At 60.7% G+C, this 115343-nt stretch carries 96 protein-coding genes and 1 pseudogene (2 of these 97 running past the window's edge); 57 read left to right on the top strand and 40 right to left on the bottom strand.

Annotated features, from left to right (window positions below):
* Positions 1-251, bottom strand: the start of a protein-coding gene (locus HX613_RS18000) for a flavin reductase family protein (RefSeq protein ID WP_235346588.1). 259 nt of this gene lie to the left of the window's left edge; 251 of the gene's 510 nt are visible here — the first part of the coding sequence; its start codon is at positions 249-251; the stop codon falls past the left edge of the window.
* A gap of 301 nt (positions 252-552) precedes the next feature.
* Between HX613_RS18000 and HX613_RS17995 the strand changes: the two genes are divergently transcribed.
* Positions 553-969: a ChaB family protein gene (locus HX613_RS17995; protein WP_235346587.1), complete on the top strand. Its 417-nt coding sequence runs from the start codon at positions 553-555 to the stop codon at positions 967-969.
* 27 nt (positions 970-996) lie between these two features.
* Here HX613_RS17995 and HX613_RS17990 read toward each other — a convergent pair whose 3' ends face one another.
* The 4 genes from HX613_RS17990 to HX613_RS17975 form a co-directional block, all read right to left on the bottom strand.
* Complete coding sequence (locus tag HX613_RS17990; RefSeq protein WP_235346586.1) at positions 997-1590, bottom strand: helix-turn-helix domain-containing protein; 594 nt, start codon at positions 1588-1590, stop codon at positions 997-999.
* A gap of 61 nt (positions 1591-1651) precedes the next feature.
* On the bottom strand, positions 1652-2638 hold the full coding sequence (locus HX613_RS17985) for a malate dehydrogenase (protein WP_235346585.1): 987 nt from the start codon (positions 2636-2638) through the stop codon (positions 1652-1654).
* Between the two features lie 327 nt (positions 2639-2965).
* Positions 2966-4816 carry a flavin-containing monooxygenase gene (locus HX613_RS17980; RefSeq protein ID WP_235346584.1) on the bottom strand — a complete coding sequence of 617 codons (1851 nt, stop codon included), beginning with the start codon at positions 4814-4816 and terminating at the stop codon, positions 2966-2968.
* Positions 4817-4846: 30 nt separating this feature from the next.
* Positions 4847-6331, bottom strand: a complete 1485-nt coding sequence (locus tag HX613_RS17975) for a carboxylesterase/lipase family protein (protein ID WP_235346583.1) — start codon at positions 6329-6331, stop codon at positions 4847-4849.
* Positions 6332-6542: 211 nt separating this feature from the next.
* On the opposite strand from HX613_RS17975, the gene HX613_RS17970 reads away from it, so the two are divergent.
* Positions 6543-7136: a TetR/AcrR family transcriptional regulator gene (locus HX613_RS17970; protein WP_268827004.1), complete on the top strand. Its 594-nt coding sequence runs from the start codon at positions 6543-6545 to the stop codon at positions 7134-7136.
* A gap of 77 nt (positions 7137-7213) precedes the next feature.
* Here the strand turns inward: HX613_RS17970 and HX613_RS17965 are convergent, their stop codons facing one another.
* The gene (locus tag HX613_RS17965; protein ID WP_235346581.1) at positions 7214-8068 is read right to left on the bottom strand and encodes a glycerophosphodiester phosphodiesterase; all 855 of its coding nucleotides are present in this window, start codon (positions 8066-8068) and stop codon (positions 7214-7216) included.
* A 168-nt stretch (positions 8069-8236) separates the two neighbouring features.
* On the opposite strand from HX613_RS17965, the gene HX613_RS17960 reads away from it, so the two are divergent.
* Positions 8237-8878 carry a PepSY domain-containing protein gene (locus tag HX613_RS17960; RefSeq protein WP_235346580.1) on the top strand — a complete coding sequence of 214 codons (642 nt, stop codon included), beginning with the start codon at positions 8237-8239 and terminating at the stop codon, positions 8876-8878.
* Positions 8879-9318: 440 nt separating this feature from the next.
* Entirely contained in the window at positions 9319-11169 is a 1851-nt protein-coding gene (locus HX613_RS17955; RefSeq protein ID WP_235346579.1) for a glycosyltransferase, read from the top strand.
* Between the two features lie 15 nt (positions 11170-11184).
* Here the strand turns inward: HX613_RS17955 and HX613_RS17950 are convergent, their stop codons facing one another.
* Positions 11185-12303: a magnesium and cobalt transport protein CorA gene (locus tag HX613_RS17950; RefSeq protein WP_235346578.1), complete on the bottom strand. Its 1119-nt coding sequence runs from the start codon at positions 12301-12303 to the stop codon at positions 11185-11187.
* Positions 12304-12460: 157 nt separating this feature from the next.
* Between HX613_RS17950 and HX613_RS17945 the strand changes: the two genes are divergently transcribed.
* The 7 genes from HX613_RS17945 (at position 12461) to HX613_RS17915 (ending at position 23155) form a co-directional block, all read left to right on the top strand.
* Positions 12461-13723: a CDP-glycerol glycerophosphotransferase family protein gene (locus tag HX613_RS17945; RefSeq protein WP_235346577.1), complete on the top strand. Its 1263-nt coding sequence runs from the start codon at positions 12461-12463 to the stop codon at positions 13721-13723.
* Between the two features lie 160 nt (positions 13724-13883).
* Positions 13884-14273, top strand: coding sequence for a glycerol-3-phosphate cytidylyltransferase (gene tagD / locus HX613_RS17940; RefSeq protein ID WP_092106519.1), 390 nt, complete (start codon positions 13884-13886; stop codon positions 14271-14273).
* Positions 14274-14392: 119 nt separating this feature from the next.
* Positions 14393-15223 (top strand): CDP-alcohol phosphatidyltransferase family protein, encoded by an 831-nt coding sequence (locus HX613_RS17935; protein WP_235346576.1) that lies wholly within the window; start codon positions 14393-14395, stop codon positions 15221-15223.
* Positions 15220-16143: a glycosyltransferase family 2 protein gene (locus tag HX613_RS17930; RefSeq protein ID WP_235346575.1), complete on the top strand. Its 924-nt coding sequence runs from the start codon at positions 15220-15222 to the stop codon at positions 16141-16143. The genes HX613_RS17935 and HX613_RS17930 overlap by 4 nt, the downstream gene beginning before the upstream one ends.
* A gap of 171 nt (positions 16144-16314) precedes the next feature.
* Positions 16315-18435 (top strand): acyltransferase family protein, encoded by a 2121-nt coding sequence (locus HX613_RS17925; protein ID WP_235346574.1) that lies wholly within the window; start codon positions 16315-16317, stop codon positions 18433-18435.
* A gap of 110 nt (positions 18436-18545) precedes the next feature.
* A complete protein-coding gene (locus HX613_RS17920) occupies positions 18546-21206 on the top strand; it encodes a hypothetical protein (protein ID WP_235346573.1) in 2661 nt (886 codons plus the stop codon).
* 53 nt (positions 21207-21259) lie between these two features.
* Positions 21260-23155, top strand: a complete 1896-nt coding sequence (locus HX613_RS17915; protein WP_235346572.1) for a glycosyltransferase — start codon at positions 21260-21262, stop codon at positions 23153-23155.
* 15 nt (positions 23156-23170) lie between these two features.
* On the opposite strand, the gene HX613_RS17910 is transcribed toward HX613_RS17915, so the two are convergent.
* From HX613_RS17910 to HX613_RS17900, 3 genes are all read right to left on the bottom strand, one after another.
* Positions 23171-24451: a CDP-glycerol glycerophosphotransferase family protein gene (locus HX613_RS17910; RefSeq protein ID WP_235346571.1), complete on the bottom strand. Its 1281-nt coding sequence runs from the start codon at positions 24449-24451 to the stop codon at positions 23171-23173.
* A gap of 300 nt (positions 24452-24751) precedes the next feature.
* A complete protein-coding gene (locus HX613_RS17905) occupies positions 24752-25993 on the bottom strand; it encodes a polysaccharide pyruvyl transferase family protein (RefSeq protein WP_235346570.1) in 1242 nt (413 codons plus the stop codon).
* Between the two features lie 67 nt (positions 25994-26060).
* Complete coding sequence (locus HX613_RS17900; protein WP_235346569.1) at positions 26061-27926, bottom strand: glycosyltransferase family 2 protein; 1866 nt, start codon at positions 27924-27926, stop codon at positions 26061-26063.
* A 415-nt stretch (positions 27927-28341) separates the two neighbouring features.
* On the opposite strand from HX613_RS17900, the gene HX613_RS17895 reads away from it, so the two are divergent.
* From HX613_RS17895 to HX613_RS17885, 3 genes are all read left to right on the top strand, one after another.
* A complete protein-coding gene (locus HX613_RS17895) occupies positions 28342-29772 on the top strand; it encodes a D-ribitol-5-phosphate cytidylyltransferase (protein ID WP_235346568.1) in 1431 nt (476 codons plus the stop codon).
* 115 nt (positions 29773-29887) lie between these two features.
* A complete protein-coding gene (locus HX613_RS17890; protein WP_235346567.1) occupies positions 29888-33322 on the top strand; it encodes a CDP-glycerol glycerophosphotransferase family protein in 3435 nt (1144 codons plus the stop codon).
* 114 nt (positions 33323-33436) lie between these two features.
* The gene (locus tag HX613_RS17885; RefSeq protein WP_235346566.1) at positions 33437-34687 is read left to right on the top strand and encodes a CDP-glycerol glycerophosphotransferase family protein; all 1251 of its coding nucleotides are present in this window, start codon (positions 33437-33439) and stop codon (positions 34685-34687) included.
* Positions 34688-34768: 81 nt separating this feature from the next.
* Here HX613_RS17885 and HX613_RS17880 read toward each other — a convergent pair whose 3' ends face one another.
* Positions 34769-36526 carry a stealth family protein gene (locus tag HX613_RS17880; RefSeq protein WP_235346565.1) on the bottom strand — a complete coding sequence of 586 codons (1758 nt, stop codon included), beginning with the start codon at positions 36524-36526 and terminating at the stop codon, positions 34769-34771.
* Positions 36444-38177: a stealth family protein gene (locus tag HX613_RS17875; RefSeq protein ID WP_235346564.1), complete on the bottom strand. Its 1734-nt coding sequence runs from the start codon at positions 38175-38177 to the stop codon at positions 36444-36446. The genes HX613_RS17880 and HX613_RS17875 overlap by 83 nt, the downstream gene beginning before the upstream one ends.
* Before the next feature lie 241 nt (positions 38178-38418).
* Here HX613_RS17875 and HX613_RS17870 point away from each other — a divergent pair, with 241 nt between their 5' ends.
* From HX613_RS17870 to HX613_RS17850, 5 genes are read left to right on the top strand one after another with little or no spacing between them, the layout of a single operon-like run.
* Positions 38419-39480, top strand: a complete 1062-nt coding sequence (locus HX613_RS17870; RefSeq protein ID WP_235346563.1) for a TetR family transcriptional regulator C-terminal domain-containing protein — start codon at positions 38419-38421, stop codon at positions 39478-39480.
* A complete protein-coding gene (locus tag HX613_RS17865; RefSeq protein ID WP_235346562.1) occupies positions 39477-41024 on the top strand; it encodes an ABC transporter substrate-binding protein in 1548 nt (515 codons plus the stop codon). Before HX613_RS17870 ends, HX613_RS17865 begins: the two co-directional genes overlap by 4 nt.
* A 1-nt stretch (position 41025) precedes the next feature.
* Positions 41026-41979: an ABC transporter permease gene (locus HX613_RS17860; RefSeq protein WP_235346561.1), complete on the top strand. Its 954-nt coding sequence runs from the start codon at positions 41026-41028 to the stop codon at positions 41977-41979.
* Positions 41976-42893 (top strand): ABC transporter permease, encoded by a 918-nt coding sequence (locus HX613_RS17855; RefSeq protein ID WP_198396709.1) that lies wholly within the window; start codon positions 41976-41978, stop codon positions 42891-42893. Before HX613_RS17860 ends, HX613_RS17855 begins: the two co-directional genes overlap by 4 nt.
* Positions 42893-44656, top strand: coding sequence for an ABC transporter ATP-binding protein (locus HX613_RS17850; protein ID WP_442862617.1), 1764 nt, complete (start codon positions 42893-42895; stop codon positions 44654-44656). The genes HX613_RS17855 and HX613_RS17850 overlap by 1 nt, the downstream gene beginning before the upstream one ends.
* A gap of 249 nt (positions 44657-44905) precedes the next feature.
* Here the strand turns inward: HX613_RS17850 and HX613_RS17845 are convergent, their stop codons facing one another.
* Both HX613_RS17845 and HX613_RS17840 read right to left on the bottom strand, forming a co-directional pair.
* Positions 44906-46057, bottom strand: coding sequence for an ABC transporter substrate-binding protein (locus HX613_RS17845; RefSeq protein WP_235346559.1), 1152 nt, complete (start codon positions 46055-46057; stop codon positions 44906-44908).
* Positions 46008-47009 carry an ABC transporter substrate-binding protein gene (locus HX613_RS17840; RefSeq protein WP_235346558.1) on the bottom strand — a complete coding sequence of 334 codons (1002 nt, stop codon included), beginning with the start codon at positions 47007-47009 and terminating at the stop codon, positions 46008-46010. Before HX613_RS17840 ends, HX613_RS17845 begins: the two co-directional genes overlap by 50 nt.
* An 84-nt stretch (positions 47010-47093) precedes the next feature.
* Between HX613_RS17840 and HX613_RS17835 the strand changes: the two genes are divergently transcribed.
* Positions 47094-47987: a siderophore-interacting protein gene (locus tag HX613_RS17835; protein WP_235346557.1), complete on the top strand. Its 894-nt coding sequence runs from the start codon at positions 47094-47096 to the stop codon at positions 47985-47987.
* 91 nt (positions 47988-48078) lie between these two features.
* Here the strand turns inward: HX613_RS17835 and HX613_RS22810 are convergent, their stop codons facing one another.
* Positions 48079-48804 (bottom strand): helix-turn-helix transcriptional regulator, encoded by a 726-nt coding sequence (locus HX613_RS22810; protein ID WP_235346556.1) that lies wholly within the window; start codon positions 48802-48804, stop codon positions 48079-48081.
* Between the two features lie 153 nt (positions 48805-48957).
* Between HX613_RS22810 and HX613_RS17825 the strand changes: the two genes are divergently transcribed.
* Entirely contained in the window at positions 48958-49959 is a 1002-nt protein-coding gene (locus HX613_RS17825) for an ABC transporter substrate-binding protein (protein ID WP_235346555.1), read from the top strand.
* 9 nt (positions 49960-49968) lie between these two features.
* Here HX613_RS17825 and HX613_RS17820 read toward each other — a convergent pair whose 3' ends face one another.
* Positions 49969-50751 carry an IclR family transcriptional regulator gene (locus HX613_RS17820; protein WP_235346554.1) on the bottom strand — a complete coding sequence of 261 codons (783 nt, stop codon included), beginning with the start codon at positions 50749-50751 and terminating at the stop codon, positions 49969-49971.
* Between the two features lie 168 nt (positions 50752-50919).
* Between HX613_RS17820 and HX613_RS17815 the strand changes: the two genes are divergently transcribed.
* Together HX613_RS17815 and HX613_RS17810 are read left to right on the top strand one after the other, a co-directional pair.
* Positions 50920-52893 (top strand): FAD-dependent monooxygenase, encoded by a 1974-nt coding sequence (locus HX613_RS17815; RefSeq protein ID WP_235346553.1) that lies wholly within the window; start codon positions 50920-50922, stop codon positions 52891-52893.
* 55 nt (positions 52894-52948) lie between these two features.
* On the top strand, positions 52949-53380 hold the full coding sequence (locus tag HX613_RS17810) for a VOC family protein (RefSeq protein WP_235346552.1): 432 nt from the start codon (positions 52949-52951) through the stop codon (positions 53378-53380).
* 107 nt (positions 53381-53487) lie between these two features.
* Here the strand turns inward: HX613_RS17810 and HX613_RS17805 are convergent, their stop codons facing one another.
* Complete coding sequence (locus HX613_RS17805) at positions 53488-54276, bottom strand: IclR family transcriptional regulator (protein WP_235346551.1); 789 nt, start codon at positions 54274-54276, stop codon at positions 53488-53490.
* A gap of 85 nt (positions 54277-54361) precedes the next feature.
* Between HX613_RS17805 and HX613_RS17800 the strand changes: the two genes are divergently transcribed.
* From HX613_RS17800 to HX613_RS17735, 13 genes and pseudogenes are all read left to right on the top strand, one after another.
* Complete coding sequence (locus HX613_RS17800) at positions 54362-55189, top strand: SDR family NAD(P)-dependent oxidoreductase (RefSeq protein WP_235346550.1); 828 nt, start codon at positions 54362-54364, stop codon at positions 55187-55189.
* On the top strand, positions 55183-55989 hold the full coding sequence (locus HX613_RS17795) for an SDR family NAD(P)-dependent oxidoreductase (RefSeq protein WP_235346549.1): 807 nt from the start codon (positions 55183-55185) through the stop codon (positions 55987-55989). Before HX613_RS17800 ends, HX613_RS17795 begins: the two co-directional genes overlap by 7 nt.
* A gap of 47 nt (positions 55990-56036) precedes the next feature.
* Positions 56037-57392 (top strand): MFS transporter, encoded by a 1356-nt coding sequence (locus HX613_RS17790; RefSeq protein ID WP_235346548.1) that lies wholly within the window; start codon positions 56037-56039, stop codon positions 57390-57392.
* Positions 57389-58786, top strand: coding sequence for an FAD-dependent oxidoreductase (locus tag HX613_RS17785; RefSeq protein WP_235346547.1), 1398 nt, complete (start codon positions 57389-57391; stop codon positions 58784-58786). The genes HX613_RS17790 and HX613_RS17785 overlap by 4 nt, the downstream gene beginning before the upstream one ends.
* Complete coding sequence (locus HX613_RS17780; protein WP_235346546.1) at positions 58783-60216, top strand: FAD-dependent oxidoreductase; 1434 nt, start codon at positions 58783-58785, stop codon at positions 60214-60216. Before HX613_RS17785 ends, HX613_RS17780 begins: the two co-directional genes overlap by 4 nt.
* Positions 60213-61751, top strand: a complete 1539-nt coding sequence (locus tag HX613_RS17775; protein WP_235346545.1) for an FAD-dependent oxidoreductase — start codon at positions 60213-60215, stop codon at positions 61749-61751. The genes HX613_RS17780 and HX613_RS17775 overlap by 4 nt, the downstream gene beginning before the upstream one ends.
* 176 nt (positions 61752-61927) lie before the next feature.
* Positions 61928-62275, top strand: a complete 348-nt coding sequence (locus HX613_RS17770) for a hypothetical protein (RefSeq protein ID WP_235346544.1) — start codon at positions 61928-61930, stop codon at positions 62273-62275.
* A 740-nt stretch (positions 62276-63015) separates the two neighbouring features.
* Entirely contained in the window at positions 63016-63900 is an 885-nt protein-coding gene (locus HX613_RS17760; RefSeq protein WP_268827001.1) for a class I SAM-dependent methyltransferase, read from the top strand.
* A gap of 1179 nt (positions 63901-65079) precedes the next feature.
* The gene (locus HX613_RS17755; protein WP_235346543.1) at positions 65080-66267 is read left to right on the top strand and encodes an ABC transporter substrate-binding protein; all 1188 of its coding nucleotides are present in this window, start codon (positions 65080-65082) and stop codon (positions 66265-66267) included.
* Positions 66264-67130: an ABC transporter permease gene (locus tag HX613_RS17750; protein ID WP_235346542.1), complete on the top strand. Its 867-nt coding sequence runs from the start codon at positions 66264-66266 to the stop codon at positions 67128-67130. The genes HX613_RS17755 and HX613_RS17750 overlap by 4 nt, the downstream gene beginning before the upstream one ends.
* Positions 67106-67585, top strand: a pseudogene (locus HX613_RS23095) (ATP-binding cassette domain-containing protein); the annotation flags it as partial. The gene HX613_RS17750 and the pseudogene HX613_RS23095, both read left to right, overlap by 25 nt.
* A gap of 381 nt (positions 67586-67966) precedes the next feature.
* Positions 67967-69325, top strand: a complete 1359-nt coding sequence (locus HX613_RS17740; protein WP_235346540.1) for an LLM class flavin-dependent oxidoreductase — start codon at positions 67967-67969, stop codon at positions 69323-69325.
* A 2-nt stretch (positions 69326-69327) separates the two neighbouring features.
* Positions 69328-70392: an LLM class flavin-dependent oxidoreductase gene (locus tag HX613_RS17735; protein WP_235346539.1), complete on the top strand. Its 1065-nt coding sequence runs from the start codon at positions 69328-69330 to the stop codon at positions 70390-70392.
* Positions 70393-70810: 418 nt separating this feature from the next.
* On the opposite strand, the gene HX613_RS17730 is transcribed toward HX613_RS17735, so the two are convergent.
* Entirely contained in the window at positions 70811-72604 is a 1794-nt protein-coding gene (locus HX613_RS17730) for a DEAD/DEAH box helicase (protein WP_235346538.1), read from the bottom strand.
* 302 nt (positions 72605-72906) lie between these two features.
* Positions 72907-73911 carry an alpha/beta hydrolase fold domain-containing protein gene (locus HX613_RS17725; RefSeq protein ID WP_235346537.1) on the bottom strand — a complete coding sequence of 335 codons (1005 nt, stop codon included), beginning with the start codon at positions 73909-73911 and terminating at the stop codon, positions 72907-72909.
* 172 nt (positions 73912-74083) lie between these two features.
* Between HX613_RS17725 and HX613_RS17720 the strand changes: the two genes are divergently transcribed.
* Positions 74084-74773 (top strand): peptidyl-tRNA hydrolase, encoded by a 690-nt coding sequence (locus HX613_RS17720; protein WP_235346536.1) that lies wholly within the window; start codon positions 74084-74086, stop codon positions 74771-74773.
* A gap of 7 nt (positions 74774-74780) precedes the next feature.
* On the opposite strand, the gene HX613_RS17715 is transcribed toward HX613_RS17720, so the two are convergent.
* On the bottom strand, positions 74781-74966 hold the full coding sequence (locus HX613_RS17715) for a hypothetical protein (protein ID WP_145997511.1): 186 nt from the start codon (positions 74964-74966) through the stop codon (positions 74781-74783).
* A 139-nt stretch (positions 74967-75105) separates the two neighbouring features.
* Between HX613_RS17715 and HX613_RS17710 the strand changes: the two genes are divergently transcribed.
* Together HX613_RS17710 and HX613_RS17705 are read left to right on the top strand one after the other, a co-directional pair.
* The gene (locus tag HX613_RS17710; RefSeq protein WP_235346535.1) at positions 75106-75798 is read left to right on the top strand and encodes a hypothetical protein; all 693 of its coding nucleotides are present in this window, start codon (positions 75106-75108) and stop codon (positions 75796-75798) included.
* A 133-nt stretch (positions 75799-75931) separates the two neighbouring features.
* Positions 75932-77464, top strand: coding sequence for a deoxyguanosinetriphosphate triphosphohydrolase family protein (locus tag HX613_RS17705; RefSeq protein WP_235346534.1), 1533 nt, complete (start codon positions 75932-75934; stop codon positions 77462-77464).
* A gap of 158 nt (positions 77465-77622) precedes the next feature.
* On the opposite strand, the gene HX613_RS17700 is transcribed toward HX613_RS17705, so the two are convergent.
* Both HX613_RS17700 and HX613_RS17695 read right to left on the bottom strand, forming a co-directional pair.
* Positions 77623-79794, bottom strand: a complete 2172-nt coding sequence (locus HX613_RS17700) for a choice-of-anchor G family protein (protein ID WP_235346533.1) — start codon at positions 79792-79794, stop codon at positions 77623-77625.
* A 518-nt stretch (positions 79795-80312) separates the two neighbouring features.
* Positions 80313-83579, bottom strand: coding sequence for a choice-of-anchor G family protein (locus HX613_RS17695; RefSeq protein WP_235346532.1), 3267 nt, complete (start codon positions 83577-83579; stop codon positions 80313-80315).
* A 592-nt stretch (positions 83580-84171) separates the two neighbouring features.
* Between HX613_RS17695 and lhgO the strand changes: the two genes are divergently transcribed.
* The 12 genes from lhgO to HX613_RS17635 all read left to right on the top strand — a co-directional run bounded on the left by lhgO (position 84172) and on the right by HX613_RS17635 (position 93729).
* Positions 84172-85383 (top strand): L-2-hydroxyglutarate oxidase, encoded by a 1212-nt coding sequence (lhgO, locus tag HX613_RS17690; protein WP_235346531.1) that lies wholly within the window; start codon positions 84172-84174, stop codon positions 85381-85383.
* Positions 85384-85515: 132 nt separating this feature from the next.
* The gene (locus HX613_RS17685; RefSeq protein ID WP_235346530.1) at positions 85516-86559 is read left to right on the top strand and encodes a baeRF2 domain-containing protein; all 1044 of its coding nucleotides are present in this window, start codon (positions 85516-85518) and stop codon (positions 86557-86559) included.
* Between the two features lie 585 nt (positions 86560-87144).
* Positions 87145-87975, top strand: a complete 831-nt coding sequence (locus tag HX613_RS17680; protein ID WP_235346529.1) for a hypothetical protein — start codon at positions 87145-87147, stop codon at positions 87973-87975.
* Positions 87968-89104 (top strand): SRPBCC family protein, encoded by a 1137-nt coding sequence (locus HX613_RS17675; RefSeq protein ID WP_235346528.1) that lies wholly within the window; start codon positions 87968-87970, stop codon positions 89102-89104. The genes HX613_RS17680 and HX613_RS17675 overlap by 8 nt, the downstream gene beginning before the upstream one ends.
* A 31-nt stretch (positions 89105-89135) precedes the next feature.
* Positions 89136-89552 carry a gas vesicle protein GvpJ gene (gene gvpJ / locus HX613_RS17670; protein ID WP_235346527.1) on the top strand — a complete coding sequence of 139 codons (417 nt, stop codon included), beginning with the start codon at positions 89136-89138 and terminating at the stop codon, positions 89550-89552.
* The gene (locus HX613_RS17665) at positions 89549-90301 is read left to right on the top strand and encodes a GvpL/GvpF family gas vesicle protein (protein ID WP_235346526.1); all 753 of its coding nucleotides are present in this window, start codon (positions 89549-89551) and stop codon (positions 90299-90301) included. The genes gvpJ and HX613_RS17665 overlap by 4 nt, the downstream gene beginning before the upstream one ends.
* Positions 90302-90309: 8 nt before the next feature.
* The gene (locus HX613_RS17660) at positions 90310-90564 is read left to right on the top strand and encodes a gas vesicle protein GvpG (RefSeq protein WP_235346525.1); all 255 of its coding nucleotides are present in this window, start codon (positions 90310-90312) and stop codon (positions 90562-90564) included.
* On the top strand, positions 90561-91040 hold the full coding sequence (gvpO, locus tag HX613_RS17655; RefSeq protein ID WP_235346524.1) for a gas vesicle protein GvpO: 480 nt from the start codon (positions 90561-90563) through the stop codon (positions 91038-91040). Before HX613_RS17660 ends, gvpO begins: the two co-directional genes overlap by 4 nt.
* A 104-nt stretch (positions 91041-91144) precedes the next feature.
* Entirely contained in the window at positions 91145-91576 is a 432-nt protein-coding gene (locus HX613_RS22805; RefSeq protein ID WP_328284988.1) for a gas vesicle protein, read from the top strand.
* Between the two features lie 7 nt (positions 91577-91583).
* On the top strand, positions 91584-92552 hold the full coding sequence (locus tag HX613_RS17645) for a gas vesicle protein (protein WP_235346523.1): 969 nt from the start codon (positions 91584-91586) through the stop codon (positions 92550-92552).
* Positions 92543-92866, top strand: a complete 324-nt coding sequence (locus HX613_RS17640) for a gas vesicle protein K (protein ID WP_235346522.1) — start codon at positions 92543-92545, stop codon at positions 92864-92866. Before HX613_RS17645 ends, HX613_RS17640 begins: the two co-directional genes overlap by 10 nt.
* Complete coding sequence (locus tag HX613_RS17635; RefSeq protein ID WP_235346521.1) at positions 92863-93729, top strand: GvpL/GvpF family gas vesicle protein; 867 nt, start codon at positions 92863-92865, stop codon at positions 93727-93729. The genes HX613_RS17640 and HX613_RS17635 overlap by 4 nt, the downstream gene beginning before the upstream one ends.
* On the opposite strand, the gene HX613_RS17630 is transcribed toward HX613_RS17635, so the two are convergent.
* Entirely contained in the window at positions 93702-94814 is a 1113-nt protein-coding gene (locus HX613_RS17630) for a hypothetical protein (RefSeq protein ID WP_235346520.1), read from the bottom strand. The two genes, HX613_RS17635 and HX613_RS17630, sit on opposite strands and share 28 nt — an antisense overlap.
* A gap of 183 nt (positions 94815-94997) precedes the next feature.
* Between HX613_RS17630 and galE the strand changes: the two genes are divergently transcribed.
* Positions 94998-95996, top strand: a complete 999-nt coding sequence (galE, locus tag HX613_RS17625) for a UDP-glucose 4-epimerase GalE (RefSeq protein WP_235346519.1) — start codon at positions 94998-95000, stop codon at positions 95994-95996.
* Positions 95997-96056: 60 nt separating this feature from the next.
* Here galE and HX613_RS17620 read toward each other — a convergent pair whose 3' ends face one another.
* The 5 genes from HX613_RS17620 to HX613_RS17600 form a co-directional block, all read right to left on the bottom strand.
* On the bottom strand, positions 96057-96635 hold the full coding sequence (locus HX613_RS17620; RefSeq protein ID WP_328284987.1) for a DUF6320 domain-containing protein: 579 nt from the start codon (positions 96633-96635) through the stop codon (positions 96057-96059).
* An 83-nt stretch (positions 96636-96718) separates the two neighbouring features.
* Positions 96719-98122: an alcohol acetyltransferase gene (locus HX613_RS17615; protein ID WP_235346517.1), complete on the bottom strand. Its 1404-nt coding sequence runs from the start codon at positions 98120-98122 to the stop codon at positions 96719-96721.
* On the bottom strand, positions 98119-99081 hold the full coding sequence (locus tag HX613_RS17610; RefSeq protein ID WP_235346516.1) for an alpha/beta hydrolase: 963 nt from the start codon (positions 99079-99081) through the stop codon (positions 98119-98121). Before HX613_RS17610 ends, HX613_RS17615 begins: the two co-directional genes overlap by 4 nt.
* A 55-nt stretch (positions 99082-99136) precedes the next feature.
* Positions 99137-99889 carry a class I SAM-dependent methyltransferase gene (locus tag HX613_RS17605; RefSeq protein WP_235346515.1) on the bottom strand — a complete coding sequence of 251 codons (753 nt, stop codon included), beginning with the start codon at positions 99887-99889 and terminating at the stop codon, positions 99137-99139.
* A 14-nt stretch (positions 99890-99903) separates the two neighbouring features.
* Positions 99904-100770 (bottom strand): alpha/beta fold hydrolase, encoded by an 867-nt coding sequence (locus HX613_RS17600; RefSeq protein ID WP_235346514.1) that lies wholly within the window; start codon positions 100768-100770, stop codon positions 99904-99906.
* 54 nt (positions 100771-100824) lie between these two features.
* Between HX613_RS17600 and HX613_RS17595 the strand changes: the two genes are divergently transcribed.
* A complete protein-coding gene (locus tag HX613_RS17595; RefSeq protein WP_235346513.1) occupies positions 100825-101190 on the top strand; it encodes a MerR family transcriptional regulator in 366 nt (121 codons plus the stop codon).
* Positions 101191-101316: 126 nt separating this feature from the next.
* Positions 101317-103110, top strand: a complete 1794-nt coding sequence (locus HX613_RS17590; protein ID WP_235346512.1) for a formate--tetrahydrofolate ligase — start codon at positions 101317-101319, stop codon at positions 103108-103110.
* 52 nt (positions 103111-103162) lie between these two features.
* Here HX613_RS17590 and HX613_RS17585 read toward each other — a convergent pair whose 3' ends face one another.
* The 3 genes from HX613_RS17585 to HX613_RS17575 all read right to left on the bottom strand — a co-directional run bounded on the left by HX613_RS17585 (position 103163) and on the right by HX613_RS17575 (position 105917).
* Entirely contained in the window at positions 103163-103702 is a 540-nt protein-coding gene (locus tag HX613_RS17585) for a VOC family protein (RefSeq protein WP_235346511.1), read from the bottom strand.
* Between the two features lie 443 nt (positions 103703-104145).
* Positions 104146-105000 carry a CPBP family intramembrane glutamic endopeptidase gene (locus tag HX613_RS17580; protein WP_235346510.1) on the bottom strand — a complete coding sequence of 285 codons (855 nt, stop codon included), beginning with the start codon at positions 104998-105000 and terminating at the stop codon, positions 104146-104148.
* A 233-nt stretch (positions 105001-105233) separates the two neighbouring features.
* Positions 105234-105917, bottom strand: a complete 684-nt coding sequence (locus HX613_RS17575) for a hypothetical protein (RefSeq protein ID WP_235346509.1) — start codon at positions 105915-105917, stop codon at positions 105234-105236.
* 127 nt (positions 105918-106044) lie between these two features.
* Between HX613_RS17575 and HX613_RS17570 the strand changes: the two genes are divergently transcribed.
* A complete protein-coding gene (locus HX613_RS17570; protein ID WP_235346508.1) occupies positions 106045-106659 on the top strand; it encodes a TetR/AcrR family transcriptional regulator in 615 nt (204 codons plus the stop codon).
* On the opposite strand, the gene HX613_RS17565 is transcribed toward HX613_RS17570, so the two are convergent.
* From HX613_RS17565 to bla, 7 genes are all read right to left on the bottom strand, one after another.
* The gene (locus tag HX613_RS17565; RefSeq protein WP_235346507.1) at positions 106629-106850 is read right to left on the bottom strand and encodes a hypothetical protein; all 222 of its coding nucleotides are present in this window, start codon (positions 106848-106850) and stop codon (positions 106629-106631) included. The genes HX613_RS17570 and HX613_RS17565 overlap by 31 nt on opposite strands.
* Positions 106851-106852: 2 nt before the next feature.
* Positions 106853-107665 carry a helix-turn-helix domain-containing protein gene (locus HX613_RS17560; RefSeq protein WP_235346506.1) on the bottom strand — a complete coding sequence of 271 codons (813 nt, stop codon included), beginning with the start codon at positions 107663-107665 and terminating at the stop codon, positions 106853-106855.
* A gap of 16 nt (positions 107666-107681) precedes the next feature.
* Entirely contained in the window at positions 107682-108299 is a 618-nt protein-coding gene (locus HX613_RS17555; protein ID WP_235346505.1) for a hypothetical protein, read from the bottom strand.
* A 488-nt stretch (positions 108300-108787) separates the two neighbouring features.
* Positions 108788-109351, bottom strand: coding sequence for an antibiotic biosynthesis monooxygenase (locus HX613_RS17550; protein ID WP_235346504.1), 564 nt, complete (start codon positions 109349-109351; stop codon positions 108788-108790).
* 40 nt (positions 109352-109391) lie between these two features.
* Positions 109392-110165: an NAD(P)-binding domain-containing protein gene (locus tag HX613_RS17545; protein WP_235346503.1), complete on the bottom strand. Its 774-nt coding sequence runs from the start codon at positions 110163-110165 to the stop codon at positions 109392-109394.
* A gap of 101 nt (positions 110166-110266) precedes the next feature.
* Positions 110267-110734 (bottom strand): SRPBCC family protein, encoded by a 468-nt coding sequence (locus HX613_RS17540; RefSeq protein WP_235346502.1) that lies wholly within the window; start codon positions 110732-110734, stop codon positions 110267-110269.
* A gap of 88 nt (positions 110735-110822) precedes the next feature.
* Complete coding sequence (gene bla, locus HX613_RS17535) at positions 110823-111734, bottom strand: class A beta-lactamase (RefSeq protein ID WP_235346501.1); 912 nt, start codon at positions 111732-111734, stop codon at positions 110823-110825.
* A gap of 147 nt (positions 111735-111881) precedes the next feature.
* Here bla and HX613_RS17530 point away from each other — a divergent pair, with 147 nt between their 5' ends.
* Positions 111882-112889 (top strand): LysR family transcriptional regulator, encoded by a 1008-nt coding sequence (locus HX613_RS17530; protein WP_235346500.1) that lies wholly within the window; start codon positions 111882-111884, stop codon positions 112887-112889.
* Entirely contained in the window at positions 112886-113785 is a 900-nt protein-coding gene (locus tag HX613_RS17525) for a serine hydrolase (RefSeq protein WP_235346499.1), read from the top strand. Before HX613_RS17530 ends, HX613_RS17525 begins: the two co-directional genes overlap by 4 nt.
* Before the next feature lie 10 nt (positions 113786-113795).
* Here HX613_RS17525 and HX613_RS17520 read toward each other — a convergent pair whose 3' ends face one another.
* Both HX613_RS17520 and HX613_RS17515 read right to left on the bottom strand, forming a co-directional pair.
* A complete protein-coding gene (locus tag HX613_RS17520) occupies positions 113796-114584 on the bottom strand; it encodes a helix-turn-helix transcriptional regulator (RefSeq protein ID WP_235346498.1) in 789 nt (262 codons plus the stop codon).
* A gap of 134 nt (positions 114585-114718) precedes the next feature.
* Positions 114719-115343, bottom strand: partial view of a MetQ/NlpA family ABC transporter substrate-binding protein gene (locus HX613_RS17515; protein WP_235346497.1) — the 3' portion only. It continues 212 nt past the right edge of the window; only the last 625 of its 837 coding nucleotides appear in the window; the start codon falls outside the window, past its right edge; it ends in the stop codon at positions 114719-114721.

The raw sequence follows: 115343 nt of genomic DNA, 5'->3' as shown, positions 1-115343 counted from the left end.
GCACCGAAGCGCTGTGCCATGGCGAAATCGTCGGCTGTGAGGAAGTGAATCGCGAAATGTGCGGCCCGCAGGCTCACGTGATAGGTGTGATTGGCCTTCGACAGCCAGAAACCGTACTGCTGAGGAGACATGCTCGCCTGCGAGTGGAAACCCACCAGGCAGCCAGCCCATTCGTCCTCTGCCGCGGTGGTCACCACGATCAGACCGGCATCGGCGGAGACCATCAGGTTGTCGAACGTCTCCTGATCCATGACGCGTCCTCTCAGTAACACAGCGGTGCAGCATTGAGCCGAGCTCGGCTGCCGTTCCTGCGCCGGTGCGCAGGCGTCCGTGCGCGACACTGTCCTCGTGCATCAAACGTACGCCCCTGTCCGACAGCGGACAAGAGTCACTGGTTCGGGGGCGTTTCCGCCGGGCACGGAACACCAGCGATATGTCTGCGAAGCGATATCGACGCAGACAGTGTGCGGCACGGTTCCTGACATGCGAGGGTGATCTGCGTTACCGTCGGGATAACCGTGACGTTCGCGTACGTGAGGAGATGTGGTCACCATGCCGAAGATGAGCAGTTCAGGAGTCCCGAAGAAGTCAGAGCTTCCAGCAACCTTGCGACATTCGGATGCCAAAGCTCAGCGAACTTTCGCCAAGACCTACGATTCCGCAATGGAGGAGTACGGTGACGAAGAGCGCGCTCACCAGGTGGCCTACGATGCGCTCAAGCACACTCACGAAAAGGTCGGTGACAGATGGGAACCGAAATCCTCACCGGGACCATCAGATAGCCAAGCCAAGGGCGGGAAGAACACCGATCGCCCGACCGCTGGTGGGGTGGACGCGAATGCGACGAAGGACCACCTGTACCAACAGGCGAGCAAGCTGAAGATCCCAGGACGTTCCTCGATGACCAAGAAGGAACTCGTCGAAGCCCTCGAACGTGAAAGCAGCCAGCGAACGAAGAAGAGCGACTGAAGTCTCGCCCACCCCTGGAATCAGACCTTAGAACACCGGGGGAGTCATCGTGGCGATGAGGACCGCCTCGGCGTCACCGAGGACACGGAACCAGTGCGGCTGATCGCCCCAGTAGGTGATACTGTCACCGGCTGCCAGCGTGTATCCGTCATCGCCGATCTGGAAATAGCAGGTTCCCTCGAGGACGAACAGACACTCTTCGGCGCGGTGATGGTTGAAGGGCACCGACTCGTTGGAGTACCCCGATGGGACCCGCACCTTGAGCACCAGCAGCGCGCCGTTCATCGTCGGCGTCAGCAGCTCGTAGACGAGTCCGCGATCGGTGACCTGCAGCTGCCGACGCTTGTGGGCGCGGACCACGCGATTGTCGGCCGGTTCCTCACCCTCGGTGAAGAACCGACCGACCGGAACATCGAAGGCCTTCGCGATCTTGAGCAGCGTGAGATATGCAGGATTCCCGCGACCGCGTTCGATCTGGCTCAGCAATCCCTGGCTCACCCCGGCGACGCGGCTGAGGTCGGTCAGGGTCATCCCTGCCGATTCCCGCAACTGGTGGATGAGCGCACCCATGTACTCCACACTGGGATCAGCCGCATTCGGCGAGACATTCTCGGTGCTCATGGGTACCTTCGGTCACGGGGTCATCTGAGGCTGAGAATATCAGCACCCAGCCGACGCGATCTCAGATCAGACCGAGACCGGTCACCGTCTCACGCTCCTCGGCGAGCTCAGCCGTGGTGGCGTCGATCATCCTGCGGCTGAAGTCGTTGATCTCCAGTCCCTGCACGATCTCCCAGTTCCCGCACGAAGTTGTCACGGGATAGGAGGAGATCAGCCCCTCAGGCACCCCATAGGAGCCATCGGAGACCACAGCCATCGAGGCCCAGTCGCCTTCGGGCGTGCCGTGCAGCCAGTCGCGGGCGGCGTCGATCGTCGCCGCGGCAGCAGAGGCCGCAGAGGAGGATCCACGCGCCTCGATGATGGCGGCACCGCGCTCAGCAACCGTGGGGATGAGATCGTTCTCGATCCAGGCTTGGTCGCCGATGACCTCAGCGGCATTCACCCCGCCGATCTCTGCATGGTAGATGTCGGGATACTGGGTGGCTGAGTGGTTGCCCCAGATCGTCATCCTGGATATGTCGGCGACCGATACTGCGGCCTTGTTGGCCAGCTGTGCCAGAGCGCGGTTGTGGTCCAAGCGGGTCAGCGCGCTGTAACGTTCGGCGGGGATGTCGGGTGCATTGTGCATGGCGATCAGCGCATTGGTATTGGCCGGATTCCCGGTGACGCCGATGCGGACATCGTCGGCGGCGACTGAGTTGAGGGCCTTGCCCTGGGCGGTGAAGATCGCACCATTGGCCTCAAGGAGGTCGCTGCGCTCCATGCCCTGAGACCTGGGGCGAGCGCCGACGAGCAGGGCGAGGTTGACGCCGTCGAAGATGTGCTCGGCCGAATCGCCGATCTCAACCGAGTCGAGAGTGGGAAAGGCGCAGTCCTCGAGTTCCATGACCACGCCTTCGAGGGCGGTCAGTGCTGGTGTTATTTCCAGCAGGCGAAGCTGAACTGGAGTCTGCGGGCCGAAGAGAGCGCCGCTGGCAATGCGGAAGAGAAGACTGTAGCCGATCTGACCGGCAGCACCGGTGACGGCGACTTTGATGGGGGTATTCATCGATTGTGCTCCTTAGCTGTTACGGGAGTTTGCCGCAGGCGATGCAGGCTGTCCTCTCGTGTGCAACGGCGTGATTCATCGGTGAATACGCCGCCAGGTCACTTAGGTGAGGAGGAGGCCGAGCGGCATGACGAGGAGTCGACTTCCTTGTTGAGGCCCGTCAAGGTCGCTTGTGCGGCATCGCTGCGTTGGACGTCACTGCAACTCCTCAGGAGAGAAGTGAGTGACGAACCGATTCTATCGGTTCGTCACCGCGGGACATCATGAACGCGTCATATTGTGTCTCCGCGCACTCAGTTCGCGTTCGCTTGGAGGTACTGACTCTGGCTACGCCGAGGTGCTTGCTGACTTCCCGAAGTTCAGTCCGACGAAGTCACCGGCTGCTCGCCACTCGTCTATCAGCTTGAAGTAGCCTGTGGCCCCGCCTGGATAGCCGACGTTGTGGCGGTTCTTCAGGTCGGAGTCGGTGCCTTCATTGTTGTAGTAGCCGGGGGTGCATTCGGCTGAGCCGAAAGGCTGGCCCTGCTCTAAGTGCATTGCGACCCATTCTTCCTCGGCCGCTGCGGTAGTCTCGGCACGATTGGTTCCATTGCCCGTCGCCTCGACGACTACCGCGGCGATGTTCTTCGAAGTTTCGACGTAGTTCTGTGGAACATTCGCCCCGAGGAAGGCCGCCTGGAGCATCTGCTGAAGGAACAGGTTCGGAAACCCATGCATGTGTATCCCCTGGAACGTGCGCATACCTTCGTCCCAATGAGCGGACAGGGTCCGGCCGTCCCGTCCTTCGACAGGGAACCCCAGCCGTGAGGCGTAGTCAGTCAGGTATTCGAAACCAGTGGCATAGATGATGCAGTCGACCTCATACTCTTGACCGGCCACGACCACTCCGGTGGCGGTGATCCTTTCCACTCCCTTGCCATCGGTATCGACCAGATGCACATTGGGGCGGTTGAATGACTGGAGATACTCGTCGTGGAAGCCCGGTCGTTTGCACAGCTGGCTGTACCAAGCCTTGAGGCCGGATGCCGCCTTGGGGTCGGTGACGAGTTCGTCGACGCGTGACCGTATATCCTCCATCGTGGCAAAATCCACGTTCTCGAGCGCCTGCATCATTCTCTCCGGAGAGAATTCCTCGGGTGGGATCGCTCTGACTCCATCGCGAAGACGCCGTCCGAGCTGAGTCCACCCATCACCGACAAGATCCTCGATCTCTTCGGCCGGGTCACCCCTGTATGCCTCCCAGTTGGCGGCGAAATTGTCGAAAAGCCCTTGCTGCCATCCGGCCTCAGCCGACATGCCGGCAAACCATTCCGGATCAATGGGGCCATTGCCTCTGACATCCACCGAGGTTGGTGTGCGTTGGAAAACAAAAGTTTCGGCGCCGGATTTGGCCAGCTCCGGTATCGCCTGAATTGCGGTTGCTCCTGTACCGATTACTGCAATGCGTTTGTCGGCCAAACGATCGAGAATCCCACCGTCGGGACTTCCGCCGGTGTAGTCGTAATCCCACTGGGTCGTATGGAATGATTTGCCTGCGAACTCGTCGATTCCCTCGATCTTCGGCAGTTTCGCCACATGCAAGGGGCCGACGCCGATGGATACGAAGTCGGCCGTGAAATCGTCGCCACGATTCGTCCGGACGTGCCACACCGATTCTTCGTCATCCCATCGCAGGCCGGTGACAAGCGTGTGAAGCAACGCATTGTCATAGAGACCGTATTGCTGCCCGATTTGCTGGCAATGTCTGCGAATCTCCGGTCCATGTGCGAACTTCTCGGTGGGCACATGGCCGGTCTCTTCCAAAAGCGGCATGTAGACGAATGATGAAGTGTCGCACATGATTCCGGGGTATCGATTCCAATACCAGACACCGCCGAAGTCGCCGGCTTTGTCGATGATGCGAACATCTGCGATGCCCTTCTCCTTCAACCGAGCGCCCGTGACCAGCCCGGCAAAACCTCCTCCGATCACGGCGAAAGTCACATGGTCGGCCTTCGGTTCACGAGCGATGACCGGCATATGGGGGTCGATTGTCTCACCGAGAATGGTGTCGCTGACTCTCACATACTGATTCAGGCCGTCGCTGCGCTGGCGCTTGTCGCGTTCCTCCGCGTATCTCTGCCGGAGCGCATCGGCTTTAGACTGTGGGATTGATGGTGCTGGAGACGTCGTTGTCATAGCTGAACTCCTTGTTGATGCTGGTGAGGCTTAGCGGATGCCGTTCCAGAGTTTGCGAGACTCAGAACGAGGGTCGGTGATTGTCTGTGTCGAAGTGTTGAAACGCTGTACGGCGCGATCGTCCGGAGAATAGGGACGCCATCCGGGAGCGCCGTCCCTGATGAATGCGATCCACGCCTGGTGGACCTCGTCAGCCAGCTCTTGTGGAGCAGGGCCTGTGAGGAGATCAGAGCCGTCCTCATCAAGGGTGTTGAACACAAACGGGATCTCCACAGAATGGCAGGCCGCCAGGCATCCATCGAGAGCGCGTGACTGCCAAGCGAATTCGTACATGAAGGTCGGCCCGCCATGTGCTTGATGCTGCGCTTCGGCCAGACGGGCAGCGGGTATGCGGAACATCCAGTCGGTCGCCAATGCCGCCAAGGTACGTCCCGGCCTGCGATCGGCGTCCACGGTGTACAGTTCGAGCGCCGACTCGACGTCGGTGATTCCGTACCCGGCGATTGAAGCGCGAAGGGTGTCTTCGTCTATGGCGTCGATCGCGCCACTGGGCGACAGGAACAGCATGTTCTCGTCTAGGTTGGTGCCGATGAGCAGAGGTACCTTCTCGGCGCTGCCTTGGCTCACCGCATCCAAAGGCGGCTGAGGTATGACGTTGCCATCGATGCTCGGGCTCATCGGCATCATATTGGCTGCGGCCTCACGGAACTTGGCAAAGTCCGGGGCAGTCTGAAGGGATGTTTCCAACGTAGCCAGCTCCGCGAGCGAGCGATCTGAATCGACCTGCGCGAATGACTCCCGATCGGCTGAGATCTCTAACTGCTCGGCCAGATGAGCGCCAACGACCTTCGCAGTGTCTCGTGAAATCGTCTGGTGACAGGCCCCGCTCTGCAGAATGGCTCCATGGAACAACCCAGTAGCTGAGGGGCTGCTAAGGAGTGCCCCGATGCTCATTGCGCCGGCTGACTGTCCAGCCACGGTGACTCGGTTCGGGTCACCGCCGAAGACTGCGATATTGTCGCGCACCCAGCTCAGCGCCGCGATTTGGTCACGGAGCCCGATGTTGGCATCGTCGTCACCTAGATCCAAGAATCCTTCGATGCCGAGGCGATAATTGATCGTGACACAGACAACGCCGTTGCGAGCGAATGACGAGCCATCGTATTGCGGAAGGCTGCCTGCGCCATGAGCAAACGCGCCTCCGTGGATCCAGACCAACACCGGTGCTTGACCGGAGGAATCCGGAGACCAGATATTGACGTTGAGCTGTTCGGCGCCGTCGATCTTTGGTTCCACGAACAGGTCTGAATATGGGGGCGCATAAGAATTCTGAGTGGCAGTTGGACCGTACCTATCTGCTGTACGGATGCCGGTCCACGGTTGTGGTGCCTGTGGGGGCCGGAGCCGGTTGGCGGTGGTCAGCGGTGCAGCGTAGGGAACACCGAGAAAAGAAGTGATCCCGTCGTGGTCCGTGCCGCGAAGGTCTCCGAATGCCGTCGAGACTGTAGAGCTCATTTGATCTCCTTCGATCAGGGCCAATGCAACGTCGCATTGGTAGTAAGTAAATGTTTACATACTATTGACCAAAGTCAAGGGTTATTTTGCAGGCGCGAAGTCTGGGCGCACGCGCTGATGGGTTTGGAAAGGGCCGACATCGCGGTCGAGAAGCTAGTCTGGAAGTACAGGGGCACAGACGCTCCTGCTAATGATTCATTGAAAGGGCGCCATGGTTCGACTTGCTGCAGCAGAGCGGCGGCAACAATTGCTGGAGGCTGCTCGTGTGTCCTTCCTAGGCGCTGGGCCGAACGGAACGAAGATTCGTGACATCGCGGCGGCAGCACATGTCAATGAGGCACTCATCTACCGACATTTTGCGTCGAAACAGGAACTGTTCGAAGCTGCCATCGTCGAGCCTCTGATCAAACTTATGGACCAATTGCAGTCCGAAGCGCGATCGATGCCAGCCGGCACCGAAGACCAGCTGGTGAGTTTCACCAGAGACTTCTATCGATCACTGCTCAGGACATTTTCTGAGACGATTGACCTCTTCGGGACGGTGCTGTTCTCCGACAGGGGAGTTGGCCGAGACTTCTATGCGACGCATCTGGTGCCGTTTATCGACAGCGTCGTGGAGACGGTGCACAGCAACTTGAACTCCTGGGATCATGAGGATTTCAACCCGAGGATCATCACCACGATGGGTGTCGGAATGTGCTGGGGTCTGGCGATGGATTCCTATTTTCGAGAGGAAGAACTCGATATTCAGTTCACTGCCGAGGCCATCATGGACGTCGTCTTCAAAGGACTTCTCAAGCGCTGAACCTCGGTGTGTTGATCCGGACCCCTCGCGAAACTCCAGGTGCGTTCAGTGAAGTCTGCTCGTATGATCCGGCATGGTCAGTTCGTCCAGGCGTCGTCGGTGAAATAGCCGTCGATCCAGCCAGGCAGGCGGTGTCCGTCCTTCGACGTCGCGAGGGTATACGGTGCAACGTGGAAGCCTGCCTTGTCGAGTTTGCGCAGGTCTCGGGTCGGCAGATTCTTACTGGGCCCAACCCATTCGATGCCGGCATCGGAGATCTCACCGAACGATTCTGTCGGCAGCTTTGCTCCTGTGAGGTAGAGCGAGGTGTAGCCGCGCTGCGCGATTGTCTTCGCCGCTTCGAAGTCGAAGGACTGGACGATGAGTGAGTCCTTGAGTCCGCGTTCGTCGAAGACATCGAGAACCTGATCGACCTCCGCCGAGGTGGCCCCTGGCTTGATCTCGGGAACCATGACGACCTCCCCGCCGAGTTCGTCGAGTGCCTCATCGAGGGTGACCGTCTGCGCCGGCTCTCCACCCTGTGGGTGCTTGATGGTCGCAGCGTCCCATTCTTCGAGGCTGAGGTCGCGGATCGGTCCGCTGACACCGTTGAGGGTGCGATCGGCAGTGTCGTCGTGGATGAGGACCGGGGTGCCGTCTTCGAGGAACTGAATGTCCATCTCGGGCAGGAATCCATCCTTCGCCGAGGCAGTGAATCCTTCCATGGACTCCTCCGGATAGACGTCGGCGCCGCCGCGGTGGGAGACCGTGACGGGAAATTCGAGTTCGGAGACCTGATCGGGTGCAGCGAAATCGGTCTCGGACGGTGAGCCGAGGCCGTGCGCGGAGGCGGAGACGACGCCGGTGCCGAGAGTCGCCGTCAGGGTGAGCACCGCAGCGGCGAGGATCGGAGATGGGCGAGGACGGAAATTGTTCTGCTCAGTCGTAATCACGCTTGTCACGCTATGGGCGCCAGGCAAGCTCTCGGAGACCGAGAAATGAACAGCAGGATGAGAACAGAAGAATGATGGCTGCTGTTCCGGCGGACCTCCAACCGGTGGCGTATTCAGAGCGCTCCGATGGGGGTTTTCAGTCCAACAGACGAGTGTTAGCGTGACCGGATGAAGACGAATCGAATGTCCCATGTTGCAGTTGCAGGTGTGCTCGGAATTGGGCTGGCGCTCGCGGGTTGCTCGGGCGCTTCAGATGACGATGCTCAAGAGTCGCCGGCCCCTGCCGAGACTCAGGCAGCGGATGCGTCGGAACCCAGCGATGAAGGGTCGACAGACGATGCGAAGACCTCCGGTTCCGAGCTTTCCAAAGACGCAGATCTGAGCAAGAAATCTCCATCTACGTCGGCTAAGGACGCTGTCAAAACGGCACAGAATAAGGTCAAGGCCAAAGACGGGGTTCTGCACGCGGTTGAACTCGATTACGACAGTGACGACGGTAAATGGGAATACGATGTCAAGATCATGGACGGCAAGACCGACCATAAGGTAGTCATCGACGCAGACTCAGGCAAGGTCGTTCGCGACGAATCGGATGACAGCGATGACAAGGAAAAGGCCATCGACCTCAAATCTCCGATGACTTACGACGAAGCGTTCGACCTGGCCAAGGACAAGGGCGAGGGCCGTGTCTCCGGTTGGAAGCTTGAATATGACGACGGACAGCGCGAATACCAATTCGACTTCGATGACAAGGGAAACGAAACCGAAGTCACGGTCAATGTCGAATCGAAGAAGGTGACGGTCGACTGAGTCTCGTCCCTATCGGCTGAGTCCACTCCTCATACAGGGCACCCGCCCGGCGATCGCGGGCCAGCTCGGACAGCACTCTCTGTCCGTGCTGGCCCGCGTCTCGTCGTTGCGCTGGCATTTCACGTGGCACTGTGGAATGCGCGGTCGGCCGTGTCGTCGTGGATGAGGAAGGGTGTGCCGTCTTGCTGACGTTCAGAGAATCATGAATGCGATTTTTGACGAAGTCCGCGTACAAGCAGGCATATCTGCTGCCTTGTAGCGAACATCACATCCGTACTTCTCTTCCTGTGTTCGCCGCCAGGTTGATGAAACACCACTCTCTGCTCGCGAAGATGCGCAGATTCAGCAGATATTGAGTGCGAGTTCAGCGCCACAACGCCTATTGCAATGGACGGGTCACCTGAGTAGGTCTCGCGATCCTGACAATTATAGTTGTGTCTATGAAGTCCATCCCCAATTCCCCGTCACGTCACCAGCCTTATTCCCACCGCTTTCCCCACAAAGGTGTTCTTCCGGAAGGGTGTTACTACACGCTGACTTGGGGCATCTCGTATGACTTCGGGGGCATGACGACTGTCGCGCTCGAGCGCAGCTCGGCTTTTGCACGGCAGGACAATCGGCGGATCGACATCTTGACGCTCAGCACCGAACTGAAGCACCAAGACCGAGAGCGAGAGCTACGCGACGAGGGGCGGATTGACCGCCGGGTGCGCCTGCACAACATATGGAAAGACCTCACCTCATGGCCTGACCGAAAACTGCGCAGGATGGTCGGCACATCCGCGTTGGACCACACCGCAGTAGGCGACGTTCTCGATCGCACCGGCTCAGAATGGACAGAATTCCGTAGGGATTCAGGCGAGACTGACCTCCAAGTTGACCGTTATCACGATAGAGGAACACTCCTGCTCAGCGACCGCCTCGATATGAACAAGCGCGGGCAACGGGGAGGAAGAAGAATAAGCCTCTTCGATCGCAATCGGAACATCATCGCTCAATGGTCTACTGCTCGCGCGCTCTACCAGTCGTGGCTAGACGTGGTCATCGGGAGTAAGCCGTCGTACCTGATTTCTGACTCGCCGTTCGCCGGTGGACTCGTCTTCGACTACCGACGAGACAGCGTCATCCTCTGTCAGGTCGTCCATACTCATATCCTCAGTAAGCCGGGAGGCGGCAACTTCGGAGAACTGGATCCTGGACAGATCCGCTACGTCAGCAACCTCGACTCCTTCGACCTCGTCACCACACTCACTGATCAGCAGCGTGACGACATGGGCGAGGCTGAACTTTCGTCCGGCAAAATCAGGACGGTGCCGAACCTCACCGAGGACCTTGACGGCGATCCGACCGCGCCCCGTGTTCGTGAACATGGTGCCATGATTGCCCGGTTGGTTTCGGAGAAACGCGTTGAACACGCCATTCGTGCAATCGCCAAAGCATCTGCTCATGCTCCAGGCATCACTCTCGGTGTCTACGGCGAGGGTGACGAACGAACAGAGCTGACAGATCTCATCGAGTGCCTCGGCGTCGCGGATTCAGTCCGACTGCACGGGCATACGCCTGGAGCAAAGGAGAACTTCCACACGAGCGCTTTCAGCCTCCTCACGAGCCGCTACGAAGGTCAACCTCTGGCCATACTCGAGAGCATGTCGGCCGGATGCATCCCCATCGGGTATGCCGTCGACTACGGACCTGCAGACATCATTGATGACGGTATCAACGGCTTCCTCGTCCCAGTCGGAGATGTCGATGCGCTGTCAGAAGCAATTCTTCGCTTCCTCGCCATGCCCGAAGACAGTGTGCGGGAAATGCGTCGGGCAGCTGTCGCCAGGGCATCCGACTACTTTGAGGCACCAATTGTTCAGCGCTGGGGCAAAGTGCTCGCCGAACGATCGTTTGAGCCGATCGTGCATCTTGAGCACCTGCGCGCGGTCCTCAGCGAAGCAACAGTGGACGGACAGCATGTTGAGATCGCGGTCGGCGTGAAAGGGCTCGAAGGGCGCGCGCCAGACGACATCTATATTTCATGGAAGTCCCGCACGGGAAACTTCTACGGGCGTGTAGCGGCGGAATTTGATGGCAATGTCGTTCGTGCAGCGATCCCGATCAGCCGATTGTCATCCATCCCTGCTGGCTATATCGATTTCTCGGTAGATCTTGTCTCCGGCCGCAGTTTCAACAGGGCCCGCATCATGAGTAAGAATTCGAGCATCAGCGCTACCAGCGAAGTGCTCAAGCTGTACACAACCAAGCACGGTAACTTCAGCGGGCAAATCCTCCTGATTCAATAGGCTGCAACCTGTTCTTCACATCCACTTCTTCACCTTGAACACGGTATAGAGCACCACGCCAAGGCCCACCATCAGCCCGATGGCCATCGGATAGCCGAAGGCCCAATGCAGTTCTGGCATGTCGTCGAAGTTCATACCGTAGATCGCTCCGATCAGCGTGGGGGCGAAGAGGATAGCGGCCCATCCGGAGATCTTCTTCATGTCTTCGTTCTGGCGCTGGGCAACCAGGGTGGAGTTGACGTTGAGGATCTGCGACAGGGCTTCGCGCAGTTCGGCAGCCTCGGCGAGGACTCGAGTCAGATGGTCGGTGACGTCGTCGAGGTAGGCCTGCAGCGCGGTTGGTATCGAATATTTGGCGGCACCGTTGCCCAGTCGCTGGGTGAGGCGGTTGAGGTGCGTCGTTGTATGGAGGACATCGATGACCTCTTGGCTGAGCAGATAGATCCGTTCCGCTGCCGCGGTGTCTCCGCTGAAGACCTGTCGTTCGATTCCGTCTTTGTCGTCCTGCAGGCCGTCCAAGACAGGGAAATAGGTGTCGACTGCGGTGTCGAGCAGCCGGTAGACGAGCGCCTCGGGGCCCAAGGAGAGAAGCTCCCTGTCTGAGGCCCACTGGCGTTTCTCATCCCTGAAATAGGCGTCCATGTCTTCAACGCGTTGCGGGATGGGTGATCCGTCGATGAACCGATCATCCTGGCAGATGATGACGAGAACATCGTCCTTCATGAGCAGGTGGAATTCCTTGAACTCGACCTCCTCGGACGAGTCGATGTAGACCGCGGATTTGACGACGACGAAGAGAACATCGTCGTAGCGTTCGACCTTGGGGCGTTGGTTTGCATGGAATAGGTCTTCGACGAGGACCGGGTGCAGCTCCCACACCGAGGCGATTTCGGCGAGAAGCTCCGGCGTGGACTTGGGGACGACGACCTGCGTAAATGATGCCGGAGCAGGGCAGTGATCTGTCGGCTGCTGGGCAAGGGCTTCGGCGAAGGCCGACGAGGCCGACAGGTCGCCGGGCCCACTGTCGACGATCCGGCGACTGAGCAGTACCGGCTTCTCAGATTCGCGTAAGGCAACAGTGCTGCGCTTGCGCTTGGAGATCGGTTCGGACTTGTGCCTGCGTACTCGTGCCATGGTGAATCTTTCGGTCGACTAAGACTCAAACGTAGCCGAGTTCGAGGAAGTGAGCACAGCTCTTCACTCAGCTCGACTGATCATAATGCCAAGTCATGTTGCGTAAAAAAGGAGAGTCGGTTCAGGGTCTTCGAATCTGCACGTGCACAATAGTCCTATGACCAATCTTCCGGAAGACCTGTCGCATCAAGCGGTCAAAGGCGCCAATTTCGCCCAGTCGGCGGCCAAGCTTGGAGCGCGAAAGTTTCGCGACCGCATTCACGAGTCGAGGCTCCCGGCTGACTTCTATCCTCAGGACACGGACGAATTCATTGCCGCTGCGTACTTCGGCGTAGGGATGGACTCGGTGTATCAGCTTGAACAGTGGCTCTGGCCGTTCGAGCAGCTGGAAGCAGAGTTGAAGCGATCAGGCCACAGTGATCAGCCATTTGGAATCATCGTTCGCAGCCCAATGGTCGCGAAGCACTTGAGGAACGTCACCCATCTCCCGGTTCGGTTCTCGCGTCTCACGAATGGCCTTGACGCGTTCATGACGTCCTCATCATTGAGAACCGTCTTCTATGTCAACCAGTCAACGCCGAATTTTCAGGCATTGCGTTATCCGAACCCGGCCCACGTGCATCTCAGCCACGGTGAGAGCGAGAAGATCTCGATGATCTCCAACCAGCTCAAAGCCTACGATTATGTCTTCACCGCAGGGGAAGCGGCTAGGGAGAGAATTGAGTACTCCCTTGTGGGGATGGACTCGAAACGTCTGCTCGATGTCGGTCGGCCCCAACTGGACCGCCCGCGTGAGATTGCCCAGGCATGGCGTGAATTCGACGCCGACGCTCCTGCAGGCATGACCGTGTTCTATGCGCCAACTTGGGAGGGTGATTCGCCATCGATGGCCTATGGCACCCTTGCCGACAATGGGGCCAGGTTTGTCTCCGCCATGCTGGCTGCGGGGTATCGTGTGATCTTCCGCCCGCATCCGCGTACAGGAGTGCGCGACCGCAACTTCAAAAGAGCCTTGGACGAAGTCCGTTCGATCATCGAGGCGGATCCGAGGGGATTTATGGATCTCACGTCAGACGTTTCGTGGCAGTTCGATGCAGCCGATCGGGCACTGGTTGAGATGTCATCGGTGGCCTTTGACTGGCTGTCGACCAGTAAACCGCTGGTGATGATCAAGCCCTGTCATTCTGACTCCATGGTGCTGCCCGGCGGCCTGCTCGATTGCAATCCCACTATCGGCAAGGGTTCAGAAGACAGTCTCGTTGAGCTGTTGTCCGACCAGACAGATTCTGTCGAGACGGCTGCACGACTGTGCGAGCACTATCTGGGCTCAACCGTCCAAGGAGCGCAAGTCACCCGATTCATTTCGGCTGCCAAGCAAGTCATAGCCGAACGCGATACCAGCCTTTCTGGCAGCTCGTGATTGGCAGACCGAATGCACGAGGCCGACCCGTGGTTGACCTTCGGAGGGTGTTGAGTTCAGCCCTCAGGTAACAAAATGGTAAAGTTGCGATGAAATTCTTTGGGTACCTGTGTCCAGAAGTTCTGGCCTGTGCTCTCCTGGACGTTTGAATTGAGGACTGATGCGCCGAGTCATTACCTATGGCACCTTCGACCTGCTCCATTACGGTCACATCCGCTTGCTGCAGCGGTGCAAAGAACAAGGTGATTACTTGGTCGTGGCACTCTCCAGCGACGAGTTCAACGCCGGCAAGGATAAGAAGTCCTACTTCTCTTACGCGGAGCGCAAGCATATGCTCGAGGCGATTCGCTACGTTGATCTTGTCATCCCGGAAGACAATTGGGAGCAGAAGGTCACGGACGTCGAGAAATACCATATCGACACCTTTGTGATGGGCGATGACTGGGAAGGCAAGTTCGACTTCCTCAAGGATAAATGCGAGGTCGTGTACCTGCCCCGCACCCCTGAAATTTCAACTACTCGGATTAAGACGGAGCTCGGCAAGTCCTGACTGCCCGGTTGCCATCCTGTTTCATTTCACCCCCTGCGCGTTCTCAGGGGCACCCGATGTGGTGAAAGTAGAATGCCCCACAACACTAAACACTTGCCTTGAAGCAGAGAGGAGCGGGTGTGTCTACACGGGAACCGCAGAGCCACCCGACCTTGGCTGAGCTTCGGGTTAAAGCTCAACCCATCGAGGTTCGCAGTCGCAAGAATGCCGAGCACTGGAGCGCGCAGCTCTATCTCAGACACATTTCGATCTATTTCACGATGATTCTCGTACGTACGAGAATCAGTGCAAACGGAGTCACAGGTCTGATGATCCTCGCCGGCTGGTGCATTGCCGCCAGCTTGCTGATTCCTGGGATCTGGGGAGCAGTCCTTGCGGTGTTCTTCTCCCAGGTTCAGATGTACATCGACTGCTGCGATGGTGAAGTCGCCAGATGGCGTGGGACCAGCGGAGCAAAAGGCGTCTTCCTCGACAAAGTCGGGCATTACACGACGGAGGGCCTAGTCGCTGTAGCGCTGGGCATTCGAGCGGTGGGGGAGTGGAAGAACCTCGGAGACGATCCCGCCGGAGCCTACCCTTACCTGCTGGCCGGAACCGTCCTGGCTGGATTCGTTCTGCTGAATAAAGCACTCAATGACATGGTTCATGTCTCGAGAGCGTTCAACGGCCTGGACAAACTCGCGGACTCACAGGCGGCGACTGCGCTGAACCCGGGGTTTGTTGCGAAGCTCAAAAGAGCAGCTCGATTCGTACCGTTCCATCGCATCTATCATTCTGTGGAGATGTCGCTCCTCGCCTTGGTTGCGAGCATCGTCACCATTATTGCGGCGTCGGCTGGTGCTGCTCCTCTGTTCGGTGAGCGTTGGCTTGTCGTCATTCTGGCGCCCTTGTGTCTCCTATCTGTGATCGGACATTTCATGTCGATCATGGCTTCGAGGAGGTTGTCATGACCGATACCTCGCGCATTCTGTCACAGCGTTTCGAAGAGAGCCGAAAATACTCATTCGGTGTTGTCGTCCTGTCACAGGGGAAGCGATTGGACGACCTCAACCGCGGATTCGAATCTTTACTGGCGCAGAAAGGCGTCGAACTCGACGTCGTCTGCGTAGGCAATGGCTGGGACCCCGAGGGTATACCAGCCGAGGTCAAGACTCTCGCACTACCGGAGAACTTGGGGATCCCTGCCGGACGAAACGCTGGAGTTCCGCACGTTAAAGGTGAATTTCTGTTCTTCCTCGACGACGATGCATGGTTACCGGACGACACCACACTGATGCGCATGGCTCAACTGATGCGGACGAAACCCAGAATTGGTCTTATCCAACCTCGGGTAGAAGAACCTGGCGGGCCGGATGCTCCGAAGCGATGGATCCCGCGTCTCAAGAAGGGCGAAGCCGAGCACTCCTCCAACGTTTTCTCAGTCTGGGAAGGTGCCGTCTGCATGCAGCGGAAGGCATTCGATGAATGCGGCGGCTGGCCGGGACCATTCTGGTACGCCCACGAGGGTATCGAACTCGCCTGGAGAGTGTGGGACGCAGGTTACACAGTCTGGTATATGGGTGACCTGGCAGTGGCACACCCCGTGATCGATCCCAGACGGCATGACGAATACTTCTATATGAATGCTAGGAACCGCGTCTGGTTGGCCCGGCGCAACCTGCCGTGGCCCTTCAGCTGGGCCTACGTCGGTTCGTGGACACTGATGCAGTGTGTGAAATGGGCGAACAAGCCACATCAGCTGCGGGCATGGATGGAGGGGTGGCGCGCGGGTTGGAGGCTCGATCCGTGGGCAGAGGACGAGGACCGGCGGAAACTCTCGAAACGAGGCGTGTTGAGGATGTCTCGACACGGACGCCCTCCCGTCATCTGAGCCGAGCACGCGCGCGTATCTCTGTGATCTGCGCAGGGTTCTGCAGAAATTCTCATTTCATTCGATCAGAATCGATACGCAGCGCCGCGCAACGCTCCGCAGGCATGAGGAACGACAGCGACCGCAGCCGGGTCCGATCCAACCGGTTGAGAAATGTTTTGGAAGCGATAAATGCAGTTGACATCCACGCACGTTGAAAAACCACCGAGCACGGACTTTAAGCCGCGCAGGTCAGGATTCCGTGCCGATATTCAAGGGCTGCGTGCCTTGGCCGTCGGCATCGTCCTGCTCTACCATCTGTGGCCGAATCGTTTCGTAGGCGGATTCATCGGCGTCGACGTATTCTTCGTCATCTCCGGTTTTCTCATCACCAGCCACCTGATCAAGTCTCCGCCGAAGAACTGGCGGGATGTCACTGACTTCTGGGCTCGACGGATCCGGCGTCTGCTCCCGGCTTCTCTGCTCGTGCTCTTCGTCGTTGGAGTGGCTACTTATCTAGTGGCTCCACAATCGATCTGGGTCGATACCGGACGACAGATCTTCTCCGCCGCGCTCTACGTGGTCAACTGGGACTTCGCGAGTTCAAGCGTTGACTACCTTGCTGCGGACAACGCTCAATCTCCGATACAGCACTTTTGGTCGCTGTCGGTCGAAGAACAGTTCTACTTCGTCTGGCCCATGCTCATCGGTCTCGCATTTCTGGTCGGTAAGAAAGTGGGACGTCCAAAGCAAATCGTGGGCTTCACTGTCGTCGCCGTCTTCGCCGCTTCGCTGACCTTTTCAGTCTGGTACACGATCGTGCAGCCGGCCATGGCCTACTTCATCACTCCGACTCGTATGTGGGAGATGGCTACTGGTGGGCTCGTGGCAGTGTTCGTCATTTATATTCGGCCAAAACGGCTCCCCTTGAGCTCACTGATCGGGTGGGTCGGATTGGCAGGAATCGTCGCAGGTACATTCCTTATCCGTGCAGACATGCCGTTCCCCGGTTATATTGCGCTACTCCCGGTGGTCTCGACAGCGCTGGTCATTCTGGCTGATTCGCGGGGACGCTTCTCCGTGCTCCGGCTTCTGTCGTTGCGACCGGTGCAGTTCCTGGGTGATATCTCGTACTCTGTGTATCTCTGGCATTGGCCACTCATCGTCCTAATTCCCTACTTGTCAGAGAAGCTGGGAACTACAGAGAACCTTGGCCGCTTGGACAAGGCATTGATCATTCTCTTTTCGATCGTTGTAGCGTGGGCGTCCACGACCTGGGTCGAAAATCGCTTCCGAAAAACCTCGGTCCTGAGCACCCCGAAAAGGACCTTTGGGTTTGCGGTTGTGGCCATGGCGCTTGTCAGCGCGCTCGGCCTCAGCCAGATGTGGGTCTCGGACCGGATCGTCGAGCAGAATAAGGACAATCTCGAAATTGCGATGTCTGACCCGGACTCCTGTCTGGGCGCAGCAGCATTGCTTCCCAGCGCGAAGAACAACCCGAAATGTGATGATACGGATTCTCTGCTGATGGAACCGGTTGCCGCTAAGAACGACAAGTCAAAGGCTTATGCAGACGGGTGTTGGGCGAGCGAGCCATACACGGATCGCCCCGAATGCACGTATGGTGATGGCGAGAAGCAAGTCGCACTGGTCGGCAATTCGCACGCGGGACACTGGTTGCCGACTCTTGAAAGACTGGCTGAGAAAAACGACTGGACTATCACCACTTTCTTAGCCTCGAACTGCAGCATCTCGACTCTTCCGCAAGACCTGGGTACCCCAGAGGGAGTCAAGGGCTGCCAAGACTATTCTGATTGGGTAGTCGATCGCACAACAAGCGGCGGATTCGACGCAGTGGTCACCTCGGAACGTCAGTCGACACCTCTGGATGGAAAGTCATGGGAGGAAACTGAGAAGGAGGCCCCAGAAGGGCACAGAGATATCCTGCAGAGCTGGGTCGACGCAAAGCTAGACGTTGTTGTCGTCAGAGACACTCCTTATCCAGGAGGGGACGATATCCAAGTGCCTGACTGCGTTGCCAAGCATGAGGATGAGCTTGAAGAGTGCTCGGGAACTCCGGAATCATGGCACTGGATGGATCCTCTTGCCGCGTCAGCCAAGGAGATTGACTCGAAGCATATGTCAATCATCTATCCCGAAGATTGGTTCTGTCCGGACGGACGATGCGAACCGGTCATTGGCGGAGTTATCACCTATTTCGACACGGCGCACATCACCGCCACATATGCGAAGACTCTTGCTCCTCAGTTCAATGACAGGCTGCGCAAGTCCGGCTTGGATACCTTCGACTGAGTGATCAGCAGAACGATCTCTTGCCGATTCATCAGGCGAATTGGATAGTGTGAAACCGATTGATCGTGACAACCGACGGACCACCGAAACCTCTGCAAAGGACTAGGCGAGTGAGCAATCAACGAAAAGCGACCGACCGTTTCATCGGAAAAGGAAGACAGCTGATCAAACCCGTGGTCCACGGCATCGCTCGGCGTGCTCTTCCTGCTGTGGAAAGGGCTTCCGGAACCAGATACATTCGAGAGCGTGGCGAAGCGGGTGCCAAAGGAACCTCGAAGCCCGTTGGCGGTTCGAAGAAGATCGCGGCTGACACAGCTCGTTCTTATCGGAATCTGGCAACTGGTCTCAAAGGTCGTACCTCCGTTGATACCGACGGCTGGACAGTCGCGCCGACGAAGAAGGAAGTCGATGCCAAACTCCGTGAACTGGCACGCCTGAAGGCGGATTCAGTTCTGGCTGAAGCTCTGATCAGCGGGTCATCACTGGGCGGGTCAATGGTCGAAGCGGGCAGAGCGCTCATCGACGCTGGTCTCCACGGGGAGGCTGTTTCGATCGGGTTGAACCTGCGCCGCCGTCCCGAACACGATCAGATCGGCCGAGTCCTATTGGGAATGGCATACCATCGCTCATCGGACCCGGACGTTGCTTGGGCCGAATTCGAACGCGTTGAGGATCGTGAACTCATCACCGCCGCGGCTGTGGAGTACTACCCAACCGCCATTGACACACTTGGTGATGAAGCGCTTCCGCTCATCGAACGTTCAAACCAGACAGGCGACACTGAGCGATGGACCTCCAAGGCTGTGCTGCGCACAGCCGAATCCGCCTTCTGCATCGATGCCTTCGAACATGTCCGCACCCTTATCGAGAGTCGCCTCGCGTGGGGAGCCGACAACCTTGAGGCGTCCATCCATTACGAACTCATGAGGATGCGAGATTGGCTTCCGGGCGGAGTGCACCTGCAGCCTCTACCGACCACGCCTGGCAAGCGCAACTTCGGTGTGCTCAGCTACGACCAGCCCGGCATCCGCTCGCGCAACATCGGCGATTACATACAGACGGTGGCTTCACTCGGACACCTCCTGAGATATGAGAATCTGAGCTTCACGGGAGACAGCGGGCTGACGGAGCTCTTTTCGAAGCTGCGGAAATCAGTCAAAGCCGAAAGGAAATACGAGGGTCCCGAAGCTGATCTCAACCTGGTCGAGGTCTATCGTGACGGCAACGTCTACCAAGATATCCCAGAAGACACGTGGTACATCTCCTTCGGGTGGTATATGCACGACATCTTCGGAAAATCATTCAATATTCCATTCCATCCCAATCTCCGCCCGATCCTGCTGTCGGTGTTCATCCGGTATCCCGAAATGCTCACCCCAGATGCCATCGCCTATCTGAAGAAATATGGGCCGGTGGGCTGCCGGGACTGGCAGTCGGTGGCAGTGCTGCGGGCCGTCGGAGTTCCGGCCTTCTTCTCAGGCTGTCTGACCACGACCATCGATACGGTGTTCCCAGCCCGCGAGCCTGACCGTCGTACCGGCACACTGCGGATCGACTGGATGAAGGGCGGCAAAGGGCCCAAGAAGAAGCAGACTGTCACCGCGATCCGAGACAAGACTTTCCCGGAGAACCTCGAGTTGGCGCGGAGCTGGGTCGGCGATTACGCCTACAAGTACAAGCGTGTGCTGACGTCGCGACTGCACGCCAACCTTCCTGCGCGGTCGGTGGGCGCCGAGGTCGAGTTCGAACCCAAGAACAAGTCGGACTCTCGATTCGGCGGACTGTACGGAATCAATGACGCCGAGTTCGATGCGATCCGAACCGGAATCCTGGACAAGCTCTCAGTGATCATCCCACTCATCGCATCCGGAGCCTCCGAGAACGAGGTCTATGCCAAGTGGACTGAGATCACCGAAGCCGATATGGCCGTTGCAGACGAATACCTCGCCACGGCCCATCTGCCCGACGTCACGAGCGCTGAAATCGCCACCGCGACTAACGCGGCCGAACACCCCCTGCCCGAAGCAGGGACTGCCGATGTCTATCTGTCGGTAAACAAGGGCGAAGAGCACCTGGTGGGCGCGGCTGCACAGTCCATAGACGATCATGCCTCCGGTCCTTATCGGCTGTGGGTGGCATCGGGCGCTCTCACCGCGGATCGAGTCGATGACATCCGGTCTAAACTGACCAAAGGAACGATCCGAGTGCTCGACCCTGTGTCCATTCCTGGCATCAACGAGACAGACGAGCTGGTCCAGGCCCTCCTACCGACGCTATTTGCCGACAATGAGAAGCTTGTCGTCATTCCAGCCGCGGCTGAGGTGACCGCAGACATCGCAGAACTTGCGAGTATCGACTTGGGCACGTCTCTTCTCGCAGCGAAAAGAGACGTGAGGAAGACTCGGACCAGCGGTCTCACCCTCATGCGACGGGTAGCCAGCTCATTCAAGGATGACTACGAGGGTGCGCTGGACTTCGTCTTCGCCAGCCACAGCACGCTGAGTGAAGACTTCGTACTGTTCGATCCACAGGTTTCCGTGCTCAATCTTGCCCGCCTTCGCAGCGAGGGCATAGCAGAACGAGTCATCGGCCTGTTGAAGAACGTTGGTATCAACTATGTTGACTCCCTCCAGATCTCGGTGGGCGGGCGATATATCGAACTCGACACCGATTGGAACGTTCGCGCTCACTGGGAGACTGCAGACAGCCCCAAGATCGTGAACTGGCGACGCCAGGTTCGTCACCACGGTCATATGGCTCTGCCGGCGTGACACCAGCCGTGGTCAAGGATGACACAAGTGGGAACTGAGGAAGGAAGCAAACAGTGAGCCTGATTAATCGACTGTTCCATGGCGCTCCTGATGTCACTCGCGAGACGGTCGACCACAAGGTTCCCATTGGGACCGACGCAGTGCATGTCTACAACGCTGTTTGGGGCATCCCGGAATCTATCGGAGGGATGACGACGGCTGCACTGCGTCGGATCCGCAGTTTTCAGGAATATGGTCATCCGCTGTCGCAGACGCTGCTGACTTTCAGTCCACGAATGGATGCAGACGCGACACGGGCTCGGCTCATCTCGGAAGGACGGATAAACGAGCACGTCGAGCTGGTCAACATCTGGCAGGACTTACGTGACCGGTCTGACTCTGAGCTGGCCTCATTGGATGGGAAGACTCCAACAGTCCCCGTGCCTCAGGCGGACGGTGAAGTTGAGAGCATCACCGAGTTCTACGATGTGTTCCGCACTTCGAGCACCAGCGGTATCGTCCGTCGTGACTACCTGCGGGCCGATAACAGCCTGCTGCTCACTGATGTGCAGGATCCCAAGATCGGTCGTCGCTTCATTCTCCACTCGGCAGCGGGCGACCCGATCGCCGAATGGAATCGACCACGAGACTTCTACAATGCCTGGATCACGGCGACTATCATTGACGAGCCTGCCGTCCTCATCGTCGATGACAAGAAGATCAGTGAGTTTGTCCACGAGATTTCGGATCGTACATTCGCGCTGGTCCTGTTCATGCACGGCTCTCATCTTCGCCATCCCTGGAACGGACCGCATGGGGAGTTTCTTCGTCGTCGAGTGGAGACCATGCGCAACTTCGACCGCTTCGACGCTGTCGGGATTCAGACTCAACAGCAGGCTGAGGCGGTCACAGCCACGGGAATCTGCGGCTCGAACATCAAATTCCTGACAGGTGAGCTGCCGTCCGGAGCTGTTCTGGCCGAAGCACCGACGGACCGCCAGGTGAACAGCGCTGTGATGATCGCCAACCTCATTCCGCTGAAGCGGGTGGATCATGTGATCAGAGCTGTAGCGCTGCTGAAGGACAGGGGAGTGGACATCACTCTCACGGTCCTCGGCGAGGGCGGCGAACGTCAAAAGCTCGAACAGCTCATTGTGGACCTCAACGTCAAGGACCGCGTGGAACTGCCGGGATACGTCAACGACGTTCCTGAACGACTGCGATCTGCGTCCTTCTCCACTCTGACCAGCACCAGTGAGGGGCTGCCGCTGGCGATGATGGAATCAATGGGTGCCGGATGTGTGCCCATCGTCTACGACATCACCTACGGACCGAGAGATCTGGTGGAGCAGGGACACAACGGCTTCGTCACTCCTCGAGGTGACATCGGGGCACTAGCCGATCAGATGGAGGCGTTCCTAGGACTCGGCCCGGAACGCATCGCCTCGATGCGGAGGGCTGCGATGACGACGGTAGAAGAGTATCTTCCAGAAGTCGGCTACCAGCGTTGGAAAACGGCGCTTGAAGCGCTTAAGCCTGTGCCACTTCCGAACATCGGCCCTCTGGAGTCCGTCCAAGCGATCAACGCGAACGCACTGCGAGTCACCCCATCTGCGCAAGGGTCACGTATCGAACTCGAGTTCGGCCAAATCCAGGAATCGGCCGCGGCTCCCTTGCAGCTCGTACTGGTTGGACGGAAGCGGAACAACTACTTCCTGTGTTCCGATCCGGTTGTCGAACGCCGGGCGTTTGGGCGTGGAACGAAGATCGTATTCGACATCGACGCTGACAAATTCTCCGAGGCGAAGGGCGAGACCTTCGATGTATGCCTGCGACGTCCACAGGATCCGTGGAACGCTAAGCGAAGAATCCGACCGCCGAAGGACTACGCTCCGAAAAGCGTCGGTGCCCGAGAGTGGTACTCGACGAATCTCGGCAACTTCTCTGTGCGTCCCCGGCCTCTGGACTGAGACCAGAAGCCACAGCTACTCGTCGCTAGCCTCGGCGTTGGTGCTCTCGAAATGATACTTGGACATATCCGACGTTCTGTTGGCAATCAGCGTGCTGACGGCATCAGCAAAGAGCAAGGTCGACGTGCCCTTCTTTCCTTCACCGAAGTAGTGGCGGCGTAGTTCCTGGCGGGCCTCGGCCGACCCATCGTTCGTCAGCTGTTCTCGCAGCAGAGCATCCGTCTGACCCACGGTCGTTCCGTCGATAATGGGCGTCGCTCGACTGACTGGCGCCTCGTCGTTGAGCTTTGCCGGATCGTCGCGGCGATCTGTCAGAACTAGAGGCTTCTCCGGGTGCATGTAGAGGTAGTCGAGACCGACACTGGAGATGTCCGTAACGAGCAGATCGACGGCATCGAACATCGCGAGGATGTCACCCTCCATCAGGATCTGATGCTGCAGAGACTCGTCGGTGATGGATTCGTTAGCGGTCTCGATGAGTTCGATGATGCGTGCATTCGACTCCGCCATAGCAGTGTTGTTGGAGGCTGCAACACGGGGGTGCGGCTTGTAGATGACACGAGTATCGTCGAGGCCCAGTGCGGATTCGACGATCTTGGGGCCGAACAGGTCGACGGACGTATAATTGTTCGCGTCGTTCTCGCCCTCCCACGTCGGTGCGTACATGATGGTCCTCGTCGATGAGGCCTCCAGCTCGGGAACCCTGTCTATGTCCAACTGAGGCCTCCCAATCTTGGTCAGAGCAGACTCATCAAAATCGATGAGTGATTTGCGGTACCGGTTGATTGCGGCATCGCCAGCCACGAAGACCTTGTCATACGACTTCGCTTGGTTGGAGACCATACTGAGTTTGTCGGACTCACCATGGTTGACGTGAACGTGGACCATGGGTGCGAACCCGAGTGACTGGAAGTTCGACATTCCGTTGTTCACATAGAGTGCAAGCTTGAAATCGTTGGCATGGTAGAAGGTGTGGAGTGGATCGAATCTGCGTTTGAGGACCATGGGCAGGCGCGTGATCTCACGAGCCTCAAGCAATGAGGAGGGCTTGCGCAGCACGAGGACGACTCTGTGCGTCCGGTGGAGCTCTTCGAGAACCGGTATCCACTGACTGAGCTGGTAGAACTTGGGCTTACGATCACCGAAGTAGACGACGACGTCGCCTTTGACATAGCTGCCATCGTATTCGTCTTCCAGCTGCTTCCAGCGTTCTGTGCCCCTGATCCATTTGCTGGTCTTCTTCCATGCAGACGACCGCACAGCCTTCAGAGCTGTATTACGAACCAGGTTTTTCACAGTGGACCTTTCAAGAACGGAACGGGGCCAGTAGCTTCCCCGGGTAAATCGCTTACCCCGGCAAATATTTTCATGCTTCATCATACGGATCAAAGACAAGAGGAACTGTTCGTTCAATGTGAACCTGATCGATGCTTCGCATCAGGAGGTGCAGTGTGAGCTGGGGGCTGACAGACACACTGACTTACGTCGACGGAGACGACACCGCTATAGATGGAGAAGCCAACACAATTAGAATAGAAGATGGAGCTACGGGTCCAATACATGCCGACGGTCAGCTGGTGGTGAATTCCCAGCGGCTCACACCGCTCTGGGCCTATATGAAGCGTAGTCACCGGGGAGCTGCGGAATATCGGTTGAAGGGAATGCGCGAATGAGCGATGCAACGTCGTATCTGGAGTCGGGAATGCTCGCCGATTTCAGAATTTCACGCAGATCGGCATTCGAAACGTCATCTTTAGACAGAGAAATTTCCGCTACCTGGTCCCTGGAGATCGTTGAGTAAAAATCTTCGAACTTGAAATCCTGACCAACAAGGTGTTGGTCAGAAATCCGAAGTCTGATCCAAGGCACGCCATAGGCCTGGGCAATGATCAGTCCATGGAGCGAGGTTGATGCAATGGTTGAGGCATTCGCAATTTGAGCGACGACGGCCTCAGGCGATTTCCTGACATCGATGATGTCGAACTCGCGCCGTTCGGAGTGGCCCTCGAAGAGACTTCTGTGCGCGTAGTGGGGAACCACGGCGGGTCGAGGCTCTCCCAAGGCCAATGCGTGTGGCCGATAGAAGGTCGACAGCAGGAGGGCAGGATCGCCGAACAGCTCAGGGACATCCCATCCCAAGTTCTCAACCAATTCTGTTCGAGTGAGTTCTCCTCGCACCGCACGAATCGTGTGGGGCTGCCGAGACTTCAAACGCTGCGCGGTGGCGGAATCAATGGGCGCGATGAGTCCGGATCCCCAAACCGACATACCGGGCCTGTTCATGCCGGTGATAATGGAACCCGCTGTCATCACTGCATGTCCGGCATTGGGCAACGCAATCGTATTGAACGCAGGTCTGCCGGTGATCATCTCGATCAACCACGGACCGATCTGATCACCGAAGTTGCTCTGTTGGTCCCACCAATATCCGGGGACGTAGCGATCGGGATGCTCCTGGACGACAGACATCAGTGATTGTACGCGACGAATGGCGGTGACAAGCTCGAGTACTAGGGTTCTGCGGTCAACCGTCAACGGCCAGGTTTCCAGGATCCGGTTCGGATGCCCCTTGACCGCTTTGGAGATCACACCGATTCTCTGCCTGACAGCGTATCTTGATGGGTCGCCTCTTCCGACGATCTGCAAATTGTAGCCGCTAGCCGTGCAATTGATGTCGAACGCGTATTTCACTCCGTAACTGGTTGAGTACTCCAGCACCAGCGTCTCGTTCTTCCAGAACCACATGCGGCTTAACTGCTCGTCTGTCATCAGCGCCGCTTCCAGATCTGTCTGCAAACGGCCAAGGCGCTGCCTACGTGCTTTTGCTGACTTGGTCAAGATTATGTTCATTCAGACAGAATCCTTCTCATACTCGCGGCGTCGGGGTGAAAGGCATGTGTGTGAATCAACTGGCTCCGTGCCGCAGCTGACGGAGACTGATTCTTTTGCTGGACGAGTCGTCGATGGTGTGCAGGTTACCTTCAACATCGATCAGTGAAATTATATAGGGGCCGTGTTTGAAGACCGATCGTGGAATAACTACAGATGCGCAGTCGCCACTGTATTTCACGAATTCAGCATCGATTGACTGTGTTCTTTTGGAAGATTGAACTTTCGCCCCGGCAAAGTATTCAAGATCGCCACGCAGTGTGGCGACTTCGTTTTTGAATAGCGTGAGTTTCCCTGCAACTTCGGCAATTCCCGTGTTGTCTGGAGAAAGATATTTCTGTGTGGGGCCCACGTCGATGGTGAGATTGCCAAATCGCGTGTAGATGATTGCAGCGCAGACAGGGGAGCCAACGAACGTTGGGCTGGTGTTGATTGAAGGAGCTTTGGATTTGCCGAACCTCGAGCTCAATGTGAATGTCCCCCAGCTTGCCTCGACGAACGCGTCCCACTCGCCGGGGCGATCCAGCTGGTCTATCGGGATCGCAACTTCGAATTGGACGCTGCCACCCTCTCCGATGTTGGCGGTATGTGTCAGATCCACCGTGAAACGCTTGTCCACGGAGTCCCGGCGGTGAGTCCAGACCATCTGTGCGGTGTCTGGCCCCCGCGAGTCGCCGTCGATCCCAAGCGAACCGCGTAGGTGAAGGTCGGAACCCGTGCGCCAGATTGCCTGTCCCCGTGTGTTGAGCTTCAGGTTGAGATTGTCGGACTGGGAGCCACGGGCAGATTGGTAGAAGAACTGTGATTGCGACTCATCGAACTTCAGCGGAATCGGTTCGTTGTTCGCAATGCTATTGCTGATGGCCTCGAGCGACTCGATGTCTCCAGCTGCTAACTGATCGATGAGGAGCTGTGACTCCAAAGTTCCGCTTGCCCGCAGCTCGTCATTCCATAGGGGCGTAATCAGCTCTTGAAATTCAGTAACCATCTTCTGACGTTCGTCCCTGCCGAAATCCAGCAACCACGGTTTGCCGAACACGGTGCGGACGCCAGCGTTCGCAGTAAGTGGCCGGCGAAGGAGTGTGCTTCTTCGGCTTCCAGTCTCTGGTCCGTTTGCGATCACTCCGATGAGTGTCTTTATCTTCAGATAATGTTTTCGGGCCGACTGCCCTTGGCTGGTGACGTTGGTTCCGTCGTCCCGTCCGCGTGCCCAGTAATAGACCCTGTCGGCGAGAATCGATACATGAGGACTGTGGAAGTAGGCTTCCATCGCGAATGGCTGATCTTCGCCGATCGTATATCCGAGTGGGAACCGAATGTCGTTCTCTTGCAATATGGAGCGTCGATAGAGCTTGAGAGCGCCCAGTGTTGTGTATGCCTTGGAGTCGATGTAGTCGACTTCGTAGACAGTTTTCTTGAACGCCTGGGTGGGAACATTGCTTGCTCGTTTCTGAGAACCAAACTCACCTAGTTTGCAGAGCACGACACCGGAATTCGTGTCGTCTGCAACTGTAACGAGGCGCCTCAGCGCGTTTGGCGCCAGCTTGTCATCGGCGTCGAGGAAGAATACGTATCGTCCACGAGCGTGATCGAGCCCAACGTTCCTGGGCGCCGAGGCTGAACCGCTGTTGGGGATGGTGAATACGGTCAGCTCGTCTATGAGTTCAGATAGTCGACTGAGCACCGAGAATGTCGCATCGGTCGAGCCGTCGTCGACTGCGATGATCTCCAGTCGCTGATCGAGGAGTTCCTGGCTCGTCACCGAGCGGATTGTCTCCTCAACGAGCGATTCGCAGTTGTATGCGGGAATGATCACGCTGACGTCGATCTCCTGCCGACCATCGCGATCGACGTTTTGGTCCGTGTCGGTGGACTCAGCCAATAGGGGCTCCAAAATATGAAAGCGGTGCGGTGTTTTGCTGGTACGAAAGCTTTTCAGCTGTTCCGTGTCCGGGTGTGTTGCCTGACTCCGCGGGCAACTTGTAGTTACTTTGATCGAGGATACATGGCGGGGGCACAGTCAGCATGAATGCTTGGAACTTGGTCAGTCAGTGTCTTCTGGCAAATGACGAGCTGTGGACTCGATACTCAGACTCGCCGTTGTGGAGACTGCATAAGCGGTGGACCGTGGGTCTCTCCGCTTCTGTTGACGCAAGACTACTTGAATATCAAACAGCTTCGTAGTGGCGTGAGCCCGCCGCCCGAAAGCGCGCAGTCCAACTAGAGTTGACTGTTAGAATAACCTAATGCCCCGAGAGGGGGCTACCACTTTGTTATGAATTCTGGGAGCTTGTGAAGTGACAAACACGCGAAATATTGCAGTCGTTCTTGCGGGAGGCGTCGGTACCCGCATCGGTCTCAATACACCCAAGCAGCTGATCAAAATCGCTGGTAGGCCGATCATGGAACACACGCTGTCGATATTTAACGAGCATCCCCAAATTGACGAGATCATCGTGCTCATGGCGCAGGGACATTTGGACCGTGTACATGAGATCGTGCGCAAGAACGGCTTCGAAAAGGTAACACAGGTGCTCGAAGGCTCGGGGACCCGAAATGAAACTACGCAAGTGGCATTGAGCGCGATTGCTGAAAACTACAAAGCGGACTGCAACGTAATCCTGCACGACGCTGTTCGCCCCTTGCTCGCTCCGTCGATCATCAACAATGTCGTTGATGCTCTGGAGAAGAATGATGCAGTCGATGTGGCGATTCCGTCGGCCGACACGATCATCGAGGTCGAAGACGGAGCCGGTTCTTATCCGGTCATCAAAGATGTCCCGCCACGGGCAAACCTGAGGCGTGGACAGACACCGCAGGCTTTCAAACTCTCCACTATTCAGAATGCCTATGACAAGGCGGCACAGGACCCCAACTTTGTGGCCACAGATGACTGCACTGTCGTGCTTCGATACACCCCAGAAGTGCCAGTGGCGGTAGTGGCAGGCGATGACAGCAATATGAAGGTCACTGAGCCGATCGACATCTATATTGCGGACAAATTGTTTCAGCTCCCGAGCCGCAGCGAACATGAAGTCACAGAAGACGTTCTCCGCACGGCATTGGCCGGCAAGACAATGGCCGTGTTCGGTGGCTCCTATGGCATCGGTGCGGATATAGCTGCACTTGCCGTGAAATACGGCGCGACGGTCAAGAGCTTCTCCCGGTCGACGACCTCAACTCACATCAACAAGCGAGACGATCTCATCAAGGCTCGGGACGAAATTCTGGCTGAAACCGGTCAGATTGATTTCGTGGTCAATACGGCCGGTGTACTGCCGCTGGGCCGGCTCGATGAAACGTCAGACGACGAGATCTATGCTGCAACCGAGATCAACTACATCGGACCGATTCTGCTTGCGCAGACGTTCTATCCGGAGTTGGTAAAGAGCCGCGGATCGCTTCTTCTCTTCACTTCCAGTTCATACACGCGTGGGCGCGGGAGTTACAGCCTCTACAGTTCGGCAAAGGCTGCGACCGTCAACTTGACCCAGGCGCTTGCAGACGAATGGGCAGCAGACGATGTCCGGGTCAATTGTGTGAATCCGGAACGGACCGGCACTCCGATGCGTACCCAGGCCTTCGGCGCCGAAGACCCAGGATCGTTGTTGGATTCGCAGACAGTGGCGAAAGCATCGCTCGAAATACTCATTGCCGATAAGACCGGGCACGTGGTCGATGTTCGTCGCGAGGACCCTCTTACCGGTTATGCCGAAAATGCAGAGTGATCTGACTCAGGAGTCGCAGTCGGATCCGCGCCGCAGCCGCTTCCTGCGTTCCTCACTGAGTTCAGTATTCTCCTACGGACTCTCTGCACTCGGAGCAGCGCTCTGCGGGGGGTTGGTGACGGTCGCTCAGCCGAGCCTGCTGTTCCTCGGCGGTGTTCTCGCGGTGCTGCTCTGGGACACCTACCGGCTGTGGGCGAAACGCTCTCGACTCGGGCACCGCGCAGCAGTTCGCACTTTGGCAGTTGCTGCTGTCGCGCTGGCGTTTGCAAGCGGCGCTTCAGGGCCTGAGGTGATCTGGATGGCTGCGATGGCAGGGGTCCTGCTTGCCGCGCCCATCTCGTTTGAGAGTCTTCTGGCTCGGGGCACTCATAATTCGGCACCATTCATTGCTCACCTTCACGGAGTGCGTGTCTATTCCGACCTTGGTCGTGTCGACCGCCCCTTAGTCACCTTCTCTGCGACTGTCATAGCTACGGGAGCGATCCTTGCCTGGGCGGGGGTAACTCCCGGAATATGGCTGACCTTGGCATTGATCCTAGACTTTGCCTACCTTGTGCTTGCGGTTGTTTCTTACATCCGGATCAGGCGAAACGCTGACGCCAAGTCAAGAGTTGCTGAAGCTGTGTCGGAGTATGCGCCCGAGTTCTATATCTATACGGCGCGGCCCGACGACGCGTCGTATCAGATCCTCATGTGGCTTCCGTATTTGGAGCGCACTGGGAAGAAATTTGCGATCATCACTCGCAACAACCCTCCGGCCCGGATTTTGGCTGAGCACACAGATGCGCCGGTCATTGTCTGTCGAAAGTCTTCAGATCTGGAGAAGATGCTCGTCCCGTCTCTCGGGGCGGTTTTCTATGTCAATGCATCGTCCGGCAACGGTGCGATGACTCGACATCAGGAATACACGCATGTGTATCTGGGACACGGAGATTCTGACAAACCTCCGTCGTACAACCCGACCCATGCCATGTACGACAAGATCTTCGCTGCAGGTCAAGCGGCAACCGAACGCTACGCGGCACATGGTGTGACCATCGCAGAGGACAAATTCGAGATCGTCGGGCGTCCTCAACTCGAAGCAGTCGACGTAGTCACGGAGCTCCCACCGCCGTCGGTCCAGCAAACCGTGCTCTACGCCCCGACATGGCGGGGCCACGTTGAAGAGACGATGCTGTATTCGCTGCCGGTCGCGCCTGAGATGATCCGAGAATTGCTGCGCCGTAAGATGCGAGTGATCTTCCGTCCTCACCCTTTCAGTTATGAGTTCCCTGAAGATGTGAAAACGATCGGCATAATTCACGACTTGCTTGCCGCTGACAGAGATAAAACGGGGACTGCGCACATCTTCGGCCCAGCCGCGGAGACTGATGTTGGAATCATCGACTGCGTCAATCTCTCGGACACAATGCTCTCCGACGTTTCCAGTGTTGTTTCCGACTACCTCTATTCCGGCAAGCCATTCGCCATGGCCGCTGTCAGCGCAAGTGGCGATGAGTTCGTCGCGGAGTACCCGATCGCTCGAGCCGCCTATGTTCTCAACGGAGATCTCAGCAATCTGCACGAGATCTTGGACTCGGTACTAACCACCGACCCAAAACGGCAAGAGCGCCTTCGCTATCGTAGTTACTATCTGGGCGATTTTTCAGCCGATGGATATGCCGACAACTTCATCTCAGCCGCCGCTCGGATGGCCTCCAACGTCGAGAACGAGTACCTCGGTGAATCCGACAGTGACGTCGTCGGACCGGATGACACTGAGGAGGACGGTGCCGATGCGGCACCCACAGCACAGGTCGCGGATTCGGAAGAGCAGTCTGATGATGACGATCTTTCGGATACGAAGTCAGCGAAAGACACTTTGTCGTTGATTTACCGCAAACTAGGGGGAAGGACACTCCTCCCCACAGGGTTCGCGTCACTGGTTTTCGTCCTGACCTTGTTTGAGGCACCAGCAATATTGACCGGCATCACCGGAGTCATCGGAAGCGCGGCATTCCTGTTCGTCCATAGGCGCAGGTTCAAATCTCGCAGCCGACTCGCTGGAATACTGCGTGGAGCAAACGCGCCTCGAGCGTTGCTTGCGTTGTCATTAGCAGCTTATTGGAACTTGGTCTACGGGCCTTCGTGGGCAGTCTCAGCTGCTGCTGCGATCTTGGTGCTGACCATCGTGCTCGAGACCAGCCTCGTGCGAGCCTGGAGGGTCACTGGCCTTGAGGCTCGCAATCTCCCCGGCGCCGACACGCGAGGCACGCAGCCGATCGGGCGGGGATTCGTCGCGGTGGGAACGACTCTTGTCACCATGATCGCTTGGCTGTTTGCAATATCCGGAGCTGCTCCGCTTATTGTCTTCCTGCTCTCCTTGTTGCCATTGCTGCTGGGAGTCATCCTGCTGTCTGCTGGCATCGAGCGCGGCCTACGCAGCCTTCGTCTCGACCGTCAGCTGCCGCAGATCCTTGATGACTATGGGGCTGAATTTGCCGTGTATTTCGGCTCCAACATGGGCATCTCCTATCAGCTGGGTATGTGGTTGCCCTACTTCGACCAGATCGGCAGACCCTACATCGTCGTCACTCGCAGCCTGAAGATGATGCGCACAGCTGGACAGATGAGCGAAGCACCGGTCATCAATCGACCGACGCTGCGCAGCCTCGAAGATGTCATCACACCGAAGCTGAGCGTGGTCTTCTACGTGAATAACGCGGGCAAGAACACGCACTTCATCGAACGTCGGGAAATGACGCACGTGTGGCTGAACCACGGGGACTCTGAAAAACCTGCTTGCTTCAACCCAGTTCACGCGATCTATGACTACATCTATGCCGCCGGACAGGCTGGCATTGATCGCTATGCGCGGCACGGAGTTGAAATCCCCAGGCAGAAGTTCGCCATCGTTGGGCGACCACAGGTCGAACAGATTGTACCTGCACGCGGTAACATTGCTGATCTTGCCGATAAGACGGTTCTCTATGCGCCGACTTGGCGGGGCGCCTACCAGGACTCGGAATTGTACTCATTGCCGAGGGGCAGACAGATCGTGCAGAATCTGCTTGATCGCGGTTGCACCGTCGTATTCCGTGCCCACAGCCTGAACTATAAATATAGTGAGGCGCGCGACCTGATCGCCGACATCCAGGAGCTCCTCGAGGCAGATGCTCAGCGCACTGGGCGAGCACATGTCTGGGGATCAACCGCTGAGAAGGAGATGGCGCTCGAAGAGTGCTTCAACATCTCGGACGCAATGATCTCTGATGTCTCCGCGGTCGTCAGCGATTACCTGCAATCCGGTAAACCACTGTCCATCGTCTCTGTCGGGAGGTCGGCTGAGGAGCTTGAGGCAGAGGCCCCAGCGTCGAAGGCGTCTTACGTCATCGAAGGGGACCTGTCGAACGTTGATGAGGCACTTGACCAACTGCTGGGCACTGACCCACTTCGTGGTGCCCGTGACAACATGCGCAAGTACTACCTCGGCGATTTCGAGGCAGAGCACTATGCCGAAACGTTTGTCCGCACAGCTCGCGGAATGATCGATGCCAATCACAATGTATGACGGAACGAGATGCATGCTTGATCTGGGCCTGAGAAATGCCTTGGGTGGGGTACCGTCCCCCGACGCAGCGCGGTCGTGTGAATCGCCGTTGTTCGGAGGGGCCGTGGTGCATCAATGACAGGCCTCCCAATCAGCAATATCAAACGGATTGCTCAGAACGGGGCGAGGCGGGTGTCGCGTTCCTCGCTCGGCGAGCAGGTCAAGTCATGGTTGCGGGGCAGCGGACCGGCAGACCGATTCGGAATCGAGGTCAGGGGTGATCGCTCAACGGCTGACGTCGTCGCCTATTTCGGGGATGGACCTGACCAGCTCTACCAATTGCAACAGTGGATCCCCGCGCTGGAGGTAGTGAACGAATCCAGACCCGTCATTCTGATCTATCGCCAACGGGCAGCATTCAAAGCTGCGAAGACACTGACATCAATTCCCTCTGTACTGGCGATCTCCTATCCTGACCTCGCAGAGTTGTATGCCGACAATAATTATCGCTTGGCCATCTATGTGAACAACGGAATGCGGAACTTCCAATCGATGGCAGACACGTCCATCGTCCATGTGCACGTCGATCATGGTGAGAGCGACAAGAAGAGTTCGATATCGAACCAGCTCAAGGCTTACGACAAAGTTTTCGTTGCTGGTTCTGCGGCGATAGTGCGTTGTGAGCAAGCACTGTGGGGACTGGACACAAACAAAATGGTGACCGTTGGAAGGCCACCGCTTGATGGGAACTTCGAGTCGATTCTGCCCCATGACAACCGTCGGACCGTGGTATATGCCCCGACCTGGCAAGGCGAGAACGACTCCAATAACTTCACCTCCGTCGATACGCTCGGCCCGCAGATCGTAGAAGCACTCATTGACCTGGACGTGAGGATCGTCTACCGACCGCATCCCCGTGTCGCGGCGGCGCACGATGCAGCAGTAGTGGACGCGGACCGGGCAATTCGATCGATGCTCCACAGCGCCGATGACAGAGGCGGCCCTCATGTGGTCTCTACAGATGGCAGTATCATGGACTTGTTCGTGGATACTGATGTGCTCATCACCGATGTATCCAGCGTCGGACCCGACTTCCTGTTCTTGCACCCTGAGAAGGGGCTGATCCTCACCGACCGGCACACCGCGGCCGCAAGCCCGGGGCTGCAATCTCCCTTGGCTACCGGCCTGGGTGCCTTGACCGAGGCGAACCTGGACCGACTCCCTCAGATGATTGAGGACTCTCAGAGCGATGACGCTCTTCTCGCCGCGCGGCGGCGTCTGAAGGCTCACTATTTCAGCGCGAATACTGCGGGCGAATCGACGCGTCGGTTCACTGCTGCCATCGAGGACTCAATTCGTGAGCGCGAAAGCGTACACACGGAATAAGCGAATTCTCAAAGTCGACACAGTCCAGAGCACCTTGCTAATCCTGCGAGGCAGTGATGATCGCTTCAGATCGGCCGAGCGTCAGCGTTCGAAGGAGCTTCTGCAGGGGAAGTACGACTTGAGGAAGTCACCGACTTCCTCGTCGGTCAGCGGTTCCACATCATCCATCGGTGCGTCATTGAGGCACAACGTTGAACGGTTGCGCAGACGCAGCGTGTCTCGCAGCACCCAGCGGTAGTTGTCATCTCGGATATTGACGTAGCGATAGGTGATCGACGTGGCCACGGCTTTTCCTACGATCTGCGCATAGTAGTGGTACAGCTGGTCGGCAACGATATCTTCATGGTGTCGGAAACGGCTGGACCAGGTGTGGTCAAATGCCTCCGGGAATCTTTCCTCCATCTCGAAAAGCACGCTTTTGAGCAGCGGATACGGCGTGTGTTTGACGGCATGTGTCACAGTGATTCCGAATTCAGACTCCAACAGCCGTCGGATATTCCTGGTGAGATTGAAATGCGGGCCGTCCTCGGCGGTCGGTGCACCGAACGGACGATGGTTCTTGGACGGAAACGCCTTTGCCAAGCCGGTGGGCAGAAAGAAGTCATGGGGGCGGACCGGTTTCCCCAGCATCACGTCATCGTTGAGGTAGATGAAGTGTTCGCTCAGGCCCGGGATGTGGTGGAGCCGCGAGATGATCGAGTTGCTGTTGAACGTCGGAAGATGATCTGCATTGTCATAGATATCTGCATGGCTGATCATCTGGATCTTCGGATGATCAACATCAAGCCAGGCAGGGACTTGGCCCGAGGTGACGATGTAGATCCTTCTGAACCAGGGCGCGAAATACTCCAACGATCGTAGCGAGTACTTCAGTTCGTCCTTCGACTCGAAACGGGCTTCATGATTAGCTTCGGGGTGGTACTCATCGCCTGCGAGATCGGCTTCCAGCCGGCGCTTCGACTCGATCCACTTAGGGTCAGCCCCGTCGACCCAGGTGTACACGGCATCGATCGGAAACGTAATGTCTTCGAGCATGGTCCGGTTTAGCACTGCCGGGGTGCGGCAATCGCGTCCTGAGCCGGTCGAGGTCTTTTCAAGGGTGAATTCGGCATCGGACATGAGCTTGGCTGCACGGTTCTCCGCGGGTGCTTCGATCACCACCCGGGAATCCGAGACGATCTCCGTCCAGAACTCGATTGAGCAGCCGTATCGAAAACCGAATGCCCAGTTGGTGTCGGTGACCTTCTTCGGTGCGGTGACAGTGATTACTCGGACTTCGGGGTCTTGGCAGAGGTCTACCACTTCGGCGAGGGCGACCGCGGTCGACCGGGGAGTCTTGACGTAGATCGGAACGTTCGTCTTCGGTCGCATCAGGGCTGCGGCTGTGAGTGTTTTCGCTTCTTCTCTCACACCGATGCGATAGCCGCGGCCTGCATAGTCCTCGACCAGCCACCACTCTATCTTCCTTGAGTCAAGCGCATCGGTTACGTACTCAAAGTTCTCCAGCGCAGCCTGCGCCGGTGTCATCGCCGGAACCAGCAGATTCAGGAGGTCTCCGTGACGGGCCACATCATGTTCGAGTGCGAAGCCGTTCCGCTCGGACAGGCGGCGCTTCGTCTTACGTCTGCGCTTGTTCAACTGGCGCAGTTTCGCGAGCCCCGAACGACGCAGCCTGAGATATCTGTTCTCGCCTGAAACTCTGATGACAATCGGTTTCACCAACCCCACCAGAGTCGTGCTTAGCCCACTTCGCACATCAACCTGCTTTCTCACGCGTGAATGCATAGTTTTGCCGATCCTGGTTTGCCGTAATGCTGCGATTGACCACTCTGGCGACAACCGGTGCGTCGTCGCCGGCAGTCAACTCGAAGCTTGACGGCACCGGGAATCGGTCGTTCAAGAAGCTGCGGACCTTCCGATCGACGCGATCGGCCTCGGTCCGCGGAAGATCGGTCTCATTGATACAGCAGACGTCGAGATCGGTGCGGCGAGCGACACGACCCAATTGCAGAGTCAGATCCTCCCGCGCGAGATCCACAAACTGATATCCGATAGTCCCCTCGACCGATCTTCCCTGCGCGTAGGCATCGAAATGGTGCAGGGACGCTGGAATGGAGAAGTCCTCGGGCGCCCGGAACTGAGAGGCCGCAACCTGAGCGAACATGTCTGGTGCATCGCGCTCCATCTTTTCCAGCAGCGGTCTGAGCTGAGCGTACGGAGCGTGCTGCATTCGGTGCGTCACGGTCCTTCCATATTTCTCCAGCAAGTAGTCGCGGCCTTGCTTCGCCGCAGAGATGATCGGCAGATCTCGTGGTGACCATCCGTCGACATCGATGGGGACGATGGAGGGGAAGTGCTTGGCCAATCCGTTGCCGGTATAAAACAGCTCGGGTTCAGTGGGGCGGAGGAAGAAGCAATCGTCGTTGAGGTACAGATATCGGTCGCTCAGGCCCGGGATGTGGTGAAGCTGGGACTCGATCGCGTGCGAGTTGAAGACCGGAAGCACCTCCGGATCGGTGAAGATCTCACGATGGTCGATGACAGTGATCTGTGGGTGATCGGTGTTCAGCCACGCCGGTATCTGATTGTCTGTGACGATGAATATGTGTCGTGCCCACGAGGCGTAGTACTCCAGGGACCTCAGCGAGTACCGCAACTCGTCTCGTGAGGTGAATCGCGAATCCGCGAGCGCGCTCGGTTCCGTGAAATTGAGATCGACGTCCTTGCGCGCAGCGTGCATTCGTCGTCTCCACGCAGGATCATCGCCGTCGACCCAGGTGTAGACGATGTCGACTGGTTCGTGCAGTGCTTTGAGATGTGGAGCAGGCAGACGAAGGATCGAGCCGTTCGTCAAGGCATGCTGCCAGATGCTCGGGGTGATGTAGTCGACCACCAGGTCATGTTGCGGCTGTTTCCGACGTAGAGTCCCTGGCAAATGCACGGCCCCATCAGCGCGGGTGATACCCGGTCCCAGATACTCCCAGATCTCGACGGTGACAATCTCCTTCGCTGTGCTCAGCTCCCTGCCGTTGGGAGCGACACAGTGGCGGAGGCAGCGGATGGCAGCTAGGCGGTCTGGGATCTTCGTCGCTTGAGTGACACTGACCGTGCGGCCTCTGCCGTCGGCCAGGTGCATGCTCCACGATTCGTCGGTCCGAGAACCGAGAAGCTGCTTGGAGATGGCTGTCAGTGCCGCGGAAGCGTGAGGGGCGGCGACAACGATCGTGGGGTGAAAAGGTGTGGTGTCGGGCAGTTCGACGAAGTCGACGGCAGCCAGCCACAGGGCTCGGCGGACGTCGGCCAAGCTCGAAGCCTGGGCCGATCGTGCGTCATAGACATCGCTGATCTGGGAGGTCGGATTCGGCGGTGGGGTGCTGATGACCTGCTGCCACGCGTGTTCTCCATGGCGCAATTTGGAGATCCAGTGTTTGCGCTCAGGGGTGAGGCGCCGCGTGATCGCAGATCGGATCGACCTGGGTGAGAACCACAAGATGAGCTCCTCCTCAATTTGCGAATAGACCGGTCGATGCTTCCTTGCAAAGGCCTGCCTATAGGGATGCACTCTAGCCTGTGAGATGCGCCAGGCTCAGGCAACGCACCGAGGAACCTCAACAACGATGCCCGCAAAAACGACGTCCGCAGGTGGCACCGGCAATTCGGAAAATCACAAAAAACTAACAAACTCCCCAGTAACGATTGCCAAAATCGCAACTTCTGTGCAGAATGTAGTGGTGGTTGAGACGAGCAATGGTGCAGGCAACAGCCAGGAGTCCCTGCTGAGCCGTGTCCGTGACGCGATCCGAACTGCTGGAATCAACCACAGCGAAGTCGCTCGCAACATCGGCATCGAGCCGAGCAAACTCTCCAAGTCTCTGGCTGGGACACGGAACTTCCGGGTCGAGGAGATCTCCCGAATCGCCTCCCTGACCAGCGTCAGTACGGACTGGCTCACGACCGGACGGTCGGTCCAACCGCCTCGGCGACGGACTGTCCCACATTTCCACGCCGTCCCAGGAGACGCACAGACTAGAACCGATGAGACCGCTGGAGTTGGTGGCAGCGCGGCGTCGCGGGACTTACCCGAGCCAGTGCCGGACCTGGCGAAGATTGGGGCAGGGGAGTGGATGTCGAAGGGCAAACGCAACCGGCACAAGATCGTCGTCGCGGCCTGGGAGCTCTACGCCGACCGGGGTGTTGACGATGTGCGTACGGAAGATGTCGCGCGGGCCAGCGGGCTGAGCACCTCGGCGGTCAACTATCACTTCCGCTCCAAGGCGCAGCTGCTGCAGGCGACACTGCGCCACACCCTCGACGTCCTCTCCGGCATCCGCGGGCTGATCGATCCCGAAGATCCCTTGAGGACTCTGCGCGAATTCGCGCGCGTCCACGCCGGCGTCAACGACAAGATCCGACGCGTCTGGTCAATCTGGGTCCAAAGCTGGGCCCGCGCCGCCGTTGACGAGCACGCCCGAGCCACCCTCACCGAGGTGTACTCGGAGTGGTTCGAGATGTTCGCCTCCGTCGTCCTCGCCGGCCAGAAGGTGGGCACCATCCGCACCGGTGACACCATCCTCATGGCCAAGGGCCTGAGCGTCTTCATCGACGGACTCGGCGTTGCACGCAGCACTGGTCAGATGAGCATCACCGATGCCGAAGCGCTGCAGATGCTCGATGACTATCTCAGCGAACACATCGCGGCCACCGGGCGCGACCAGGTCCTGGCCGCAACGGACTCGCCTGGCACTAAGACACCTGACCGACCCGCACCGCACCCGCAGGAAGAAGGCACATGAACACACCGAATCGAAGACAAGCGCTGGGGGCCGGGCTGTCGATATCAGCACTCGCTGGCTTGAGCGCCTGCGGGGGCGGCTCCGTCGGTGCCGCCGACGCAGGGAAACCAATCAAGGGCGGAAGCCTGCGCGTGGGAGTCACCGGCGGCAACTCCGCGGACACCGTCGACGCCCATATTCCGGTCAACAGCGGCGACGTCTGCCGCGCTGTGAACCTGTACAACGCGCTCTACGGGTGGGATGACGACTCTCAGGTCGTGCCGCTGCTGGCGGAGTCCTTCGAGTCCAACGCCGACGCCACCGTCTGGACGTGCACCCTGAAGCAGGGCATCAAGTTCTCCGACGGCAGTCCGATCACCCCGGACGATGTGATCTTCACCTTCAAGCGGATTACGGACCCCGATGATCCCAAGACCGCGGCAGCGAACTTCTCCATGCTCGACAAAGTCGTCGCCAAGGATGACCGCACCGTGGAGTTCCGCCTCAGTGAGGCCAACGGACTGTTCAAGGATGCAGTCGCCGAATACACCGCGGCGATCGTCCCTGAAGGCTACGACCCGGAGAACCCCGTGTGTTCAGGGCCATTCAAACTCAAATCGTTCACCCCGGCCCAGTCGACGGTGCTCGTGCCCAATGAGCACTACTTTGACTACGACAAGCTGTACCTCGACGAGGTGCAGCTGCTGAACTTCAACGACTCAGACGCACTCATCAACGCGCTCCTGTCAACCCAGGTCGACGCGATCGCGCAGATCCCAGTGGCACTGGTCGAGGTCATCGACGCCGATGAACGCATGGCCATTCTCAACTCCGAGACCGGCATGTGGCTGCCGCTGACCATGCGTGTGGACAAGAAGCCATTCGACGACGTCAAGGTGCGCCAGGCCTTCCGCCTCGTCGTCGACCGGGAACAGATGATCGAACAGGTCCTGTCCGGTTTCGGCACTGTCGGCAACGATATGTTCGGGCCGCTGAGCGAGAACTATCCCGAGTTCCCGCAGCGCAAGCAGGATATTCCGAAAGCCAAGAAGCTCCTCGCCGAGGCAGGCTATCCCGATGGTCTCGACGTCGAGTTGGTGACGGCTCCGATTCAGTCCGGTGCCGTCGAATCCGCTCAGGTCTTCGCTCAGCAGGCCGCCGAGGCCGGTATCCGGGTCAAGATCCGCAGGGTCGACGCGACGACGTTCTTCGGCGAAGAATACCTGCAGTGGGACTTCGCGCAGGACTTCTGGTACACCCGAGATTTCCTGCCGCAGGTCATCTCCTGCGCTCTCGAAGAGTCGCCGTTCAACGAAACCCACTGGGACGACCCCGCCTTCAACAAGGTCTTCGACAAGGTCCGCGGCATTCCCGAGGTCGAGAAGAGACGCGACGGCGAACACGAACTGCAGAAGATGCTCTACGACGAAGGCGGCTACATCGTGTGGGGATTCGCCAACCAGGTCGATGCTTTCCAGAAGTACGTCGGCGGGCTGGTCAAGAACTCCACCGGGCGGCCCCTGGGCGGCTGGCGGTTCGACCGCGTATGGATCGGAAAGGTGTGACATGTTCGGAAAAGTCATCGGACGCAGGCTGATCTTCTCCGCCTTCATCCTCCTCGCAGTCTCCCTCCTCGTCTTCGGCGCCACGTTGCTGCTGCCCGGCGACGCAGCTCGAGCCATTCTCGGCCAGCAGGCCACTCCGGAGCGCATCGCCGCCCTCAACGAGCAGTTGGGTCTCAACCAGCCTGCCTGGCAGCGGTACTTCTCCTGGCTGGGTGGACTCTTCGTCGGCGACTTCGGCACCTCGACGGCCAGCGGCGGTTCCGTGGCGCAGCTCCTGGGCGATCGAGTCGGAAGCTCGTTCATCCTCATGGCCGCGGCCGCCATCATCTCGGTGCCTTTGGGCATCGGCTTGGGCGTCTACCAGGCACTGCACCGTGGTGGCCGACGCGATCAGGCGATGACTGGCCTCAGCCTCGTCTTCGCGGCTATGCCGGAGTTCGTCATCGGCATCGGCCTCATCGCGATCTTCGCGACTTCAGTCTTCCAGATTCTGCCGGCTGTGACCCTGGCTCCGCCGGGCGAACCCGTCTGGGGGCGACCCGAGCAGCTCATTCTGCCTACACTGACCCTCATCCTCGTCGTCACTCCCTACATTGTGCGGATGATGCGCGCGACGATGATCGAGGTCCTCGACTCCGGTTTTGTGGAGATGGCCCGACTCAAGGGCGTACCCGAGACTCGTGTCATCATGCGCCATGCTGTGCCCCACGCGTTGGGACCGGTTGCACAGGTCGTGGCGATCCAGCTGGCGTGGTTGGCCGGCGGCGTGGTCGTCGTCGAGTTCCTGTTCCGCTATCCGGGCCTGGGCCAAGCGCTCATCGATGCGGTGACCTACCGTGATGTGCAGGTCGTGCAGGCGATCTCCATGCTTGTCGCCGCTGTCTACGTCGTGGTGAACCTGGCGGCCGATGTCGTCGGCATCCTCACCAACCCGAAGCTGAGGAGTGCAGCATGAGCACGAACACGAATAGCCTCGACGACCTCAAATCCGCAGCGGTCGACGGTGGTGAGGTGCCCAAGGAATCACAGACTACCTACACGCCGTTCTTCAAGCGCGTGCTGGCACAGAAGCAGGGCAAGATCGGTCTGACACTGACCATCATCGTCCTCCTCCTGGCCTTCTGCGGACCGCTGCTGCTGCCCTGGGCCACCGGCAACACGGCGACCGAATTCGTCGCCAAGCCCTTCAGCCCACATGGGCTCTTCGGTTCGGACAACCTCGGCCGTGATGTGCTCTCCCGGTTCTTCGCCGGTGGACTCACCCTCATCGTGTACTCGGTCCTCGCCACCGCGCTCGGCATGATTCTGGGCGCGATCATCGGCATGCTCGCAGCCTATGTGGGCGGGACCTTCGATGCGATCATCATGCGCCTCAACGATGTCATCCTCGCCGTCCCGCAGCTGGTGTTCGCGCTGCTGGCCATCACCGTGCTGGGTCCACAAGGGTGGGTGCTGGTGACCGTCATCGGCGTGACCCATGCCCCACGCATCGCCCGCGTCGCACGCTCAGCAACTCTGGGCGTCATCACCGAGGACTACATCCTCGCCGCAGAGATGTATGCGATGCCGCGGTGGAAGGTGCTGCTGCGTGAGCTGCTGCCCAATATCACCGGGCCGCTGAGTGTTGAGGCCGGGCTGCGCCTGACCTACTCGATCGGATACATCGCGTCTCTGTCGTTCTTAGGACTCGGCCTGCAGCCGCCCGCGGCTGACTGGGGCCTGATGATCAATGAGAACCGGATCGCGCTGAGCATCCAACCTTGGGGTGTGCTGCTGCCGGTGATCGCCATCGCGCTGCTCACCATCGGCACCAACCTGCTTGCGGACTCCTTCGCCAGGGCCACCGCATCGACTTCAGTGGAGGCATGATGACCACCGAGACAACCACCGTCCATCATGATGATGCCAACGTTCCCAACGAGAAGATCGTCCTGCGAGTGACCGATCTGAAGATCGCGACGACTGCCGGCAATGAGATCCTCCACGGCGTGAACTTCGCGCTCAGCCGCGGTGAGATCCTCGGCCTCGTGGGGGAGTCGGGATCGGGCAAGACCACGGCCGGCTTGGCCTGCATGGGCCACTTCCGGGAGGGACTGAAGTTCGCCTCCGGGTCCGTGAGCCTGTGGCCCCGCGGTGATGACACCGCCGTCGAGGTGGTCGAACTCGACGAGGTGGCCGTGCGGTCCCTGCGCGGGTCGCGGATCGCCTACATCCCCCAGGACCCTGCGCTCTCGCTCAACCCTGCGATGCGGGTGGGTGAGCAGATCCGTGAGGTCCTCGACATCCACGAATTCGGCAACTCCGAGGCCGAACGCACCGAGCGGGTGGCCGCAGTCCTCGTCGATGTCGGACTGCCCGGTGACAAGACCTACCAGAAGCGGTGGCCGCACCAGCTCTCCGGTGGTCAGCAGCAGCGCATCGGCATCGCCATGGCCTTTGCCATGTACCCCGATGTGCTCATCCTCGACGAACCCACCACCGGTCTCGACGTGTCCACGCAGGCCGTCGTCCTCGACACGATCCGCCAGATGACTGTGGCGAACAATGTCGCCGGTCTCTACATCACCCACGACCTTGCGGTGATCAAGGACATCTCCGACCGGGTGGCAGTGATGCTGCGCGGGGACCTCGTCGAAGAGGGCCCGGTGGAGTCCGTGCTCCAGGACCCGCAGCACGAGTACACGAAGATGCTCATGTCCGCCGTACCGGACCTTGCCGGTCGCAAGACCATCGGCGAAGGTGCGGCAGCGGAACCGGAGCCCGAATCCAAGGCCACGCACATTCTCGTCTCGGACAAGGAGTCGAAGTCTGAGGACTCGAGCGAAGCTGCGGAAGCGCAGGGTTCGGCGGATTCCGCGGGCGGTGGAGCCACCTCGGCGAGTGCACCGTTGCTTCAGGTCACGGATGTGGCACTGGCCTACGGGAAGGCGCAGATCCTCGACGGGATCAACATGACGCTGGAGCCCGGTGACTGCACGCTGCTGTTGGGGGAATCAGGGTCGGGCAAGACGACCCTGTCCCGGTGCGTCGCCGGGCTCAACGATGACTACTCCGGCACCGTGCGGCTGCGCGGTAAGGAGCTGGCGAAGTCGACGCGGAAGCGGACGAACGAGCAGCGGGTGAGCATCCAATATGTGTTCCAGTCCCCGTTCTCCTCGCTAAACCCAAGGCGCTCGATCGGTCAGTCGCTGACCGTTCCGCTGGAGATGAGCGGTGAGGGCACTGCCGCGAGCCGGAAGGCGAAGGTCGAAGAAGCCCTGGACTCTGTGCGCCTCGGTCGCAGCTTCTATCACCGTCGGCCAGGTGACCTCTCCGGTGGTGAGCGGCAGAGAGCCGCGATCGCCAGAGCATTGGTCAACCAGCCCTCGGTGCTGGTCTGCGATGAGATCACCTCAGCGCTCGACGTCAGCGTGCAGGCCTCGATCATCGGGCTGCTGCGCACGCTGCGCAAGGAACACCAGTTGGCGATGCTGTTCGTGACGCACAATATTGCGCTCTCACGCCATATCGCGGACAACCTCGCGGTGCTCAACAAGGGCACAATCGTCGACTATGGGCCGACTGCCCAGGTTCTGGAGACTCCGAAGCATGAGTACACGCGCACGCTGATCGCGGACGTACCGAAGTTCTGAGGGCGCAGCCTTGAGAACGGTGGAAGAGGGAATTCGTGATCGATATCAGTCCTCCCCCGTCTCATTGAAGACGGACAAGATTGCGAAAAGGGGCATGAGCCACGCTGTAAATGCAGATGGTGCCCTGTTCGATTCGCGCTCGATCGGTGTCATTCGACTCAACTGAGCTCGCCGTCGACGTCGGTGTTACGTCCGTTCGGTTCTCGTGACGACTCTGGGCTGATCGAAAGAAGGGCGCGACAGGCGTCGCTACGGGACGATGTCCTCGATCTTAGGGAGAAGCTTGTCGAGGGCATAAGGGACACTCAAAACGGTGTTATGGGAGAGTGCATCGGATGCGGGCGCCGGATAGATATAGTCGCCGCGTTTCGCGATATCGAGTGACTTGAACGTGGGGTGTTCGTTGAGGTCCACTGTCGGAGCACCACAATCGTCGATGACGAGGAGAAGATCGTAGTCTTCGAACATCGACAGATTCTCGGCGCTGATCTCCGCGTAATAGTTGTCGGCGGCGGCTTCATCGACCTCCTCGGGGACTGTAAAGCCCAGTTCGGAGAGGAACTCGCCACGCGGGTCTGTTGTCGGATAGAGGGCGAAACCGCCATTTTCCAGGGGGCAACCGACAGCCGCTGTCTTTCCCTTGAATTCGGTGTGTTCGTCCCGGGCTTTAGTGAACGCTTCCTCTGTGTCCTTCACCCATTGATCTGCTTCTTCATCGCGATCGACGGCGTCGCCGATCATCTGCATTTCCTGGTCATAGGGCACGGCGTAGGGTGCGGCGTCCTTTGGATTCGCGATTGTGGGGGCAACTTCCGAGAGGCGGTCGTACGTCTGCTGGTCGAGGCCAGCATCGAGACCGACGATGAGGTCAGGTTCCTCGGCCGCGATCTCTTCGAAGGGCAGGTCGGTCGCTGAGCTCGGGATGATAGCAGGCGGGTCACCGTCCAGGTACGGTTCGGCCCAGAGCCCCACCCCGGAGGAGTACTCCGAATACCACTGATGAACCATCACGGGCTGGATCCCTAGTGCCAGCAAGGCATCGTGCTCGCGGAAACCGACTGACACTATGCGCTCAGGAGTGCCTTCCACAGTCGTTTTTCCGAAGGCATGCTCAACGGTCCGTGTCTCGGCATCGCCTTGTGTGCTTGGGCCTTCATCTTCAGGGTCTGTCAGCGAGCATGCTGAGATCAGCACCAAGAAAGTCGGTAGGACCAGCATCTGAAGTGCTCTTTTTGACCACATCATTACTCCGTCTCCTGCATCTAGATCGCCCCGCAGCTGTCCAGAATGACGATAGTCACTCGACTTGGAAGCCTCGACTCGAATAATGAAAGCGAACCATAGGTGACTCTCATTTGCGGAGCTCATCGACTCGGCTGAAGACAGCATCAAGCTGATCAAGGGCCCAAGGGATGGATGTGACCGTGGGCATCGAGAGGGCGTTGGCCGATACCGCATCGGCAGTGAAATAGGTGTTGTTCTGCACTGCGGAGAGGTTGTCCCAGCCTGCGATATCTGTGGGATCGGCATCGATCGGCCACATGATCATGAGATCTGTGTCGAGAAGATCGATCTTCTCCGGTGAGATGAAGGTCCGCCCCTCGTCACCGGCAGCTTGAATATTATCGGGGATCACGATTCCCAAGTCAGACAGAAATTCATTGGCAGGATCCGCGTCATCGGTGACCACAGCCAGACCGTTCGAGCTGACTTGGCCGAATACACCTGTCGCACCTTCAAGATTTCTGTATGTCTGCTCGGTCTTCGCGATTCGGGTCTCGACATCAGACACCAACTCGTCAGCCCGGTCGTCCTCCGCGGCGATTTCCCCAGCCAGGGTGGTCGCCTCCCGCCAATCATTGACCACGCCACCGCCGACCACACCGACGGTCGGCGCGATTTCGCTGAGACGGTCATAAGTGGTTTGATCAGGCAAATACCCTGCGAGAATCAGGTCCGGTTCGACCGCACCGATATCTTCCAGGTAATCGGCTGCGGGGTTCGTAACGGAGAGACCGTCGTAGGTGATTTCCTGGTCCGCGCTCCAATTGGCCCAGGGCCCACCGCTGTCCAACTGCTCGGAGTGCACGACCATGGCCATGTCGACATCGAGCTCGCCCAGGGCATCGCTCCAGGTTTGGTCGAGGGAAACGATCCGCTGCGGCCTCGCCGGAACCTCGGTGGTGCCCTGAGCATGTTGGACGGTGAAGGATTCGACTGCCCCATCGGCATCCGCGATGTCGTCGGCTTTGCCGCTGGTGCAGGAGGAGACGCTGACCAGTGACAACACGATCAGCGCCAGACTGGTGGTGAGGCCTCTACAGGCCACCATGCGGCTGGAAGGCTGGGTCATGTCTGTTCTCCTCGCATTCATAGCCACTGCAGGCTCTGAAACTCATGTTAGCCTACCCTAAGCTTTGGTGGGTAGGGTGTGGTTATGGATTCCGTCAAAGCTGCGATTCGGGAGATCGGTCGTCAGCGTCCGCTGCTCACGTTGAATCTCGAGGTCTTGCGCGTCACCGATCTGTCGTTCGGATTTCGCCGCCTCACTCTGCGTGGCAGGGAGATTGACGAGTACCTCGATCCTCTTGTCGCGGATGGCTTCAAAGTCATGATCCCGCCCTTTGACGCACTCGACCGCAAATTGGAGGCCCCTGAACGGGACGAACAGGGGCTTCCTATCTGGCAGGAACACGTGGAGCCGCGTTTACGTGCTCTGACGGTGAGGAGCCTTGACCGGGCCCGCCAGCTGATGGCCGTGGACGTGTGCACTCATTCCGATGGTCTGCTTAACCGCTGGCTGTCGGTGATTGCACCGGGCGACAATGTCTCACTCAGCGGTATGCGCGTGGAGTGGTTTCTGCCCGCAGAGATCGAGCGATTGGTGTTGATCGCAGACGAAGCGGGAGTGGCTGCACTGGCAGCGATAGTCGAATCTCTGCCGGTAGACCTCATGACCACGGCAACTCAGATCTTGGTGCCGGAATCGACACGTGAATATGTCGAGGGAATCCAGGCCGAGGTGCCGAAATCCGCTGTAACTTACCTACCGAATCTGACCGGCAGCACAGCGAATCTCATCACGACCGGAGGGTGCCGAACTCAGGTGTGGATTGCCGCGGAGACAGCCGCAGTCCGATCGCTGAGGTCGACAGCCAAATACGAGTGGAACGTGGACCCTCGGGATCTGCTCGCCCGAGCGTACTGGCACAGGACTCTCAACGCCAGCGCCGTGGACGCCCGCGACCTGGAGCGCCACCGGAAGGCGCTGGATGAAGGTGCGGATATTCACGATCCGCAATTAGCCGAGGATCTCAGCCTGAAAGATTGAGGTTGAGGACCTCTCGGATTGGGCCGCCGTGATGCTGCGCGGCGACCTCGTCAAAGTTGGACCGGTCGTCACCTTAGCGCCTTAGGCGCAGTCACCTCTCGCGGGATTGCCTGACCGCACCCGCTAAATCAGCGGAAAGCTCCTTGCGCGTGAGGTGAGTGAGGCGGCCGACTGCCTTGACGAGTCCGTCGGATCCGTCGTAGCCGACAGCACGGGCGGCGGAGGCGACTGGGGATCCCGCACGGATTCTGCGCAGGGCCAGGTTGAGTCGCGTTCTCGTCCGCCACTGTACGAACGAGATGCCGAGGTCATCTTTGAAGATCCGTTCGACGTGCCGCGGGCTCATGGAATGCCGCGTGGCGACCGCCGTCAGCGGCACCAGCAGACTCGTGTGATCGTCCATGATTGCTCTGACAGCTCGGTGCTGCGCAGCCGGGATGGAGAAGTCATCGGCGGCAAGGGCATTCAGCTCCGCATCGAGGGCTTTCCGGAGGGGCCTCCGCTCGGCCTCGGAGCTCGGGGAGACGGCCAGGATGAGCAGAATCGTCTCGCGGATGGCCGGTGAGCGGCGTATGTGCAGGAACCCCTCGGGAGGTTCCGTCTGCGACGATAGCCGCGGCCCGAGCATGATGGAGTCCGGTTTCGCCGTGACCGAATGGTCGACGCCCGACCCCAACCACAGACTGGATTCGGCAGCGAGGCTGATACCTGTCGGTTCCGGCCCGCTCCCGGGAAGGTGCACGTCCACCGAGCCGCTGACGACATGGATGAGCAGCGGGTATGAGTGGCTGTGGCGATCATGGCCGGTGAAGACCACAGGTCTTTCTGTCTCGGTCTCGATGTGCCGAAGGTGATCATGTCGCGCTGGTCGAATGATGGTGTCGCCTTTGTCGTAGGTCGATCATGAAGTTTGGTTAGGCTGGGCTATGTTCTCCGATTCTAGTCCCGGCCCAGCCAGCAGAGGTATCCAATGTCCTTCCTTCGTCGCATCAGCGCTCTCCTTCTGGGCTCGAGCATCCTGCTCGTCAGTGCATGTTCAGGTCCCTCGAACGCATCTGATGACGACCCGTCGCCGAGCGAATCGCCGACCCGTGTGGTGACGACTGAGCAGGGAGACGTCGACGTTCCCGCCGACCCGCAGAGAGTGGTTGTGCTCAACTACGCGCTCGCCGGTTACCTCTACGATCTCGATGTGCCGGTCGTCGCCACGACCCCCGAGGTGACAGGGCCCGATGGGGAATTCTCACAGTTCTGGGCGGAGAAAGCCGAGGCTCAGGGGACCGAGTTCCTCCCGTGGAGCAACGATGGATTCGATCTGGAGTCCATCATCGCGGCCGATCCGGACCTCATCATCGCCGGAGGGATCGGGTTCCCGCTCAAGCATGCGACCGACGCCTACGACAGGCTGCAGGAAGTGGCGCCGACGGTCATCGTATCCGGAGATGAACAGACCTGGCAGGACCAGTTCTCATTCATCGCCTCCGATGTGCTGGGCCAGCAGGAGGCCTATGAGAAGTTCGAATCCGCATATGACGATCGAGCCGCCGAGGTGAAGGACAATATCGCGGTCCCCGAGGGGGAGATCTCCGTTCTCACGCTCGACAGCAAGGAAACCCCGTACATCCTCATCGAGGGCAAGAGCCTGGCAGCAGAGCTCGAGCCACTTGGCTTCACGACCGCTCCGCTGTTCGCGGAGAACGACATCGAACCCTACACCGCAGGCGGAGACATGTTCGGGCCGTCGCTCGAGGTTCTGCCCGATGTTCTCCGCTCGGAAACGGTCTTCGTCGTCGGCTTCAACAATGCGAACATCGGCGTCGAGAACCTCAAGGACGAATCGCCCTATGACCGTGTTCCCGCCTTCAAGTCCGGTCAGGTCCACGACCTTCCGTACTGGTCGATGCGAGGCGACTACGACGAGGTCATGGCGCTGTTCGACACTGTCGAGGACATGTTTCCGAAGACGAAGTGACGAGGGCCCTCAATCGGCGGCGAGGTCCAGCCCGCAGTCCCGGCATGCGGCGTCGAGTGCGCTGCGCACCTTCTCCGAGGCGAGTGCCTGACGTCGTCGAGTCGGAACTGCGACACTGATCGCGGCCACAGCCGAACCACCGGGCCCGTGCACCGCCATCCCGCGCGCCGCGACACCGCGTTCGGTGCGTTCTCGGTTCATCGCCGACCCATTGTGCCGGATCGTCTCGAGCCCTCCCAAAAAGTGGGCGAACTCCTTGTCGTCGAGGAATTCGCCAGAGGCCTGTGCCGAGCGTGAGCGGTAGAGGTGGGCGAGTACCCGCGGGTCGAGCTCGGCCAACAGGGCCTGGCCACCGGAGGTATGGCGAGCGGGGAGGATCTCACCGGCTCGGCTGCCGATGCGGACGATGTCGGTGCCTTCCTCGCTGGCGAGGAAGCGTGTGGTTGTGCCGACGCGGACCATGACGTTGCTCGTCTCACCCGTCCGGGCCGAGAGCGCGACGAGATGTGGACGGGCGATCTGCAGCAGACGGCGATGACCCGACTGGGCCCCGGCGTTGGCGACGATTCCCGGCCCCGGATGGTAGACCCGGGACTCATCCTGAACGGAGAAGCCTCGATAGACGAGCATGCTCAGCAGCCGATGCGCCGTCGAAGGGCTGACCTGCAGTTCCGCAGCCGCATCCGTGAGTTTGAGCGCACCCGTGTCCCGCAGCATTTGCAGCAGGCGCAGCGTGTTGTCGACCGACTGCAGAAGATGCGTCGGCTTTTCAGCGATCCGGCGACGATCCATGCCCCGACTCTACGGCGGAATTCCATATAGAAGAAAAATATTGCCTGCCGTGCTGTTTCGACGCCACCCTGGACACAGAACACCGGGGGATGCTCTTCGGCGCCGTGCTGAGACATTCGGCTTCGACTCCCACGATCAACGACGATTCACCAGATTAAGAGGATCAATATGCAGTTCTATCTCGACGGATTCCGACCGGGAGACCCTGACGTTCGCTCCGCTGAACCTGAGGCTCACAGTGCAGAGATCCCCGATGAGGTCGACGTCCTCATCGTCGGTTCGGGCCCGGCAGGAGTGGTCCTGGCCGCACAGCTGGCAGGGTTCCCTGACATCACAACCCGCATCATCGAACGCCGAGAGGGCCCACTGGAGTTGGGCCACGCCGACGGAGTCGCGTGCCGGACGGTGGAGATGTTCGAGGCCTTCGGCTTGGCCGAGAAGCTTGTCCGCGAAGGCTATTGGGTCAATGAGACAGTCTTCTGGGGCCCCGACGAGGACGACCCGACGCAGATCACCCGGACCGGTCGGATTCCCGACGTCGCCGATGGCCTCTCCGAATATCCCCACGTCATCGTCAACCAGGCACGCATGCAGGCCTACCTCCTCGAGCACATGGCCCACTCGCCCTCACGTCTGGTGCCCGACTACGAGCTTGAGGTCACCGACCTCCAGATTGCTGACCAGGGCGAGGACGCCGACCACCCGGTGACGGTGTCATTGAGTCCAACGGCAAGCGACACCTCGGCGAGGGAAGACGGTGACGGCGGATCGGGCGGTGACGGCGGATCGGGCGGTGAACGCACGGTGCGCGCGAAATACGTCGTCGGCTGCGACGGTGCACGCTCGGCCGTGCGCCGATCGATGGGCATCGAGATGCGCGGTGACGCCAGGAACCACGCCTGGGGCGTCATGGACGTCTTCGCCGTCACCGACTATCCTGACATCCGCCTGAAATCGGTGATCCAATCCTCCGCCGGTGGCAGCCTGCTCATCATCCCGCGTGAGGGTGGGTACATGGTGCGCCTCTACGTCGACCTCGGAGACCTCGACCCCAACGACCGTCAGGCGCGGTCGAGGTTCACCGCCGACATGATCACCGAGGCTGCGCAGCGGATCTTCCATCCCTATTCGCTCGAGGTCAAGGACATCGTCTGGTGGTCCGTCTACGAGGTGGGCCAGCGCATCGCCGAGCGATTCGAAGACGTGCCCGACGCCGAGCACGGTTCGCGGACTCCGCACGTGTTCATCGCCGGCGATGCCTGCCACACCCACAGTGCGAAGGCCGGTCAGGGCATGAATGTCTCCATGCAGGACGGGTTCAACCTCGGCTGGAAACTCGCGGCAGTGCTGCAGGGCCGCAGTCCTGTGCGGCTGCTGGACACCTATGCCGAGGAGCGCCGCGACGTCGCCCAGGAGCTCATCGACTTCGACCTCAAATGGTCCGAGGCGATGGCGGCCAAACCCGCAGATCCGAATGATCCCAACTCCGGTGGCATGAGCGCGGCCGAGCGTCAGGAGATCTTCTCCGCCGGTGGACGTTTCACCGCCGGCTTCAGCACCGACTATCCGCCCAACATGATCACGGGCTCCGATGCCAACGAGCCTCTGGCCGCAGGCTTCCCCGTCGGTGAACGCTTCCATTCCGCCCCGGTGATCCGCCTCAGCGATGCCAAGCCCCTCGAGCTCGGTCACCAGGCCGAGGCCGATGGGCGCTGGAGGCTCTACCTCTTTGCGGATTCGGCCGATCCGCAATCGCCGGATTCAGCGGTCGCCAAGCTGTGTGGCTTCCTCGCCGATTCTCCGGAATCACCCGTCGTTCGCCACACCACTGCAGGGGCTGACTCGGATGCCGTCTTCGATGTCCGCGGGATCTTCCAGCAGGGTCACCAGGACCTCGCTCTGGAGAAGATGCCCTCGTTCCTGCTGCCGTGCAAAGGTCGTCACGGGCTCATCGACTACGAGAAGATGTACTGCCCGGATCTGGTCGGCGGCCGCGACATCTTCGACCACCGAGACATCGACAGGGCTGAGGGTGCCATCGTCATCGTCCGACCGGATCAGTACGTCGCGCACGTGCTGCCGCTCGACGCCTACCGGGAGCTCACCGAATTCTTTGCGGGGAACATGACCAAGGTGTCGTAACTCACAGCGGGCGTCGGCTTTCGCCCAATGTCGGCGTGGGCGTAGCCTTGCCGCCATGGCACTAATTGAGAGTTCTGGGTTCGCCCACGTCCGGTTGACCGTCACAGACATTGCCCGTTCCAAATCGTTCTACGATCGGGTCTTTGGGTGGCCGATTGCCGTCGATGCCTCGGACAGGATCGATGAGTCCGGCACCGAGGACTCACCGGAGAGGTTCTACGGCGGTACGATCTATCAGACGCCGCAGGGCACGCTGTTCGGCCTCCGTCCAGTCGGCACAGAGTCTTTCGATTCCGAACTCACCGGGCTTGACCATGTCAGTTTCGCCGTAGGCTCGCGTGCAGATCTCGAACGAGCGGAGACGAACCTGACACAAGCGGGTATCGACCATGGGCAGGTCACCGACTTGGCTGACATCGGCATTGCCATTCTGTCGTTCCAGGACCCAGACGACATCAACATCGAACTCACCGCTCCGCTTGACTGACTAGCCTCACTGAATCACCGCGCTTCGGGCCCTGTGGCTGGCAGGGCCCACGGGCTCCGATGACAACGAATATGTGGCCGCCTGCAGGCGTAGCTCGCATCGGCCGGTCAGGGCAGCGGGTTCTCCTGAGCCGCCCTGATGTCGGCTGCAGCGGCGTCGAGGTGGGTTCGAAAATGGGGGATGAGGTCCTTCTTGAACCGCGCATTGGGCATGGCGATGCTCAGTCCGACGTGTTGGCCATCGATGACTCCCACCGCGGTGCCGAAGGCGGCCACGCCGTCTTCCGTTTCCCCGAAGTTCATTCCCATGCCCTGCTGCCTGGTGAGGATGACTGTTCGATACAGCGCCTCCATGTCCTCGAGTCCCTTGACCCCGGCCTCGTTGTCCGGGTCCGCAAGATACCGATCCTCCAGCTCGATCTTGCTCAGCTGAGCAAGCATGGCACGTCCCGAGGACGTGATGTGGGCGGGCAGAATGACGCCGACCCTCCCTCCGAACTGCAGGGCATGGGACGTGTCACGGATCCCGTCGATGTGATGGACGCTGGTGCCGATCAGAGTGACAACGTGCACGGTCTCTTGCACCTGCGTGTACAGCCGCTCCAGGGCAGGGCGCAACTTAACCGGTAGGGACACGGTCGTGGCCAGACGGCCGGCTTCGAGAAATGCGGGACCCGCCAAATACCGTCGATGCTCATCTTGGACTGCGAAGCCATCACCGACCAGCGTGGCCAGCAGCCGTTGCGCAGAGGAAGCGTGGACGTCGAGCTCGGCTGCGGCCTCGGCGACGCTGATTTGGCCCTGGATGGTCATGAGTTTGAGCAGCCGAAGGGCTCGATGGACGGACTGAACCTTGGGAAGCGAAGCAGGCTGATCGTCTAATTCATTGCGTATCATGCAATAAGTCTACTTCCCAATTGCAGACTGCGCAGTTCGGTGATTAGTGTCACGGGAGTCACCACCGTCGATCAAGGGAGAAACCATGACCACGAGCCCTGCACAGCCGTTTCCGGAGAACCGACCCGATCACGAACTGCGCACCGCAATCGTCAGTGGCGGAGCCGGAGGAATCGGCAGTGTGATCTGCCGGCGAATGGCAGACGAAGGATACGCAGTGGTCGTGGCCGACTCCAACAGCGAAGCAGCCGAGTCCCTCGCGAATAGTCTGCCGACGACCGGAGAGGCGACACACCACGGTTTCTCCGGGGACCTCACCGAGTCCAGCGTCAACCGGGAATTGGCAGAGTTTGCCGGAAACCTCGCCCCGATCGGCCTCATCGTCAACGCCGTGGGCATCTCACCGAAGAAGAACGGGGAGAAGATCCGCTTCTTCGATCTCGATGATGATCTCTGGAACACGGTCCTTGCGGTCAACCTGAGTGCACCCTTCTACCTCATGCGCGAGGCCTACAGGTTCATGCCGACCGACGGCACCGCGAGCATCATCAACCTCCTCTCGATCACTGCCAGGACCGGCACCGGAGCCCCGCATGATTCCCACTTCGGGCCCTTCATCCCGAGCACGGTCGCCTACGGTGCTACGAAGGCAGCCCTGCACAACCTGACCGTGAGCATCGCCCACGAACTCGCCGACTCCCACATCCGGGTCAACGGAGTCGCACCCGGCTACGTCCGGACCCCGATGATGGGTTCGGTACCGGCCGACGAGAGGCTGCTGTCGTCGGTGCCGATGAATCGCTTTGCAGAGCCGGAGGAAGTCGCCGACTCCATCGCGTTCCTGGCCGGCAGCCGAGCCAGCTACATCACCGGCACCAGCTTGGACGTCAACGGTGGATGGGCGACATGCTGAACGCGACCGACCGTGCACCTGCCGACGGCGGGAGAGAGGCTGGTGACTACGGCGAGACAGGAGATGCCGGCAGCGGCCGGGCGCAGTCTCAACGAGCCCTTGTCGTCGGGGCCTCCAGCGGTATGGGAGCGGCTATCGTTTCCCGCCTGACTGCGCGGGGATACACCGTGGCCGGTCTTGACCTGGAGTCAGCGAACTGGCCGGAGGACTCGGCAGCGGCCCACCGAATTCCCGTTGACGTGTCCGACTCAGCCTCCGTGGACCGCGCGGTCGCCGAAGCTGTCGACCGCCTCGGCGGGGTGGAGATCGTGGTCAACTGCGCCGGCGTCCTCGGCCCGGTTGCGGCGGCCGTGGACACCAGCCAGGACACCTTCGACCGGATCGTCGGCATCAATCTCAGCGGAGCCTTCGCCGTCACCCGGGCAGCACTGGCTCATCTTCTGCCGGCAGGATACGGCCGCATCGTGCACATCGCCTCGATCGCCGGCAAAGAGGGCAACCCGCAGATGTCAGCGTACTCCGCGTCCAAGGCCGGCGTCATCGGCATGGTGAAATCCGTGGGGCGGGAGACTGCCTCGTCTGGGGTCACCGTCAACGCGGTGGCCCCTGCATCCGTGGAGACACCGCTTATCCATGGCATGACGGATGAACGCCAGGACGCGCAGCGAGCGCTGATCCCCGTGGGCCGCTTCGGGACCGTGGATGAGATCGCCGCCCTCGTCGAGTACATCGTGTCTCCTGAGGCCTCCTTCACCACCGGATTCGTCTTCGACGCCTCAGGCGGACGAAGCACCTACTGACAACCACCTTCTTACAGCCACATACTGACGGACAAAGGAGTCCTTCCATGAGAGCAACCTCCCTCGGCACGGACACATCGACAAAGAAGAACCAGGGCATCAGATCCTCATTGGCCGGATTCTTCGGCAGCGCCCTTGAGTACTACGACATGTACATCTACGCCTCGGCGTCCGCCCTGGTGTTCTCCCGCGTGTTCTTCCCCGACTCCGGTGCTACTGGTCTCCTCCTGTCGCTGGCTACCTATGGGGTTGCCTATCTGGCACGCCCCCTCGGCGGCTTCCTCGCGGGGCACTTCGGCGATCGCTTCGGCCGCCGGAACATCATGATCGTGACCCTGTTGATCATGGGCGTCGCCACCTTCATCATCGGCTGCCTGCCGTCCTATGCAGCGATCGGACTCTGGGCTCCGGCTCTACTGGTCCTCATGCGTCTGCTGCAGGGCCTCTCCGTGGGAGGGGAGTTGGCAGGTGCCGCCTCGCTGACTCTCGAACATGCTCCCGCAGGTCGCCGCGGACTCTTCACCTCCTGGCTGGTCTCAGGAATCTGGTTCGGCTACATTCTCGCGACCTTGGCTTTCCTCTGGGTATCGTCCCTGTCCGATGAGGACATTCAGAGTTGGGGTTGGCGCGTGCCGTTCTGGGCAAGCGCAGTGATCGTCGTCGCGGGGCTGATCATTCGGCGCAGCCTGGAGGACCCGAAGATCTTCCATGAGCAGAAGGCGGAGAACGCAATTCCCAAGGCCCCCATCGGTGTGCTTCTCAAACGTCAGCCAGGGGACGTGATCCGAGTGATCTTCGCGTCCTTCCTCCTTGTCATCAGCACCACTGTCCCGGTCTACGGCCTGACCTTTGCCACCAATGTCGTTGGAATCGACGCCTCGGTGGTCCTGTGGATCACCCTGTTCGGCTACGCCACCGCGCTTTTCACCCAACCTCTTTTCGCCGCCCTCAGCGACCGGATCGGCCGCAAACCCGTGCTCATCGGCGGCAATGTCATCGGTGCCGTGGCCGTGTGGCAGTTCTTCTGGGCGGTGGGTGCGGCCAACGTCCCGATGATCTTCCTGGGGATCTTCCTGTCCATCACGATCGCCTTCGCCTGCACCAACGCCGTGTACCCGGTGTTCTTCGCCGAGATGTTCAACGTCCGGTATCGAGTCAGCGGCATGGCCATCGGTCTGCAGATCGGGATCGTGGTCACCGGCTTCTCGCCGACGATCATCCAGGCCATCTCGACGGCCAATGCTGACTCGTGGTGGCCGGCTGCGGCACTCACGACCGTAGCCTGCGTCGTCTCTGCGATCGCGGTGGCGACGGCTGAAGAAACACATAAGACTCCGCTCGAGGAACTCGGCGGTTACGACGATGACCGCGGTGCGGTCAAGGAAGCAGAGAGTGCATTATGAGCGTGAAAGAACACCAGGTCGACCTGGTGGTGTTGGGAACCGGCATTGCCGGCCAGACGGTCGCCACGACGGCGGCCGAGGCTGGGCTCAGTGTCGCACTCCTTGAGAAGACCGATGCCCGCGGAGGCTCCTCAGTGATGAGCGGAGGCTATTTCGCCTTCTCCGGAACCCAGGAGCAGACTGCGCACGGAGAGCACGATGACCGTGAGCTCTTCCTCAAGGATCTGCTTGACGTGGGGGATCACCTCAACCGTACCGATCTTCTCGAGGTGTTCCTGGATCGTCAGGATGAGACCTATCGCTGGCTCAAGGACCACGGCGTGGAGTTTCGAGAGATCTCCATCAGCTCGGGGCAGTCCGCCAAGCGCAGCCACCTGTCGGAGATCAAGGACGTCATCGCCGGACTCCACTGCGACTTCGAGAACGCCGGCGGTCTCACCTACATGGAACATCGCGCGCACACTCTGGTGCGCGGGCCCCGCAGCCGGGTGACCGGCGTCGTGGCTGCCTCCCCACAGGGCGATGTCCGGTTCAGCTCCCGTGGAGGAGTTGTCCTGGCCACCGGAGGGTTCAGTCGGGGCACGGATATGCTGCGGGCCTTCGCCCCGTACCAGCTCAACGCCATTCCCTATGGTGGTCGCGGCAATACCGGTGACGGTCTGAGAATGGCGTGGAAACTCGGTGCCGGCATGGCCGATATGTCCTTCGTCTCCGGCACTTACGGCTCGCACCCGGAGACAGGGGAGGAGTTCCACGAACTGCTCACCGCTTACTATCAGGGTGCCATCATCGTCAATCGTGCCGGGCGGCGCTTCACCGACGAGTCCCAGTCTTACAAAACACTGGGCAGAGACGTGCTGGAGCAGCCGGAGGGCCTGGGATTCGAGATCTTCGACGCCACTGTTCGGGCACAGTCCGAACCCGGAGTGCCGCTTAAGGACATCGACGCGCTCGAAGACATCGGCCACGTACTCTGTGCGCAGACTCTCGAAGAGTTGGCGAGGGCCGCAGGAATCGACGCCGATGCACTGGTGAAGACGGTGGCCGAATACAACGCGGCCATCGGCGAGGACACCGACGAATTCGGACGTACGAGTCTGTGCAACGGAGTAGGAGACCCGGCGCCGATCGTGCAGGCTCCGTTCTATGCCTATCCGGCGAAGTCGCTGATGACGACCACCTACTGCGGTCTGACGGTCACCCCGGACGCCGAGGTGACAGACGTTGACGGAGACATCATCGACGGTCTCTTCGGAGTCGGGGAAGTCATCGGCGGTTTCCACGGAGCGGCCTATATGACCGGGTCCTCATTGGCCAAAGGGGCGGTGTTCGGCCATGCCGTCGGCCAACGCATTGCCACAGAACTCACGGATGAGACGGAGGGAACAGAATGACCGAGCCAGCGACAACCTCGGCGGCCCCAGCTGCACAGGACCACCTCAATGCCGACGTCGTGGTGGTGGGCTCAGGCGTGAGCGGCTCGGCCGCAGCGCTGCACGCCGCCCGGGAGGGAGCACGTGTGGTCCTCGTGGAGAAATCCGCGGACCCCGGTGGATCGGCGGCTCTGTCCGCCGGAATGTTCTGGACCGCCCCAAACGCGGAGGCCTACAACCGTCGGATACCGCTGGGTCAGTCGGACCACGGCTCCGCCCTCGTCGATGACTACGAGGACTCGGTGGGCGAACTGCGGGAGATGGGAGTTCGTGTGTCGCAGGAGCCCACATGGGACATCATGACCTTCGGCATCGGCTACTCCACTGACATCCAGGGATTCCTTGAACACGCTCGCGCCGAGGTCGTGGCTCACGGAGGCGAGGTGCTCACTGGCACCTCGGTCATCGAATTGCATCAGTACAGCGCAGTCCCTGGGCAAGGGGTCACCGGTGTGACCGCTAGTCGATCGAGCGGCGGACTGCTGGACATCGTAGCCGGGGCAGTGGTCATGGCCACGGGAGGATTCCAGGGCGACCCCGAGGCGCTGTCACGTTACATGGGACCGAATGCCGACCGACTGCTGTTCCGCTCCAACCCCGGAAGCGTCGGCGACGGACTGCGTCTCGGACGAGCAGCCGGAGCCGGCAGCTCCAAAGGAATGAGCACGTTCTACGGACATCTGCTTCCCCGGCCGGTGGACCAGTTCACCACCGAGGAGTTCCTGCCCTACTCCCAGTACTACTCCGGACACACCGTCCTGGTGAACATGCACGGTGAGCGGTTCGCCGATGAGACCCTCGGTGATGAACTGCTCAACCAGGACCTGACCTTCCAGCCGGGTGCCCGCGGTGTGCTGATCTTCGATGATCACGTTCACCGGACCGAAGCGATGCGGGAATCCTTCCCCGGCCTGGGACTCATCGACCGCTTCGACACGGCAGTCCGGGCCGGCGGCAAACACCACAGTGCCGCCACCCTCGAAGAACTCGTGGATCAGGTCGCTGCCTGGGGCATAGACCGGGCCAACCTCTGGGCCACAGTGGACGCCTACATCACCGCCGCGGAGGACGGTTCCGGTTCGGCACACGGCATTGCCGTATCCTCTGCGGCCAGGGCTCCGCAGACGTCGCCATTTCACGCGCTGATGGTTCAGCCTTCCATCACGTTCACCTTCGGCGGACTGCCCACGTCCACGTGCGGCGAGGTCCTGGACTACGACGGGCGACCGGTACCGGGCCTCTTCGCCGCCGGGGCCGACGTCGGCGGTGTGTCGAACTACGGCTACGCCGGAGGTTTGGCCCCCGGCTACATCACCGGGCGATGGGCCGGCCGCAGCGCCGCCCAGCTCGCAGCCAGCAGTCAAACTCGAGAACAGAGGAGCAACGCATGAGCACAACAGTCGACGTTCTGGTGATCGGCGGTGGTGGTTCAGGCATGTGCGCCGCGATCTCCGCGGCCACCTCCGGTTCCTCCACCCTGATCCTGGAGAAGCAGCCGAAGGTCGGAGGCAGCACAGGGCTATCGGTCGGGTCCTTCACCGCCGCCAACACCGCCTATCAGTACCGAGCGGGAGTCAACGACTCCATCGACTACTTCATCGAGGACATGAAGGTCGCCAACGGTGATTTCGAGAGTCGGGAGAACCAGAGCCTGCGGCGGATTCTGGCAGAGAATGCCGGACCGACCCTCGAATGGCTCTCGAGCATCGGCGTGGCATTCTTGGGTCCGACCCCGGAGCCGCCCTATGAGAAGCCGCGCATGCACAACGTGCTTCCCAACTCGACTGCTTACGTTTCCGCACTGTCGAAGGAATGCGCCAAGCGCGGAGTCACGATCAGAACGTCGATGCGGGTGGATGCGCTGCTGCGCAACGCCGCGGGAGAGATCATCGGCGCCCGCGCCAACGGGCAGGAGTTCTTCGGAAAACGGGGCGTGGTGCTGGCCACCGGAGACTACTCATCCTCGAACGACCTCAAGGCCGAATTCGTGGGCGAGGACGCCGCGAGAGTTCCGGCTGTGAATACCGGCAATACGGGTGATGGCATTCTGCTCGGGGCGACCGCCGGCGGGACGATGCTGCAGATGGACCGGCTCTACGAAGGCCTGCGCTTCGCACCCTCCAAACGTCCAGACCTCATCAAGTCCCTGCCCTACCATCCGATTATGGCCAAGGCCGTCCGCTGGGCCGTGGAAGTGCTCCCGAAGAGCCTCATCTCGGTCATCATCCGTGGTGCGCTGACGAGCTGGATCGGCCCGAACAACACGATGTACCAATCCGGTGCCATCCTGATCAGCCAGGTCGGAGAAAGAGTGGCAAACGAAGACTCAGACAAGACCATGGCACGTGCTGTGGCCGCCGATCCCGACAGCACCGGGTTCATGATCTTCGATGAGATGGTGGCGCGGAAGTTCTCTGCCTGGCCGAATCCCGTCTCCACCTTCCCCGGAGTGGCCTACGCCTATGTCGAGGACTACAAGAAGTTCCGCCCAGACGTCTACCACAAAGCCGACACCTTGGACGAGTTGGCCGAAGCGATCGGCGTCGAACCTGCCACGCTGAAACGGACCGTGAAGGCATGGAACGAGGCATCCGAGTCGGGAGTGGACGCAGACTTCGACCGCAAGAAATTCGGCGCTCCCATATCCCGGGGGCCGTTCTACGCCCTGGGGCCGATGAACTCCTACATCACACTCGCCGACGGTGGTCTGGCTGTCAACGACGAACTGCAGGTCACCATGGCCGACGGGGTGGGAATCCCCGGGCTGTGGGCGGCAGGGTCCACGGGCCAGGGCGGGCTGCAACTGCTCAACCACGGCCTGCACATCGGCTGGGCCATGGTGTCCGGACGCATCGTCGGGCGCAAAGTGGCCGCCGCCGGGGCACGAAATGACCTGGCGCCGGTCGGAGATGTCACCGCCTGGTAGCAGACGGTTGCCTCAGTCTTAGTTCAAGCCGCAGGCGTGATCAAATCGGCTGCGCTCGCGTCTCCGGAGTTTCGTGCTCGTACATCAGCCATCAGTAGCTGCCGATTATTCCGCGGGGTAAGAGCCCCTCCAGCCACTCATAGCCAGACAGATACTTCGCCGACAAACTGCGACGTATGGGTGAGCGCCCCCGCGAACGTCTTGACCCAACCAAGGTGCGCGATCAGCCCGCGCTCCGCAGCTCTCCCGGGACAGTGTGGATCGTCTCGGGCGGACTGCTCCTTCTCGTCGTCGCAAGCGTGCTGGCGTGGGTCATTGTGAGCAGCGGGACGGCAGCGCCGGTCGCGGTCGCGACCGGCGCTGCCGTAGTTGCGCTGTACCTTGTGCTGCTGGTCGTCCGATTCGTGGTCCGGCCAGGCAAGGTGCGATTGCGGATCATGGCCGCGGCGATGATCGGCATGGCACTTGTCTCGGTCGTCGGGTTGTTGGCGAGCGTGGGGGCTGAGTCAGTCAGCGCATGGTGACTCCGTCGACTGCGTGTCTTCGGCGGCGTGCTCAGCTGCTGGTCGAGTAGCCCGTGCGTGAGTTTCCTGCTTCATCTTGGCCACGATTGCGTTTCCGGGTTCACGCCTCCGAAAATCGTCGTGGTCTTCATCCCGTAGGCCTGAGCCAGCGGATCGATGACATTCGTGATCTGAGTGGCGAGTTCACGCGTCGGCGCCAGGATGAGCCTCGAGGACGACGGTTCTTCCGCGGACCACACCGTGTCGTCTCCGCGAGGCGGGCGACCATGGGAAGCGAGAAGGCGAGAGTCTTGCCTTCCTTGCGCAGATTGTCGACCAAAGGAGCGGGAACGCCCAGCTCGGCGAAGGAGGCGGGAGCGGCATCTGCCTTGACAGGTGCGGCCTGTGTCGGATCGGTGCGCTCGTTCTTCGGTGTGGATGGTCGTCTTCTCCGACTAGAGGAGGAACGGCTGGAGTTCTGTGGGGGAGTGATAAATGTGCCCTTCGATATGCCGGAGAGCTCAGGAATGCCACCGAGTGGTGACGGGAGCCGGTTTCGGTCAAGGTGTGGGAACGCCGTTTGGCGCTCTCGCTCGCAGACACATGGCGCAGGGGGCTCGGGACGATTCCGCTGCCTCGATGCGGGTTCAGAGGCGTGTCCTGCTCTTTGGAAAGTAGCACCGCACAGGTGGTTCGCGGGCATTTGTGTTGATGCAACTCGACGCGTTGACCGTCGAGTAAGGTCGCCCTATACATGAGACATGACATATTCAGGACGCGAATATCTGTTCACTCAGGGTGATGCCGAACAACAACGGCTACTTGCTCAGGGACAGCTTCTGGACCCGATCACTCAACGTCTGCTGGAAACGGCAGGCTTGAGACCTGGTTCACGTGTGCTTGACCTGGGCAGCGGTTCGGGGAATGTCTCAATGCTCGCGGCGCAGCTCGTCGGCCCCGAAGGATCTGTCGTCGGCGTCGACCGCAATGCGATTGCCGCCAGCCGCTCACAGAAGTATTTCTCGGCCATGGGAATCGATAATGTCGAGTTCCGTGCCGCCGATGTCCAAACGCTTGACGGGGTAGAGGACGGTTTCGACGCCGTAGTCGGACGTCTCGTCTATATGTATCTTGAGGACCCAACAGAAGCTCTCCGCCGAGCGGCGACGAGAGTAAGGCCCGGAGGTCTCATCTGTCTTCAGGAGCCGGATATGAGCTATTGGTGGTCTGCACCCGAGACCCCTCTGTGGCGACAGATCTATGACTGGTTCCAGGAAACCATGAGAAGAGCCAAGATCGAGCCGCGTATGGGGCACGCCCTGTTCTCGACGTTCACTGGAGCAGGATTGCCGAATCCGGAGATGAATTTGGAATCACGGGTTTGGGGAGGTGAACAGATGCCGACGTACGGCTGGGCAGATGTCGTGATCGGCGCACTGCCACTGATGGAAAAGCTTGGTGTCGTCACAGCTGCCGAAGTGGACCCAGACACTCTAGGCGACAGGCTTCACGCTGAACTGGTCGAAGCCGACGGCGTCATGATCACCGGGCCGTTGGTCGGTGCCTGGGCCGAGCGACCGACCGAGATGCCGCCTGAAACCGCCGTGAGGGCGTCAAACGCGTCAACTTCTGTTTCACCGAGGTGAGGACGAGGGGACTGATGTAAGGAGAGGTGACAGTGTTACCTAACCCTGGATCAGTCCCTGCTCATTTCAGCGATCTGGATGCTTGAGCCTTTTTCGGCACCGCGGATCATCGCGACCAGCCGTCTGTTTCCCGTCATTGCGGCGACCGTTTCGACTTTGGTTCCCGCCTACCCGAAAGGCCGATGAGCAGAGTCGGCACTGTCAGAATGAGTGCCCAAGCGACTCGTCGTGAGCGTTGGTCCCCGCAGACGGCGATTTGAAAAGTGTCTTTGACTTCGCTCGAGGTCAAGTTTGCCTCCCGGTCAATGAAGTTGATGGCGTCGAAGCCTCATCCGAATGATCTTTCTCTACAGGTTCGAACATATTGACCGGGTAGCTTGTGGTGGGGCCGACGGCGGGGGGACAGATGAATTGGTCACCCTCGTAGTACCGCGAGTTCGGGCCGAAACTGCCCAGAGTAGTTTGCGGAGCTTTCTGCTTGTTCGGACATGAATTCATTTTTTTCGCCGCGCGTCCACCCTGTCCATCGGAAGACAAACCTCACAATCGAAGCACGCGAAATTGTAGACCGCACCCTTTGTGCTGGATTAAGCAGACTCTGACTAATATTCGCAAGGCACTGGCCACCACCGGCTAATGGGCCCGGGGCAGAATCATCAAAGCGGCTCGTGGAAGCGAAATGATGCAGGTTCTATCGCAGATCTCGCTATGGTCCAGGCGATCGGTTTCGACGATTGGCATGCTGCCGCAGAGTGCAGCTGGAAGGTCGGCGCGATCCGCCGTATCGGTGGAGTCGGTGTCACGCTTCTTGCACACATTCTGAGCGGTCAGTTGATTGAGGGTTGTGCTGAACCTAGCCTCGTCCTCCTGATCAGAACGCGCTCCCTGTCGGGGCTCAGAGCGCACCCGTTCGGCACAGCAGGCATTGCCGCACCAGGCTTCAACACCTTCACGGATCGGGAACACGGCGATGACTGATGTGTGATGAGTCGTCATCGCCCGAGCCTGCGGGCTCAGTGTGCGCGGAAAAGGCAAGCAATTGTAAGTCTATTAAGTTACTAGACTAAATATGAAGCTGGTTGACGCCCTCACGTCGTAACCGGCGTCCTAGACCATAGCGTGTGGGAACCGCCACCTCCCAAACGTTGTAGTTGACACCGATGAAAGGACACCTGCCTTATGGAATTCCCGTCACGTTTCTTCGTTCTCCGACGTGCGGATGCACCCGGAACACCGACGACCGGTCGGGCGTTGGCAACCGGCGGGGCGATGGCCCAGAGCGCGACGACCCGCCGGCACATGCTCAGGCTGGTGGGAGTGCTCACCGCGGCGACAGTGACCCTCGCCGCTTGCGGGCAAGACGCCTCAAGACAGGGATCCGTCGCCGACCTCAAGGACCAGAAGCTGTCCGAGAAGATCCCAGCCGGCACCGTCCTGCGTATCGCCGATCAGCAGGAACAGCAGCAGGTGGCGCTCAAGTCCTCCGGCGAACTCGACAAGTTCGAGTTCGGCCACGAATTCTCGAACTTCGTCGGCGGCCCCGAGATCCTCGAAGCCTTCCGCGCCGACGCCGTCGATGTGGCCAGGGTGGGAGACACCCCTCCGATCCAGGCCTTTGCCTCCGGTGAGATCGTGCCAATCATCCTCGCCTTCCGCTCCAATCCCGACTCCGTACGCCTGGCCACCGCGCCCAACACGAAAGTCCGCTCAACCTCGGCGCTTAAGGGAGCCAAGATCGCCTACGCCGAGGGAACCGCCCAAGGGTCGATCGTGCTCAAACTGCTCAAAAGGCTGGGCCTGGGCACCGATGATGTGGAACTGGTCCGACTCGAACTCGCCGAGTTCAGCGAGGCACTGCAATCGGACGCGATCGACATCGCCCCACTTACCGGTGCCCGACTGGCCCGCTACCTCGATGGATACAAAGACAGAGGCGCCGGTTACCTCCCCGATGCGGAGACTTCAGGCCTGGGCACCGGACTCAACTACATCTACGCGAGAAAGGAAGTGCTCGAAGACTCGGGCAAGGCGGCGGCCCTGCGCTCCTATGTCCAACATTCGATCAAGGCCTCTGCCTGGATCGACGATCACACGGACAAGTGGGTTCAGGACTACTTCGTCGGCAACCAAGGCGTGAGCGAAGACGACGGCTACTTCATCCGCAAGCAGGAGGGGAAGACCGTGTTTCCCACCCTTGACAAAGTCATCGACGATCAGCAGAACACCATCGACGTTTCCTACGACGCTGGTGAACTGCCCGTCGAGGTCGACGCGAACGAGATGTTCGACCAACGGTTCAACGACGTCATCTCCGAAACCGTGGACGAGATCGGCGCGCACCAGGACAGAAAGGACCTCGACGAATGAGCACCACCACACTGCGGCACACCGACACTGTGCTATTGGCCCCTGGTCAGCACAGCGTCAGCTCCGACACCGCACCCGTCCGCGAACCCGCGAAGCCCTGGCACCAGTGGTTCTCGCTCAGGCGGATCTCACTGGGAATTGTCGGGCTGCTGGTGATCTGGGTCCTCGGGTCCGCAACCGGGCTCATCGACCCACAGGTGCTCCCAGCACCCTGGGTGGCGATCACCACCGGCACCGCACTCATCGAAAACGGTCGACTCACCTCGAACCTGCTCACCTCGGTCCAACGCGCAGGAATCGGACTCGGCCTGGGCATTGTCATCGCCGTGGTCCTTGCCCTCCTCTCGGGACTGTCCCGCCTCGGCGAGAGCCTCATCGACGGCCCGATGAACATCAAACGCGCGGTACCGACTCTGGCTTTCATCCCTCTGGCCATTGTGTGGCTTGGCATCGGCGAAGGCATGAAGGTCACCCTCATCGTCTTCTCCGTCATGGTGCCCATCTACATCAACACCCATGCGGCACTGCGCGGCCTCGACAGCAGATACCAAGAGCTGGCCCTGAGCCTGTCCCTCACAAAGGGCGAGTTCATCACCAGAGTCGCACTGCCCGGAGCCCTGCCCGGCTTTTTCACCGGGCTGCGTCTGGCCGTGACCAGCGCATGGACGTCCCTGGTCGTCGTCGAACAGATCAATGCGACATCGGGTATCGGGTTCCTCATGAACCAGGCCCGACTCTATGGACAGATTGACATCATCGTTGTCGGACTCGTCGTCTACGCCATCCTCGGGGTGGGCAGCGACCAGTTCGTCCGCATTGCCGAAAGGAGGGCGCTGACATGGCGCCAGACACTCTCACAGTGACCCAGAAGAACGATCCCCTCGCCGAGGCGGGGCACCGGAAGGATCCCACCGCAGGCTTGGGACCGGGGAACGAAGCCGAGGACCCGCTTGTCCGAGTTCGCGGACTCAGCCGACGGTTCGGAAGTCGCACAGTCCTTGACTCCATCGACGTCGACATCGGTGCCGGAGAGTTCGTCGCTCTCTTGGGTCGCAGCGGTTCCGGCAAATCAACACTCCTGCGGGCGTTGGCCGGACTTGACCAAGACATCGAAGGGCAGGTCCATGTGCCCGCCAAACGAGCCGTAGCCTTCCAAGACTCCAGGCTGCTGCCCTGGCAGAAGGTGCTGCCCAATGTGGCACTGGGGCTGCGCGGGGACAGACCTGTCGAACGAGCCACAGCGGCCCTCGACGAAGTGGGCCTCGCCGATCGGGAGAAGTCCTGGCCGAAGGAACTCTCCGGAGGCGAACAGCAGCGGGTGTCCCTGGCCCGAGCCCTGGTGCGGGAACCCGAGCTGCTGCTTGCCGACGAACCCTTCGGCGCATTGGACGCTCTGACCAAGGTCAAGATGCACGGCCTGCTGCGCGAGCTGCTGGCCAAGCATCGGCCGTCTGTGCTGCTCGTGACCCATGACATCGACGAAGCGCTGCTGCTGGCCGATCGGATTCTCGTCCTCGACGAGGGACGGATCTCGACAGACGTTCGCATTCCCGCACCGCATCCGCGCAGCATCGCCGAACCAGAACTCTCCACGCTGCGCACTGCGCTGCTCCAGGGCCTCGGCGTCGACCCCGCAATCTGAAGCCGGCGGTCTGACACTCGCGTCAAACCGAACACACCACGGAAAGGCAGAAGCACCATGACCAAGAAGCCCCTCCATCTCAATGCGTTCCTCATGACCACGGGCCACCACGAAGCCTCCTGGAGACTGCCGGAGAGCGATCCGCAGGCCGGGACAGACATCGACCACTACATCAACCTGGCCCAAACAGCCGAAAGAGGAGGCTTCGACTCGATCTTCTTTGCCGACGGCCCCAGCCTTCGGGCCGAGGTGGGGCGACGCCCGGCCGGGAACCTCGAACCACTGACCCTGTTGGCCGCGCTCGCCGTCGCCACCGAGCGCATCGGACTCATCGCCACTGCTTCAACGAGCTACAACAGCCCCTACAACCTGGCACGGCGCTTGTCCTCCATCGACCACATCAGCAGGGGACGGGTCGGATGGAATATCGTCACCACAGCCGGCACAGATGCCGCGAGGAACTTCGGCCTCGACGAGCTTCCTGCCCACAAGACCAGATATGAGCGCGCCGAAGAGTTCCTCGACGTGGTCCAAGGACTTTGGCAGAGCTGGGATGCTGACGCGATCCTGGCGGACAAGGAGGCCGGGGCCTGGGGTGACGATTCCAAGGTTCATGCGCTCAACCACGAAGGGCGCTTCTTCAAAGTCGCCGGGCCCCTCAACGTTCCACGGTCTCCTCAGGTCTATCCGCTCCTGGTCCAGGCCGGCTCCTCGGACAGCGGGAAGGAACTCGCTGGTAAGTTCGCCGAGGCGGTCTTCACCGCACATCAGAATCTGGAGGATGCCCTCGCCTTCTACCAGGACGTCAAAGCCCGCGCGGTGAAATTCGGGCGCAATCCCGATCACGTGAAGATACTGCCGGGAATCGTCCCCGTCATCGGTGCCACCGAGGAGGAGGCCCGGGCCAAGGATGAGGAGCTCAATCAACTCATCAGACCGGAATATGCACTCGCCCAGCTCGCGCAGACACTGCGTATACCCCCGGACGACCTTCAACTCGATCGGCAATTGCCAGATGACCTCCCCGAAGAAAACGAGATCGAGGGTGCGAAATCGCGGTACACACTGATCGTTGACCTGGCAAGACGGGAAGCGCTGACCGTACGAGAACTCATCGGCCGCCTCGGCGGGGGACGTGGGCATCGGACCTTCGCCGGAACACCGGAACAGGTCGCCGATGCCATCGAAGAATGGTTCAATGCGGGAGCAGCCGACGGATTCAACATCATGCCACCGGCGCTGCCTTCTGGACTTGAGGCATTCGTCGACACTGTGATTCCGATCCTGCGCGAACGCGGACTCTTTCGTCATGACTATGAGGCCACCACTTTGCGCGGACACTACGGTCTGCCGACGCCCGAGCAGTGGGGAGGCAGCGTCGTCGCCGACTCGGCCGTCGCCGCGAAGGGGGCCTGATCATGTCAGAAGGCAGATATCTCTGGTATATCCCGAATCAGGCGCGACCGGGCCACCGAGGGGACATTGTCCGCGAGGATCACAACTCGCTTGACACCTTGACCGAACAGGCACGGGCCGTCGAGCGCTATGGCTGGGACGGCGCACTGCTGGGAACCGGCTGGGCGCGGCCGGATACGTTCACAGTCGGTGCAGCACTAGCGGCAAGGACAACCCGTTTCCAGCCCCTCATCGCCGCACGACCGGGGTACTGGCATCCCGCGAACTTCGCAGCCGCCACGGCCACACTTGACCATCTGAGTTCGGGACGGACACTGATCAACATCGTCTCGGGCGCTGACTCACCTGGGGCCTACGGAGACAGCGTCATCGATAGGCCGGGCAGATACGAGCGCACACGCGAATTCCTCCACGTGCTGCGGCGCCTGTGGACCGAAGAATCAGTCACTTATTCGGGGAAATACTACTCGCTCGAAGACGCCAAGCTGGGTGCATCAACTGTCACATCGGGAGCCAGACGTCACCCCACCCTCTACTTCGGCGGTGCCTCCATCGAAGCCGAACGTGTCGCGGCAGCCGAAGCGGACGTCCAGCTCTTCTGGGGCGAGACCTACGATGCGATCTCAGAGCGGATCACTCGCCTGACCTCTCTCAGCGCGGAGATAGGGCGAGAGCATGCACCATTGGAATTCGGCCTGCGCGTGACGGTTGTGGTTCGTGGGACTGCCGACGAGGCATGGTCGGTGGCGCGGCAGCGAGTCGCGGCGATGCAGGAGGAGGAGAACGCCAAGGCATGGCGAGAGGACCATCTTCATTCAGTGGGTCAGCGACGTCTTGTCGCGCTGGGGGAGACGGCCGACGTCCTTGATGATGTCCTTTATACGGCTCCAGGACAGCTCGGAGGCCAAGGAGCGGCTACGACCTGGCTGGTCGGATCCTATCGTGAAGTCGCCGATGCGCTCGAGCGGTATCGCACACTCGGAGTCAGCCATTTCATTCTCTCGGACACGCCCTACCTGCAGGAGGTGAAGAGCATCGGGCTGAATCTCCTGCCCCTGCTCAAATAGGGGCAGCGGACTGAGCGGGTAGGTCGAGCCCGCGCCGTGAGGTGAAGTCAGCGGGGGACTGCGACGGAGAGCAAGGTCCGGGGTACAGGTGTGAGGATCGCCTCTTCGCAACTTCGAGGCTTGACTCGATATCGTCTTCGAGGCTGCGCACAGTCATGTCCAGTTCACTGCCGGCACCGGCGTGCAGACCCTGCCGATATGGATCTTCGACAACATGTTCCGGCCAGGCCAGTCCTCGATCGTCAACGTCATTGCGACCTTCCTCGTCGTCGTCTCGATCATTCCGATCAAGTTGGCGAACCGCATTGGAGGAAGAGCTGCACGCTGATCGCGGACGTACCGAAATTCTGACAGCTCGGGCAGAGCACAAGAGATGTGCTCTGCCCGAGGTGAGTTGCTCAACTGTGCTTGAGTAGGCTCAGCTGTTGCTTGAATAGACCGTGCGTGAACCGCCCGAGCTGCCCTGGCTGCGATGGCGTCCCCGAGTCTCGGCACTCGTGCCTCGGTTATCGGATCCGCGCCGGTTGCCGGTGTTCCCACGAGTGTTGCTGCGGGTGCCTTCGCTGCGGCGGTTGCCTGAAGCACCTGCACCTGAACGACCGCCGCGGCCGTTCGCCGCGGGGCGTCCCTCCTGGGAATTTCCACCCGAGCGGCTGCCCTGCGAGTTGTTCCTGGCGGTGCGGCCGCCCGAAGCGTTTCTGGAGTTGCGGCCGCCTGCTTGGCCACCGCGACCGCTTTCACCGCTGCGACTGTTGTCTCCGCCGCGGCTGTTCTCACCACTGCGTCGGCTGTTTCCGCCGCGGCCTCCACGGCGACGCCCGGATGAGCGCTGTCCGCCCTGTGACTGCTCCGCCTTCTGCTTCTCGGCTGTGGCCTGGATTGCGATCTGCGGGTCGACATAGTCAGCGGTTTCGCCCACCAGGTCGGTCACCACGGGGGATTCCGCTGTGACCTTCTGCGGAGTCACTTTGATCGCTGCCTTGCGCAGCAGCACCATCGTGTCCTTGCGCTCACCTGGCAACATGATCGTCACAACTTCGCCGGAGCTGCCGGCGCGTGCTGTGCGACCGGAGCGGTGCAGGTAAGCCTTGTGCTCGGTCGGCGGATCCACGTGGACGACGAGTTCGACGGAGTCCACGTGGACTCCTCGCGCGGCGACGTCTGTGGCGACGAGCACGCGCACGTTCCCCTCGCTGAACGCTGCCAGGTTGCGATCTCGTGCACCCTGGGACAGGTTGCCGTGGAGGTCCACGGCGGGAATGCCCTGCGCGGTCAGCTGCCGGGTGAATCGCTTCGCCCGGTGCTTGGTGCGGGTGAAGAGGATACGGCGACCGGTGCCGGAGGCGAGCCGCTGGATCAGATCGTTCTTGTCCTCATCGGCGACCTCGAAGACGTGGTGCGTCATGGCAGAGACGTGCGAATTGGGATCGTCTACGGAGTGGCGGATCTCGTTGTGGAGGAACCGGCGCACCAGTTTGTCCACGCCGTTGTCCAAAGTCGCTGAGAAGAACATCCGCTGGCCGTGCTCCGGGGTCTTGGCTAGGATGCGGGTGACACCGGGCAGGAAGCCCAGATCGGCCATGTGGTCGGCCTCGTCGAGGACGGTGACCTCGATGTCGTCCAGGGAGACCAGGCCCTGCTGGAGCAGGTCCTCGAGCCGTCCCGGGCAGGCCACGACGATGTCGACACCTGCACTGAGGGCGATTTCCTGGCGCCTCTGCTTGACGCCGCCGAAGATGGTTGTCGTCGACATACCGTAGGCCTGAGCCAGGGGATCGACCACGTTCGTGATCTGGGTTGCGAGCTCACGTGTGGGTGCCAGGATGAGGCCGCGTGGAAGGCGGCCCTTCTTCCGGCCGGCAGCCCCGGCCTCAGACAGGCGCGTCACCATGGGAATGGCGAAAGCGAGTGTTTTGCCGGAGCCGGTCTTGCCTCTGCCCAGCACATCGCGGCCGGCGAGAGTGTCCGGAAGAGTGTCCTTCTGGATGGGGAAGGCCTCGGTCTTGCCCTCCGCGCGAAGACGATCGGTCAGAGCAGAGGGAACGCCGAGCTCGGTGAAAGTGACGGGAGCGGCATCTGACTTGTCCGCGACGGCATTCGCCGGCTCGGGGTTCGCGGCCTTCGGTGTGGCTGGTCGTCGCTGCCTCGTGGAGGAAGAGACGACATTGTTGCTGGAGTCATGTGGGGGAGTGATGGGATAGCCCTTCGACATGCCGGAGGACTCACCGATGCCACCGAATGGTGACGGGAGCCGGTTCCGGACAAGGTGTGGGAACGCCGTTTGGCGCTCTCGATCGCCGAGAGGAAACGGCTTCGGAAACACGCGCCGGATATTATTCACGGCCGCAGAGACGAGGCGTACTGTCGACGCAGGGAACCCGTAGACGGGTTCGCAGGTACTACCAGCATACATGCCTCAGCGGTGTCGCTTTGACAGGGCTGCTCAATATCAGCCATTTCATACTCCCGGATACTCCACGCCCGGTGCGCCGAATGCAAGCATTGCAAATGTCTTCAGCGCCGCAGCTGCAGCCGGTCGGCGGCGAAGGATGCAGCCTTGTTGAGCACGTCTGTGGTGTCGTCGAGGATGCGACCGAAATGCAGGAATGAGTGCAGCACCTGCGGGTACTCCTCGTAGATGACGTCATTTCCGGCTCGTCGCAGTCGCATTGTCAGGGCACGACTGTCATCTCGCAGCGGATCAAGTCCAGCTGCGGTGACGAAGACCGGCGGCAGTCCGGCCAGATCGGCGCCGAGGTGGTTGTAGAAGGGTGACTCGGCGTCCCTGGCTGAGGCGAAGTACTCGGACATGATGCTGCCGAGGTCGTCGGTGCCCATACCGTCCCAGCTGCCGCCGAAGTTCCTACGGCTGGCAGAATCGCTGAGCCCGTGACCCCCATAGAACGACATCAGCGCCTTGATGGAGGAGAAGCTCTCAGGCGATGCCCCAATGTCCTCAGGAGCATCGCGCAGCAGCAGCGCAGAACCAATCGTGAGCATGGCACCTGCCGAGTCCCCGGCGATCGCGAGGCGAGTGCCATCCACCCCGAAGCACCTGCCGTTGCCGACGAGGTGATCGATGACGCCGGCGCTCTCATGCAGCGCCTGCGGGAACTTCACTTCGGGGGAGAGCGAATAGTCGACGCCGACAACAGCTGCGCCGCTGGATTCGGCGAGGACGCGCATGATCCGATCGTGGGTGTCGAGATCACCAACGGTGAACCCGCCACCGTGGAGGAACACGAGTCCCGGCACGACCGCCTCGGCGCGGGGATAGTGGATCCGAACGGGTACGTCGACTCCGGCCGCGGAGATTGTGTCATCGACTGTGCGGGCCATCGTCGGACCACCCTCGTTCCAGGTGGAACGCTCGGCACGGTACTCCGCGCGGGATTCGATGAAGCGGGCAGGTGTTTCCGACGGGTTCGCGATCGCACGCACGGCATCCACCCCGACTTGGCGGCAGGCTTCGGCACGTGTGGCTTGGACTGCGAGCACGTCCTTCATCTGGTCAGACATGGCGTCGACGATGTCCGTAGGGATTGGGGCCAGCAGAGCCGCGGTGAGATCGACGGCAGGGGTCTTAGGGGAAATGGTCAGTGCCTTTCGTCGACAGCATCTCGCAGCTCAAGGCTACTCGGCGACGGTGGCTCACCGGATTGCGGTCTTGCCGGAGACTAGAATCGGCACCATGACTGAGCACATGCGCAGACACGAGTCCGACCACGAGGTTCCGTGGTCACTGCCGATCGTGGTCCGGCGGTCGAAGACGAACATCGCCCGCCACATCGACGTCGTCGAAGCCACTGCACGCGCCGTCGTCGCCTTCCTCGACGACCCGCGGTCACAGCCGGAAGGTGACTGGCACGAGGCGGTCGAGTACTGGCGAAACGGGGCCATCCGCAAGGTCGTTCGCCGCGGAGACGGGCAGAAGCTCGACGATGCACGAGCCTTGGGCTGCGTTGAGGTGGCGTTCGGCGGCACCGATGACTTCGGTCCCGCCGAGGCGTTTGTCTTCCCTCCGGGGCCGGTCGAGCCGCTGCCGAAGGAGTTGAAGAAGCTGCAGGTCGGCGGCACCGAGTTCCCCGATGAGGGAGGCACCTCAGTGACCGCGGACATGGCCGTCGTGACGATCGAACTTTCACCGCTGGTGACGCTGACGACGGGGAAGGCCGCGGCGCAGTGCGGCCACGGGGCACAGCTGGCCTACGAGCAGATGCCCGCCGAGGTTCGCGATCGTTGGCGCGAAGCAGGATTCAGTCTGCGAGTGGTCACACCCACGAAAGCGGAATGGGCGAAGAGCGATCGACCCGTGAGCGTCGTCGACGCGGGCTTCACGGAAGTAGACGGTCCCACCGAGACCGTTCGTGCGTGGTGGTGAAGGCCGGCTACTCCGCGGCTTCCTCTTTCTCGTCGTCGTAGAGGGGACGCGTCTTCGTGCCGTTTCCGAACTCGTCGAGGATGATCATGTGCTTGACCATCTCGCCAGCTTCTTCATCCCAGACGTCGATGATGTCGCCGGGATGAGTGCCAGGCTGATAGAAATCTTCGTTGACTCCAGTCACTGAACTCACCTCCTATGGTGCTCATGACGCTACGCCACTGTGATGCAAGTCTCAAGGAGTTTCCCGGTGCTTTCGCCGAGGTGGCCAGTGTGCCCCGCCGAAGTGTCCGGCGGTTACGATTGTGCCGGGCCGCTCAGCAGAGGGCCGTATGGGCGAGAAGATTGTGGAGCTCAGGTTGACGTTCACGGGCCACCTGGCGAGCATGTTCTTCCCAGGCGCATGTTTCATCTTCTGCAGCGGATTGTTGTCAGACGCTCTCCCCAGCTTCGCCCTGGGCGTGGGATTTGTCGGATTCTTCGTTCTCATCGCATGGCCGATCTTCACGATCGTCGTCCACGTCCGTCACGACCGCCGCCTCAAACATCAGCAGAAGCAACATATCTCGGACCACAGGAACATCGCTGAAATCCAGGTATCGGCTTCAGAGGTACCGGTCAACGACCCGCTGTTCACATTCGTTTCGGGTGTCGAAGCCGTGATCATGATGTTCGCCCTGCCGATCCTTCTCCTCGGCGGCATCGGAGTTTTCTGCCTGGTCACTCTCAACGATGAACCCGGCACAACCATTGTCAAAGCCGTCGCCGGCGTAGCGTCTCTGGGCCTACTGGGCGGCTACCTTTTCATGCTTGCACGCGGACGAACCCCGTCGACTTTGAGGATCGTCGGCATCGCAGTCGCCGTGTTCGGCATTGCTGGTCTCATCGCAGTCGGCACGGTGCTGCGCAGCGACGGACTCACCAACGTCGGCGACGTGATCATGGCGGTCACCAGTGTGGTCATGATCGCCGCCGGCATGTGGCTGGCGATCACCGGGCGCAACTCGTTCACACGCACCGGCTGAGAGCGGCCGGCTCGAATACAGGCCGCTCCATCAGATCCTGCGGACCTTGACGATGAGGTCGAAGACGAAGACGAAGACGAGAAGCGGAAGGGCACGGACCGTTGGGTCGGCGATTCTGTAGGCTGGGGTCATCATGACGGAGAGACTGAAACTTCACAATGACGGTGGACGCGATCGTGACGTTGCCGAGGCGGGCCAACCCGGCGAGGACGAGTTCCGTGTCGACATCGAACGGATCCGATTCTCCCCCTTCTTCTCACGGCTGGCCGCCGTGACCCAGGTGATCCCGCAGGCCGGTTCTGGCACAGTCATTCACAACAGGCTGACGCATTCGCTCAAGGTCTCTGCCGTGGCCCGGTCGATCGCCATCACCTTGAACAACTCCGATGAGCGCACCCGATCAGTGCTCGCTGAACTCGGCGGATGCGATCCGGTGGTGGTTCAGGCTGCTGCCGCAGCCCACGATATGGGGCACCCTCCGTTCGGCCACCTCGGCGAGAAGGAGCTTGATCGTGTCTCACGGTCGGTGCTGCGCCTGCCTGATGGCTTCGAGGGCAATGCGCAGACCTTCCGCATTCTTACAGCTCTCGACAGCTGTGATGCCACGGCGCGTGGGCTCAACCTCACTCGGGCGGTCAAGGCCGCAGTGCTGAAGTACCCGTGGGCGCGCGGCGATTGGACGCAGCATCAGCGACTGAGCTCGGCCGAGATGCCCAGGGGAGTCGGTGATGAGGTGTCGCAGGGGGCGATGAAGTTCTCCGCCTACGCGACCGAAACGGCCGAGATGCACGATGCACTGTCGGTGTTCCCGCGGATGGGCCGGTACCAGCAGACGCTGGAGTGTGCGGTGATGGATGTCGCCGATGACATCGCCTATGCGGTGCATGACCTCGACGATTTCTACCGATCGAACATCCTGCAGTACACCAGTGTCTCTGCCGAACTGGGCCGCTGGCTCAGCGACTGCCGTGAGCTGGCGCAGCTGCATGACACGGAGTTGGATCGTCGCCGGCCGGGCCATGCGCTCGAGTCGATGTGGCGCCACATTCAGGAGAAGGACCCGTGGATCGCCGATGAGGACGCGTTCCGACAGTCGGTGCAGCGAGTCAATCGGGATCTTGTCGAGGGTCTACTAGCCGTGCCCTATGACGGGGGACTGGAGGCCGACCGGGCTGTCACCGCTTTCACGCGGCGGTGGATCGATCGGCTCAAGGCCTCCATCGTCGTCGATGCGCGGCCACATGTCCGCAGCGGGCATGTGCGTCTGTCCGACACCGCCTGGCACGACGTGGTGGTGCTGAAGTTCGTCCACTCGAGGTTCGTACTCGAACGTTCAGATCTTGCGGTGTATCAGCGAGGGCAGACCCGGATCATCGCCTCCCTGGTGGAGGGTTTCCACGAATGGCTGCGCGATCCCGACGAGGCGACCACGATTCCTCGGCGCCTCCTCGATTCGGTTGAGGCGGCCACACAGGAATACCAGGATCTCTATGACAGGGATCCGTCCAGCCTCGGCGAGGAGGGCGCCAGTGCCATCGTCAGGCTGGGGAGGGCCAGAGCGGTTGTGGATTACATCGCCTCATTCACCGATGCGCAGGCCATGTCCGTCAACGCTTTGATCACCGGTTCCTCGGAAGAGCCGTGGGAGGCCGGACGCGGACTCTGAGGTGTCAACGGCACGTGCGTTCGTGGTGCTGACGCTTACAGTCAGACGAAGGATTTCATACAGACGAAATCAGACAGACGAAAGGCGGGGCCGGAGTTTTCACTCCGACCCCGCCTTTCGCGTGGTGTCAACCGTTCACACGGTCACGAGACTCAGTCTCAGAGGCCTGCACGGTGGCGGCGCGTCAGGTAGATCGCGATTCCACCGCCGGCGACGAGGAGGGCAGCGAGCCCACCCAGAGCCAAGGTGCCGTTGGCACCGGTGCGGGGCAGGTCGCCACCGTCAGCGGCAGCCGATGCGTTGGCATCATCGCTGGCGTTCGCGTCATCAGCTGAGTTCGCCGAGGCGTTTGCCTCGTCGTTGTTGTCAGCGGAGGCGTTGGCGTCATCGGTAGCAGCTGCGGAGTCGTCCGCGTTTGCCGATGCATTCACGTCGTCGTTGGCAGCGGCCGAGTCGTCAGCATCTGCCGAAGCCGATGCCGAATCGTCTGCGTCAGCTGAAGCGGATGCTTCGTCGTTGGCAGCGGCCGAGTCATCTGCGTCAGCCGTGGCCGAAGCGGAGTCGTCTGCATCTGCGGAGGCTGCTGCAGAGTCGTCTGCGTCTGCAGAGGCCGAATCATCGGCATCAGCGGAAGCGGAGTCATCTGCGTCAGCATCGTCGCCTGGTGCTTCGTCGGCTGCGGTCGCACGGACCGAGGACGAGGCCAGGTTGATGTCAGCAAGAGCGCCTGCGGCCTGAGTTTCGGCGCCCTCGGCTGCTGGCCTGTTCGGCAGGAGCTCGAGGCTGACTGCGTTCACGGTGAAGCCATCGGCTTCGGTGCCCTTGACGTTGCTGTCTTCAGCGGGGTCGCGCTTCGTGGGCTGCTCGTTGATCGTCAGGTCGACGATCTGGTTGAGGCCCTCGAAGACGGGGTCCAGACCGGAGAGGATCGGATCGACGACGTCGGTGATTCCGCCGGTGACCGATTCGGTGGTGGAGTTGAGGACTCCGCCGACGATCGGCTGGGTGACCGCCAAGAGCTGGTCGAGCAGCGGTCCGGTGATCGAGTTGAGCAGTGTTCCGATGTCGATTCCGGCGAGCTTGAGGTCGGTCGAGATCTCGGGGTCGCCTTCGCCTGTGCCAGCGAGCTGTCCGAGAGTCCCATCGATGTTGACCTTGCCATCTGCTGCGGGGATGCCCACTGCGGTGGCCTTGGCCGGCAGGGACACCTCGACACGGACGTCGTTGAGTGCGTCCTTGACGGTTTCGTTGAACTTGCCGGAGAGGCTGCCCAGTGCGTCTGCAACGGCGTCGGTGATCTTTCCGATGCTGTCAGAGGTCAGGACCTGGGTGTTGGGGTCGAGGCCGTTGAGATCCTCGCCCTTCTCACCTTTGACGATCTTGGCAAGGTCGATCTTGATGTCGCCGTTCTTGAGGTCGATCGAGACGATTCCCGCCTCATCCTCGAGCTTCTCGTTGACGACGTTCTCGACGACGCTGTTGAGAGCGTCCTGAGCTTCGACGTTGACGGTGGTGTCTTCGCCACCGAGGCTGACGTCTGCGAGTCCTGTCTTGACATCGATGCCGGACTTGGCCAGCTTGTCGGCCAGGCCTTCCTTGGCGATGACGTCTTCGAGGGTGCCGCCGGCTCCGTCGACGACCTCGTTGAGGGAGTCGGAGATGTTGCCGACAGCGGGGCTGGAGACGGTCATGACGCCGTCGGCGACAACGTAGTCGGAAGAAGCTTCGTCAGATCCTTTGGCTTCTGCGGTCGAAGCAACCGCACCGAGGGAGAGCGAGAGCTCGTCGACGATGTTGTCGGTGACTCCGTCGAGGCCAGCCTGTCCCAGAACCTGGGTGAGGTCGACTTCGGCGTTTCCGTACTCACCGTTGTTGATGTCGTCCACGTTGAGGGCGCCATCCTTGCCGACTGCACCGGCACTGGCCTTGCCACTGTCTGCCGAAGGAGCGTAGCCGTAGGAGTTGAGCGCTCCGGCTTCGCCGAGCTTCAGGAGGCCTTCGCCGCCCGGCTGGCTGATGACTGGCAGTGAGACACCGTCACCCAAATCCAGGTCGATGGCGCTCAGTGCTTCTGCATTGAGAGGGGTCTTGGCTTCCTCAGGATTGCTGGGGAAGCTGCTGTATGCACCAGCGGCATCGACGAGCTGATCGTCGAGGAGGTCCGACTGGACCAGCTGGCCGAGCGCCTCAGCGTCTTCGTTTGGGTCCTGCTCGATGGCTGCAGCGCTGGGTGAGGTGACCATGACAGTCAGCCCCAGAGCGGTGACTGCGGCTGCGCTACCGACGGCGATCTTTCGCACGGGCGGCTGCCCGTTACGGAGCTTCTTCATACTTCTCCACTTCCATTTGTGAGGATCGACCGACGGTGTTTGCGTACAAGGGACATGGTGCTTTTCGGCCGAACGGATTTCACCCTACAAGGTCATTGGCAAATAATGCGAAAGTAATGTGAAAAGTAACAGAAACGTAACGAGAAGTGTGTGTTCGCAGGTGGGTGGGGTACAAGTGAATGATCAATGAACGATGCTCAAGGGTGTCAGATGAAGGCTTTTTGGTGTAGTCCAGGTTGTTCCTTGAGATGCTGGGGATCGCGTTCACCGCGCTCAGTGCAGTCAGGTGTCCTTGTGTCTCACAGCGTGAAACGGCGATACTTTTGTTCGAACTAAAGTCCGACTTCTGTGGGCCGAGTCACGAAGCGTAATATGACGAAAGTGTCATGAGTGGCGTGTCGGTAATTACTGATGAGTAACGACTATCTGTGTTCTAGGTCACTAAAACGGCGGGGCCGGAGTTTTCACTCCGACCCCGCCGTTCAGGCGCTCAGCTCAGTGGCTGAGTGTCATGTGTATCAGTGCTGACCTGCCGATGCGCGGTAGCGGCGGGTTCCGTAGATCGCCGCTGCACCGCCTGCAATCAGCAGGGCTGCGATGCCGGCCATGGTCAGGACGCCGTCGGCGCCTGTCCGTGGCAGGTCTCCGCCGTCGCTGCTGCCTGAGGCATTCGTGCTGGCACCGGCTGAGCTAGCCGAAGCGTTCGAGCTGGCCGAGGCTGCCTGATCGGAATCCGAGGATGCTCCGGCGCTGGCCGAGGCTGCCTGATCGGAATCCGCGGATGCAGATGCCTGGTCAGCATCGTCATCCGACGAAGCGCTGGCTTCTGCGCCGTCAGCTGCGGCTGCGGCCGATGCTTCAGCCGAGGAGTCAGCGTTCGATGCCGCCGAGGCTGCTGCTGCCGGATCGGCGTCAGCAGCTGCAGTGGTGTCTGCATTGGCCGCGTCGTTGTCATCAGCGGTGGCTGCAGCCTGGGCTGCCGTCTGTGCTGATGAGTTCTCATCGGAGGTGGCATCGTTCGAGGCTTCGGAGGAAGCTTCTTCGTTGGCGGCCGACTCTGCTGCCGCTTCAGCGTTTTCGTTTGCTGCTGCGGATGCTGTGGTGTCAGCGTCAGCGGTAGCTGCTGCCTGAGCGGCTGCCTGTGCTGCCGGGTCTGCATCTGCCGTCGCATCAGCGGTGGTCGAAGCAGATGCCGAGGCCGACGCGTTGTCGTTGGCACTGGCTTCGTTGTCCGCATCTGCTGCTGCAGAGTCATCGGCGGTTGCTGCGGCTGAGGCCGAAGCTTCCGACGAGGAGTCTGCGTTCGCGGCGACGCTGGCGGCTGCTGCCGGGTCAGCGTCAGCGGCAGCATTGGTATCTGCGTTTGCTGTGCTTGAGTCATCGGCGTTTGCTGCTGCTTCTGCAGCTGCGGTTGCCGATGCATTGGTTTCCGTCGTTGCATCCGCAGAAGCTTCCGAAGAAGCGTCCTCGGTTGCGGCGGACTCTGCTGCAGCGGTTGCGTCGACCTCGGCAGCCGCGGAAGCGGTTGTGTCGGTATCTGCAGTGGCTGCAGTCTCTGCTGCAGCTTCTGCTGCTGGGTTGCCGTCGTCGTCAGCACTTGCCGAGGCTGATGCCGAGGAAGCAGCATCCTGGTTCACATCAGCCTCAGGATCAGCATCGGCAGTTGCAGTTGCGTCCGGATCGGCTGCTGCGTCAGCGGTCGCAGCTGCTTCTGCTGACGCCTCGTTCGAGGAGTCAGCTGTTGCAGCGGCCTCGGAGGCTGCCGCTGGATCAGCATCGGCAGCTGCAGAGGATTCGGCGTTCGTGTCGGCGGTGTTATCTGCCTGTGCTGCCGCATTGGCAGCAGTGGTTGCCGAAGCATTTGTTTCCGTGGTGGCGTCAGCTGAGCTTTCTGACGAAGCGTCCTCGGTTGCTGCAGACTCTGCTGCTGCAACGGCATCAGGATCTGCGGATGCTGAAGCGTCCGTGTTGTCGTCGGCGTCCGGGTTAGCGGCCGCCTGAGCTGCTGCCTGCGCGCCGGGATCGGCGTCGGCATCGTCGGTGGCGTCCGCCGAGGCTGCTGCCGAAGCTGCAGCATTCGTGTTCGCATCCGGATCCGGATCGACCGGTGCATCTGCGGTTGCACGGACCGACGAGGAGGCGAGGTTGATGTCAGCAACGCTGACGGCAGCCTGAGGTGCAGGTGCGTCTGCCGGTGGCGTGACACCCGGCAGGAGCTCGAGGCTGACTGCACTGACGGTGAAGCCAGGACCGTTGTCGCCCTTTACCTGGCTCTCCTGTGCAGGATCCTTCACAGTGGGCTGCTCGTTGATCGTAAGTTCGACGACCCTGTTAAGGGCGCCGAAGACGGGATCCAACGGGTCAATGACTGCGGCCACTGTGTCTGCGAGTGTCTGGGCAATGTCATCGGCAGTCGAATTGACGATTCCGCCAACTGTCGGTCCGAGGAGACTCAGTACTGAGGTGATGAGTGGATCGGTGATCGCATTCAGGATTTGTCCGGCGTTAATGGTGACGAGTCCGACCTTCAGCGTCAGGTCGGTCTTGACTGTTGGTTTCGTGCTGTCAACACCGGTGAGCTGACCCAATGTCGCTTCGACCGTGACGACGCCGTTTGCTTCAGCGAGGGCACCACCGAGTGCCTCAATGTGTGCCGGCAGTTCGATCGTCACAGCGACGTTGTTGAGCGCATCCTTCAGCGTGGTCGTGAGTTTTCCGGTGACCGTGCCGAGTGCTTCTGCGACTGCATCAGTGATCTTGGTGATCGTCTCTGAGGTCAGGACCTGAGTATTCGGGTCGAGATTGTTCAGATTAGTGGCGTCGGTTCCGCCGACGATCTTCGCAAGGTCAATTTTGATTTCACCAGTGCTGAGATCGATCTTGGCGATACCTGCTTTATCGGCCAGTTCCTCATTGATGAGATTCTCGACAATCGAGTCGAGGGCCGTCTTGGTGTCGACTGAGATTGTAGAAGTTGCGCCGCCAACTTGAATTTTTGCGAGGCTGAGAACGTTGAGATCAACGCCGACTTTGGCCAGCTGATCGAGCAGGCCCTGGGATCCAAGGGCTTCGTCGAGTGTGGTGCCGGTTCCGGCCACAACCTCATCCAGTGCGCCTGAGACACCCTTGACAGCTGGGCTGGAGACGGTGAGGACGCCGTCAGCAACAACATAGTCAGACGTGGGGGTCTTTCCGTCGCTGCTTGCGGTTGAAGCGATCGCTCCGAGCTCAAGGCTGAGATCGTCGACTACCTGGTCGGTGATTCCGGACAGGCCGAGCTGATCGAGCAGCGATGTCAGATTGACATTGGCATTTCCGGCGGTGCCGTTGTTGATGTCATCGACGTTGATTGCTCCGTCTTCGCCGACAGCGCCAGCACTGGCCAGCGCTTCGTTGTAAGCAGGAGAATGACCATAAGAGTTGATCGCGCCGGCATTTCCGAGTTCGAGGAGGCCACTTCCGTTGGCATCGCTGAGGAGCGGGAGCGAAATCCCATCTCCGAGGCTGATATCCAGCGCACCCAGGGCGTCAACATTCAGCGGAGTGCTGACTTCATCAGTACTTGATGGCGCGCTGCTGTACGCCGAAGCGGCATCGAGAAGCTCAGCGCTGAAGAGATCTGATTCGATCAGCTGACCAAGTGCTTCTGCATCTTCGGCGGGATTCTGTTCTTCGGCGTTACCTGGTGACGTTGTCAGCAGGGTGAGCCCTAATGCTGTGGCGGCGGCAACGCCGCCGACAGCAATTTTACGACCGGTCGTATGCCGGTTTCGGAGCATCTTCATGGTTCTCCACATCGTTCGAAACTTGAACATCCGCTGGACGGAAACAGGCAGTCTCCTGGCAGATCCCTCATAACAATACGTAGTAACCAAAAAGTAATCACGAAATCACGAACAAAGTTACGATCTCGTTATATTCTCGCTGGGCGACTCGGATGTTGTTTGTGAATTTTTCATGAAGCCAAAGCACGATGGACCTGACGTTTCTGTAGTTTCTGCTGTAGATGACTGCGGCGACTATGTCGTTCTGGTCCGAGTACATGCGTGTAGCTCCAGGTCAGAGCATCATATATGTAGGTCTGCCGGATGGTGCTCCCCGCAGGGTGATCATCTGCGTGTGGCGAAGGGGCCTATCTAGAACCGGGCCGAGGTGGTCATTGTGTGGTAATTACCGAAGTGACTTGCGAGTAATTTGAATCATGACAAGTTTGTTGGATATGAGACCGTACCGCGATTATCCGCAGAGAATGCGGCTATTTCGAGACCTCATCCCCGGCTGCTGGGCTGGGAGAATACTGACTGCGGCCTGTTCGCGCGGTTCACGGGTCCGCAATAGGGTCATCACAACCGCAGCGGCAGACGAAGGGGTTGAAGTATGGGCGTGAAGAAGCGTTTTGCTGTGATCGGCGCTGGCATCATCGGTGCGGCTGTGGCTCGCGGTCTGGTCCAGAAATACGACGGTGCAGACGTCACCTTGTACGAAAAGGAAGACCATCCCGCAGCGCATCAGACGGGGCACAATTCGGGCGTCGTCCATGCCGGTCTCTACTATGAGCCCGGAAGTCTCAAGGCGCTGCTCTGCCGTCGAGGTGTCTCGCTTCTGCTCGATTTTGCGCGCGAACACGATGTCGCATTCGAAGAGTGCGGAAAGGTCGTCGTCGCAACGAACGATGTTGAAGTGGAGCGGCTGAACGGAATCCATGCTCGCGCCCGAGCGAACGGTGTCCCTGATGTCGAACTGCTGGACCGCGACGGACTTCTCGAGGTCGAGCCGAATGCCGAGGGAGTCGCGGCGCTGCACTCGCCGCATACTGGAATCATCGACTATCGCGGGCTGACGGAAGCACTCGTTGCAGATTTTCGTCGTAGCGGCGGTCGGGTTCGCTTCTCCACGGAAGTGAAGAGGATCGAGCAGCGCAGGGGGAGCGCCGGCACCACCGCGATCGTCCACTCGGGCGTCGACTCGCAGGAATACGACCAGGTCATCACCTGCGCTGGCCTGCAGGCGGACCGACTCGCAGCACGCTCAGGCGAGGAGAAGAGACCCAGCGTCGTGCCGTTCTTCGGTCAGTACTTCATCCTCGAACCGCGCTTCAATGATGTCGTCAACGGCCTCATCTACCCGGTTCCAGACCCGAAGTACCCGTTCCTGGGCGTCCACGTGACCCGCCGCATCGACGGCGGCCTGATGATCGGACCCAACGCCTTCCTCTCCTTCTCCCGGGAGGGGTACAAGGGTCTCGGCCTCAACGTCCCCGACTCCCTGACCGTGGCAACGGATCCGGGATTCTGGAGGTTCGCCGCCGGCAACATGGCAACGGCTGTCCGTGAGATTGGCGGCGTCTTCTCGATCGAGAAGTTCGTCGCCGAGGCCGCCCGCTACGTTCCCTCTCTCTACGGAGCCGACGGTCACCGGGCCACTAGGGGAATTCGCGCTCAGGCGATGAACCGGGACGGCAGCCTAGTCGATGATTTCGTCATCGATCGTGCGGGAGCCACGATGTTCGTCCGGAATGCACCTTCGCCGGGAGCCACCTCGGCGCTGGCGATCGCCGAACATCTCATCGACACCGCCGCCCTCACCTGAGTTGGCGAACACGACAGCATTCTCACCTGGGATCTTCTGTTTTCCGTCGGGGCAGGCTGTTTACAAGCATCCACGAGAGGTGCAAGCCTTAGATAGGCCCCACATATGTGGCACCGAGTAGGAACGGAGCTGATGATGAACCTCGAGAATCTACGCACTGTGTATGACAACCAGAGTCCCTTCGCCACCGTCTATCTGGAAGGACGTTCTCCTGGTGCCGACGCCGAGAAGCAGGTGCGGCTGCGGTGGGACGAACTCCGTGCGAACCTCACGGACGCCGGCGCGGCAGACGAGATCCTTAAACACCTCGACGACACCTTGATCGTCGAAGACATCACTGAAGTACAGACCGATGGGCGAATCGTCGTGGCGAACTCAGAAGGGGTTGTTCTCGACGAGCACTGGGATGCTGCACTGGGCACCGGTGACACTGCACATTACGGAGAGGTCCCCGAACTGGGTGCCTATGTCCGTGAAGGATGCCGCCTGGTCGATATGGTCCTCGTCATCGCCAATCAGGAAGGCGCGACCATCCGTGAGCTGAGGGTGTCCCCTCAACATGAGGTGAAGCAGCAGGATGAGTCACGCATCAGCGGTGACAGCGACGAGGACATTCACGCACCACGGCAGGGGGCCCTGTCGCACAACCAGATTCGACGTCGTGCCGATGAAATCGTCAAAGACAACGCTCGCGCAGTCGCTGACCACGTCGATGAGATTGTTCGCGCTCGTGAACCAGACCTCGTTGTGGTGGCTGGCGAGGTCCAGGGCCGCACCGCTGTGAAAGCTGAGTTTTCGGCCCAGGTCACCGAGCGCCTCGAAGAAACCGATCAGGGAGGTACGGATGACGACGCTGGGGAAGAAGCACTCTACGATGCCCTGAAATCGCTGGCTTCCGATCGCGTCCAAGCGAAGCAGACCGAAGACACGGAGAACCTGTCCTACAGCAAGGCTCACGACCTTGCTGTGGAAGGACAGGAAAGGGTCTCTCAAGCCGTTCAGCGCGGAGCTGTGGCTACAGTGCTCCTCGACTACGATGCCGGTTCTGAAGGCGAAGGAGCGATCCTGGCCGACGCAGTTCTCTCATCCGCCGATGTCGGCCTCATCAGCGGAGACGTCGTGGACGGAATAGCAGCGATACTGCGCTATGACGCGGCCACGGCCTTGGCCGACTGACCATGGCCGCGTGATTCACGGCTGGCTGAATTCCCGCATTCGACGGTGCCCACGGGTGCCGTCGGGTGCGGGAATTCTGGTTGTGACGACATCACACCGAAAAGTCATGACTTACAGATGACTTGATCAGGTTCGGAGACGCATCGATACCTCGACCGATGCATGCTGTGGGGCACCCCCGGCACGGAGTGTCAGGCTAGTTGGCAGTCATGTCCTCACATGACGGCTTGTTCCCATCTCGTGAGGTACTTGAACAGGCAATATTCATACTCTGGCCACGGCCGGGCTGAAAACCGCCTCAAAGAAGCTGGGTCCCCCTTGACGGAATCGAAATCAGGCGGAAGATTGAGGTTCCAAGGGCAGATTGCTTGCGGCTTTTGAAGAACAGAAGCCCGAGGACGAAGTGAGGACTTTGCGAACGACCCAGACGACGGCCAGTCGCGTCACCAGCTGACGGTCGTCCGGGAGCAGAAAGACAATTCATATCGAGACACGGCTGGCGATCACTGTTCAAAGCAATCACAGATCGCCTAGCTCAAGGGTCATCAGCCACACGCGCCATAGGCGCAGATTCGGAGGAACCCAGTGAACGACAAGATGAAACTCACAGGCCTGATATTGGCGGGCTACATGCTCGGCCGAACGAAGAAGTTAGGCATGGCACTGACGATCGCCTCTACCGTGGCTGGATCAACTGTGGTGAAGAACCGCGAGAGTCTCATTGGAGGATTGAAGGAATTCGCCGATGCCACACCAGAACTCAAAGAGCTTCAAGAGAAGATCACCGGACGTCTGGCCGACTCAGGTAAGGGTGTAGCTAAGGCTCTGGCAGCCAAGGGCATCGACGAGCTGAGCAGCCGACTCCAAGATCAGACCGAGAAGTTGAAATCAACCTTAGATGAGGCCGCGGACGACCTTGACCCTTCGGTTGATGAGGATGATCCGGACAGCGAAAGCGCGGAATCCGATGCTCCTGAGGACCTCGACGAAGCTGAGACACCTGAAGAAGCTGAGACACCTGAAGCTGAAGACGAACAGCTCGATGAAGCTGAGGCAACGGATGAAGCCGATTCTGCGGAGCCCGTCGATTCGGACGAGGCCGAAGAGGTAGAGGAAGAGCCGGCAACGGAAGAAGCACCTGCAAAGAAGCCAGCTCGGAAGCGTTCCTCGACAGCGAGCCGGTCTGCAGGCAAGGCAAGCGGTACCTCCACATCGAAGAGGTCAAGCACAGGCGGGGCCACCAAGAGGACCAGCGGAGCATCCAAGACTTCGAGCACCCAGCGCCGGTCGGGCAGCAAGACGGCATCTGCTTCCAAGTCGACATCGACAGCTAAGTCGGCACCGACGCGGAAGCGTTCGACGGCTGCGAAGAAGCCTGCAGCTTCACGCAAGACCAAGGAGGCCAGCGGTGAGTGATGACTCCATTTTCAGCGGCTTAAAGGAGCAGGCGGCAGACTACGCCAAGACCCTCGGCCGCAAGGCAATCAAGTCCGCTGGCGACAAGGTCGATAAGTTGTCTGACCGATTTGACGGATCATCGGATTCAGCGGGCGCGGCTGCCCAGGCCGGTGCCGAAGAGATCGCGGAAGGCAAGTCGCCAGCCAAGGCGGCTCTCTCCGCAGCGACCGCTGGTGCCAAGGACAAAATCAAAGGCGTCTTCGGCGGGGGTTCTTCCGGCAGTTCCGGTGGCTCTGGCGACTTCAAGTTCTCGAACATCATCGAGACGGCCGATGTCGGTGTGCCGTTGTCTGTCGCGTACAACGCGTTCACAATGTTTGAGAACTGGCCAGACTTCATGAAGAAGGTCGAGAACGTCGAACGCACGGATGACGTGAAGATCAGCGTCAAAGGCCAGGCTGTCTGGTCCCACCGCACGTGGGAGGCGACAATCATCGAGCAGGTCCCGGACTCACATATCGTCTGGGAATCGACCGGTGAGAAGGGCTACATCAGCGGCAGTGTTTCCTTCCACGAGTTGGCCCCCAGGCTCACCCGCATCATTGCGAGCGGCGAATACCATAAACAGGGATTCGTCGAGGGAGTCGGCGCCCTCTGGTTCACGGTGCCTCGCAGATTCCGGCTCGAACTGAAGTTCTTCGTTCATCACGTGATGAACGAGATCATGATCGATCAGGACGGCGTTGAAGGATGGCGCGGTGAGATCCGCGACAGCGAACTTGTCATCTCACATGAGGATGCTCTCGAAGAGGAGCAGGCTCAGGCTGAGGCCGACGAGGCTGATGAACAAGAGTACGAGGACGCGGCGCCCTATGAAGAGGACGAAGAGCCTCGTGAATACGGCGAGTCCGAAGACGAGACCGATCCGGTTGAGGGCGAGGATGCTGAAGGCGAATACGTCGACGAACCTGTCGACGAGGAGCCGGAAGAAGAATACGTTGACGAGCCAGCCGAAGAAGAACCTGTCGAAGAAGGAGAGCCCGTCGAAGAGGAGGAGATCGACGACGCAGGCGAGCCTGTGGAATATGAAGAGGACGAACCAGAAGAGTACGAAGAAGCAGCCGAAGACGAAAGTGGACGCAATTGAGCGTCCTTCCAATCGGAAGTAGGTAATGAGAATGAGTACCAACACCGCTGAACGTTCACGTGGCAGTTATGTCGATCGTCCCTCATCGAGTTCTCTGGCTGACGTCGTCGAGATCATCCTCGACAAAGGGCTCGTGATCGATGCCTATGTGCGAGTCTCACTTGTCGGCATCGAAATCCTCACCATCGACGCCCGCATCGTCATCGCCAGCGTGGACACGTACCTTCGCTTCGCCGAGGCGACCAACCGGCTCGACCTGACGCAGCAGGGCGGTCGGGATCTGCCGGAGATGCTGGGCGGAATGGCAGAAAGCGGCGCCAAGGGCAAAACCCAGGGTGCCGTGGAAGGCGTCAAGAACGCGCTGACATCTGACGATTCCGATGACGAGGATGAGAAGCCACGCCGTCGAACCAAGCGTCCCGCTCGCAGCTCCTCTGAGTCCGAGTGAGCGACGATATCGATACTGACAGCGACAAGTATCTCTACGGCATCGTTCTCGCAGATACGGGCTTGTCGGAGGGAACCGGCGGTGTGCAGGCAGGTCAGCTGCATGCCGTCGGCTCCGGTCGGGTTGCGGCGGTGGTGTCCGACCTCGTCGAGACGGACATCCTGGGCACCCCGGACGATCTGAAGGCCCACATTGCGGTCCTCGACGGGCTCGCAGCGACGCAACCAGTGCTGCCTCTTGCCTTCGGGACCGTCGTCCCAGCGGAGGCCGACATCGCTGGCGAAGTGTTGGCCCCACGCGAAGCCGAATATGTCGAGGCTCTGGAGGGACTGTCGGGGCTGTCCCAGTTCACTCTTCTGGTCCGGTACGACCGGGACACCGTCCTCCGGGAGATCATTCTCGACAACCCTGAGGCCGCCGAGCTGAGGGAGAACATTGCGGGCACGGATGAGGACGAGACACGAAACGAACGTATCCGCCTCGGCGAAATCGTGGTGAAGACCATGGAGAGTTGGAAGACCACGGAGGGCCCGCCGATTCTCAATCAGCTCGAACCTCTGACTGCCGATATGTCGGTGCGTGAGAGTGGACAGGCTGAAGACGTGGTCGAAGTCGCTGTGCTTCTTTCTCAGGAATCGCTCGCGGAGTTCGACGACGCCATCGACAAGTTGGCAGAAGCGAATCAGGACCGTATGAGGTTCCGGCTCGTCGGACCACAGGCTCCCTATGATTTCGTTCCTGAGATGTAGGAGTAGTCATGGGAATTTTCTCAGCGATCTTCGGTGCGCCTCTGGCCCCTCTCAAAGGGACCGTCTGGGTGGCTGAACAGGTTCGCAACGAAGCTGAGAAGCGCTATTACGATCCCAGTGCGATCAGGCGGCGGCTGGAAGAGGTTTCTGCGGCCAAAGAATCCGGCGCCATCAGCGAAGACGAGGCCGATGAGCTGGAGCGAGACTTGGTCGCGCGTCTACTCGAGTCGACTCGTCGACGAAAAGCGAAGGAGAACCCATGAGCGAACAGACAAGCACCGACGAGAAGCAGGCTGCACGGGGCGAGGACTCGTCCGAAGGCACGTCCCAGCAGGGAAGTGGTGAGAAAAGACCGCCGAGGCGGACCGCTTCGGCTGAATCGCCACGCCGGTCGACTGCTGCAGCGCCGTCCAAATCTCGAACAGTGAAATCGAAGGCCAGCGCACCAAAGTCCCAGGACACGAAGACGGCATCTGAACCCGCCAGGGTCTCCACTGTGCAGGCGGTCAAGAGGGCCGTCGAACAGTTCAGCGCACTCACGGGCCGTTCCCCGGAGTCAGTCGTCGGCGCACGTTGGGTAGATGACCACTGGGCCGTGCGACTCGAAGTCGTGGAATCTCGTCGCGTTCCCGACACCGCCGATCTGCTGGCCGAATACGACATCCAACTCGACGGGCAGGGCGAACTCCTCGAGTACAGCCGACAGAACCGATACGTCCGGGGACGGCCTTCCGAGTGATCAGCCCAAGCGGTTTGGTCCATTGCCTCGTGTCCACTGGGCCAGGAGCAGACCGACGACCACACATTCACACTCGGGAGATTAGCCGATAGGAAGCCGACGATATGAGCATTACGAACCAGTCGAACAGAGCGATGCAGCCACAGCGCAGCCAAGAGGGGACTCTCCTCCACGTGGTGGAGACACTGCTGGACAAAGGCCTGGTCCTCAACGCCGACATCATGGTCTCGGTGGCAGGGGTGGAACTCCTCGGAATTCGGATCAGGGCAGCATTGGCGTCGTTCGAGACCGCAGCACGCTACGGACTGGACTTCCCTGCGGGCACGGATCGCGACACGGTGGCGTGGAAAGAAGCTATCGAGCAGAAGGACACCTGCCCAGAATGCGGTAAACGCGCCGAGCTGGCTCAGCTGATGAACGCGTACTGCCCCTGGTGCGGTTGGCAGAGTGCTCATTCCAAGCGAGTGGAGTCGGGCGGCTCAGCGGAACTCAGACAGTCCTCCGAGGAGCCCGAGAAGTCATCCGAGCGCAAGTAGGTCGCTGATGGCCGACGACGCGATCATGCAGCCCACCCGGGATCCACGTGCGACCCTGCCTGACCTCATTGAGGTGCTACTTAACAAAGGCGTGTACTTGAATCTCGACCTCATCATCTCCGTCTCAGACATACCGCTCATCGGGGTCAATCTGCGTGCGACCATCGCCGGAATCGAGACGATGCTCGAATACGGAATGATGCGTCAATGGGATGAGGACACACGAAAGTGGGTCCAGCAGTCGGTGCGCGCGCATCTTCCCTTGGCCGAAGACGAGGAGATCCTCGCCAAGATGGCGGGTGGGCATTATCAGGACAACTTCTATCGCACCTGGCGACCAGGCAGCGCCTACCTCACTTCGCAGCGGCTGATCATCCACCGACGCGATCCGGCGGAGACTCTGTGGCAGGCGAAGCTGAGTTCAATAGAATCCATCACGCCGTTGTCGGAGCCGTCGATCGGGGGAGAGGAACGTATTCGCATCCTCGTCCGACTCGACGACGGGAGCGAATCGAAGTTGTCCGCCCTTGAGCCCGAACGTCTGATCCGTCTGGTTCAGGAGCAACGAGGGGCAGCACTGCAACCCTCGACGGGTCGAGTCTCGAGCTCCTCGCCACAACCGCTGAAGCAGGGCCGAATGTGGTACCTGGAGACGCTGTCGGACGGAGGGACATGGCGGGGCGGCGAAGCTATCCTGTCGGGACGTGACCTTACCTGGAAGTCCCCGATGGACAGCCGCGCACTGGTGAGGGTCTCTGCCTCGCAAGTGCGGAATCTGCGCTGGGAGAAGCACGACAACCCTACCGACAAGGCACATATTCTGTTCGTCGAGGCCGAACGGTCTTCGATACGTCTGGCCGCGGATGACATTGACGGCTGGTACGAAGAACTCGAACAATGGAGCGCATCCGAGCAACAGGATCCGGCTGCCGGCAATCCGCGCGAGAAGACTGATGAAGGAGAGTCATGGCACTGAATGTGGATGAGGAGAGCCTCAAGCACGGCGTTCTCACCTTGGTCGTCACCCTTGTCGAGGTGATTCAGGAAGCGCTGGAGACACAGGCTGTGCGGCGCATGGAAGGCGGTGACCTCACCGAGGAGGAACAGAACCGCCTCGGCGAAGCACTTCTGGAACTCGATGAGGCCATGGACCAGATCAAAGCCGAGCACGGCATCACCGGCTCCGTTGACGATCTGCATCGCGGACTCGACGACGTCGTCGACGAGGTGGTCGACAAACTCATCAACCCAGCCAGATGGGCCGAAGAGACTTCGAAGGACATCAAGTGACAGATGACAGTGCAGGGCACAGCGAAGAATCAGGAACGTTTGCAGCTGCGCCGCCCAAGCTCTATGTCTACGCCATTGTGCCCGCCGGTGATTACTCACCCAAGGTGAATGGCATCGACGGTTCGCCGGTGCATCTGATCGGGGACCCCGAGGGACCCCGCGCGGTAGTCCATACACATAATGGCGGGCCATACGACGGCGCCGACGACGATGTGAAGCGATGGGTTCTGCAGCATAGCGAGGTTGTTGAAGACGGATGGCAGGGAGCCGGAAGCGTGCTTCCGGTCTCCTTCAATGTGATCGTGCGCCCGGACACCGAATTGGGAGCAACGTCGACCGCTCAGCTCGAAGGATGGCTTGAGGAGTCGAAGGGTGCGCTGTCCAAGCGATTGGGCGAATTGGACGGCACTTCGGAGCTGCGAGTCGAGATCTCGCTGGACAAAGGCGCCTTCGTAGAAGCCAACGACGAGGTTCGGAGAATCAAAGACGACATGGAAGGCCGCCCAGCTGGAGTCCGGCGACTGCTGGAGAAGCGACTGGAGAAGACCGAGAAGGAGTTCGCAGATCGAGAGGCCGACGATCTCTATCCTGCCCTGAGAGCTCGGATCGCCGAAAAGTGCCTAGGCATCGAGGAGTACCGCACTCCGCCTCGCGAAGCAGGACAGACTCCCATCCTCATGGCCTCGTGTCTGGTCACTGAACCAGGCATCCAGAATCTGGGAGCCGAGCTGACCGCTATTTCGAACGAGCAGCCAGCCGTTTCCATCCGATTCCTGGGCCCCTGGCCGCCGTACTCATTTGCCGACATGTCCGAGGCGTTTGCCGGCATGTCCGGTCAGGATCGCCCTTCTTCCGCCACGTAGACACGTGAGCGCAGGCGTTGAGCGTGGGTCATGTTCTTGACGTCGACATCGCTGTCGAAGGTCGAGCCCAGGGCACCGGCGACAACGCCCATGGCGGCGCTGAGCCAGGCGATGTCCAGATAATTGGTGAACTTCGCCTCCGGGCGATGGATGATCTGGGCCATGAAATCCGGGTCGATGACGATGAGACTGCCCACCAGAATTCCCGCAACCAGCAGAACGTAAAGCGCGCCCACGCAGATGATCAGGGTGAGGACGGACGACAGATTGTAGTAGAAGACGACCTGAGCACGACGGCCCCTGACCGGTCTGTCCCAGAGGCCGTTGACGGTCAGCAGCCACCCCACCATCACCGCGATCGCGATGAGTCCGATGGAGATCAGCCGAGCCGTCGACAGGTGGTGCGACATCTGCCAGATCGAGCTGTAGAAGATTCCGAAAGCCCCCGTCGCCGAGGCTGCGGCCAGGGCCCGAGATAGCTTGCGCGCCATGCGCAGCGGTTCATTGGCCGTCGTCATTCCCAACACCAGGCGGGTACCGCCAGTGAAGGTGTGCGCGTGCAGGGTGCGGTGCCCGGAATCGGCTCGACTCGACCACTGACCCCACCTGGGCAGACTATGCTTCGGGGCCGTATGGCCGTCGGGCAGCAGCTGGTTCGCACAGCTCATGAAGATCTTGAGCAGGCGACGTTTCGTCGTCAATGCGCCGAGGGTCGGTTTCGAGACCACGGCGACCTTGCGGTCCGGTAGGACCTCGGCGATGAGTGGTTTGTCCTGGGTGTGGCGAGGAATATCCGTGAACATGATGACGAGGTCCGCGCTGGGATATCTGTTCACCACCGAGTCGAGAGTCGACATCTCCAACTGGTGGTCTGTCCGCACCCGAATGGTCTCGGTGCACGTGTCGACATGAACGTCGGCATCGAAGCTCTGCCGCAGGAGCTCTTCGAACTCGTCCTTGATCGCCGCGACCCGGCGGGTCGGCGGGCCGGGGTCAGAGATGAGGAGCAGGTGCATCGCAGCTGGTGCTTTCGTCCATGGTGTCCTCCACGGGGCAGGGGCCGGGCGGATCGCCGACGTTTCCACACTCGCAGGGATGGTGGTGTTTGGCCAGAGGCAGGGTCCGCATGGTCGTGACTTCCGGCAACTCCACACCGGCCATTCAGTGTGCCTTGATGTCTGGGATGCTGGACGGGTCACGTATTCTGATGTGGGTATGACGCAGCGTATCGACCGCTGTGAGAGAGCTAGTGAAAGAGAGATCGGCAGATGAGTGTTCTGGTGACCGGAGGTGCCGGATACATCGGCTCCCACGTAGTGCGGCTGCTGTCCGAGCGCGGCGATGACGTCCTTGTCGTCGACGACCTTTCCACCGGGATCGAGGCTCGCGTCACCGGCCTGCCGATCGTCAGCATCGACCTTGCCGCGGCCGACGCCGAGGATCGTCTCGTCGCTGCGATCGAGGAGCACTCGGTGGACTCGATCATCCACTTCGCCGCGAAGAAGCAGGTGGGGGAGTCGGTCGAAGAACCCATCATGTACTACCGCCAGAACATCGGCGGACTCACGAATGTCCTCGCCGCCGCCGAACGCACCAGCATCGAATCCCTTGTCTTCTCATCGTCGGCCGCGACCTACGGCATGCCCGATGTCGAGATGGTCGCCGAGGACCTCGACTGCCGACCGATCAACCCCTACGGGCAGACGAAGCTCATCGGCGAATGGATGATCGACAATGCGATCACCTCGGCGAGGATGCGCGGTGCGAAGTTCAACGCCGTGAAGCTGCGCTACTTCAACGTCGCCGGAGCCGGCTGGCCTGAACTCGCCGACACTGCAGTCATGAACCTCATCCCGATCGTCCTCGGCCGCATCGCCGACGGTAAGGCCCCCATCGTATTCGGCGACGACTACGACACCGCCGACGGCACATGCATCCGCGACTACGTTCACGTCAAGGATCTGGCTGAGGCGCACATCGCCGCGCTCGACTACATGAAGTCCGGGGACACCTCGGAGACGGTGTTCAACGTGGGCACCGGCACCGGTGCCTCCGTCAAGGAAGTCATCGACGCCATCGCCGAGGCGACCGGCCGTGAGATCGTGCCCGAAATGGGCGAGCGTCGCGCAGGTGACCCACCCGCACTCGTCGCCGACGTCTCCCGCATCGGCGCGCAGTTGAGCTGGAAGGCCGAGTTCGACCTCGACGAGATCGTGCGCAGCGCGGTTGAGGCTGCGGGGATGCTGCCGGAACGGACCAGTGACTGAGCTCGAAGCCTCGGCGAGGGCTGCTCTCGACTGGGTGCGCAGCAGATCTGTGCGCGAGGTTCAGACATGCAGTCGCCTGGCGAGTTCGAGGCGGACTTCCCGGCCCCGAGCAAGTTGCAGCAGTACTAGAGCGAGGATGCTGAGGCCACCGCAGACGGCCGACGGCAGGGGGTACGTGACCCAGCCGAATGCGAGGAACACGATGGGTGTCAGACCCAGCACCGCCGCCAAACCGCTGTAGAGGATGTGCTCCGTCGCCTCGAAGCGCATCGCCCAGACTGTGATCAGCAGAGCAGCAAGGGAAGAGGCACAGACGATCGGCAACGCGTACGTCAGTGACCAAGCACGCCAGCCGGCGAGGTAGTCCCAGTAGACGCAGACCAGACCGATGAGGACGACGAGATAGATGGTGCCCTTAGCGACATTGCGTCGTTTGCGAACTGCCATGAGGACCACAAGCCACATAGCGGTGACCCCCAGCCAGCCGGAGCGAAGCACTCCGAAGCCTTCGGGTTTGTGGCCCAGCAGGAGCTGGGCCGCCAAAGACCCAGCGATCACGACGAGCGAGGTCAGGAACAGTATCCTGAGCAGCCGGCGCCTCGAGAACGTGAGGGGAACCGTCGGCAGCGGACTCGGCACCGCGTCCCCTGTGACAGGAGCGGCGCACAGGGGACATCGGGTCCAATCACCTTCAACGGCGATCGAACACTCGCGGCAGCGTCTCATGATTGACCCTCCGCGATCTCATCCTCGGTGACTCGTTCCGCAGCGACCGTGACATCGGCCCCCTCGGCAGTGAGCATCCGCGCGAATTCCCTGATGTGGTCGGTTTCGACGAAGGGCGAGGTGAAGCTGACGGTGAGCAGTCCGGCGTGGGACGTCGCGCAGAATTGCGGGCGGACTGCGGAGACATGGAACAGGACGCGGCCCACATGCGATTCGGCCGGTTCGGGCAGGCTCAGGCGACCCAGGTTCGAGACGGCGACGCTCAGACCACGGTTGCTGTGTCTGTTGACCAGGCCCAGGATCACATCCTTGAGCGGGCGCGGCATGATCCTCAACCCGGGCATCCGCTCGACTCGGATGAACCATCGCAGCTTCTTCTCCAGCGCCTCGTGGGTTGCCTGGGGCAGGAACTGGCTCTCCAGCTGTTTGCAGATCGAACCGAGATCGTCCTCGCCCTGGCCATAGGTGTGTTCCACACGGACAGTTGCGAAGAAGTTCCGTGCAGACTCCGAGGGAAAGAACTGGCGCAGATTCACCGGGACCGAAGCGGCCAGAGTCCGGGCCCGTCCCAGGCCACCCGAGGATATGCGAATGGACTCGAAGAACAGCGCCGTCAGGTACATGGTGAGCGAGACGTCGGCGGCTCGAGCAAGCCCGAGCGCAACATCCGTGGGCATGGTGAGTTCGACAGCGCGCGTGCGGTTGTCCGGGGTGCGGGTCCCTCTGACCCGGTGGACCTTCTTACCCGCCGAACGGCGCAAGCGGCCGATCTTCCAACGATCGGCAGGCGACTGGGCGCTGTCAGCGACGGTGAATGTGGCCGGTGTGGCCGCACGGCTGAAAGCGGAGCGGGAAGCGGGCGACTGATGCCGGCGGCGGAAGTAGTGCGCGAAGCTGTCGATGTTCAGGCCATGTATCGGCTCGGCCGGCGCATCGGCGGATTCGCTGGTGCCTTCGAACAGCGGACTCCGGTCGGAGTCGGGATGTCGCAGTCTGATGTATGCGTTCACCAGGTCGGAGAGGAACCAAGCCGCACCGGTGCCATCGGAGAGCGCGTGGAACACCTCGACGCTGATCCGCCGACGGTGATGGACTACGCGGAACAGCAGATTGCGCCGACCGGCCTGATAGATGGGGGCGCACGTGTGCTGCTCATCCGCGGTGACCTGCGGGTGCAGGTCGCTGTCCTGCAGGTAGTACCAGAACAGGCCGCTCTGCAGCACCGCGTGGTAGAGCCGGTACCGGTCATAAGTCTCGTCCAGTGCCTGCTGCAGCAACCCGGGGTCCACGTCGTGATCCACCTCGGCACTGAGGCGAAAGACTTTGGGATCCGCGGCGCTGCGAGCCGCGAGGAAGATGTTCGAGGCGTTGTCGAGTCGTACCCAGTCCCGGTGGGTCATTTCGACTCCTGGGCGGGCTGCTCGCCCTCGACGGTGTCGTCGTCGAGGAACGCGTTGATCACCTCATAGGCTTCTTGGACGAACTGGGAGAATCTGGGCAGCGAGATGAAGCCATGCAGCGCTCCGGCCACCCGGTGGATCCGCACCGCGTTGCCGGCCCCGGCCAGGGCGCGCCCGTAGGCCTCGCCCTCATCGCACAGCAGATCCAACTCCGCAGTAAGCACCAGGGTCGCTGGTTGGCAGGAGAGGTCGGCTGCCAGCAGCGGAGCGACAAGAGGGCTGCGCCGCTGCTGATGGTCAGGAACGTAGAGGTCGAAGTAGTCTTCGACCTCGGTGTTGGTGAGTCGGTAGTCCCCGCCATGGCTGCGCACCGAGGCGAACGGGGAGGTCTTCGGGTCGTGGTCCCAATGCGTCACCGGATAGAGCAGGATCTGGCGGTTCGATGGGCGATGTCCACGTTCTCGCAGCAGCAATGAGATGACAGCAGCGAAGTTTCCTCCGGCCGAATCCCCGATCAGGATGATCTGGTCGGCGTCTGCAGCACCCACCCGATGCGGTTCGTCCAGCAGCAGCCGGGCGACGTCGTAACAGTTCTCCAGACCTGCCGGGAATGGGTGCTCAGGCGCGAGCCGATAGTTGACGGAGGCGACGGCGCAGCCAGTGAGGTCCGCCATCCTGGCGCACGCCGGAGAGTAGGTGTCGATGTCTCCAGTGACCCAGCCACCGCCGTGGAAGAAGACGAGGACATCCTCGCGGCGCTTCTCTTTCGGCTGGAAAATCCGGACAGGGATATTCAGGTACTCGTCGCCTGACAGAGGCTGCCAGCGCGAGGTCCGATACGGTGGCATCAGCAGCGCAGCGAGTCGGCGCTGCATCCGACGGACCTTCTCATAGTCCTCACGAATGTTGAGCCGGGGCGCAGCGAACAGACGCAGCACCGCTCGAGACAGTCTGTTCACGGGCGGGAGCCGGTTCGGGGAGCGGAATCTTCCATGCCACCAGCTTAGAGGCAGGTCAGTCGGGTTTCCGAGCCACGATGAGATGGCGAGTGGAGTGCGCGACGAACGGCTCGCCGCGGCGGAGTCGAGCATCGAGCTCTCGCAGCTGGGGCAGGTAGTCCTCGACGCTGAAGCCCGGCACCCACCAAGGGCATTTGCGCAGGATCCAGATGACGGCACCGATATCGTAGAACTCCATGCGGCAGCGCGCAGTGCGCAGGGTCTCGATTGCGAGTCCGGCCGCCTCGGCGTCATGGACCTCTGTGTCAGGATGACGGCTCCTGCGGTTCCCCGGCTGGGGCCCGAGGAAGAACTCAATGAGTTCGAAGGCCGAGGCCGGTCCGACGTGTTGGGCGAAGTAGGTGCCTCCGGGGACAAGGACCCGCGCGATCTCCGACCACTCGGGACGCACCGGATGGCGAGAGCTGACCAGGTCGAAGCTGCCATTGGCGAAGGGGAGACGCTCGGGGCCGGCCTCGATGACATCGACCCCGCGTGGGCTCAGGCGCTTCCGGGCGGCGACGACATTGGGCGGGTGGGCCTCGGTAGCGGCCATGCGCGTTGGCAGCAGTGGAGCCTCGTCGATGCCTTCTCCGCCTCCGGTGTCGATGTCGAGGGCGGCGTTCGCGGTGGAAAGGCGCTGGGCGAGGAGACTCGCGTAGCCCCACGGTGTCCGTTGTTCTGTGGCACGACCGTCGAGCCAGGTGAAACTCCAACCGGTGACATCGGCGGCCAGTGCCTCGGAGACCAGTGTGTCGAAGGTGCGCATAATGCAATCGTTGCCTATGCGTCGACCGCTTGTACAGGTGGTCCTGCGAAATCAGCGGCAAGCCAGGTCGCCAGCTCTGTCGCGAGTGACGATTGCGCTTCGAGGGGCACGAGATGCCCAGCTCCCGGGAACCGAGTGACTTTGGGATTGCCAGGCAGAGTGCGGGCGAGTCGCTCGGCCTGTTCGGCAGGAATCCACGGATCGTCCTCTCCCCAGCCGACGCGTGCAGGACAGCGAACCTCGCCGAGGCGGTCGACGATCGGGTCCGTGTGCTCGGGCCGTAGGCTGGCGATCTGGTGGTAGAAGGCTGGTTGACCTGCGCCTGTGCACCAGGGAGCCGCGAGTTCCTGGACCGACGAGTGGCCCAATCCATCGCCTCCCGCACCGGCGATGTATTCGGTGACAAGGGCGCGGTGCAGCTGTGGAGGAAGTGCCGCGAAGACCGGTTCGTTCTCAGCCACCAAGCGGAAGAACGGTGAGCCCCATGGGTCCAGGGTCACGATGTCGAGCAGGTACAGCGAAGCGAAATCGCGGTTCTCGAGCAGATGCGCGCCCAGGGCAACGGCTCCTCCGATGTCGTGGGCGATGACGTGCGGCTTCTGAATGCCCCAGATGTCCAGAAGCTCAGCCAGACGACGACGCTGGGTGACGAGGTCAACGGCAATGGCCTCCTCGGCGATGGATTCACCGTACCCGGGCATGTCCCACAGGAACACACGATGATGGAGGTCGAGGTCGCGGGCCAGCGGCAGCCACATCCGCGATGACCATGGTGTCCCGTGACAGATGACGATATCGCCGAGGCTGACTTCGCCTGAGGTCGGTCCGATGACCTGAGCGGCCACCACGGTGCCGTCGTGAAGTGTGATGTTCTCATGCATATTGAGAACCTAGAACTTCAGGTCAACCTGAAGTCAAGGTGTCATCATGGTGGCATGAAGATCGGGGAGGCGGCGCAGCGCCTGGGGATCGCCGCACATGTGCTGCGGCATTGGGAAGACGAGGGGGTCGTGGTTCCTGACCGCACGGCCACAGGCCACCGACTGTACGGGTCCGAGCATCTGGCTCGGTGTCGGATCGTGCTCTCCTGCCAGGGGGTGGGGATGAGTCTGGCGGAGATCCGGGCGGTCGTGCACCGTGGTGAAGCCGGTCGTGCGGAGACCATCGCGGCCCGGATCGCCGCCATCCGGGCCCAGCGCTCTTCACTTGATTCAGCCGAGCGGTTCCTGCTCCATGTTCGTCAGTGCCGGCACGACCTCATGGCCAGATGTCCGGAGTGTTCACAGTATTCGCAGGCCTGATGCCCAGGACCTGAGCCGAAGACGAGACACGGCGTACACGATTGATCAGCAGCACCACCTCGGCGTCGGGTGAATTCATCCCTCGAAGGTGGTCACAAAACGGACCATAAGCGGCATGATGGCCTTATGACCACAGATATGGATATTGCGCTCAACGCCGAGCTCGACTCGATCATCGATATCGCCGCCGGCCTGGGTGTGAAATCACAGGACATCATCCCCTTCGGATGGACGAAAGCCAAGGTCCCCATCGACGTTCTCGACAAGGCTGCCGAGGCCACGACCGACGGTCACCTCATCCTCGTCACCGCGATGAGCCCGACACCGGCGGGCGAGGGCAAGACCACGACGAGCATCGGGCTGGCCGACGGGCTCAACGAACTTGCCCGCTCAAAGCCGGAGGTGGGCAAGGCGGTCCTGGCTCTGCGTGAACCCAGCATGGGTCCGGTCTTCGGGATGAAGGGCGGAGCAGCCGGCGGGGGCTACGCCCAGGTCGTGCCGATGGAGGACATCAACCTTCACTTCACCGGGGACTTCGCAGCCATCGCCGCAGCGAACAATCTCGCCGCCACGATGCTCGACAACCACATTCACCACGGCAACGAACTCGACGTCGATTCGCGCCGCATCCATATTCGCCGCGTCGTTGACCTCAACGATCGCGCACTGCGCGGAGTCGTCATCGGCCTCGGCGGACTCAACGGGGGAGTGCCCCGCGAGGATGCCTTCGACATCGTCGTCGCCAGCGAAGTCATGGCCGTCTTCTGTCTGTCCACCTCGTTGACCGACCTCAAGCAGCGTCTGGGGCGAATCGTCCTCGCTCACAACCGGAGTCGCGAACCCATCACGGTCAGTGACATCGGCGCGGCCGGGGCGATGACTGCGCTGCTGCGAAGCGCACTGGCACCCAACTTGGTCCAGACCCTCGAGCATTCACCGGCGTTCATCCACGGCGGTCCCTTCGCCAATATCGCCCACGGTTGCAACAGCCTGCTCGCGACTAAGGCCGCGCTATCCCTGGGCGATTGGACGGTGACCGAGGCCGGATTCGGCGCCGACCTGGGTGCAGAGAAGTTCCTCGACATCAAATGCCGCACGGCAGGCATCTGGCCCTCGGCCGTGGTCGTCGTCGCGACGCTCCGGGCATTGAAGTACCACGGCGGCATCGAGGTGGCCGACGTGCAGACGCCGAACATCGATGCGGTGATCGGCGGCATGAGCAACCTCGAGCACCACTGCGGCAATCTCCTCAACATCTACGGGATCACCCCGGTTGTGTGCTTCAACCGGTTCCCCACCGACACCGACGAGGAGATGGCGGCCGCGATCGCGCACCTGCGCTCGAAGGGCATCTCCGCGGTCGGGTCGACGCACTGGGCCGATGGCGGCAAGGGTGCGCTCGCCCTCGCCGAGGCGGTCGTTGAGGCTGCCGGTGGTGTCGGGAACGCAGGGGCGGCCGTCGACGACGGTTCGGTCTTCGTCGGAGGCGTTGCATCCGGCGACGCTGAGGCTCCTGCGGCGGGAGCGTCGTCTGAGGAAGCGCCGCGGGCGCAGTACAGCTACGAACTCGAGCGGCCTCTGGAGGAGAAGATTCGTACGATCGCGCAGCGAATCTACGGTGCTGCCGACGTCGACCTGCCGGCCAAGGTCACGCGCAAGCTCAAGCAGTTCACCGACGAAGGCTACGGTGATGCCCCGATCTGCATTGCCAAGACCCAGTACTCCCTGAGCACGGATGCGAGCCTGCGTGGGGCGCCCAAGGACCACATCATCGAGGTCAAGGACGTGCGGCTCTCTGCCGGCGCCGGCTTCGTCGTCGTCATCGCCGGAGACATCATGACCATGCCGGGCCTGCCAAAGGAACCGTCAGCTTTGACAATCGACGTCAACGAGGATGGGAATATCACCGGTCTGTTCTGAACCGCCCTCGTTCAAGGCAGTGGCGAAATGATCGGCTGCGTGGCCGTGATCGTCACCCCAGGTCGTTGTCACGCAGTGGTGCGCTGCTTCGTCCTCGGCTCCGTCCGCTCAGCTCTGCGTCCAGGGTCTCCTGCGCGTCGCTCATCTGTTCGGCGTACTTGGGATCCTGCAGGCGTTGCCACATCACGTCCTCGGGAACGTCTTCGATCTGGCTGGTCACCCACCAAATGTTGCCGAAGGGATCTTTCACGCGTCCGCCGCGCTGTCCGAAGGCGTTGTTCGCCAGTTCTGTGACTACCTCGGCGCCGGCGGCGGTCGACCTTTCGAAGGCCGCATCAGCATCAGGGACGAACACGCGCAGCAGACTCGGCATGACCGGCCACTCGGGGCGACGGTCGAAGGCGAGCACCACGGTGTCGCCGATCCTGATCTCACCGTGTCCGATGGTGCCGTCCTCGGTGGCCACGCGGGCGAGTTCCTCGCCATCGAACGCCTGTGCAATGAAGTCGAGGAGCGCGCCGGTGTCGTCGGTGACGACCCACGGTGCGACACTCGTGTATCCGTCGGGGACTGGAGTGATCGGAGCGGACATGTCTGAGCCTTTCAACGTCGGTGTCGGGTCGTGACTGACCTTAGACGAGTATGAGGACAGGGAGTGTCCTAGTGGTATGTCTCTTTTGTCGACGCATTCACGGTTAGAATGCTGGCCGGGTGGCTGCAAATCAGCGTGTCCAAGTACTTACTGACGAACAGTGGAAACGAATCGAGCCACTCGTTCATCAGTTCCTCGCACAGAATGTGCGACGTTGTATACGGGATCCCAGTCGAACTCTTTGGTTGGCTGGGCTGCGTAGGCCGGCATGAGCCCCTGGGCGTTACCGGGGCCCGGCATCGTTCGGTTGGGAATTATCCTCCAGGCCGGCCTACGCACAGTGGTCGTCCCTTTCCATGCAGCGGATGCTCTCCTGCGGGGAACCACTGAATAGCCTGCCTGCGTGGCCTCGCGCAGGCAGGCCCTGCGAGTGCACCGGGAGATCACTCGTTCGTCGGGTGGCCGGAGTTCGGGTCGGCGGAGCGGGAAATATCTCGGCGTTGCGCCCACAGCCAGACCCCTGCGGCGGTCAGCAGCATCAGCAGGGTGCCCGGCAGCATCACCTCGCCGTGCCCGGAGCTGCGGTCGATGGTGATCTCGCTGGAGAAAAAGGAGGCGACCAGGAACAGGATGGTGTTGTTCACTGCGTGCAGCACGACGGCTCCCTCGATCCCTCCGGTGCGCCAGGTGATCACCGCACAGGCCAGCCCGACCGAGAAGGTGTAGACGACCAACAACGGGTCTGCCAGTCCGTGCACCACGGTGAACATCAGGTTTGGCGCGAGCAGGGCCAGCAGCAGGGCGACCGTGCGCTGCGTGGTGAAGGAGCCGAAGCTGCGTGCTAATAGGCCGCGCGCGGCGTACTCTTCGCCGGCCGCCTGCAGCGGGCTGGTCAGAAGCGCGATCACGAACAGGACAATCGTGCCGACCAGTGTGGCCGGTGGCCCGTTCACACCGGCCACCTCGGGATTCAATATCGTCCAGACGATGCCGTACACGATCCACACCGGCACCAGCACGCCTGCCAGGGTCAGCGCCAGCTTCCACCGGAAGCGGCCGTGCACCGAGTGCATCCAGCGTCCGGGTTGCCCGAACAGCAGCCGTTGCAGGCCGAGGGAGACCGGGATCAGCAATCCGATAGCGAGGTTGCTGGCGAGCAGCCGGGCCGGGTTCATGGTCACCACTCCGTCGCCCGGCGTCTCCGGTGGCACCAGGCCTAGGCCGAGTGACTCTGAGACGACGGTCAGTCCCCATGTGAGCGTGAGGGTGCTGACGACATAGGCGACGGGGATGAGCACGATCGCAAGTACGGCCTTCCACCACCGGTAACCAGGGGTGCGCAGAAATTGGTGGTACTCGGTCGGTCCCGATGGTAGGGCAGGACGTCTATATAGGTTCGCGTGGCGGTCGTGTCGTTGCATACATTTCTCCTCGGCGCGGACAGCATTCACCGTCCGAGATGGTGGGCAAATACTCCTGGAGCTCACGGAAGCGTTTGAAAGCGGTCACCCGTGACCGGCTGCGGCGGGGGTCAGGCCTCGATTCCGTCGGTCTCAACGTCCAACAGGCGGTGATGGCGGAAGGTGAGTGCTCGTTCGATTCCCGCGAGACCGGCGGTGAGGGTCAGCGCAATGTTCACCCCTGCCGGCAAATCGACGGGAGAGGCGAACGAGACGAAGCGATCGGCCCAGAGCGGCAGGTGGGTGACCAGCTCGAGCAGTTGAGGGGCGAGCACGATCAGATTGATCGTCAGCACGATGACTGCACCGACGGCCAGCGCACGACCGAACCCGGGGTGCCGGCGGGAGAGTTGGGCGCGCCAGTGTTCGGGCGTCCCTGGCGCGGGATCGAGACGTCTTTGGCTGCCGTCCGCGCAAATCAGACGGATCCGCTGCATGCCGTACCTGCTCGCAGCGACCTCGATGCTGTCCGATCCGAGTGGGAATCGGATCGGCATGTCGGAGGTCTGCACGTGTTTGTCGTTCCTGTAGAGAGAGGCCCGGCCCGATAGGTGGTCGACATCGACTGTCGCGGTCGACGCGTCGTGAAGGTCGATCGCGAAGCGCGTCCGCTGCAGCGAGAGGGAAGGGCGGAACGGTGGCAGCGACACTCCCGGCTCCGGAACGGGCGTCGACCACCCTCCTCTATCGCCGTTGAGACCATCGAGGCCGTCAAAGTTGAGAGGGTCATTGCCCGTCGAGTCGTTCCAGGGCATGTCACGGCCCTTCACGTCTCGCCTCGACCGGGGCCGCGGCGAAGATGAAAGCCTCCAAAACGCATTATTAGCATAGTCATGCTAAACACGTTAGCATAGCGATGCTAAAAGTTGCTATGATGGAGCTATGTCCAAACGAGTCGACCCGGATGTTCGCCGGGAGCAGGTGGCCGATGCCGTGATCGACGAGATCGCCGAGCACGGGCTGCGCTCGGTGACCCTCGCCCGGATCGCCGCACGCAGCAGCTTGGCCATCGGGAGCATTCGGCACTATTTTGGCGACACCCTCCGCGAGGTCATGCGCTTCACCTTGGACGCCCTCATGCAGCGCATCGTGCGCCGCAGAGGGTCGTTGTCCGAGGACCCCGTGTCACGGATCGCGGACGTGATCACCCTCGCCGCACCGACCAGCGAGCAGGAACGCAAGGAGAATATCGCCCTCGTCGAATACCGCGTCATGGCGCGCACGGACCCCGAGTTCGCGACCGACATCGCTGCAACATCTCTCGCGGGGGTAGAAGTGATCCGCTCGCTGCTGCGTGATGCGCTGGCCGACCGCACGATCGACGAGGAAGCGCTGCACTGCGAGGCGCTCCTGCTGTTCACCCTGATCGAGGGCTTCTCGTTCGGTTCGGCGCTGTCCTCTGCCCCACTGCAGGAGGCAGAGGTGCGAGCCACAGTGTCGGCGACCATGCACCGTCTGCGCGATGCCTACCCGCCTTCCGAAGAAGCCGTCCAGTGAGCGGCTAGAGAATCTGAGAGCACCACATCGACTGCATAGACGTGGCCAGGGCCCGGCTCTCCTTCGACCTCCCGGGGAAGATAGAACAGCGCCCGGGACAACATCTGCCACCAACGGAAGGGCTTCAGGGCTCGGCCGTTGCCGTCTTTGATGCGCTTTGCGGCCCGCTGTCTTCTTTGGTTCTTCGACACAGTTATTCCTCCACCTGACCTGGATCAGGTTCATTGTGTGAGCCCTCCGCGTAGGAACCATCTTCATCGCTTTTCAGGAGGTGTTCCAGCAGTTGAAGTACTCGCAGTTGTGCGGGGTTGTACAGCTTCGTTAGAGCTTGCCCCAGGGTGTGCGCGGCCGTTTTCGGTCCTAGTGGGGATCTTCGAAGAGGATTGATCAGCTGCGGATGATTCTTCTGAATCGTTTGCGTCACCGGCACCAGCTGGTGGGCGAGGTCGACGATGCGCGTTTCGTCCGCGTGCTCAGGCAATCGGTCGAACTCTTGATCTGCCTCCGTGGGCTCGGACAACGCTTGTCGGAATGCTGTGAGCGCCGCATCGTCGAATACTTTCGCGTAGATCGCGAGAAGTGACCTCTGGGTTGCGGAAAAGTCCGAAGCGATCGCGGCAAAACCTGGCGAGGTGACCGCTGGCACCTGGTGCGTGAGGATCAGAGCAAGGTCAGCGCGCACTCGGCTCAGACGGTCAATGGTCCCTTCGAGATGTGCGTCGAGGCTGCGCATCGCCTGAAGTGAGTCCGTATCGGAGCGATCCATGGCTGCGATCTGCGACAGGGAAATACCAAGCTCAGTGAGCCTCTTGATCTCAATCAGTCGAATCAGATGCGTGACCTCATAGTGCTTGTAACCATTGGCAGCACGATCAGGCTGAGGGAGCAGCCCGACCTTGTGATAGTGCCGGATGGAATTCACCGTCGTGTTTGCAATTTCAGCGAGTTGTTGGGTACTCCACGTCATTTCGGTCCTCTCCTCTGAGCCTGCGGTGCTGGCCTTCATCGGTCACACAGACTGATCACGATGCGAAGAGCAGGGGCACCAGGTAGGTCAGCGAGAAGGCCTCATAGACCGCGCCGATGATCAGCAGCATCAGTGCCGGGAGTGCGAGCCAGCCGAATCGCTGCAGGCCACGAAGGTAACCCCATCGTCTGTTTGCGGCATCGACCGTTCCCGGTTTGAGCCAGCAACGGCCGAGAATGAACGAGCCGAGCAGCAACAGAATATACGCCTGGAACTCAATGAGCATAGTGAGCGAATGAGGGATGAGCGTCATCGCCGTGGCGTGATCGACCGGAGCGAGCGCGATGCCGGTCTCGACGGCGAAATACGCGAACACCGCGAGTCCACCGAAGGGTACGATCATGGACGGCAGCAAGATCGACGCCAGGGCGACCTTCGCAATGTTGACGAAGAAGATGGTCAGAGTGAACAGCCAAGGGCTCGCGAGCAGTGAGACGACCAGGTCCGTTGTCCCGCCGGCGTCCATCGAATTCGAGAGTGCCGCATTCAGTCCCGGAAACAACATTCCCAGAGCCAATCCCAGGAGCAGAAGTCCATAAGCCATGGCATTGAGAAGCAAGTACGGTTGCAGTTCGGTACGGATGATGTGGAACGGGGTGCGAAGCACTCGCATGTGACTTAACTCCAAAGTTCGACAACTGATGTGCCACCCGACTTGGCCGCACAGCCCTAGTCGAAACCATGTGCTAGGCACAGAGTCAAGTCCTGCTGGTGTGTTTGTTCGATGGTGTGGAGAGCGACGCGACTAGGGGCAACTCTTGGGAGTATTGATTGCGCCGGTGCCTTCCAAACCGGAGGCTTCGGCTCATCGCTGTGGGCAACGAGATAGTCCTCGAAGACTGCGCTCGGCCAAGACGACGAGGTTAGTGTGAAATGGAGATGGGGCCTCGGCAATCTGGAGCGCCTGGGCCCATTGCACCCGCCAATGAGCGACTGTCGGCGACATCATCAGCACCTCCAAAACGCAACGCTGAACGTCGGTCATCACCGGACTGTTCTGAAATTTCTGCCCGGGGCGTCGAGAACCGGGCTCTGCCCCAAGAACCGCAGGCACGCATTCGATAGTCGGCTCCGCGTGCGGTTTTCGGGGCGCTCTGGCAGTCAGCGACGAGGTTTCTGCAGCCAGGGTCGGAGCAGTCGGGTGCTGATCGGCAGGAATATGTAGGTCATCAGCGGTGTGAGGATGCAGATGTTGAGCAGCACTGCCAGAACCGTCGGCCAGCTCTCGAGGTGCGGCATGAGAAGGAACGTCGAGAGCAGGCTGAGCGGGAAGAACGGGAGGAAGATGCTCACGGCCTGCTTCCACCTCGGCGGAACGACGGTCTCAGGGATCGTCAGGGTTTCCTCTCCCTGCGGTTCGAACCATCCCTCGATTCCCGTCCGGTGTTCGACTCGAGTGGTCTCGACGATTTCGGAGGCGCTCTCTATCCACCAGCGGCGATCATCGGATTCGTCCCAGGCCCGAAGCGTCTTCTCGTCGGCGAAGCGATAGAGCAGGTGCCACTCATCCGAGTCGGGTGCTGTCCTCACCCAACCGGATCCAAGATACCCGGGCCTTTCCCGCGCCAGTTCCTGTCCCGCCTGCACCCAGGCGTTGAACCGACGATGGTGCTCGGGCAGGACGGTGCGCGTGATCGACACAGTGATCGGAGAGTGTTGGGACATAGGGGAGATTTTAGCCAATTCTGCCTTGGCAGGCTTCTGGTCAGTCGCTTCCGCTCACGCGTGCGAAGATCCGATCAAGTGATCGGGAGAGTGCGGCGTGGTTGTTCGCGCCCATCCACTCCCGGTGGAGCATCTCGTTGAGGCCGCCAGGGGTTTCATGGCCCTTGATCAGGTCAGAGAAGGGTGTGTCGGTAGTCGCGAGGGTATTGCCCAAACCGGCGAATTGGCCGCGTACGATGCGTTCGGCAGCTGCCCTCTCCCATCCTTGTTCGACGAGCCAGTCGGCAATGCCCTGAAGAAAGGCATAGTAGGACGACATCGTGGCTGTTGTGGCCGACAAGGTGCTGAAGAGTTCTTCGGTCGCTGCCACGACGGTGCCGCCGAGAGTATCGAAGAACCTCTCGACTTCCGAGTGGCCAGGGTAGACCGGGGTGACACCGCGGCGTTCGCGCACGGGCGGCAGTGGGATGACGCGCACGATGCTCGGACTATTCGGGAGAAGCGAGGCGAGGGTATCGGTTGAGATCCCGGCGATTGCGCTGACGACGGTGCGGTCGGCCGGAATGCTGAGCTCGGAGAGTACCGCCTCAGTCTGCTCAGGCAGCACGGCCAGGATGATGTGTCCGCTGCGATCGACGACGTCCTGATTACTCGAGCACACCTCGACCCGGTCGAAGTCGCTGGCAAGTTGTGCCGAACGTTGGGCATTCCGGGGGGAGAGGAAGAAATCCGGGTGATCGTCACTCGCACACGAGCCTTCGACAATCGCCGAGGCGATCTCGCCGACTCCGATGATCCCGATGCTTGTGCTCATGAACTGCCTCCTGGAAACGCCGTTGAGAAGATCGGCGTGGAGTTCCCGCCTCGTCTATTCAATAGCATTCATGTCTGGCCGCGTCCAGAACCGATGAAGCTCTAGCGAGCTTCGATGACCTTCTTGATCGCCCTGAGAGTCTCGGGGATTCCCGACTGCGCGGCCGAGGTTCGTTCGGCGATCTGCTCGGCGGCTTGGTCCCCGTATTTCTCGTTGAAGAATTCTTGCCCCTCCGGCAGGAACTCCCACGATTCAGTGAGCAGTGTGCCGCCTTCCGCTTCCTTCACGCTGTATGTCCAGTGAACCCGACCCGGCCCCACGCTCCACCCGAACGCACGTCCTTCATCGGCGGCTATGACCTGACTTCGAGTCTGCCACTCGCGGTCGGGGGTGACGTTGTGTCCGGTGAACCAGGCTCCGATCCGTGGACCGTCGCCCTCGTCCCACCAGCACTCTGCGCATATCGGTGACCATTCGCCAGTTCGGGTCACGTCCGAAACGGTTGCGTAGACGGTTGCTGGGTCGGCTGCAACTAGTATGGAATCGGCAAAGGTCAGAGATTCGGTCATGCTGGCCACTTTACCGATTTCTCAGGTCGGCGCCGAGTCGCAGCGTGGTGCCATCGCTGTGCGGATCGCGCCAGGCTGAGGCTGTTCCTCATTCGAAGCTGCCGAGAACGGCCTCCGCAGCTGCCTCGACGATGGCCGGCCCGTCCTCGGACTCCGGGTCCTCGGTTTCGGTGAGCACGGTGATGAGGATCGGGTCTTCGCCCGGCGGATAGACGACGGCGATGTCGTTCTGGATCGCATCGGAATGTCCCGACTTGTCCTTGACTGTCCAGCCCTTCGGCGCGCCCGCACGGATGAGGGGGTCACCGGTCTCATTGTCCGACATCCATTCGAGCAGCACCGCACGGTCGTCCACCGACACCCGGTCGGGGTCGAGTAGGCCCTGCAGGTCAGCAGTGTAGGCCTTGGGAGTTGTGGTGTTGTCGGAGCTGCCGGGTTCGACGTCGTTGAGCTCCGGTTCTTCGTCGATGACCTCGGTGTCCGGGTCGCCGGCTTCTTCGAGCGCCGCATCGAGTCCCTGGGGTCCGCCGATCTCGTCGAGCACGATGTTCATCGCCGCATTGTCACTGACTCTCAGCGCGCTCTCGGCAACATCTTCCAACGGCAGTCCCGTATTGACGTGCTTCTCCGTCACGGGTGTCCAGCCGGCAGCGTCGACATCCGCCTGGGTCCATGTCACGACTTCGTCGAGCTCTTCGGGCGTTGTTCCGGCGAGCAGTTCGGCCACAGCGAACACCTTGAGCGTCGATGCGAAGCCGAAGCGCTCATCGGAGCGATGGTCCACGGTTGAACCGTCCCCGGTGTCGATCGCGCTGACTCCGACTCTCGCGTCGTATTCGTTCTCGACGGCTTCGAGCTGCGCTGTGACCTCCTGTTGCGTTCGGTCCGGACTCGGTGTCTGACTGGCCGATTCCGTCTGCGCGTCGGCGGGTGAGCAGCCGGTGGCCATGACAAGCGTCAGGGCTGCTGCGGTCAGAAGCTTCACTGGTCGTCTGTTCATATGATTGATCCGTTCTCTCGTCGGTTCACATCTCACGTCGGGTTCGCCCTGCTGAGAACCACTGTTCACCACTTCTCTCATGCGGTCGAACACGGTTTCGGTGCATCGCATACCGAAAACGCATAACAGGGCGCATACGATGGGGTGATGGACCTGATTGAGGCCTGCCGTACCTTCACCGCCGTCAGCGAATTGGGAAGCATGACGCTGGGTGCCGCAGCCAATGGAATCCCGCAACCGGTCGCCAGCAGGCGCATCGCCGGTCTGGAGAAGCAGTTCGGTGCACGTCTGCTCGATAGGACGGGCCGGGGCGTGAGCCTCACACCGTTCGGCCGTGACATGCTCGCCTCTGCGACCCACCTGGTCGAACTGGCCGATGAGATGATGCTCGATGCCGACAGAGCCAAGCTCCGACCGGTCTCCCTCGCAGTCCCGGCATCGTGTGCGACGCGCGATCTCGCTGTGCTGGCCGCCTCGGCGAATTCTCGGGGGCTGCGCATTGACTTCCATCCGGGACCGCCGGGCCGAAGGGATGAAGACCTCACCGCTCGTCGGGTCAGAGCGGCACTGCGATCCGTCCCCGCACAGGAAGGGGCTTGGACGGTTCCGCTGGGGTGTGCTCACCGTTCCGGGACACTGAATCCGGTGCGCATCGCCGATCTGCGACGGGCACGGACACGGATCCTCGGAGTCGGCGCGCAGCTTGCAGGTAAGCGGCTCAGACTATTGAGCGAGGACAGTGTCCCGCATGTGCGTGATCGTATCCGGCGGACCGCGGAAGAGTCTGGCCTTCTGCCGTATCAGGTGGTGACGGACCTGTCCGATCCCGCTGCTGTCGCCGGAGTCCTGGGGGAGGGGGACCTGTTGGTCTGCAGCGCGGACGAAGCCGCGAAACTCGAACTCTCATGGGCTCCGCTGCTTGAGCCGGTCGTCGCGAGGGGATACGTCCTGGCAGCCACCTCGGCGGAAGATGTCTCGCTCCTCGGAGAGTTCGACGAGGAGATCGCCGACTGCCTGGGCGCGACTTCGGGCTCTCCTGCCTCGACTACGTCGACCGGAGCCGAATCACCTGCAGGAGCTGCGTCGGCCGGAGCCGCAACACCTGCAGGAGCTGCGTCGACCGGATTCGACTCACCGAAGGAGACTGTGCAATGAGGAGCGAGGCGCGCCTGGCCAGGGAGGTCGGCGATGAGCTCGAGGCCGCGGGACTGCGCGCCCGGATCGTGGTCCGCGACCTCGATTCGCAGGCTGAGATCTCGGTCGCTGCCGACGGGCCGGTTCCACTGGCCTCTGTCGTGAAAGTGCCGATCGCCCTCGCCGTCCTCAACCGCATCGCCGATGGTCGACTCGACGCTGATCGCCAGGTTCTCGTCGAGCCCCGCCGAATTGAGGCCGGAAGCCCGATGGCGACGAGCCGCTTTCGCCATCCCGCGCGGATCGCTGTTGATGACCTGCTCATGCTATCGGTGTGCTTCAGCGACAACACGGCCACCGATGCCCTGCTCGATCTCGTCCCCACCGAGGAGGTTCAGCGTGACCTTGACGACCTCGGACTGGGCGGAATCCAGATCCGACACCATCTCGATGCGCTCGTCAGAACTCCGCTTGAGAGTCTTCCGCCCCCGGAGGCTCACCTTGCCTACGAACTCGCTCACGCGAACCCCACGCAGGGAGCCGGGCATCGGATCTGGCAGCTCGACGTCTCGCAGGCGAATGTCGCCACATCTGCAGGGCTGACCGATCTGCTTGCTGAACTGTGGCGTCCCGAACGGATCCACCCGACGACGGCTTCCCGGCTGCGAGACCTCATGGCCGGCAACGTCGTGCGCCACCGACTGGCCCCCGACCTCATGTCAGATGCGGCCAAATGGTCGTCGAAGACAGGCACTCTGCTGCACCTCCGACACGAGATCGGCGTCGTCGAGCATTCCGACGGCCAGACCATCGCGGTCGTGGTGCTCAGCGAATCGAGCAACTCCGCCGCCGTGCAGCCAGCCGCGGAGGCGGCTCTGGGGGCAGCAGCTCGGGCACTGCACGACGCGCTCAGATGAGCTGATCGAATCACAAATCTCGGCCGTATTCGATCAGCTCGGCGCCGATCCGTGCCAACTCGCGGCGAAGCTCGGGCGGTGACAGCACTTCGACCGTTCGCCCCCACCCGGCCAACTGTTCGGCCAGTGCGACGATGAGTTGGCCCCTCACCTCGGCGATGGTGAAATCTGAGTCCTCGGTGACGACGGTGAAATATCTGCCGAAATGCGCGGAGAGGATCGGAACGGTCCAGTTCGGACAGCGGATCGTCGCCGTGACGGATGAGCGAAGCGCCTCCACCTCCTCGACATGCGCAGCCCAATACGAGGCGAGGTCGAAATCGGGGTCAGTCGCCGCGGCTGTGATGCGTCCCGAAGTCATACCGCCGGGGGCATCGGCATTCGGTTCCACAGCCTCCGCCGCGGTGATGCGGCCAACGCGATAGGTCCGCACCGTGTCGGTGCGGGCGACGAGGTACCAGGTGCCGGCCTTCGCCACGATGCCGAGCGGACTCGCAGCGTGCATGTCGGTGGTTCCTTTGCGCCCGGTGTACCTGATGTTGAGGGTCTGGTGATGCACGAGCGCATTACGCAGGGTGTCGAGGAGTTCGTGTCCGTCGTCTGTTGGTGGTGCCTTTCCCCACGTGGTGTGGTCATAGTGGATTCTCGTGGCCAGTGTCTCGGCTTCGGCTCGCAGTGACTCGGGGAGGGCACGGATGAGCTTGCGGGTGGCCACTCGGGTTTCTGGACCGGAGAGGCCCGCGGTGCCGAGCATCCAGAACAGGGCCCGTGCCTCGTGTCCGGAGGTCGAGGCACCCATGATTGTGGGCCCGCGTGCGATTCTGACTCAGAAATCGCACGCGGGCCCACATTGACGAGCTTCAGGAGCGTGAAACGCTCACTCGGAACTCAGAATCTCGGAATTCAGAATCTCACAATTCAGAAGCCTCCAACTCAGAAGCTGGGCAGAACCGATCCGTCGGACCACTTCTTCTCGATGAACTTCTTCACCTCGGGGGAGTGGAGGAGCTCGTCGAGCTTCTTGATGTTCTCATCGTCCTTGTTCGCGGTGCGCGCGGCGAGGAAGTTGCCGTAGGGGTTGTCTTCGGCCTTCTCCAACAGGATGCCGTCCTTAGCTGGGCTGAGTCCCGCTTCGAGGGCGTTGTTGCCGTTGATGACCGAGGCATCGACGTCTTCGAGGGTGCGCGCCAGCTGAGCGGCGTCGGCCTCGACGAACTCGACCTTCTTCGGGTTGCCCTCGACATCGGAGAGCTTCGCATCGACCGCGTCGACACCGTCCTTGAGGGTGATGACCTTGGCCTCTTCGAGCATCTTCAGCGCACGACCCTGGTTGGCCGGATCATTGTTGATGCCGATCTTCGCACCCTTGGGCAGGTCCTTGACGTCCTTGATGTTCTTCGAGAACAGGGCGAAGGGTTCGAGGTTGATCGGGTCGAATGCGGTGAGCTCGTAGCCCTGGCCTTCGACCTCGGAGTCGAGGTAGGGCTTGTGCTGGAAGTAGTTGGCGTCGATGTCACCATCGGACAGTGCCTTGTTCGGCAGCGTGTAGTCCGTGTAT

Source organism: Brevibacterium sp. UCMA 11754, assembly GCF_021532275.1.
GTDB lineage: Bacteria > Actinomycetota > Actinomycetes > Actinomycetales > Brevibacteriaceae > Brevibacterium.
This window is presented reverse-complemented; position numbering and strand designations above follow the sequence as displayed.

Excerpts from the sequence above, each read along its gene's own strand:
- HX613_RS17995 (WP_235346587.1), top strand. The coding sequence starts at position 553 with ATGCCGAAGATGAGCAGTTCAGGAGTCCCGAAGAAGTCAGAGCTTCCA.
- HX613_RS17990 (WP_235346586.1), bottom strand. The coding sequence starts at position 1,590 with ATGAGCACCGAGAATGTCTCGCCGAATGCGGCTGATCCCAGTGTGGAG.
- HX613_RS17985 (WP_235346585.1), bottom strand. The coding sequence starts at position 2,638 with ATGAATACCCCCATCAAAGTCGCCGTCACCGGTGCTGCCGGTCAGATC.
- HX613_RS17980 (WP_235346584.1), bottom strand. The coding sequence starts at position 4,816 with ATGACAACGACGTCTCCAGCACCATCAATCCCACAGTCTAAAGCCGAT.
- HX613_RS17975 (WP_235346583.1), bottom strand. The coding sequence starts at position 6,331 with ATGAGCTCTACAGTCTCGACGGCATTCGGAGACCTTCGCGGCACGGAC.
- HX613_RS17970 (WP_268827004.1), top strand. The coding sequence starts at position 6,543 with ATGGTTCGACTTGCTGCAGCAGAGCGGCGGCAACAATTGCTGGAGGCT.
- HX613_RS17960 (WP_235346580.1), top strand. The coding sequence starts at position 8,237 with ATGAAGACGAATCGAATGTCCCATGTTGCAGTTGCAGGTGTGCTCGGA.
- HX613_RS17955 (WP_235346579.1), top strand. The coding sequence starts at position 9,319 with ATGAAGTCCATCCCCAATTCCCCGTCACGTCACCAGCCTTATTCCCAC.
- HX613_RS17950 (WP_235346578.1), bottom strand. The coding sequence starts at position 12,303 with ATGGCACGAGTACGCAGGCACAAGTCCGAACCGATCTCCAAGCGCAAG.
- HX613_RS17945 (WP_235346577.1), top strand. The coding sequence starts at position 12,461 with ATGACCAATCTTCCGGAAGACCTGTCGCATCAAGCGGTCAAAGGCGCC.
- tagD (WP_092106519.1), top strand. The coding sequence starts at position 13,884 with ATGCGCCGAGTCATTACCTATGGCACCTTCGACCTGCTCCATTACGGT.
- HX613_RS17930 (WP_235346575.1), top strand. The coding sequence starts at position 15,220 with ATGACCGATACCTCGCGCATTCTGTCACAGCGTTTCGAAGAGAGCCGA.
- HX613_RS17925 (WP_235346574.1), top strand. The coding sequence starts at position 16,315 with ATGCAGTTGACATCCACGCACGTTGAAAAACCACCGAGCACGGACTTT.
- HX613_RS17885 (WP_235346566.1), top strand. The coding sequence starts at position 33,437 with ATGACAGGCCTCCCAATCAGCAATATCAAACGGATTGCTCAGAACGGG.
- HX613_RS17865 (WP_235346562.1), top strand. The coding sequence starts at position 39,477 with ATGAACACACCGAATCGAAGACAAGCGCTGGGGGCCGGGCTGTCGATA.
- HX613_RS17860 (WP_235346561.1), top strand. The coding sequence starts at position 41,026 with ATGTTCGGAAAAGTCATCGGACGCAGGCTGATCTTCTCCGCCTTCATC.
- HX613_RS17855 (WP_198396709.1), top strand. The coding sequence starts at position 41,976 with ATGAGCACGAACACGAATAGCCTCGACGACCTCAAATCCGCAGCGGTC.
- HX613_RS17850 (WP_442862617.1), top strand. The coding sequence starts at position 42,893 with ATGACCACCGAGACAACCACCGTCCATCATGATGATGCCAACGTTCCC.
- HX613_RS17840 (WP_235346558.1), bottom strand. The coding sequence starts at position 47,009 with ATGACCCAGCCTTCCAGCCGCATGGTGGCCTGTAGAGGCCTCACCACC.
- HX613_RS17835 (WP_235346557.1), top strand. The coding sequence starts at position 47,094 with ATGGATTCCGTCAAAGCTGCGATTCGGGAGATCGGTCGTCAGCGTCCG.
- HX613_RS17825 (WP_235346555.1), top strand. The coding sequence starts at position 48,958 with ATGTCCTTCCTTCGTCGCATCAGCGCTCTCCTTCTGGGCTCGAGCATC.
- HX613_RS17820 (WP_235346554.1), bottom strand. The coding sequence starts at position 50,751 with ATGGATCGTCGCCGGATCGCTGAAAAGCCGACGCATCTTCTGCAGTCG.
- HX613_RS17815 (WP_235346553.1), top strand. The coding sequence starts at position 50,920 with ATGCAGTTCTATCTCGACGGATTCCGACCGGGAGACCCTGACGTTCGC.
- HX613_RS17810 (WP_235346552.1), top strand. The coding sequence starts at position 52,949 with ATGGCACTAATTGAGAGTTCTGGGTTCGCCCACGTCCGGTTGACCGTC.
- HX613_RS17805 (WP_235346551.1), bottom strand. The coding sequence starts at position 54,276 with ATGATACGCAATGAATTAGACGATCAGCCTGCTTCGCTTCCCAAGGTT.
- HX613_RS17800 (WP_235346550.1), top strand. The coding sequence starts at position 54,362 with ATGACCACGAGCCCTGCACAGCCGTTTCCGGAGAACCGACCCGATCAC.
- HX613_RS17795 (WP_235346549.1), top strand. The coding sequence starts at position 55,183 with ATGCTGAACGCGACCGACCGTGCACCTGCCGACGGCGGGAGAGAGGCT.
- HX613_RS17790 (WP_235346548.1), top strand. The coding sequence starts at position 56,037 with ATGAGAGCAACCTCCCTCGGCACGGACACATCGACAAAGAAGAACCAG.
- HX613_RS17785 (WP_235346547.1), top strand. The coding sequence starts at position 57,389 with ATGAGCGTGAAAGAACACCAGGTCGACCTGGTGGTGTTGGGAACCGGC.
- HX613_RS17780 (WP_235346546.1), top strand. The coding sequence starts at position 58,783 with ATGACCGAGCCAGCGACAACCTCGGCGGCCCCAGCTGCACAGGACCAC.
- HX613_RS17775 (WP_235346545.1), top strand. The coding sequence starts at position 60,213 with ATGAGCACAACAGTCGACGTTCTGGTGATCGGCGGTGGTGGTTCAGGC.
- HX613_RS17770 (WP_235346544.1), top strand. The coding sequence starts at position 61,928 with ATGGGTGAGCGCCCCCGCGAACGTCTTGACCCAACCAAGGTGCGCGAT.
- HX613_RS17760 (WP_268827001.1), top strand. The coding sequence starts at position 63,016 with ATGACATATTCAGGACGCGAATATCTGTTCACTCAGGGTGATGCCGAA.
- HX613_RS17755 (WP_235346543.1), top strand. The coding sequence starts at position 65,080 with ATGGAATTCCCGTCACGTTTCTTCGTTCTCCGACGTGCGGATGCACCC.
- HX613_RS17750 (WP_235346542.1), top strand. The coding sequence starts at position 66,264 with ATGAGCACCACCACACTGCGGCACACCGACACTGTGCTATTGGCCCCT.
- HX613_RS17740 (WP_235346540.1), top strand. The coding sequence starts at position 67,967 with ATGACCAAGAAGCCCCTCCATCTCAATGCGTTCCTCATGACCACGGGC.
- HX613_RS17735 (WP_235346539.1), top strand. The coding sequence starts at position 69,328 with ATGTCAGAAGGCAGATATCTCTGGTATATCCCGAATCAGGCGCGACCG.
- HX613_RS17730 (WP_235346538.1), bottom strand. The coding sequence starts at position 72,604 with ATGTCGAAGGGCTATCCCATCACTCCCCCACATGACTCCAGCAACAAT.
- HX613_RS17725 (WP_235346537.1), bottom strand. The coding sequence starts at position 73,911 with ATGTCTGACCAGATGAAGGACGTGCTCGCAGTCCAAGCCACACGTGCC.
- HX613_RS17720 (WP_235346536.1), top strand. The coding sequence starts at position 74,084 with ATGACTGAGCACATGCGCAGACACGAGTCCGACCACGAGGTTCCGTGG.
- HX613_RS17710 (WP_235346535.1), top strand. The coding sequence starts at position 75,106 with ATGGGCGAGAAGATTGTGGAGCTCAGGTTGACGTTCACGGGCCACCTG.
- HX613_RS17705 (WP_235346534.1), top strand. The coding sequence starts at position 75,932 with ATGACGGAGAGACTGAAACTTCACAATGACGGTGGACGCGATCGTGAC.
- HX613_RS17700 (WP_235346533.1), bottom strand. The coding sequence starts at position 79,794 with ATGAAGAAGCTCCGTAACGGGCAGCCGCCCGTGCGAAAGATCGCCGTC.
- HX613_RS17695 (WP_235346532.1), bottom strand. The coding sequence starts at position 83,579 with ATGAAGATGCTCCGAAACCGGCATACGACCGGTCGTAAAATTGCTGTC.
- lhgO (WP_235346531.1), top strand. The coding sequence starts at position 84,172 with ATGGGCGTGAAGAAGCGTTTTGCTGTGATCGGCGCTGGCATCATCGGT.
- HX613_RS17685 (WP_235346530.1), top strand. The coding sequence starts at position 85,516 with ATGATGAACCTCGAGAATCTACGCACTGTGTATGACAACCAGAGTCCC.
- gvpJ (WP_235346527.1), top strand. The coding sequence starts at position 89,136 with ATGAGTACCAACACCGCTGAACGTTCACGTGGCAGTTATGTCGATCGT.
- HX613_RS17660 (WP_235346525.1), top strand. The coding sequence starts at position 90,310 with ATGGGAATTTTCTCAGCGATCTTCGGTGCGCCTCTGGCCCCTCTCAAA.
- gvpO (WP_235346524.1), top strand. The coding sequence starts at position 90,561 with ATGAGCGAACAGACAAGCACCGACGAGAAGCAGGCTGCACGGGGCGAG.
- HX613_RS22805 (WP_328284988.1), top strand. The coding sequence starts at position 91,145 with ATGAGCATTACGAACCAGTCGAACAGAGCGATGCAGCCACAGCGCAGC.
- HX613_RS17645 (WP_235346523.1), top strand. The coding sequence starts at position 91,584 with ATGGCCGACGACGCGATCATGCAGCCCACCCGGGATCCACGTGCGACC.
- HX613_RS17640 (WP_235346522.1), top strand. The coding sequence starts at position 92,543 with ATGGCACTGAATGTGGATGAGGAGAGCCTCAAGCACGGCGTTCTCACC.
- galE (WP_235346519.1), top strand. The coding sequence starts at position 94,998 with ATGAGTGTTCTGGTGACCGGAGGTGCCGGATACATCGGCTCCCACGTA.
- HX613_RS17615 (WP_235346517.1), bottom strand. The coding sequence starts at position 98,122 with ATGACCCACCGGGACTGGGTACGACTCGACAACGCCTCGAACATCTTC.
- HX613_RS17605 (WP_235346515.1), bottom strand. The coding sequence starts at position 99,889 with ATGCGCACCTTCGACACACTGGTCTCCGAGGCACTGGCCGCCGATGTC.
- HX613_RS17600 (WP_235346514.1), bottom strand. The coding sequence starts at position 100,770 with ATGCATGAGAACATCACACTTCACGACGGCACCGTGGTGGCCGCTCAG.
- HX613_RS17595 (WP_235346513.1), top strand. The coding sequence starts at position 100,825 with ATGAAGATCGGGGAGGCGGCGCAGCGCCTGGGGATCGCCGCACATGTG.
- HX613_RS17590 (WP_235346512.1), top strand. The coding sequence starts at position 101,317 with ATGACCACAGATATGGATATTGCGCTCAACGCCGAGCTCGACTCGATC.
- HX613_RS17585 (WP_235346511.1), bottom strand. The coding sequence starts at position 103,702 with ATGTCCGCTCCGATCACTCCAGTCCCCGACGGATACACGAGTGTCGCA.
- HX613_RS17575 (WP_235346509.1), bottom strand. The coding sequence starts at position 105,917 with ATGCCCTGGAACGACTCGACGGGCAATGACCCTCTCAACTTTGACGGC.
- HX613_RS17570 (WP_235346508.1), top strand. The coding sequence starts at position 106,045 with ATGTCCAAACGAGTCGACCCGGATGTTCGCCGGGAGCAGGTGGCCGAT.
- HX613_RS17560 (WP_235346506.1), bottom strand. The coding sequence starts at position 107,665 with ATGAAGGCCAGCACCGCAGGCTCAGAGGAGAGGACCGAAATGACGTGG.
- HX613_RS17555 (WP_235346505.1), bottom strand. The coding sequence starts at position 108,299 with ATGCGAGTGCTTCGCACCCCGTTCCACATCATCCGTACCGAACTGCAA.
- HX613_RS17550 (WP_235346504.1), bottom strand. The coding sequence starts at position 109,351 with ATGTCCCAACACTCTCCGATCACTGTGTCGATCACGCGCACCGTCCTG.
- HX613_RS17545 (WP_235346503.1), bottom strand. The coding sequence starts at position 110,165 with ATGAGCACAAGCATCGGGATCATCGGAGTCGGCGAGATCGCCTCGGCG.
- HX613_RS17540 (WP_235346502.1), bottom strand. The coding sequence starts at position 110,734 with ATGACCGAATCTCTGACCTTTGCCGATTCCATACTAGTTGCAGCCGAC.
- bla (WP_235346501.1), bottom strand. The coding sequence starts at position 111,734 with ATGAACAGACGACCAGTGAAGCTTCTGACCGCAGCAGCCCTGACGCTT.
- HX613_RS17530 (WP_235346500.1), top strand. The coding sequence starts at position 111,882 with ATGGACCTGATTGAGGCCTGCCGTACCTTCACCGCCGTCAGCGAATTG.
- HX613_RS17525 (WP_235346499.1), top strand. The coding sequence starts at position 112,886 with ATGAGGAGCGAGGCGCGCCTGGCCAGGGAGGTCGGCGATGAGCTCGAG.
- HX613_RS17520 (WP_235346498.1), bottom strand. The coding sequence starts at position 114,584 with ATGGGTGCCTCGACCTCCGGACACGAGGCACGGGCCCTGTTCTGGATG.